Raw genomic sequence first — 115,343 nt, 5'->3', positions numbered from 1 at the left:
GGAAGAGCAGCCACCCGCCGGTCGGCGTCACCTCTCCGGGGCCCACGTTCAGTACGGCCACCCCCCACAGCCAGGAGGGAAAGGTCACCACGGCCGCGTACTCGACCGCTCTGCGCCAAGGCGTGATCATCTGCGCTCCTCGCATCCCCGTACGTCGCCGGCGGTCAACCGGTGACCACAGCAGTGTCCCAGCCGCCTCCACGGGGCCGATCGGCAGGCTCCGCAGGGGCGTTGCCTAAGCTGTACGGCGATGAGAACCAACCCCCGTGCGGCCGCCCTGTGCGTGGTGGTGGCCGGGCTCGTGATGACGGGCTGCGCCACGCCGAAGCCGTTGCCGACGGACGTGGAACAGGGCGAGCAGGGCGAGCAGGCCGGACGGGGTGAACGGGGTGCGCGGGGCGGGCTGTTCAAGAGCATCCCCGTGGGCGAGCGGCCCGCCGCGCCCGACTTCGCCGGCAGCACCGTCGACGGCGGATCCGTCCGCCTCTCCGACTACCGGGGTCAGGTCGTCGTCGTGAACGCCTGGGCCTCCACGTGCGGTCCCTGTCGCGTCGAGTCGCCCGATCTCGACCGTGCGCAACGGGAGTTGAAGGCGCGGGACGTACAGGTCCTGGGCGTCAGCACGGACGCGTCCCGGCCGAACGCGCTCGCCTTCCAGCGGGACCTCGACCTGTCCTACCCGAGCCTGCACGATCCTGGCGGCAAGCAGTTCCTGAAGCTGCCGGGCGGACTCGTGAACCCGCAAATCCTGCCCTTCACCCTCTTCGTCGACCGCGCGGGCCGGATCGCCGGGGCCGTACAGAGCACGGTGACGGAGGAGGACGTGCGGAGCGTGGTCACGCCGTTGCTGGAGGAGGAGGGGTAGCGGCGGTGGCGAGGGCGCCGGTGCGGGTGGTGGGGCGCCGCCCCAGGGCCTCGTCCGAGGACCCGTCGTCGCCGGAGTCCGTGGACTGCTCGTCGGACGGTGCCTTCGTGTCCTTCTTCTGCGGTTTGGGGCTCTTCTTGGGTTCGTTCTTCGGCTGCTTTTTCTTGCCCTTCTTCTCCGCCTGTTCCTTCAGGAGAGCCTGGAGGCGTTTGATGCCGGCCTTCGCCGCCTCGGTGGTGGCGGTGTCGTCGATGCCGTAGAGGCCGCCGTGGGTGAGCAGGGCGGCGGTGTCGCCGACGCGTACCGTGGCGAGGTCGAGGGTGAGGGCGCTGTCCTCGCCCTCCAGGTCACCGCTGACGACCAGCCGCAGGCCCTGGCGGGCGTCGCCGAGGTCGCCGGGCAGTTCGACGGGGGTGACCTCGGCGCCGTACTCCCGCCCCTGGACGCCGGTGATGGTGAACTCCCCGCAGGTGTCGACGAGTTGGCCGAGGCGGCGGAGGCGGGCGTCGACGTCGGCCTTGTCGTACGCGCCGACCTGGTAGCGCAGCTGGGCGCCGTACTCGTAGTCGTCGAAGCCGGTGACGGCCGTGCCGCCTCTGGGTTCGCCGAGGACGTCCTCGGCGTAGACCGCGTCAAGGAGCGCCTGGCACTCGGGGCGGTCGGTGCGGCCCTTGAGGAGGCCGTCCCGCCACGTCGCGGCGCCCTGGGTGCCGGACCACGCGTCGCCGAGGTCGTCCTGGCGCAGCAGGGCGCTGCGGGCGCGGGCGTCGGTGAGTGCGGGGGTCGCCGGGGCGCTGGGCGAGGCGGAGGCCGTGGTCTCCTCGACGGAGGCGGCCTCGGGGAAGCCGCGGGGGTGCCCGGGGTCGTCCACGACGCAGGCCGTCGCCCCCGCGAGCATCCCTAGGGCCATGACCCGGGCGAGAACACGGTACGGACGACGCATGGCGGAGCCTCCCGAGAGCACGACGTTGCCGTTCCTACGCCAACACCGCTCGTGGCCGCCCACCAGCGCACAGGGGCGTACGGGTGAGGTGGTCCCCCGGACAGCGGCGGGGCTTCCCGGGGAGGTGGCGGGTCGGTCACCCGTCGGTCATCCGGGGGGCGTGCGAGAGGGGGTGGGGGTGAAGGTGGGGGTGGGGGCCGTCGTGGGCGTGGTGGGGGAGGTGCCCCGGATCTCCACGATCGCGCCCGTGGTCAGGCGGCCGTACAGCCAGCGGGCGTCCGTGGTGCGCAGGCCGATCCAGCCGGAGGTCATGTCGAAGGTGCCGGGGGCCTTCGCGTTGCCGGGGAGGGCGGCGATCCAGACCGCGCTGCCGCCCGGGGTCAGCGTCGGAACCGGGCTCACCCGCCCATCGGCGCCGGTCCCGTCGGCCGGTTCGGTTTCGGCGCCAGGGTCGACCCGGTCGAAGAGGCCGCCTCCGGGGCCGGCTCCGCCGTTCGTGTCGGTCCCGGCGTCAGGGTCGGCCTGGTCGAAGAGGCCGCCTCCGGTGTTCGTATCGGTCCCGGTGTCCGTGTCGGTCCCGGCGGCCCCGTCGGTCGCCTCGGCCCCGGCCGACTCGCCCGGGGCGGCCGTGGCGTCCGGGACAGCCGTGGCGGCCGTGGCGGCCGGGGTGTCCGTCCCGACCGGGGTCAGTTCCAGGACCCACGTCAGCTTCGCGTCGTACTCGTCGTCGAAGCCGAGCGTCGTGCCGGGGACTAGTCTGACGTCGGCCTTGGCGGTGACGGTCATCCGGCCGGTCGGGGTCGGTGTCTCCACCCGGCCTGCCGAGATGGGCAGTTCGCGGCCGGCGACGGTGAGGACACGGCGGGAGAGGTCGACCGTGGCGTCGGGAGCGTCGGCGGTGGCGCTCGGCGGGATGCTCGCCGTCGTGGCCGGGAGCTGCTCGGTCCCGTGCGAGACGGCGTTCAGGGTGAGGACGGCGGCCAGGCCCGCCGCCGCGCAGCCGCCCGCGACCGCGGCGGTCGTCCGGCGCCGACGACGACGGCGTCCGGCGGTGGCGCGGACCTCGGCGCCGGACCCGGGCGGCACCGACTCGGCGGACTCGGCCAACTCGCGCAGCCGGACGGTGAGTTCATCGGACACGGCCGTCCTCCTTCGCACCCTTGCCGGGGGCCAGTTCGCGCGCCAGCGCCGCCCGGCCACGGGACAGCCGGGCCTTGACCGTGCCCACGGGGGCACCGGTCTCGGAGGCTACCTCCTCGACACTCAAGTCGCACAGATGGTGCAGAACCACTGCCATCCGCTGGGCCTCCGGAATCCTGCGCAACGCCTCGACCAGCACCGCCCGTTCGGGATCGGGTCCCGGCGCGTGCTCCGGGGGCGGATCGCGGCGCACCAGCTCCAGCCAGCGGCGGGCCCGGCGCCACCGGCTCACCGCGAGCCGCATCGCCACGGTCCTGATCCACGCCTCGGGCGCTCCCTCCGCGAGGAAGTCCCGCCGCCGGTCCCAGGCCCGTACGAAGGCCTCCTGCACCACGTCCTGTGCCTCGCCGTGGTCCCCGGTGAAGGCGAAGAGCTGGCCGGTCAGTCGGGGGAACGCGGTGGCGTAGAACGCGTCGAACTCTTCCTCGGTCATGCCCCCGCCGTCGTCAGAAGTCCCGTGCATCGCCATGCAACCCGGTCGCCCCCGTCGTGCGTACAGGTCCCGAACGTACGCCCGAGCCCATCGAAACACATCGCCGACAGCAACTGGGGGGAGACCATGACCACGGGGAGCAGGGCCATGAGGAACAAAACCGTGCGGAACGGGGTCGCGACGGCCGTGTGCGCGCTCGCTCTCGCGCTGACGGGGTGTGCGGGGAGCGGGGAGGGAGTGCGGGTCGAGGGGCCGAGCGAGATACCGAGAGCCCAGGCCCGCGCGGACGCGGCCGGCACGGAGAACGTGCACGTGGAGAGCCCTCCGGCGCCGGCGTCGGCCTTCGACGGTGTGCGGGTGAACATCGCCGAGGGTCAGACCGTGGGCGTCGGCACGCCGATCTCCGTCACCTTCGCCCGCCCGGTGGCGAAGGCGGAACGCGGGGCGGTGGAACGGCAGTTGAAGGTCACCACGGACATCGGCTCGCAGGGTTCCTGGGGCTGGGTCGAGGAACGGAGACCCTCCGACGGGCAGCGCGTCGACTTCCGCCCGCGTACCTCCTGGCGGCCCGGCACGAAGGTCACCATCGAGGTCGGCGCGGGCCTCACCCGGCATTTCACCATCGGCCGGACGGCATAGGAGGAAGCGGTCGGCGCGCGAAGGCACCGCGAGGGGACGGAGAAAAAATCTTCCGCCGGTGTCATCCGTCCCGTACGCCTCATGGGTTTCAGGAGTGTCAGACCAAGCACCTGGACCAACACACCTTTGGGGGTCGTCCGTTCATGACCGTGACACGGATGCACACACTCGTCGCCGTCGCAGCGCTGACCACGCTGCTGGCGGGGGCGTCGACGACGTCGTACGCCGCCTCGCGGGGGGAGGCGGCGCACGGCGCCGGCACGACGGTGGCGATGGCGGAGGCCGCCGCCGCGAAGGCGGCGGCGGCCAGGAAGGCGCCGACCCCGCGCATCGTCCAGCCCGGTGAACACGTCGTCGCCGCGCCGGGATTCGAGTTCTGGCTGACGGAGGAGGGCAAGCACTGGATGGAGCCGGACCTGCCCGACTTCCCGCAGTTCCGGAGCGTCGTCGACGGCAACATCGACCGGAGCCGACCGGGAGTGTCACTCCAGGCGTCCGCCTTCGAGGGGCGCTACTACCTCTCCGGCGTCTACTACGGGGGCAAGGGCACCGCCTCCCGCGTGGCGGTCCGGACGAGCACGGGCACGGTCCACGGCAAGCTGCTCGAACTGCCGGGCAAGCCGGGCTGGGGCGTCTGGTACGCCATCGCCGACCTGCCCGCGGCGGACGACGGGGAGGAGTTCCTGCGCGGGGTGACCGTCCTGGACACCAAGGGCGGCGTGTACTCCCAGCTGCGCCTGAGCTGACCTGACCGGAGCGGAGCGGGTGCGGGAGCGGGAGTGGGTGCGGGCCTGGGAGCCGGCGCGGGCGTGACCGTCCCGCTCCCGCACCGCACGCTTCTCCGCCCCGCCCCGCCCCGCCCGGTCCTGTCCCGCTCCGCTCGATCCGTACCCGTTCCTGTTCCCGATCCCGAGGACCGTCGCCCGTGCCGCAGGAGAAACCCGGAGCACCGGAGGCCGGCGACTTCGCCGCGTACGCCACCGCCGCCTGGCCCCGTCTGGTGCGCACCGCGCACATGCTGACCGGCGACTTCCACGAGGCCGAGGACCTCGTGCAGACCACCCTCGCGAAGGTGTACGCCCGCTGGCGGCGCATACCCCGCGACGACGTCGACTTCTACGTGCGGCGCTCGCTGGTGAACAACAACATCAGCCGCGTACGGAAGAGACGCGTGGCGCACCTGCTGACCCCGTTCCTGCCCGAGCGGGTGCACGAGCGGCACGCCGGTCACGCCGAGTCGATCGCCCAACGGGCCGCCGTCACGCAGGCGTTGGCCGCGCTGTCGGCCCGGCAGCGGTCCGTGCTGGTGCTCCGCTTCTGGGAGGACCTCAGCGAGAGCGAGATCGCCCAACTGCTGGGCTGCTCGCTCGGTACGGTCAAGACCCATGTACGCCGGGGGCTGCAAGCCCTGCGCGCCCACCCCGAGTTCGCCGACGCGGCGCACGCGGACCGCCGCGACCACGGCTCGGTCCCCTCCCTCCCGTTCGTCCCGGCGCCACCCTCACCCGTCCCCGGAGCCCGCCCATGAACCACCCGACCTCCGGGACCGGCCCGGACACCGCGGCGCAGACAGCAACAGGAGCAGGAGAAGCGGGAGTTGGTGGAGTCGCGGGCGCGCGGGCCCGCACCGGCGCGCGCCTCGCTCCGGACCGGGAGGACACCGGCGGCACCGGCGGCGTCAGCGGCATGGCTGACATCGGTGACGACGGCGAGACCGGGCGGCGGCTGCGGGCGGCGTTCACCGAGGCCGCGTACGGGCTCACGCCCCCGCCCGTGCCTCTGGAGGCCATCGAACGGGAGGGGCGCAGCCGTCGTCGGCTGCGCCGGGCCGCCGTGCTGAGCACGGGCTGCGGGCTGCTGCTGCTCCCGCTGGTCACGGTGCTGGCCCTGCGCCCCGACGGTTCCACCACCACGGTGCGGCCCATGGCCCCGCCGGATCCGCGGCCGAGCGCGAGCGCCAGTGCCTCGTCGACGCCCACCCGTCTCACCAGCCCCTTGGCCGGACAGGTGCGGGTCGTCGAGCCGGGCGAGAAGCTGCACATGGATGACGGCACGCGGATGTGGCTGACCGAGGAGGGCAAGTACGGGGACACGCCCGGCGTCTCCGACGTGCCCGAGTTCCGCAGCGTGGTCGACGGCAACCTCGACACGAGCACGCCGGGCGCCTCGGTGCAGGAGACGGCGCGGGGCCCCGAACAGTCGTTCCTCACCGGCCTGTACTACGGCGGCCGGACCGTGGCGGCGGGTGTGCGGATCGAGCTGTACGACGGCCGGACGCTCGACGGCACGGTCGTCCGGCTCGCCGGCAACGAGGAGTGGGGCGGCTGGTACGTGCTCGCGGACGTCGATGAGGACGCCGAGGAGAGCGTCGAGGACAGCGTCTCGAACCGCGAACACATGCGGGGCATCACCCGCAAGGTCACGGTGTACGACAAGGACGGCGGCGTGGTCGCCTCGCTGGACCTCGGCTGAGGCACGGTCACCGCTTCTTGCCGGGCTCTCCACTCCGTGCACGGTAGGTAGGGAGCGGGGCTGTGCGGGGCCGGAATCGTCAAAGAGGCGGCTGTGCGGGGGCCGGGCCGAGGGTGGTGGTGCCGGGGGCCGTGCGGTGGCCGAGGCCCGTGCGGTAGGCGTCGAGGGCGGCCTCCACGCGGCCGGTGCGGCGGTACAGATCGCCCAGCAGCCGGCACAGGTCGGCCAGGTCACCGGCGGCGCCGGCCCGCTCCAGCAAACTCAGCGCCCGTACGTAGTGTTCCTCGGCGGCGTCCGTGTCCCGCCGGTCCTCGGCGATGATGCCGAGGAGGCGGTGCGCGGCGGCGGAGTGCAGGGCGCCGCGTTCGGAGCTGAGGTCGCTGAGCACCTCGCGGAGCAGTTCGGCGGCCTCCTCGGACTTGCCCCGGCGGTGCAGGACGTCGGCGAGTTCGACGGCGACCTGGCTGGTGTAGAGCGCGGCACGCTTGGCGGAGAGCATGCGGCGGGCCTCGCGCAGCTCCTCCTCGGCGCGGGCGTAGTCGCCGTTCTGGGCGTGGAGGTAGCCGCGCATCCAGTGGCAGTTGGCCAGCTCGGTGCGGATCTGGAGCTGCCGGTAGAGCTCGGAGGCCTTGGCGAGGGACGCGTCGGCCTCGGCGATCCGCCCCTCGGCGATCATCGTCCGGGCGACCGAACGGTGCATACGGGCGACGAGGGCCGGGTCGCCGGACCGCGGGGCGAGCGCGAGGGCCAGCTCGGCGGCCTGGGCGGCGCGGGCGTGGGCGCCCATGTCCATGTAGGGGGCGATGACGCCGGTGTAGAGGAGCAGCAGGGCGTCGGGGTCGTGCATGCCGTTGCGGTTCAGCTCGTCGAGCGTGGACTCGTACAGGTAGCAGGAGTAGCGGAGTTCACCGGCGAGGTAGTGGGCGGTCGCGCGGCCGCGCAGGGCGGGGACCCGGGCCGGCAGCGGGGCGTCGCCGAGCCGCTGCTCGACCTGCTCGAACCGCAGCTGGGCGGTCTCCAGGTCGCCGGTCTCCAGGGCGCATTCGCCGAGGCCGAGCAGTGCGTCGGCCTGTTCGGCGACCAGGCCGTACTTCTCCGCCTCGGCGAGGACGGCCGTGAACCCCTCGGCGGCGGCCTCGCCGGCACCGCTGGCGAGGGTGCGCTGGGCGCCGGTCAGCCGGAGCCGCAGCTCGGTGGCGTAGCCCTCGGGGCGGCCGGTGGCGAGTTCCTCGTAGCCGACGCCGAGCCGTTCGGCGATATGCCGCAGCGCGGGTTCCGAGGCGCGCACCCGGCCGGCCTCCAGGGTCGAGATGTACGCCGGGGTGTACGCCGGTTCCGCCAACTGCCGCTGTGTGAGGCCCCGTTCCGTCCGCAGTTGCTGCACTCTGCGCCCGATGACCTCGGGGTCGTCACGCTCGGCCATGCCTGCCATGACGTAAGCATGCCAGTAACCCCGCTTACATCGGCCCTTTTACCCAACTCCCCACCGCACTCTTGCCGTTGGTAGGCCAAAGCCTTACGTTAAGCGACACGTTAAGCACGCTTAACTCACGAGTCAGCCACCCGGTCACCCTCGTAGCCCCTGTCGCATCGCCGCCGCCGTCGCCGCCGCTGGGAGGTCCCCGTGATCCGAGACCTGCTCACCCGCCACACCCGCTCAGTCGCCGCCGCGCTCCTCGCGATCACCGCCCTGATGACAGCGGCCAACGCGTTCCCGCGCTGACGGGGCGAGTCGTCCCGCGTCGGCTCAGAACTCGGCGGTGTCCAGGTCGAAGCCGAGGGGGCTGGGCAGGGGTACCACCATGCCCAGCTTGCACTTCACCGCCTTCGCGTACCTGTCGGCGGACGGCTCCGAGAACACCGTGACCTCGGCTTCCTCGCGGTCGATGAGGAGGTAGACGGGGATACCGGCGCGGGCGTAGCCGAGGATCTTCGTCTCGCGATCACGGTCCCCGGTGCTGGTCGAGGTGACCTCGGCCACGAGAAGGACAGCAGAGGGATCGTGCCACTCCTGCTCGTCGTGGAAGCTGCCTTTCGGAGCCACAACCATGTCGGGAATCACGTTGCCGGTACCGGATGCTCCGGGGACGCTCAAGCCGATGCCCGTGTAGCGTCCCAACGCCTTGTCGTGGTCGCGGACCTGCCCGCTGAGTTCTGAAACGAACTCCTCGTGCTCCCCGTTGGCCGGAGGTGTCACGCAGATCTCCCCTTCGATCAGCTCCACGCGCCAACCCTCGGGGGCCGCCGCACTGAACACATCGAAGGCCTGCTCCACGCTTACGCCGCCCATGGGCACGGGCCTCTCGTACTCGCCGTCAGGATCGTCGTAGGGACCGCAAATGTACTCGCCCTGATACCCCGGCATGATGATCGGCTCCGCCGTCGCCATGACAGACCTCCGTTCGCTCAGCGCGACCATCTCAGCGTAGACCGGAAGCCCGCACAGGGAATCCGGAGCCGTTCACTCGAACGAGCGTGCTGTTACGTTTCTGTGCGGGCGGGCTTCTCAGTCGGCCAGGGCGGCCGCCGTCGCTTGGGCGAATGCTTCCGGGTTGTCGAGCATGATGTTGTGGCCACAGGCCGGGATGGGGACGACGGTCACGCCGGCTTCGGTGAGGGTGGTGGTGCCCGGGACGGGGCCGGCGGCTTCGGGGTGGAGGTAGGTGCGGGGGATCTTCAGGTCGAGCAGCAGCTCGCGCATGGTCGGGCGGGTCCCCTGGGCCAGTCGCGCGGCGCTGCGGTACAGGGCCTGCGGGCCGGCCAAACGCATCGTCGCCCACCATTGGGCCCCGGCCAGCTCCGCGAACTCCTCACGTCCGCCCGCGAGGAACTCCTCCTCCGTGTACGCCGCGATGCCGTTGCTCCCGACCACCCCGTGCGTGGGCACCAGCGGATCGAGGTTGGAGTCGACCATCACCAGCTTCCGCACGAGCCCCGGGTGCCGGGACGCCAGCACGATCCCCACCGAGCCGCCCATGCTGTGCGCGACCAACTCGGCGCCGGTGACGTCCGCCGCCGTCAGGGCCCGGGCGAGCGCGTCCGCGTGGGCCTCCAGGCTGTAGTCGAAGTCCGTCGGGCGGTCGCTGACACCGTGCCCGAGCATGTCGACGAGCAGCGAGCGGCGCCCCACGAGGAGGGGGTGGACCGCGACCTCCGTGAAGTACGCGGACGACGTGGCCCCGAGCCCGTGCACATACACCCGGCAGGGCTCCTCCCCCGGCAGCTCGACCCAACGGATCCGGTCCCCGGCGTCCGTGACCACGGCCTCACGCATGTCGCTCCCCCCTCACCCCGGCCGCCGCCCTCGGCCGTACCGGGTCACTCGTCCTCGAACTCGTCATCATCATCGCCCTCGCGGTCGGCGTCGTTCCAGACGACGAGGATCGTCCTCGATCGCCGGGGGGCCGTGCGGCCGTGCCCCTCAGCCGCATACCTTTCGGTACGGCGCGTCCGGTACGTACGTGTCCCACTCGCCCCTCGACAGGTCCTCGTTCCCGGCGCGGGCGCAGACCTGGTCGACGGTGCGGCTCGGGGCGACCGTGTGGCGGAGGAGGGGGACGTGGGCGCCGCCGGCGTAGAGGGTCGTGTTGTCGGGGCTGAAGGCGAGTGACGCGATGCGCTCGCCGGGGGAGGGGAGCGGTCCGCCCAGGGGCTGTTGGGTGGTGGTGTCCCAGAGCTGGACGGTGCCGGCGTCGCCGCCCACGGCGAGGGTGTGGCCGTCAGGGCTGAGGGCCAGGGCGCTGACGGCCTCCGGGGTGCCGCCGCCGAGCGGGGCCGGGAAGACGTTGCGCAGGACCCCGGCCCGGCGGTGCAGATCCCCGTCCCACAACGCGACCCGGCCGGTGCGGTCGCCCGCGGCCACCCGGCTCCCGTCGGGGCTGAACGCCAGCGCGCTGATGTGGTCGCCCTGGACGAGGTCCAGCGCGACGCTCCCCCCGGTGCCGCCGCGCGCCACCCGGTTGTCGCCGACGACCAGTTCGTCGCGGGGGCTGAGCGCGAGACGGGCGCCGCCCAGGTCCGGTCCGGTGAGGGTGTCGACGCGGCCGCGGGTCTCGGTGTTCCACTGCTCGTTGCCCGGCTCGCCGTCGACCGGGGTCCGGGTGGTGAAGAGGGTGCGGCCGTCGGGGGTCACGGCCAGCGCCGTCACCTCGGTGCCGGACCGGGTACGGCCCAGGTCCAGCACGCTCTGTGCGCGGCCCCGGGCCACGTCCCAGACGGTGAACCACTGCGACGCGCCCCGCGCACCGGGGCCGGTGACGCCGTAGACGAACCGGCCGCCGTCGGGGCTGAACGCCATCCTGGGGACGGTGTCGGCCGGCGCGAGCCTCTGGGGGGAGCCGACCGGAGACGCGACGGCGGCCGGAGCCGGGGGAGCGGGCGAGGGGGAGGGCGAGGGGGAGGGAGAGGGAGAGGGAGAGGACGGCAGGGTGCGGATCAGGCGGCCGTCGCGGGTGTCGCGGAGTTCGAAGCGGAATCCGGAGCCTTCGTCCGCGCCGGTGCCGCCGCCGGTGCCGAGCGCCAGGCTCCGCCCCGTCCTGGTGGCCGTCGCGTACACGCGGCCGTCCGGGCTCAGCAGGACCCCGTCCACGGGGCGGTCGCGCCAGGCCTCGGTGACCGTGGTGGTGAGGTCGAGGGTGTGGGCCGTGCCGCCCTCCAGGTACCGCAGGACGGGCGTTCCCGGGTCCCAGGCGAGGCCGCCGTCCAGGTGCTGGTTGTTGAGGGGGTGCCGCAGGACGGGGGCGGCCGGTGACGACAGCCGCCACACCCGGAGTTCGTCGGCGGAACCGGCGGTCGCCAGGAAGCCGCCGTCCAGGCTGAAGGTGGCGTACCGCACGCCGGGGTCCCGTAGGACGGCCACCCGGGTGCCGGTCCCGGCGTCCCACACCCGTACCTCGCCACCGGCCACGACCGCGAACTGGTCGTCGGTGCCGAACACCACCGCCGAGTCGGCGCCGCAGACCCCGCGCTCCCGTTCCCAGGAGCCGCGCACCACCCGCCCCCCGTTGACCTCCAGCACGCGCGGCGCCTTCCCCGCCGGGCACACGACCACCCGCCGGTCGTCCCCGTCGGGCGCCACGTTCGCCGGCGTGACCCCGCGCGCCTCGAACAACACGGCCCCGTCCACGACGGACCGTACCCGCACCCGCCCACCGACCGCCCCGTCCGCCCCCGAACCACCCGCCCCCTCCCCCACCACATGACTCCCCCCGCTCGCTCCGAACGCGATCCCCGTCCCCTCCCCGCCCGACGGCCGCAGCGGCGTTCCCCCGGTCCACCGGCCGGCGCGCACGTCCCACAGCCGGACCACGCCGTGCGCGTCGCCGTCCCCCGCCCCCCGCGTCGTCGAGATCGCGAGGACGCGGGCGTCGGGGCCCGCCGCCAGGACCTCGCCGGGCGGGAGGTGGCCGGACGCGGTGGTGCGGCGGGTGGCGAGGTCCCAGGTCTGCCAGGTGCGGTCGTCGACGCTGAGGAGGGTGCGGCCGGAGTCGGCGAGGAACCGCTGGGAGCGGTAGCCGGAGGCGGGGTCGCTGAAGGCGTCCACCTCGGGCTGGGCGAGGGAGCCGAGGAGCGCGCGGCGGGTCTCCGGGAGCGGGGCGATGCGCCAGGCGGCGACGCCGAGGAGGAGCGCGGCGCGCGGATCGGTGGTGCGCAGGCCGTCCGCGACGGCGGCGACCCGGCGCGCGGTGTTCTGCGTGCGCTGGAGAACGTTGTCATCGCGCTGCCGCCAGGCCGCGAGCCCGGCGACGAGCGCCACCGCGAGCACCGCGGAGAGCGCGCCCACCAGGGCCCGGGCGCGGCGCGTGGCGCGGCCGGCGGCGCGCCGCTCGGTCTCCCGGACGTCGAACGCGGCGGTGAGGAAGGCCCGTTCGGCCTCGGTGAGCGCGAGGTCACGGGCGTGGCCGGGGAACACCTCCTCGGCCCGGGCCAGCCGGGTGCCCCGGTAGAGCGTGCCGGGGTCGCGGTCGTGCTCCAGCCAGGCGCGGGTGGCCTCGGTGAGCTGCCGGTGGTGGCGCAGCCGTTCGCGGTCCTGGTCGATCCAGCCGTGCAGCCGGGGCCAGCAGCCGATCAGCGACTCGTGGGCGAGGCGGACGCCCTCCTCGTCGACGGTCAGCAGCCGGGCGCGGGCGAGCCGTTCCGCGACCACGGGGGTGTCGGGGTGGGAGCACTCGGAGAGTTCGTCCCGGGTCAATGGGCGCCCGGTGTCGACGGTGCCCCGTCCCGGTTCGACCAGCCGCAGCAGCAACTGCCGGGCGGCGACGGCCTGCGGCGCGGACAGTTCGCCGTAGACGGCCTCCGCGCTCGCCGCGATCGCGGCGTTGAGACCACCGGCCGCCTCGTACGCGGCGGCCGTGAGCATGCGGCCCCGGCGGCGGCGCCAGGTCTCCAGCAGGGCGTGCGACAGCATGGGCAGCGCGCCGGGGCGGCCCTGGACCTCCTCGACGACCGTGGCGGCGAGGGACCGTTCCACCAGGAGTCCGGCAGCCTGCGCGGGCCGTACCACCGCCTCGCGCAGTTCGTCGGCGGTCATCGGGCCGACGGGCAGCCCGGCGTGGCGCAGGACCTCGGCGAGGCCGGGGTGTTCGGCGCAGCGGGCGTGGAAGTCGGCGCGTACGGCGATGAGGACCCGGAGGCGGGAGCCGGGGTCGCGGGCGGTGAGGAGGAGGTCGAGGAAGCGGGCCCGTTCGGTCTCGTCCCGGCAGAGGGTGAACACCTCCTCGAACTGGTCGACCACGACCCAGCTGTCCGGTTCGCCGTCGGCCACGGTCAGCAGGTGGCCGTACGTCTCGGCCGGGCGGGCGCCCGGGGTGAGGACCCGCAGCGCGGGCACGCGCTCCTGCCGGGCGATCCGCTCGCGCAGCCGGGGCAGGAAACCGGCGCGCAGCAACGACGACTTGCCGCTGCCGGAGGCGCCGAAGACAGCCGCGAAGCGGTGGGCGTCGACCAGGTCGCACAGCTCCTCCACCAGCCGGTCGCGGCCGAAGAACAGCGCGTGGTCGTCGGGTTCGAAGCGGGCGAGGCCCCGGTACGGCGCCGGGTGGTCGCCGCCGTCCTCCACGGCGGCCGCGCCGGCCGCGGCGTCGGCCTCCTTCCAGCGCGGCTCCCAGTCGGCCGGATCGCCGCCGCAGGCCCGGACATAGCCCTGGACGACGGCGAGGGAGGGCAGCCGTTCACCGGCCGCCGCCTGGGAGAGGGTCGTCGCGGAGAAGCCGGCGTCCTCGGCCATCGCCCGGTAGGACGGGCCGCCCGCCGCCCGGCGCAGCTCCCGCAGTTCGTGGGCGAGGCGCTGCACGGGCCCCGCCGCCGGGTCCAACGGTCTTTCGGGACGCCCCACAGGATCACCCGCTTCCGGTTCAGGCGGCGCTCACCATACGTACGCAGGTGGACACGCGTAACCCTGGGCGCGCGAAGTGTGGTGTTGATGACAGCCGTCGTACGCCGGGCCGAACAACTCGGAAGCGGGGCGCCGAGTTGATTGCCCCGGTGGGAGGAGGTGCCGATCAACTTTCCGCTTGCCAGCCTCGGTTCCGCAGAGCCGGATCACCGGCGCCCCCCACGCTGAGCCGAGTGGAGAAACCGCTGATGTCCCACGCCACGAACAGGTCCACGGAGTCCGTGCGTTCGCGCCTCGCCCGTCTCGGCAGGGCCGCGGCGGTCGCGGGCAGCGCCGTCGCCCTCACCATCGGGTTCACCGGCAGCGCGCACGCGGGCGTGCTGACCCCGCTGAACGAGAGCACGACCTCGTTCCAGAAGACGTTCCAGCCGGTCTTCGACTACGACTCCGACAGCTGCTTCCCGGCGGCGGCGATCAACGCGAGCGGCGCCCTCAACGGCGGTCTCGACGACAGCGGTCCGGTCACCGGGCAGTGCCGCTCGGACCACCTCGGCAAGGCCAACACGTACTCGCGCGCGAAGTGCAACAACGGGTGGTGCGCCATCGTCTACACCCTGTACTTCGAGAAGGACATGAGCTGTGCCGACTGCACGGCCACCTCGCACCGGCACGACTGGGAGGCCGCGGTGGTCTGGGTGCGGCAGGGCGCGAGCACGCCGGAGTACGTGTCCGTCTCCGCGCACGGCGGCTACTCCACCACCACGTTCGCCTCGGTCCCGAAGGACGGGGTCCGGCTGAAGGTCGTCTACCACAAGGACGGCGCGCTGACCCACGCCTTCCGCTTCGCCAAGTCCGGTGAGACGGCGGAGGCCTGGGGCAACGGCGGCTGGGACTTCCCGGGCCTGGTCAGCTGGAACAGCTACCCGGGCACCAGCAACACCTGGACCTCGAGCCTCCAGAGCACGATGCAGAACGCCACCTGGGGCGACGCCAACTTCCCGCTGAAGGACGGCCGCTTCGCCACCGAGCTGAGCCGCGCCAAGCCCGCGGGCATCGCCTTCGACCCGAACGGCGCGGGCTGACCGTCCGAAGAGGACCAGACGGATACGAACACCACGCATGACGGCGGCGCCCGGCTCTCCATCGAGGCCGGGCGCCGCCGTCGTCGTGCGTGGCGGTCAGCTCTCGGTGCTCGCCGTGTCCGCCCGCTCGCGGGAGCCGGCCTGGTGGCCGATCGCCGCCTCGCGGCTCGCCCGGTACGCCGCCACGCTCCCGCGCGCCTGCACGGTCTCCCGCTCCACCGTCGTCAGCATCCGCTCCCAGCGCTGCCGCATCGGCCCGATCAGGCCGCCGCCGACACCGACGACGAGGATGCCGGCGACCGTGCCGAGCGCGGCGTAGAGGACGGGCCGGGTGACGTCGCGGGCGATGCCGGCCTGGCCGAGCGCCGCGATGACGCCGAGGCCGACGACGCAGGCCCAGACGGCGGTCGCGAGGGCGCGGCCGTAGGAGAGGGAGGCGAGCGCGCCCCCGACGATCCCGCGCACCGCGCCCGCGACGGCCATCGCGACGACCACGAGGACCACGGCGACGACGGCGCGGGGCAGCCAGCCCACGATGTCGTCGATCAGGGCGCTGACGGGGTTCGCGCCGAAGACGCCCAGCGCGAACTGCAGGGTCATCAGCATCAGCGCGTAGTACACGATCCGGCGGAGGATGCCGGTCAGGTCGTACGAGGAGTCCCGCAGCAGCCGTGACGTTCCGGCACGTTCGGAGAGGCGCTCGGAGCCGATTTTGCGCAGGACGCGGTCGACGACGCGGGAGACCAGTTTCGCGACGAACCAGCCGACGACCAGGATGACGAGGAAGGCGACGAGTTGCGGTACGAACTGCGCGACCTTGGACCAGGCGTCGTTCAGGCCCTGGGTGAAGTCGACGGGCAGGTCGACGGACAGGCTGACCATGGGTGGTTCTTCCCTTCGCGGGTACGTCGGATACGTCCCCTCCCCTTGTGGATAGCAGTGGGCCGACCGGGTGACGGCGCACCTCAGGGCCGTTCGGGTGACCGCGCGCGGGGTGCGTGGAGGGCGCGTGCGCCGGAGTGGACGGGCGTCCCGTAAATACGTTGAGTTCCCCACCACCCCCTGTGACCCTCTTGTCAGAGGCATGACCTAGTCTTCGCTCACGCGTCACAGGTGTCACACGCGCGGCACAGGTCGAACACACCGGCCCCGCGCGACGGCATCCGACGACGCGCCCATTTCTTTCGTTCCGGGGGGTTCGAAACCTGTGCGTATGCGCACTCTTCCGGCTGCCACCGCGCTGGCAGTCCTCTTCAGCTCGGCCGCCCTCGCGGTCGCGCCCACGGCGTCGGCCGACAGCGCCAAGCCGTTCCCGCTCTCGGACTGGGCGGACGACACGGTGGTCGACGGCGTCCACCAGCAGGTCTTCCTCTCCGACGGCGGCAAGGTCATCGTCGCCGACTACGCGGGCAACGTCGTGAAGACCCTCACCGGTCTGCCCGGCGTCAACGACCTCGAGCTGAGCCCGGACTCCGGCACGCTGTACGCCACGGCTCCGGAGGCCGACAAGATCGTCGCCGTCGACACCGCGACGCTCGCGCTGAGCGCGGAGTACCCGACCGGCGAGAAGACCGCCCCGCACCGGGTGGCCTACGCCGACGGCAAGCTCTGGTTCGGCTACGGCCAGAACTGGGACTCCGGGATCGGCGCGGTCGACCTCACCGCCGAAACCCCGACGGTGAACCTGGACCTCGCGGCCGGCTACAACTGGTCCGGCCAGCCGGTGCTGCTCGCCGATCCCGACAACCCGGGCACCCTGACGGCCCTCGACTTCGGCATCAGCTCGGCCCCGATCGTCGTCTACGACATCTCCTCCGGCACCCCTGTGATCCACGCCTCCGCCGAGAAGGGCGGCGACTACGAGGACGCCGCCCTGATGCCGGACGGCAAGTCGGTCGTGGTGGCGGGGCCCAGCAACAGGGCGCTCACCGAGTACCGGCTCTCCGACCTCTCGGAGGTGCGCACCTACCCGGTTGCCGACGATCCGCAGAACGTCAGTGTCGCCCCGGACGGCACGGTCGCGGCGACCGTCATCGACACCGACGACGCCGGCGACACGTACGTCTTCCCCGTCGGCGCCGACAAGCCCGCGAGCGTCCGCAACCTGTCCCGCGACTGGATGCCGTTCTTCGGGCACTCCATCGGCTGGTCCGGCGACGGCCAGAAGCTGTTCGTGCTGACCGGGAGCGGCGAGGGCAGCCTCTTCCACGTCCTCGACGCGCCTCGCAAGTACGCCGCCACCCTCACCGTGAGCGCCCCGGCGACCGCCACCCGCGCCAAGTCGCTCACGGTCTCCGGCAAGCTCACCTCGGGCCTGGCCCTGCCCGCCGGCACCCCGCTCACGGTCACCCGGACCGACCTGGAGTCCCCCACGGGCAAGTCCCTCGGCACGAAGACGCTGGGCACGGGCGGCAAGTTCTCCTTCACGGACACCCCGCCGGCCGGCGGCAAGGTCACCTACAAGGTGTCGTACGCGGGCGACGCGGAGCACACCGCCGCGTCCGCCTCGCGCTCCGTCGAGGTCTCGCGGGCGACGCCGACGCTGACGCTGGACAAGAACCGCAAGACGTACGCGTACGGCGCGGACGTGAAGTTCACGGCGCACCTCGGCACGACGTACAAGAACCGCAAGGTCGAGATCTGGGCCGACCCGTACGGCTCGGACCGGCCGAACAAGCTGGTGAAGTCGGGGACGGTGAACTCCAGCGGCAACCTGTCGGTCACCGTGGACCTCAAGCGTGACACCAAGCTCTCGGTGAAGTTCGCGGGCGACTCGCGCTACAAGCCGAGGACGGTCACCAACACCGTCTACACCAAGGTCGCCATCTCGTCGTCGATCTCGGGCCACTACACGACCCGGTCGGCGTGGGGCCAGAAGTACCACTACATCCGCAAGTCCAAGGACCCGGTCCTGAAGACCACGATGTCGTACTACCCGGAGCGCAAGCAGCGCCTGCAGCTGCAGTTCCACTACAACGGCGCCTGGCACGACGGGGGCTCCGAGTACTTCCCCCTCGGCACCGCGGGCCGGTCCGATGTGACCCTCACCGGCACCCCGACCACGAACATCCGCCTCCGCTTCCGCTCGGAGTACCACGACACGACCTCGGGCGACAACGTCAACACCACGACGTACGGCCCGTGGAAGTACTTCATCTACACCAGCTGACAGAGAGGGCGCCCCCGACCGGGGGCGCCCTCCCCTTGGGGCCGGATCAGATCATCACGCCTCGATGACCGCCTCCCGTTGCGGGTCGTAGGTGAGAAGGCCTCGGCGGCGCGCCATGTCGACGAGAGCGGCGACGATCTCGCTCTTCCGGGACCAGGCGATGCTGACCAGCACGCACTCGCCATTGCAATAGACGGAAGAAGTCCAGGGAGATCGCTCGGCTTCCTCCTCGGACATGTCTTCCGAGAGGTCCGGATGAATCCGCAGGACGTCCCGATGGAATTCCAGAACCCGCGGGTTCCGCGCGACCACCCCTGACTCCCCGTCCGTCATGGCGTCATATTTCGCGTAGGCGGCCGCGGCGTCGACGGCGTCTTCCTCGTACCAGAACGCAAGATCGTAGCTCACGGCCGTCCTCCGCTGAATTGTCTCGTCCGACTCAATCGTCCAGATGCTCGCGCGACTTCATGCTACCCGGCGGTATCCAGGAGTCGAACACACCTTCGAGAACGAGCCCGTCCTTCGTGGTGACCGTGTTTCCAGGGAGGTTGAGCCAGTCGTCGAACTTCTTCTGATCCGGATTACGCTTGGCGCTTCCCCCCTTGGTCTCGATCCCGTACCAGTGACCGCTTATGTTGATGAGCCCGTCGAATTTGCGAACCTTGAACCCGGGAGCTTTCACCGAAACCTCTCTGGCGACCACCGTCGCGCCATCCAGAATGAGGTTCTCCCAGGTCGTCAGTTCATCGTTCGAGCCGTCCCGCCCCTCTTCACCGTCACGCTTGGAGTATTTCCCCTTCGAGTCGCGCGGAGCTATACCTCCCGAATTGAGGGTCGACACCTCTGACTCGTACGCCTGTCGCCGCCAACCGGTGAGCCCGCCGACTCCGGTCAGGACCAGCTGCTGAACGAATTCGTCCGCCGCGTCCGCGTACAGGTCGGCGAGGGCGTCGCAGCCCTGTTCGCGCAGGAGGTACTCGGCGCGGAAGAGGCGGTAGGCCGGGCGTACGGGGAGGTACTTGTCGGTGAAGGCGCCGACGCCGCCGTTCTCGCCGGTGACGGCGTCCCGGGCGTCGCCCATGAACTCGAAGGGCGCCTTGAAGACATCGATGAAGGCGTCGCCGAAGATCTTGAGGCCTTCACCGAGGCTGTCGACACGGTCGTTGTTCGGATCATCGGGCGTCAGGCCGCTCGGGTCCGTGTACCGCGTGGGCGTGTTGTCGGCGTAGGCATACGGCGAGACATACGGAGTCATCAGGCTCCGCGTGGCCGGGTCCGGGCGGGTGAAGCGGCCCGTGCCGGTGTTGTACTGCCGGGCGTGCAGGTCCAGGTTGCCCGTGGTCGTCTCGTAGCGGGCGCCCGTGTAGGAGGGGGTGCTCGCGGGGGCGCCGCTGGTGACCGTGTTCAGGACGCGGGTACCGAACGGGTCGTAGGCCCAGCGCTGGTGGACGGTCCCCGTGCTGCCGGTGACGTCGACCGGGGAGCCCTGGGTGTCGTGGTGGTAGTAGAAGAGCGTGCCGGAGCCGGTCTCGGTGGCGGTGGGCTGCCCCAGCGGGTCGTAGCGGTATGACTGCTTGATCGCCCAGGCACCGTCGTACTCGGTGGCCAGGATAGGCAGCGGCCCGTTCGGGTCCCACTGGGTGCGGCTGGTGACCGTGCCGTCCTTGGCGGTGGTGACCTGGTTGCCGCTCGCGTCGTGGTCGTAGGTGTAGGCGCTGCCCGCGACGTTGGCCGCCGAGATCTGCCCGGCCAGGTCGTAGGTGAAGGTGTCGGCGCCCGCCTTGGTCTGGTTGCCCTCGGCGTCGTACGCGTAGGAGGTGGTCGTGGTGCCGGTGGTGCTGGACGTCAGCTGGTCGGCCGCGTCGTAGGCGTAACCGGTGCTGGTCGTGCCCAGGGTGGAGGTCAGCCGGTTGCCGACCTTGTCGTACGTGTAGGACGTGGTGCGGGCGGCGGCGCAGCCGCTGACCCAGGGCTGCGGGAAGCAGCCGGAGGTGAGGCGCCCCGCCGCGTCGTAGGTGAGGTCCCAGCCGCCGGTGGCGACCCCGGCCCGGGTGACGTCGACGTGCGTCGGCAGCCCGGCGGCGGACAGGGTGAGCGCCGTCTTCGTGACCGTGGCGCCGGACTTGGCGGAGGTGACCGAGGTCAGCCGGCCGGCCCGGTCGTAGACGCGGTCCTCGTTCTCGGTGTTGGGCAGCGCGGAGCGGGTCAGACGGGCCGCCGCGTCCCAGGTGTAGGTGGTGGTGACCCCGTCGGCGGTCATGGACGACGTACGGCCGTCGTTGTCGTAGGAGTAGCCGATGGTGTTGCCGTCTGAGTACTTGCGGGTGAGCATCTGCCCGGCCGCGTCGTAGGTGTACGAGAAGGCCCGGGTCTTGGTGAGGTTGCCAGTCGCGTCGTAGCCGAAGTCCTCGGACATCTTCGCGTTGGCGCGGGTCGTCATCCGGCCGGCGTCGTCGTAGGCGTACGTGACGTCGGGTGTGGAGTCGGAGTAGTCGACCTTGGTGAGCAGCCCGCGGGTGTCATAGGTGTGGTTCGTGGTGCCGCGCGGGGTGGTCTTCCTGGTCCGGTTGCCCTCGGCGTCGTACGCGTAGGAGGTCACCCGGTCCAGCGGATCGGTGACCGACGTCAGCCTCCGGGCCGCGTCGTAGCCGTACGTGGTGACGTGGTCGTTGGCGTCGGTGCGCCTGCTGACGTTGCTCGCCAGGTCGTAGCCGTAGGCGGTCGTGCCGCCGTCGGGGGCGGTGACCGTGGTGAGCCGGTCCAGCTCGTCGTAGGCGTACGAGGTGGCGCGCTTGTCGGCGTCGGTGCGCCTGGTGACGTTGCCCACCGCGTCGTAGGCGGTGGTCGTCACCCCGCCGAGAGGGTCGGTGACGGTGACGAGGTTGCCGTCGGCGTCGTACCCGTTGGTGGTGGTGAACTGGACCGGGTCGGCACCGGAGATGTTGCCGCGTGGGTCCACCGAGGTGGCCTGGCGGCCGTCGGCGTCGTAGGTCCAGGACTCCTTGAAGCCCAGGGGTGAGGTGCGGCTGAGCAGATTGCCGTCGGCGTCGTAGGTGTAGCCCGTGGTCTTCGAGAGCTGGTTGGTGGTGCTGCTGACCCGGTCGTTCTTGTCGTAGACCGAGGAGACGCCGTAGCCGCGGGCGTCGGTGACCTTGGTGACGTTGTCGACGGCGTCGTAGGTGTAGCTCGTCGCGTTGCCCAGCGGGTCGGTCACCTCGACGGGCCGGTTCACGGCGTCGTACTCGGTGGTGACGGAGTTGCCGGCCGGGTCGGTGACCGAGGTGCGGTTGCCGGCGGCGTCGTAGGCGTAGGTCGTCGTGTACGCGGCCGGGTCGGCGCCGGAGACGTTGCCGCGCGCGGAGACCGAGGCGATCAGCCGGCCCACCTTGTCGTACGTGTAGGTGGTCCGGTTGCCCAGCGGGTCCGTCTCGGAGGTGAGGCGGGCACCGTAGTCGAAGGTGCGGGTGACCGACTTGCCGGCCGCGTCGGTGGTCCGGATCAGGTTGCCGGCGTCGTCGTACCCGTACGTGGTGGTGTTCCCGGCCGGGTCCTTCACCGAGGTCAGCTGCTCGGCACCGTTGTAGCCGTAGGTGGTGGTGCGGTCCAGCGGATCGGTGGCGGACTTGAGCAGACCACGCCCGTCATAGGCGTACGTGGTCGTGTGGTCGGCCGGGTCCGCGCCCGCCACATTGCCCCGGGGGTCGGTCTTGGAGGTGATCCGCCCCGCGTCGTCGTACGTGAACGTCGACTTCTCACCCAGCGGGGTGGTGACCGAGGTCCGGTTCCCCTTCGCGTCGTACCCGTACGTCGTCGTCTTCCCGCGCGGGCTCGTCACGGTCGCCAGGGCACCCAGCGCGGTGTACGTGTACGACGTCTTCCCGCCCGCCGGGTCGGTGCCGGAGGTCAGCCGGTTGCTCGTGTCGTAGGTGTACGTCGTCTTGTTGCCGCGCCCGTCCGTGTGGCTGAGGACATTGCCCGCGCTGTCGTAGGTCCAACTCTCCGAGTAGCCCAGCGACGACGGCGCACCACGCGTGAGCATGCGCCCGGCGCTGTCGTACGTCATCTCCGTGCTGTTGCCGCGCTGGTCGGTGATCTCGACCGGCCGGAGATAGCGGTCGTAGCTGTAGGAGACGCGCTCGCCGTAGGGGTCGATGCTCTCCATCAGTACGTTGCCGGCGTAGATGTCGGTCCACACGCCCCCGTCCGGCGCGGTGGTGTGCGACTCGCTCTCGCCGTCCCAGGTGAGGGTGGTCCTCTTGCCGTTGGGGTCCGTCTGGGTGCTGACCCGACCGTCGGCGTCATAGGTGTTGGCGACCTTGCCGCCCGCCGGATCGGTGAACGAGGACAGCCGCTTGTCGGTGCCGTAGGCGTACGAGGAGACCTTGCCCGCCGGGTCGGTGACGGAGGTCAGCAGACCGTCCGTGTAGGCGTACGACACCGAGGTGGCGTCCGGCAGACCCACCTTCGTGACCTGGCCGTCGGCGTTCAGCGTGAAGTCGGTCGTACGGCCCGCCGCGTCCTTGACCGAGGACAGCCTGCCGGAGGCGTACGTCAGCGTGAGCCCCTGTCCGGACCCGTCCACGACGGACGTCAGTTGCCCGGTGCCGCTGAACGTCCGCCTGGTGTGATCGGGCGTGGTGACGGTGTAGGTGGCGCCGCCCTTGACGAGCTTGGCCGCCGACCCCGCCGGAGCCGTGTACGTCCCGTCGCTCGCCTGCGTGAAGACGAACTCGGCGCCGTCGTCGGCCTGGTACGTCGCCTTGTCCGTGGCGACGGTCAGCCTGACGTCGAAGGGTGTCGCCCAACCGCGTCCCAGCAGCCCGGACTTGGCGGAGTTCGAGCGATACGTGCGCTCCAGGGACACCTGCTCACCGACACCGACCAGGCGTGCGTCGGTGAGCTGCTCGAAGAACATGCCGGTGGCCGTGTTGATCGGGTCGGCGCGGTGGGCCTGGGCGTAGCAGGAGCAGATACCGGCCTGCGCGCCGGGGATCTCCGGGGTGTAGAAGGCCTCCACCAGCGGGGACGTCGTCCCGTTCGGGCTCCAGGTCCCGTCGGAGCCCTTGAGGAAGATCCAGGCGTAGTACTCCTTGCCGTCCTCCAGGTGCCCGCCCAGCTTGTTGCCGGTCCACCAGAAGCACTGGTCGGCGGGGTGGGAGCCGCCGTTGCCGGCCCACCAGCCGTAGCACCAGGCCCCGTTATCCAGGTCCTTGTTGACCGGGTCGTCCGTGGCCCGGTTGATCTCCTGGTCGTAGACGATGGTCCCGGCCTCGTCGAGGACGTACATCCACAGCCCGGAATAGTTGGCCCCCGTACCGGAGGAGAACTTCACCTGTCCGCCGATGGACAACTCGCCCGGCCAGGCGACGGCCCAGGCGGACACCCACGCCGGGTCGGAGGTCGCGGCGGCAGCCTGGGGGGTGAGGGTCTTGCCGGCGGTTCCGTTCTCAGACTCGTCGGCGGCGGGGCCGTGCTTCATGTCGGTTCCGTCGGGGCGGGGGTGAGGCTTGCCCTTGGGTTTCCTGCCGGGTGAGTCGGCGTACCCGCGCATCGGCGACAGCTCGTCCCGGGACTGCTTCACCTGCTTGCGCCGCTCGGCCAGGGTCATGGCCTTGGGTGGTTTCGGGAGGTCCGCCGCGGTTCTGGCGGCGGGCGCGGTCCGGGTGGCCGCGGCGGTGTTGTCGGCGGTGGCGGTCGTGGACAGGGCGGTTGACGGAACCGCTCCCGTGATGACGATCAGGGCCAGGGCCAGAACCGAGATGACGAGTCTTCGTATCCGCGTGCGCATCATGCATCCCCTGTGTGACGGCAGTGAACGGAGTGCCGGGGGATTACTGGATCAAGACGTGCGCGACTTAACTTGCTACCCGCCGGTATGGCCGGAAAGCGATGGCGGGGAGGGGGCAGCCGAGGTGAAAGACATGCCCCGGACACTCACCTGAGCAGCAGGCAACCAAGAATGGCCTGAACATGCCTAGGGGTTCACGGGAGCAATATGTGGCCATGACGTGATGACAGGTGAACGGAGAGGGGCCCGAGGTCGACATCCTTGCTCAGCGCCCCCAGGGGTGCGCGGTGAGCCGGGAGGGCGCCGCGGGCGAGTTGCGGGGAACGGGGGATTCCGAATGATGCCGGAAGCGGTCTCCCTTACCTGCCGGTACGTGTGACGATACGGCCCTGTTCGAAACTTGAGACCTCAATCTGAGGCCACGGTCGCAAAGGAACAGGACATGACCACGCCTGTGCCCTCCGCCTCTTCAACAGTCCCGCCCGCCGGTTCGCCGGGGCGCCTCCTCGTCGTGGACGACGAGGAGGGGATCCGCTCCATGCTGACGATGGCGCTGGAGTTCCTCGGCCACCAGGTGACCGCCGCGGCCACCGGCCGCCAGGCCCTCCAGGCCGTCACCCGGTACGACCCCGATCTGATCCTCCTCGACGTCAACCTCCCCGACCTGAGCGGCTTCGAGGTGTGCCGGACGCTGCGCGACCGGGGCAACACGGTCCCGGTGCTGTTCCTCACCGGGCTCGGCGGCGTCGACGACCGGGTCCGCGGGCTGGACATGGGCGGCGACGACTTCGTCGTCAAGCCCTTCGAGCTGAAGGAGATCGCCGCCCGCGTGCGCGCCCTGCTGCGCCGGGCCGGCGGCGGACACTCCGCGCCCGACCGCAACCGCCTCAGCGCCGGCGCGGTCCAGCTCGACATCGACGCCCACCAGGTCTGGGCCGACGGCCGCCCCGTCGAGCTCACCACCACCGAATTCGCCCTCCTGCGCTACCTGATGGAGAACCCCGGCCGGGTGCTGTCCCGGCGCCAGATCCAGGAACGCGTCTGGAACCACCGCGACGAGGGCTCGGGCGTCGTCGACACGTACATCTACTATCTGCGCCGCAAACTGGGCGAGCCGGGCCAGTCCCTCATACGAACGGTCAGAGGAGTGGGCTACCAACTGTGCGCGAGCTGAACGGGGCCCGTTCCGGGCCCATCGCCGACCTGCCCCGTCGGCCGGGTGGGTCGTGGCGGTGAGTGGGTTCGCCGGGCTGGGGGAGAACATCCGGGCCGTCGGGCTGCTCGCCCCGGACGACACGAGCCCGCGGCCCCTTCCCGGCCGCCCCCTGCCCCCGGTCGAGCGTCCGATCCGCCCCCACCGCACGGGTCAACGCACCGTCTGCTTCTGGCTGATCGCCATGATCGCGACCCTGGGCGCCGTCGCCGCCCTCTCCGCCCACACCCTCGCCCACCACCTCACCGCCCGCACCGACCAGGAGATCACGCGAGCCAGCGGCGCCCCCTCCGCTTCGGTCCCCCCGGCCCCGCCCCTCGGCGAGAACGGTCTCGTCCTCGTCCTCGACGACCGGGGCAGGGTCGTCGAGCGTCACCCGGGGTCGGCGGGCCTGCCCGCGTTCCCGGCACTGACGTCCGCCCGGCTGAAGGCGTACGCGGCCCGGTCGGAACCCTCGGCGTTCGGGAAAAGCTACCGCGCGAAGGTGGTGCGCACGACGGACGCTGGCCGGGATCACCAGGCCGGTTACGTCGTCACCGCCCGGTCCACCGCCGACGACCGGCGGGCCGTCGCGCACCTGCTCCAGGTCGAGACGGCCGCCGCGCTCCCCCTCCTGGCCACCGTCCTGATCGGCGCCCGCCGCCTCGGCCGCCGAGAGGTCAGGGAACGGCAGGACACCGAGCGGCGGCTGCGCGAGTTCATGGCTGCCGCCGGGCACGAGCTGCGCAACCCGCTGACCACGATCTCCGGTTACACCGAACTCGCCCGGGTCGACGACCCCGCCCACGAACCGATGCGGCGGGAGGCGCTCGACCGGATCACCACCGAGGTCGGCCGGATGGGCGCGCTCATCGACGAGTTGGTGCTGCTGACCCGCCTGGACTTCGGCCAGCCCCTCCAACTGACCTGCGTGGACCTGGCCCAGCTGTGCCGCGACGCGGTCTCCGCCGCCCGTGCCTGCCACCCCGACCGTCCCGTACGGCTGCTGCTGGCACCCGGCGACCACACGGTCACCGGTGACCCGTTGCGGCTGCACCAGCTCGTCGCCAACCTGCTGGCCAACGCCCGCGTCCACACGCCACCGGGGACGACGACCACGCTCGGGCTCGGTACGGAGGACGGCCACCGGGTGATCGAGGTGCTGGACGACGGCCCGGGGATCCCCGCCGAACTCCGCGCCCGGCTCTTCGACCCCTTCGTACGCGGCGCGGAGACGCGGGCCGCCGGCAGCGGGCTCGGCCTCAGCATCGTGGCGGCGATCGCGACGGCCCACGGGGGCGTGGTCACCCTGGAACCGTCCGAACCCTCGCGCCGAGGAGCCTGGTTCAGGGTGCGCATCCCGGCGCCCTCCTGAACCGCCCGCATAACCCATGGGTGGTGACCCGATGTGGACTTTACCCACGGCTGGGGAGTTTCTGAGCGATCTCTGATGCGGCTCCGATCCGTTCCGGAGCGACGACCGCTTAAGTGATCAACGTGCGGTGTCCACCCTGTGTACGCACAGGGTGACCTCGTACAACTCCCCCTCCGAGGTCGGCCCGGCATTCGCCCTGATCGACGGCTCATCGATCTATGACGAACGGAACGACGGCTCATCGACCGGCTCGGCCTACCGGGTACGTGCCGGACCGACCTCATCCCTCATCCAGCCGCCGCCGCAGCGTCTACGCGGGCTGCCGCCGGAGCATCTACGCGGGCTGCCGCCGCAGTTCGGCCAGGTGCTGCCGGGCGTGCTCCAGTGCGCCGGCGCGTCGTCCCGGCACCCGGTCCCGCAACTCCACGAATTCCACGCCGAGTTCATGGGCGCGCGCGGTGTCCGTGATCAACCCCCACTGGTGGTGCGCCCGGTCGACCGCGGCCTCGACCGCCGGGTCCTGGGCCGACCGTCCCGCCGCGAGCCGCGCCCGGGCGACCCCCATCCAGGCCGCGCAGCTGCCCGCCGGGTCGCCCGCGAACATGGCCAGGTCCGCCCGCACCTCCCGCCAGTGCAGGACCTCCTCCGACCCGTCCCCGAACTCCCGCAGGGCCCCCTGCTCGCACCGAGCGGCAAGGGCGTCGGCCTCGGCATGCAGCCCGGCCCCGACGGCCGCACTGATGGCGGCGTGCGGGTCGACCACGGCCGCGTCGTTCGCCGGGGGCGTGGACGGGGGGTTCGCCGGAGGCGCGGGCAGGGCCGGAGGACGGCTTCGGGACGCCTGGGGCGCGGCACCCTGCGGACGGGGAGGGGTGGGGGCGGCGGGGGTGAGACCTCCGGGCATGGCACCCCGCACCGCACCCGGCACGGCACCCGGCGTGGCCCGCGGCACGGCACCCCGCACCCCGCCCGTGGCGTCGTAGGAGAGGACCAGGTCGCCGTAGCCTCCCGTGCGGGCGAGCACCTGCTCGTGCAGCACCGCCGGCTCCGGCCGCTGTCCACTCCGCAGTATGGTCGCCAGCGCCTTCATGTACCCCGGCACGGCCACGCTCCGCCGCACCCCCGCAACCGGCGGCGCGACCCGCCCGTACACGCTCACCCCCGGCCCGAGCGTCAACGGCTGTCCGGCCAGTTGCTGCCACACCTCCGCGTCGGCGTGCAGATCGACGAACAACGTCGTCGTCCCGGGCGTACGCAGCCTCAGCTCCTCCACGATCCAGTGCCAGGGGAACGCGGTGTACCGCACGGTCGCCGGTGTCGTACGCGCCAGCGCCAGATGCACGAGCCGCTGCTTGCGGTCGAGTTGCAGCTGCCCGGCGAGGTACACGGTGAGCGGTCCGGGCGCGGTGGCCGCCGCACGCAACCGCGTCAGGACGGCCTGCGGCTCCAGCGGATCGGCCAGCTCCACGACGTTGGCCGTCCCCGTGCCGGACAGCACCTCGGGCGTGACGGCCGCCAGTACGGGGAGCACGGAGGCCGCGTCCACCAGGCACCCCTTGCCCATGGGAGAGGCCGCGATCAGCAGCACCGTTCCGGGCATCGTTCCCTCCCCGTCGATCACCTGCACCAGCCAGCACGGTAACCGCTGCACGTGCGAAGGGGGAAAGGAGCAGGGCAGGAGCAGGGCGCGAGCGCTCACCGCGGGGCGCCCGGAGCCCGGCGCAGCGGCTCCGTCGCCCGGCGCACCGCGAAGATCGTCGTGTCGTCGTCGAGGCCGCCGCCGGTGTGGGCGAGGACGCCGTCACGGACGAGGCCGACCAGGCACTCGGGGTCGAGGACGGGCGCCCCGGCGGCGAGGGCGCGGGCGAGGTACTCGCGGAGCGGGAAGAACACCCCGCGCCCGTCACGCGCCTCCGTCACCCCGTCCGTGACCAGCAGCAACGTCTCGTCGGCGGCGAGCCGCACGGTGGCCGTCCGGGTGTCGCGCGGCGCCAACTCACCGAGCCCCAGCGGCAGTCCGTCCTCCATCGGGAGGAAGCGCACCCCGAGGGGGGAGAGCAGCAGCGGGGGTTCGTGGCCGAAGTTGACGACGTCCACGGTGAGCGCGTCGAGCCCCGTGAGGTCCGGGCCCCAGTCGGTGCGCGCGCTGCGCAGTTCGGGGAAGTCGAGGAGGACGGCGGTGGCGAAGCGTTCGGCGTCGTCGCGGCCGACGTGCGCGCAGTAGCGCACGTGGCGGACCATACGGGTCTCCAACCGCTCGGCCACGGTGGCCGGGTCGGCCTCGTGGTAGGCGGCCTCGCGGAACGTGCCGAGCAGCACGGAGGCCGCCTCGACCGCCGCGAGCCCCTTGCCCTGGACGTCGCCGATGACGACGCGGGTGCCGTGGGGGCTGGGCTGGATGTCGTAGAAGTCACCGCCGACGCGGGCCTCGCTGTCGGCGGCGAGGTAGATCTCGGCGTGGTCCAGGCCGCCGACGTCCGGCGGGAGCTGGCGGAGCAGGATACGGCGGGTGGTGTCGACGACGGCCCGCATGTGCAGCATGCGCTCCTGGCCGCGCAGCCGTACCGCGCAGGCCAGCACGGAGAGGATGCCGCCGAGGGCGACGAGGACGAAGTCGGGGAGGCCGGTGCGTTCCTGGTGGGGCCAGGAGTTGTCGCCGAGGATGTACATGAACATCGCGAGCGCCGCGAACAGCGCCGTCGTCCACACCCGGCAGACCGCGGCGGCGGTGCCCGGGACCAGGACCAGCCAGGAGATGACCCGGAAGTCGCCGCCGGTCATCCAGTCGACCACCGGTACGGCGAGCAGCACGACGAGCGGCGGCAGCCAGGCGACGTTCCGCCCGCGGATACGCAGCGGCTGCTGCCGCGCGACGGGGTCCGGCTCCCGGCGCCCGAGCGGCACCGGCATCCGCATCCGCATGCCCACCAGCGAAACACGGCCCCGCGCCCCCCGCATCCGCCCACCCCCGTCACCACCCCCGTCCCCCGACTTGCCAGGGGCCCTCCCCAGGTGTGGTCTGGTAGACGGGGCGGAGAGTGGCGGGGGAGGGAAGAGAGGAGTGCTCCCATGGCTCAATCGGCACCCACTCCGGGGCGGCCCGTGATCCCGGGTCGGCCCTCGGTCCCGGGCAGGTCGGCGGGGCCGGCCACGCCCGACGTCTTCAGTGAGCGCACCCACCGGCTCACGAAGCTGATCCTGCCGGTGGTCCTCGGCCTCGTCTACGGCTACTGGGCCGCGGCCATGAACCGTGACGCCGGCCCCATCACCGGCTGGAACCTCCTCTTCGGCTTCGTGACCGCGTTCGTGTTCGCGGCGCTCTTCATCGCCGTACAGACCGTCGCACCCCTCCTCCGCCGCGAACCGCACGCCGTCCTCTGGGCCGCCTTCGCCGGCTGCGCCTTCGGCTTCCTCTACAGCCAGGCCCCCCAGCACACCGTGGTGCGCGCGACGCTCATGTCCCTCGCCGTCGCGGCGGCGGTGTTCGCGGTCGCGTTCTACCGCTACTACACCCACGAGGACGCGACGGGCCACCGCCTGCGCTGACTCTCACTCCTCCTCCCACTCCCAGGTGCCGGAGGCCGTGAAGGTCCACGTGAACGAGACAGACCCGGAACCGTGCCCGTCCTGGCAGGGATCGCAGTCCTTCCAGTTCGGGCACGGGTCCGTGCAGTTCGGCACCGAGCGCCCGTGCGTGTCGACGTACACCGCGCTCGCCCAGCCTCGGACGTCACCGAGCCAGTACCAGTGCGGGTCGCCGAACACCTTCTGGCCCCGGACCTCGCAGTCGACGACGGCCCGGCTGCCGGGCGCGAGGGAGCCGACGACGCGGGAGTCCGTGGTCGGCTGTGCGCGGAGGTTGAGGTCGCCGCCGGAGACGACCGTGCCCCGGACGGAGCCGTCGGAGGCGCCCGCCGCCGTGGTGCCGAGCGCCGACACCGCGAGCACACCACCGGTGATCCCGGCCGCGACGAGGGCCCGCAGGGCAGAAGTGGGCGGAGAACTCGGGGAGAGGGAAGAACTCGGAGTACGCGGGTCACTACGCATGCCTTGCCTCCTCGGCACCCCCTTCGCCACCCCTGTCACTCTTCCTCCAGGTAACACCCGTTCGAGTGAGTGCTCCACCGGAGCGGACTCCGCCGCCGCCCCTCCCCGTTCGGCTTGTCCTGTGGGGCCATTCGCAGTCACGTGGGTCCGGAGCGCTCGCGACGTCGTGGGCGGGGGTCTTGCCTGGAGGGGTGTCCCACCGTGCCCGCGGCGCCCTGTCGGCCGTACTGACCGCGCTCGCCTGCCTGCTGACGCCGGTGGGCGCGCTGGCCGCGTGGGCGACGTACGAACTCGCGGACCGGACGCGGTACGAGGCGGTCATGGCGCCGCTGGCCACCGACCCGGCCGTACGGGAGGCGCTCGCGGACGCGGTCGCCGCCGGGGTCCTGCGCGAGGTCCGGGTGGGGCCGCCACTGCGGGGCCCGGTACGGGAGTTCACGCACGAGGCGGCGCGCTCCTTCACCCAGACCGAGGCGTTCCGCACGGCGTGGCACATGGTGAACCGGGCGGCGCACGACGCGGTGCTGACGGCGGTGCGCGCGGACGACACCGACAGCGGCGGCGCGGGCGGGCCCGGCGTCGGCGGGGCGCGGGGGGTGGCGCTCGACCTCGCACCGGTCGCCGAGCGCGTCAAACGGCAACTCGTGCGCGACCACGTGCCGTTCGCCCACCGCATCCCGGTCGCGCGCACCGAGGTCGAGGTGTTGTCGGCCACGGAACTGGTCCAGCTTCGAAAGGGGTATCGCGTGCTCGAAATCGCCGCGTTCTGGCTTCCGGTCGGTGCGCTCGCACTGGCCGCCGGGGGCGTACTCGTCGCGACGCAGCGTCGTCGGGCGGTCTGCGCGACAGGTCTCGGCGCGGCGCTCGGCGGTGCGCTGCTCGGCGTCGCCGTCGCCCTCGGCCGCCACCTCACCCTCGCCGACCTGCCCCCGGACGTCTCCCCGGCGGCAGCGGGTGCCGTCTACGACGCCCTCACGGCCACCCTGCGCACGGTGACCTGGGGGCTGTTGCTCCTCGGTACGACCGTGGCCGCGACCGCCTGGCTCACGGGCCACCTCGTACGACATCGCCGAGCGTCCGCAGCGCCCCCGCCAGCACCGGCGGAGGAACCGACGCGAGCCCGAGCCTGACGCAGTCGGCGGCGGAAGCCGCGGCGCCGGCCGCCGGACCGCCCGGAGCCGTCCCCCGCCCCGCCCCCGCGACGCTGAACGCCGGCCCCGGGGTCACCGCCACGCCCCGTTCGGCGGCCGCCGCGCGGAACGTGTCCGCCCGCCAGGGCCCGGGCAGCTCCCACCACGCGTAGTAGGCCCGTGCGTCCCCCCGCACGGTGAACCCCGCGAGGTGCTCGGCGACCAGCCGCTGCCGTGCCGCCGCGTCGGCCCGTTTCGCCGCGACCAGCCGCTCGACCGTGCCGTCCCCGATCCACCGCACCCCCGCCTCCAACGCGAACCGCCCGGCCACCCAGCCGCCCGACCGCAACGCGGCCGCCGCGCCCCCGACCCGTCCCTCCGGCACCACCAGGAACCCGACGGTCAGCCCCGGCGCCACCCGCTTGGACAGCCCGTCCACGACGTACACCCGCTCGGGCGCGTACGCGGCCAACGGCGGCAGCGCCGCCGCGTCACCGACACCTCCGCCCGCATTCTCGGGCCGAGCGCCGCCCGTGCCCGTATCGCCGCCCGTGCCCGTATCGCCGCCCGCCAGGAACGACCAGATCCGGTCCTCGATCACCGGAAGGTCCAACTCCCGGAGCACTCGCGCGAGTTCGGCCCGGCGTCCCGCCCCCATCGTCATGGACGTCGGATTGTGCAGCGTCGGCTGCGCGTACACCGCCGACAGCGGCGCGGCCCGGTGCGCGGCGGCCACGGCCTCCGGCCGGAGCCCCTCCCCGTCCGTCGCGAGCGGCACCAGGGTCACCCCCAGCCGTCCGGCGATCTCCTTGACCAGGGGATACGTGAGGGACTCGACGCCGACGCGGCCCCCGGGCCGTACGAGGTGGGCGAGGGCCGCGGCGATGGCCTGGCGGGCGTTCCCGGCGAAGAGGAAGCGTTCCGGGTCAGGGCGCCAGCCGGCCGTGGCCAGCAACCCGGCCGCCGCCTCGCGCGCGGCGGCCGTACCGGTCGCGGGCGCCGTACGCAGCGCGTCCGTCAGCACGTCCGGCCGCAGCAACGGCGCCAGCCCGGTGGCCAGCAGCTCCGACTGGCCCGGCGCGGAGGGGTAGTTGAGCTCCAGGTTCACCGGCGCCGGGCCCGCCGGCTCGGCCAGCGCCCGCCCCGCCGACGCCGCCGTCGGCGCCGCCCGGACGAACGTCCCGCGCCCGACCTCCCCCACCACCAGCCCGCGCCGCACCAGCTCCGCGTACACGCGCCCTGCGGTCGACCCGGCGATCCCCCGCCGCCGTGCGAACAGCCGCTGCGGCGGCAGCCGGTCACCGGGCTTCAGCCGCCCGGACGCGATGTCGTCCGCGACGCGATCGGCGATACGCCGGTAGTCGGCCACGGCCTTCCTCCTCATTGCACCGAGGGCAAAGATCTTATTGCACCGAGGAGTTGGGGCGCCCTAGGGTCGATTCCATGACCACCTTCCTCGCATACGAGGACAAAGGGGAACACGATTCCGCGGGCCGACCCGTCGCCCGCGTCCCCCTCGTCCTCGTCCACGGCCACCCCTTCGACCGCACGATGTGGTCCCCGCAGATCGCCGAGTTCTCCGCCTCCCGCCGCGTCGTCGCGCCCGACCTGCGCGGCTACGGCCGGTCCCCCGTCGTCCCGGGCGTCACCCCGCTGTCCACCTTCGCCGAGGACATCGCGGCACTGCTGGACGACCTGGGGGTCCCGGAGTTCGTCCTCGGAGGGCTCTCCATGGGCGGCCAGATCGCGATGGAGTGCTACCGCCTGTTCCCGCACCGCGTCCGGGGCCTCCTCCTCGCCGACACCTTCCCGGCCGCCGAGACCGGGGAGGGCCGGCGGGCCCGGAACGCCATGGCCGACCGGCTGCTGCGCGAGGGCATGGCGGGGTACGCCGACGAGGTGCTGTTCAAGATGGTCGCGCCGTACGCCGACGCGGACGTCGCGGCCCATGTGCGCCGCATGATGACGGCCACCGACCCGGAGGGCGCCGCGGCGGCCCTGCGCGGGCGGGCCGAGCGCCCCGACTACCGCGAGCTGCTCACCCGCGTCACCGTCCCGGCGCTGGTCGTCGTGGGCGCCGACGACGAGTACACCCCGGTCTCCGACGCCGAGGCCATGCACACCGCCCTCCCCGACTCCACCCTCCACGTCGTCGACGACGCCGCCCACCTGCCGAACCTGGAACGCCCGGAGGAGTTCAACAAGGCGCTGGGTGCCTTCCTGACCCGCCTGGACGAAGCCACGCCCGGCCTGCGCTGAGCCACGCCCGGCCTGCGCTGAGCACTGAGCACGGGGTCGCGCCCGGCCTGCGCTGAGCGCCGAGCACGGGGCGCGTCCCGGTACCCCGTCCCGGCCCTCCCACGCCCCCCTCCTCCCGATTTCACCCATTCGGCCTACACCACATGCGGCCCTCCTCCCGCCGCGTGAGCATGCGGGTGAGCTGTCCATCCCTCGGAGGAGGCCCTCATGGCCCAGCACAGCACCGCACCACGCTCGAACACCACGTCGCAGGAGACGCCGATGTCCCACCGGGGCGCCCGCTCGGAGTGGGCCCACGGCGGGATGGTGTTCGCCGGTGTCCTGATGATGGTCATCGGCGTCATGGGCATCCTCAACGGCATCGCCGGGATCGCCACGGACGACGTGTACACGAACATCGGCAGCTACGTCTTCGAGTTCAGCCTCACCACCTGGGGCTGGATCCACCTGGTGATCGGACTCTGCGTCCTGGCCACCGGGTGGGGCGTCATCCAGGGCCAGACCTGGGCCCGCGCGGTGGGAATCGCCCTGACCTCGCTGTTCGCCATCGAGTACTTCATGTTCCTGCCGTACGCGCCCGTCTGGTCGGTCATCTGCATCGGCATCGCGGTCTTCGTGGTCTGGTCCCTGGCGACGTCCCCGGACCCCACGCCGTAGGCGTACGCCGAACGACGACGCCCCTACGGGCCGAAGAGCGAAGCCGGGCGCAGCCCCGGCTTCGCTCTTCAGGGGCGCGGGGAACTGCGCGACCAGCCCCCACCGGACCCGCACCCGCCCACACACCCCTCCCCGATCCCACCCCCGGCGCAACCTTCCCCCCACCCCGCCCGTCCTTAGAAGGACCCGCAAACAGCAGCGAAAGGCACCGGCCGTGGAGAGCGCGACCATCGAGCGGCCGGACCCCGTCCCGGACCCCGCACCGGCAGCCGGGCCCCGCCCGCGCAAACGGCACGGCGGCAAGGCCTTCCTCGCCGTCCTGCTCCTCCTCGGCGTCACCCTCGTCGCCGGCTCCCGGGCCGTCGGCATCGACGCCTTCACCCCGGTCCCCCAGCTCCTCGCGTTCCTGCCCTGGCTGCTCGCCCCCACCGCCCTCGCCCTCCTCCTCGCGCTCCTCTCCCGCCGCTGGATCGCCCTGACCTGGGGCGTGGTGCTCCTCGGCGCGCTCGCCTGGTACATCGAGCCGTACGGCAAGGCGAGCCAGCCGACCGGGCCGGTCCTCGCCGAGGTGCGGGTGATGACGTCGAACGTGCAGTTCGGCCACGGCACCGACGCCCTCGTCAAGGCCGTACGCCGGGAGCGCCCCGACATCGTCTTCGTCGAGGAGTGCGAACTCACCTGCTCGGCCAAGCTCCGCGACACGCTGGGCGACCTGAGCGGCCGGACCCCGGACTACCCCCACCGCCGGTCCGTCGAGGGCTACGGCTCCACCGGCTCCGTCATCCTCAGCCGGTACCCCCTGAAGTCCACCGACCCGATCCCCGGCTCGATGGGCATGCCGGGCGCCGTCGCCGACGTCGAGGGCCACCCCGTACGCCTCCAGCTGGCGCACCCGATGCCGCCGCTGCCGGGCCAGCTGGACACCTGGCGGCGGGAGCTCGGCGCGCTGCGCGCGTACGCGGCGAAGGACACCGAGACGCCCACCATCCTGGCCGGGGACTTCAACGCCACCCAGGACCACGCGGTCTTCCGCGCCATCCTCGACGCCGGGATGAGCGACGCCGCCCGGCTGACCGGACAGGACCGCAGGCCGACCTGGCCCTCCCGGACGACCCCGAGGTTCGGCGTCCAGATCGACCACGTCCTCGTCTCCGAGAAGGACTTCTCCGCCCGCGAGGTCCGCTTCCGGGCGCTGTCCGGCACCGACCACAACGCCGTCACCGTGGACCTCGCGCTGCACCGGCGCGGGTGAGCGGTCCTGGCGAAAGTCCTGACGAAGGTCCTGGCGAAAGTCCTGACGAAGGTCCTGGCGAAGGTCCTGGCGAAAGGGGCACAAACACCCCCCGGAACCCCCGATCACCCCCGGCCATAATGGGCGCATGCCCCGCACGCTCCCCATCGGCCTCGCCCCGCCCGACTGGCTGGTGCGGAACCTCCGGCCGCAGCCCGCGCCGCTCAACCGGCCGGCCGTGGCGCGCGCGGCGATCGCGCTGACGCTGCCGCTCGTGCTCGGCCTCGCCGCCGGCCGGCCCGAGTACGGCGCCCTCGCCTCCATGGGCGCCCTCTCGGGCGTCATCAGCGACACGGCGGCCGCGTACCGGATGCGGCTGCTGAACATCGCGATCCCCCAGCTGTTCGCCGCCGTGGGCATCACCCTCGGTTCGCTGGTGTACGGGCAGGGCTGGGTCACCGTCGGGGCCCTCACCGGGGTCGCGCTGGTCTCCGGGATGATCTCGTCGATCGGCGCCGTGGCCTCCGTATCGGGGCTCCTCCTGCTGCTCAACTCGGTCATCGGCGCGGGGCTGCCGATGCCGGGCCCGTGGTGGCTGGCCCCGCTGCTGATGACCGGCGGCGGCTTCCTCGTCCTCGTCCTGGCCCTGCTCGCGTGGCCGCTGCGGGCGGGCGTGCCGGAACGGGCCGCGGTCGCCGACACCTACCGCAAGGTCGCGGACCTCCTCGCGACGACGACCGGGGACGCCCTGGACACCCCGGCCGGCGCCACGGACACGTACGACGAAGCCCGGCGGCTCGTCACCCAGTCCCTCAACCAGTCCTACGACCTGGTCCTCGCCCGCCGCGCCCGCCACCACGGCCGCAGCCCCGAACTCGTACGCCTGCTGGCCCAGTTGAACGCGGTCACCCCGCTGGTGGAGGCCGCCCCGGCGGTACGGCTGTCCGGCCGGCCGCTGCCCGCGGAGATCCCGGTGGCCGTACGGCATCTCGCGGAGGCCGTGGAGACGGGGTACTCGGGGCCGCTGGGGCTGCGGCTGCCGGAGCCCGGGAGCGAGATCGGGCGGGCGGTCGACCAGGCGCTGCGGCACGCCGCCGACGTCGCCGGCGAGAAGTCGCCGGACGCGCTGAAGAAGGCCGGCGACCGGGCGGGCCGCCCCGCGCCGCTGGGCGTACGCGCCCTCCGGGTCGCCCGGAACGTGGCCCTCTCCGGCACCTCCTGGCGCTACGGTCTGCGCCTCGCGCTGTGCATCGGCATCGCGCAGGCCCTGGTGTCGCTCGTGCCGGTGCCGCGCTCGTACTGGGTGGCGCTGACCATCACCTTCGTCCTGAAGCCGGACTTCGGGTCGGTGTTCTCGCGGGCGCTGCTGCGGGCGCTCGGCACGGTCGTGGGGCTGGTGGTCGCGGCCGCGATCCTCACGGAGGTGCCGCGCGGCTGGTGGGACGTACCGGTGATGCTGCTCCTCGCCCCGCTCATCCCCGTCTTCACGCCCCGGGGCTACGGCTATCAGACGGCCGCCATCACCCCGGTGATCCTGCTGCTCTCGGACACCCTCAACCACCAGGGCGCCGATCTGCTCGTCCCCCGTCTCGTCGACTCCCTCATGGGCTGCGCGATCGCCCTGGTCGCGGGCTATCTGCTCTGGCCGGAGAGCTGGCACGCCCGGGTCGGCGACCGGCTCGCGGACGCCGTCGCCGACACGGCCGCGTACGTCGAACGCGCCTTCGGGGCGAACCCGGCGGACCCCGCCGACCGGGCCCGGACCCGCCGCCGCCTCTACCGCGACCTCTCCACCATCCGTACGGAGTTCCAGCGGGCCCTGACCGAACCGCCGCCCGTCGGCCGCCGCGCCGCCGCCTGGTGGCCCCTGGTCGTGGCGGTCGAGCGGATCGTGGACGCGACGACGGCCGCCCGCGTCCGGATCAAGCAGGGCGCGGAACCGCCGTCCGCCGCCGAGGTCGACCAAGTCGCCCTACAGCTACGGGAGTTGGCGGACGGGCTACGGAAGACCGAGACCCTCTACGAGGTCCGCACCGACCTCAGCGGGCCGCCGGGCAGCGTGCTGGAACCGCTCCGCCAGGAGGTGGCGGCGGCCCGGACGATCACCTCTGCCCGCTGAGCCACGAGTTCCTCAGGTCAACCCGGCGCAGGGCGCCGAATCGTTACGTCATCCCCGCACGGGTGACTGAGGGCGAATTCGCAGCCGAAAAGCAGACATGATCAATCCTGTTCAACCGCCCTACCTATAAGGGGATTTTTCATGCGTCGCACCGCGACCGTCCTGCTCGGAACCCTCGCCCTCGCCGGTGCCCTTGCCCCGGCCGCCCACGCGGTCCCGGACCCGGTCGGGACCGTCACGTGTCTCGCCGAGACGCCCGCCGCCGTGACGGAGCTGGCAGCCGACCCGACCGCCCTCGTCGACCCCGCCGCGCTGCTCGACCCGGCCGGCGCCCCGGCCGTGAGCTGCCTCGCCCCCTGAGTAACGCCCCGGCGCGGAAACGTGCGGGCCGCCCTCCCCGACAGGAGGGCGGCCCGCATTCATGTGCCCGGACGGATGATCACCCGTCGGTTCAGACGCCGATGTCGCAGCCGTCCGCGCGCCAGACCGCGACGACCGCCGGGCGGACGTACGTGCCCGGTCCGTCGGGCCAGGTGCTCTTCGGGTTCTCGACGGTCGCGCCGTCGAGCTCGCCCGGGTGCTGGACGGCGACCAGGACACGGCGGTCCTGGATGATCGGGCCGCAGGTCTCGGCACCGCTCGGGACGGTGAGGAACTGCTTCAGCTCACCACGGCGGTCCCCCTTGGTCGCCACGCCGAACAGTCCGTCGTGCGAGCCGAGCTGGGCGCCGTCGGTGGAGATCCACAGGTTGCCGTACCGGTCGAAGGCGACGTTGTCCGGGCAGGAGATCGGGGAGACGTCGTCCTTCGGGAAGCCGGCGAAGTAGGTCGCCGGGTCGTTCGGGTCGCCCGCGACGAGGAAGAGCAGCCAGGCGAACTTGGTGCTCTCGGGCCGGTTCCAGCGCTCGGTGAGCTCGAGGACCTGGCCGTGCTTGTTGGCGTTGCGCGGGTTGGCCTCGTCCGCCTTGGGGTTGGAGCCGACACCGCGGTTGGAGTTGTTGGTGAGGGCGACGTAGACCTTGCCGGTGACCGGGTTGGGCTCGATGTCCTCGGGCCGGTCCATCTTGGTGGCGCCGACCTTGTCACCGGCGAGCCGGGTGAAGACGAAGACCTCGTCGGCGGTCATGCCGTCCACGTGGGAGACGGCGCCCTTGGCGGTGGCGGTGGCCAGCGGGATCCACTCACCGCTGCCGTCGAACTCACCGTCGGCCGGCAGCTTGCCCGTGCCGTCGATCTCGATGGCGGGGGAGTCGCCGGTGAGCTTGGCGACGTAGAGGGTGCCCTCGTCGAGGAGCGAGAGGTTGTGCTCGCGGACGGCGCGGCTCGACCCCTTCTTCATCCGCTTGCTGCTGACGAACTTGTAGAAGTAGTCGAAGCGCTCGTCGTCACCGGAGTAGACGACGGGACGGCCGTCGGCGGTGAGCCGGATGGTCGCGGCCTCGTGCTTGAAGCGGCCGAGGGCGGTGTGCTTGCGCGGGGTGGAGGTCGGGTCGTACGGGTCGAACTCCACGACGTACCCGAAGCGGTGCGGCTCGTTCGGCTCCTGGGCCACGTCGAACCGCTTGTCGAACCGCTCCCACTTGCGCTCGGTGGCGCCGGTGCCGATGCCGTACCGCTTGTCGGTGGGCCGGCTGCTGTTGGCGAAGTACTGGTTGAAGTTCTCCTCGCCGTGCAGCGTGGTGCCCCAGGGGGTGGTGCCGCCGGAGCAGTTGTTGAGCGTGCCGAAGACCTTGCGGCCGGTCGGGTCGGCGGAGGTCTTGAGCAGGTCGGAACCGGCGGCGGGGCCGGTGAGCCGGAACTCGCTCGTCGCCGTGACCCGGCGGTTGAGGTGGTGGCGGGGCACGGCGGTGAGCTTGCCGGTGCGCCGGTCCTCCTCGACCACGACGGCGGACAGCCCGTGCGCGGCCCAGGCGACCTCGACCTGGTCGCGGGTCGGGTTGGCGGCGTCGTAGCCGCGGAACATGAGCACCTCGTCGGTGTACTCGTGGTTCGCGACGAGCAGCTGTCGGCCGCGCTCACCCGGGAGGGGGAGCAGGGCGAGGAAGTCGCAGTTGTACCCGAACTGGCCGGCCTGGGCCTTGGCCGTCTGCTTCTCCGGGTCGAAGGCGGGGGCGCCGCGCAGGATGGGCTCGCCCCAGCGGATGACGACGTTCTGCTTGTACCCGTCGGGGACGGTCACGGCGTCGGCGGTGTTCGGCGCGACGGACGTGTAGCGCAGACCGCGGGCGGCCTTGGGCCGGGTCTTGGACCCGGCGGCTCCGGCCGACCCCGCGGCGTCCGCCGACGTGGCCGCGGCGGCGGGCCGGGCGGTGCCGAGCGAGACGGCCGAAGCGGCCGCGCCCGCCACGGAGACGACCGCGGCGGCCCGCATCACCGAGCGACGGCTGAGCGCGCTCGCGATGACGTCGCCCACGTACTCGTTGGTGCTGGTGTTCGGCACCTCGTGGAAGCAGGCGTCGCCACAGCGGAAGCGACAGGTCAGGGCGGAACGGCCGCCGGGATGCGAGCCGATCATGGGCAGCAGCTTGCGCACAGCGCGCTCCTCGATGCTCTTATGTGCCTTTTTGGTGTGAGCGCGACGCTAGGGGGGCGTGTGTTCGAGAACGGGGACGGAAGGTGAACAGGGAGTGAACCTGCGGCAGTTGAGGCGGTGTTGACAGCGCGGGGCGGCGGGGTTAGTGAAAGGCCCCCGCCCCACCCCAAGATCGCCACGCCCGGCCGCTAACCTTACGTGTCCGTCCTGGCCAGGGATTGACGGGCTACAACTCACCCGAAGGGTTGCGCACATGGGCATTCTCTCTCTCCTGCGGAATGCGTTCAGCCGCTCACGCAAGGGGCGCGACACGGTTCCTTCGCAGGAGGCGGAGCGGGATTCCGCCCCGGAGGACACCTCCGCGGCGGCGGCCGAGGGGGCCGCGCCGCAGCCGGTCGCCGCCGAGCCGAGGGTCCCGGCCCCGGCGACGGAGCCCGCGACCTCCTCCGTCGCCGACGAGCTCGTCTCGGCGGCCTTCGACAACGTGACGGTCCCGAAACCGCGCCCCAGCGAGACCCCCGAGAGAACGCCGGAGCCGACGACCGAGCCGAAGGCTGAAGCTGAGGCTGGGGATGGGGCTGAGGCTGAAGCTGAGGGCAGGCCGAAGGAGGAGGCTCCGGCGGCGGAGCCGGCAGCGGCTGCCGAGGAGAAGACCGAGGTCAAGGCGGAGACGTCAGTCGCCGAAACCGAGGCGAAGGTCGAGACGCCGGTCGCCGAGGCTGAGGCTGAGACGCCCGTGGCCGAGGACGAGGCTAAGTCGCCCATCGCCGAGACCGAGGCCCCCGCCGAGGCCGAGGCCGAGGCCAAAGCCGAGGTGGAGACCAAGGCGGAGACGCCGGTGGGCCAGGCCGAGCCGGTCGCTGAGACCGAGGCGCCCGCCGAGGCCGCGGTTGGGGCCGCCGACAAGGCCGAGGCGACGGCGGCCGTCGAGGCTGCCGATGAGGTGGAGGCTGCTGCGCCGGTGGCCGAGGCCGAGCCGGAGACAGTCGTCGAGCCCGCGCCGGTCGCCGACCCTGAGCCCACCGCTGCCGCTGAGGCCGAGGCGGAACCCACCGCTGCCGCTGAGGCCGAGGTGCCAGCTGAGGCCGACGCGAAGGCCCCCGCCGACGAGAAGCCCGCCACGCCGGTCGCCGAAGCCGCGCCGGAGCCGGTGGCCGAGGCCGAGCCTGAGGCGGCGACCCCGGAGCCGGAGGCGGACGCCGAGCCCGTGGCTGCGGACACCGAGCCCGTGGCGACGCAGGACGCCGAGCCGGAGCCCGAGGCCGCCGAGGTGGCTGCCGATGAGCCCGTAGCGGAGGCCGAGCCGGAGCCGAAGGCTGCCGCTGAGGCCGCGCCGGAGCCCGAGGCGTCCCCGGAACCCGAGGTCACCCCGGCCCCGGAGGCTGTCACCGAGCCGGAACCCACCCCGGACCCGGCCGCCGCCGCCGAACCGGAAGCCACGTCTGAACCGGCCGCGACCCCGGAACCCGAAGCCACCCCGGAGCCCGAAGCCACCCCGGAGCCCGAGGCCGCCTCGGAGCCGCAGGCCACCCCCGAGCCGACCCCCGAGCCGACCCCCGAACCGGTCGCCGACGAACCCTCCAAGGCCCCGGATCTGGTCGTCGTGGCCGATGAAGCCACCCCCGAAGCCACCCCTGAAACCACCCCCGAAGCCGAAGCCGCCGACGGCGACGGTGCCCCACAGGTGGCACCCGCGGCCGACGACGAAAGCGGCACGGGTGGTGCGGGTGGGAAGACGGACGGGGCCGAAGGCGCAGCCGAGGCCGTACCCGCCGCCCCCATCCCCGGAGGGCTCCGCACCGCATACGCCGCCGCCCAAGCCGTACTCGCCAAGCAGAACCTCACCCCCGCCCGGGCCAAGGTCTACCTCGTCCTCGACAGGTCCGCCTCGATGCGCGGCTACTACAAGGACGGCTCCGCCCAGGCCCTCGGCGAGCAGACCCTCGCCCTCGCCGCCCACCTCGACCCCGAGCAGCCCCCCACCGTCCCCGTCGTCTTCTTCTCCACGGAACTGGACGGCACCGGCGAGCTCACCCTCGACGCGTTCGAGAACAAGGTCGACGACCTGCACGCCGGCCTCGGCCGCATGGGCCGTACCAGCTACCACGTGGCCGTCGAGGAGGTCCTCGCCCAGCACCAGAAGGCGGCACCCGGCACCCCCGCCCTCGTCGTCTTCCAGACCGACGGCGCCCCGGACGCCAAGACCCCGGCGAACCAGGCGCTCGCGGACGCCGCGAAGAACCACCCGGCCGTCCACTTCGCGTTCTTCGCGTTCGGCGACCCGGAGAACAAGGCCTTCGACTACCTCCGCAAGCTGAAGACGGACAACACGTCCCACTTCCTGGCGGGCGAGACCCCGCGCGAGCTGACGGACGCCGAGGTCTACGAGGGCATCCTGGCCGGCTGGCGCCCGTAACCCCCCGTACCGCCACCCCACCCCACCCCGCACCACCCCGTGCCGCCCGCTTCCCACCCGTCAAAACGGGAGGCGGGCGGCACACCCATGTCGGCTAGGATTTCAAGACTCACGAAATCGACCGACCTGGGAGCATCCCCCGATGGCTCGACACCTCATCACCAGCGCCCTTCCGTACATCAACGGGATCAAGCACCTGGGCAACATGGTGGGGTCCATGCTCCCGGCGGACGTGTACTCCCGCTACCTGCGCCAGCGCGGTCACGACGTCCTCTACATCTGCGCGACGGACGAGCACGGCACCCCGGCCGAGCTGGCCGCGAAGGAGCAGGGCCTCCCGGTGGACACGTTCTGCGCCCAGGCGCACGACGCGCAGAAGGCCGTCTACGACGGCTTCGCCCTGGCCTTCGACTACTTCGGCCGCAGCTCCTCCCCGCAGAACGTGGAGATCACCCAGCACTTCGCCCGCCGCCTGAAGGAGAACGGCTTCATCGAGGAGCGGGCGATCCGCCAGGTGTACTCCCCGACCGACGGCCGTTTCCTCCCGGACCGCTACGTCGAGGGCACCTGCCCGCACTGCGGCTACGACAAGGCCCGCGGCGACCAGTGCGAGAACTGCACCCGCGTCCTGGACCCGACCGACCTGATCGACCCGCGCAGCGCCATCTCCGGCTCCACGGACCTGGAGGTCCGCGAGACCAAGCACCTCTTCCTCCTGCAGTCCAAGCTGCAGCACGAGGTCGAGGCGTGGGTCGCGGCGCACGAGGAGGAGTGGCCGCACCTGTCGTCCTCCATCGCCCGCAAGTGGCTGAACGAGGGCCTGCACGACCGCGCCATCACCCGTGACCTGGACTGGGGCGTCCCGGTCCCGGCCGACACCTGGCCCGAGCTGGCGGCCGAGGGCAAGGTCTTCTACGTCTGGTTCGACGCCCCGATCGAGTACATCGGCGCGACGAAGGAGTGGTCGGACGCCGCCCCGGACGGCGAGACCCGGGACTGGAAGTCCTGGTGGTACGACGCCGACGGCGGCGACCACCCCGTCCGGTACACGCAGTTCATGGCGAAGGACAACGTCCCCTTCCACACCGTGATGTTCCCGGCGACCGAGCTGGGCATCCGTGAGCCGTGGAAGAAGGTCGACTACGTCAAGTCCTTCAACTGGCTGACGTACTACGGCGGTAAGTTCTCGACCTCGCAGAAGCGCGGCGTCTTCACCGACCAGGCGCTGGAGATCCTCCCGGCGGACTACTGGCGGTACTTCCTCATCGCCAACGCCCCCGAGTCGGACGACTCGTCCTTCACCTGGGAGCACTTCACCGCCACGGTCAACAAGGACCTCGCCGACACCCTCGGCAACTTCGTCAACCGCGTGCTGTCCTTCTCGCAGAAGCGGTTCGGCGAGGAGGTCCCGGCGGGCAGCGCCCCCGGCGAGGCGGAGGCGAAGCTCGGCGAACAGATCGCCGAACTGCTCGCCGAGTACGAGGGCCACATGGAGTCCCTCCAGTTCCGCAAGGCGGCCGCGGCCCTGCGCGCGCTGTGGTCGGCGGGCAACTCCTACCTGGAGGAGAAGGCCCCCTGGCTGGAGATCAAGACCGACCAGGACGGCGCGGCCCTCACCCTGCGCACCGCGATGAACCTCATCCACCTCTACTCGGTGGTCTCCGAGCCGTTCATCCCGGCGTCCTCGGCCGCGATGCGCGCCGCGTTCACCCTCAAGGACGACACGGCGACCTGGGTCACGCCCGACGAGGCCAGGACCCTGTCCTCCGTCCCCGCCGGCACCCCCTTCACCGTCCCCCCGGTCCTCTTCGCCAAGCTGACGGAGGACGACCTGGAGGCCTACAAGGAGCGCTTCGGCGGCGAACCGGCGTAACCGCCAAGCCGCCCCGCGAGGAAGCAACCCGTATGTCCGGGTGTGCGTCTGTGTGTGCATGGCACTGTTCGGAAACGCGCACACCGTCAATCCCGGCAAGGCCCAGCAGGACTACGGACGTCTGCTGGGTCACGGGGAGCAGGTCCACGCCGCGTTCCTGCTGATCCGCGACACCATCCTGTTCACCGACCGCCGGCTGATCCTGATCGACAAGCAGGGGCTCACCGGCAAGAAGGTCGAGTACCACTCCGTCCCGTACCGCAGCATCACGCACTTCGCGGTCGAGACGGCGGGCCACTTCGACCTCGACGCCGAACTGAAGATCTGGCTCTCCGGCACCCACGAACCCATCGAAAAAACCTTCACCAAGGGCGTGGACATCTACGAGGTCCAGGCGATCCTCACCCAGTTCGTGGCCCGGTAGGACCACCGGGAGGAGTGAGCGGGACAGGTGGAGCGGCTTGTGCGGGGTGCCCGAACAGCTCTGGTGCACACCGAGTATCACCTCTTTCAGATCACTGATCCGGAAGGGCCTGTGGCCGACGACCTCGACATGTCCCACAACGGGCTCGTGGCCGCCACCGACGGCGCCATCGAGGTGTCGACCGGGATCCACACCGGCGACGTCCGGGTGACGGTCGAGCTTCATGCCCAGAAGCCCGAGCCCGCCGCCGACTGGGAAGAGATCGCCGAGATCTCATGGCGCTCCCCTTCCGGGGAAGCATTCGTGGCTCCTCCCATGGATGACCCCGTGGACCTGCCCTCGCTGGCATTCCAGGGGCCGGGTCCGTACCGACTGCGCGTCCACGCGCGTGGCAGGGACACGGCTGTCGACCAGGCAGTCGTGGACGAGGCCGTGGAGTCCTATCTGCTCCAGAGCTGGCCCGCGGAACACCAGGACGCTCTTCTGGTGAGGGCGACCGACGCCTACGGGGCACAACTTCGGGCCCAGGATGCCGACGACACCATCGTCATCGACCACGAGGACTCTCTCGACACCCAGACCGGCCGGGAACGCGACATCCTGCGCCGGGCCGAAAACGGTCAGTAGTCGGCGGTAGTCAGATGTCCCTGCACAGGGGATCCCTACGGGGCCCGGACTACCGGCCGTGCGCGCTGCCGCCTGGACGAGTCCGCTGTACCGCACCTGCACCGCCGTGGCAGCTCGGAAGACCGGTCTCCCGCCGGCGCTCAGAAATACGAACTCCGGTGCTCTGGGCGCTCTCCCAAAGAAACTCGAGGGGGAAAGAGACCTCACCAAGCCCCACCCCTCCCGCCCACGGCGCACGCTCACTCGGGCGAGTGAACATCACCAACTCGACTGGCTTCGGGACGGGTTGCCTGCTCTACGCTCAGCGCGGCACCGCATTCACCGCACCACCGCGGCAGCCGCACCACCGCAGACATGCGACGGCCCCCGCCGGGACGGCAATCCCACTGCGAGGGCCTGACCACCGAGGTAGTAGGAGCTGACCCGTCCCACGGGCAAAAACCACCCCCGCCGGAACGTCCACGCGGGTGGCGTCATCCATGACAACTCCCGCCACTCCACCCGCTTCACGGTGGTCGGCAACCACCTCGCCCAGCACCCGCAGCTGTCCGCGCCGGCCATCGGGCTCGCCGGTCACATCCAGTCGCTCCCCACCGGCGCCCGCGTCGACATCAGGACGCTCACCGACCGCTTCCCGGAGAGCCCGGCCCGTATCGCCGCCGCCCTGCGCGAACTGGAGACCCACGGCTACCTGCGCCGCGCTCTCCCGGCCGTACCGCAGCATGGGGTTCTGAGACCCGGAGGCTCGGCCGACGGGCTTCATCGCGGCCTGTGAACGACCCGGTCGGCCGGCCCCTGCGTGAGGCGTGCCCGCGGACCCCCGTGCCGCGGGCACGGTGACGTCGCCCGGCCGTCGGAGAAGGACGGCCGGGCGGCGTCACGTACAGGGGGCTGTCAGGAGAGCGTGCCCGCGCCCGTCGTGCCGGTCAGGTCGGTCAGCAGGTTGGTGACCGTGGTCTGGAGGCCGGCGGTGAGGGCCGGGGTCCAGTTGACCGTCGTCTTCAGCTTCTTGGAGCTCGCGGCGTTGTACGCGGCGACGATGTCCGTGGCCTTGCCGTTGACGATGTTGCCGGTGCCCGCGAGCGAACCCGTGCCGTCGCCGCTCAGCAGCTTGGCGACCTTCGCGTCGGCGGGAATCTTCCAGACGTTGCGCTCGGCGACGACCTGGGCCTTGGCGCGCGAGTCGATGCTGTACTTGGGCGCGTAGCCGTTGACCGTGGCGGTGTCGTACACGTTGTTGTAGAGGTGGATCTGGCCGATGCGGGCCAGGGGCGCCCGCTGCACGATGCCCTTCCACAGGTTGTGGTGGATCGTCACGCGCAGCTTGCCCGTGCTGTCGGTGTCGCTGGAGCCGATCAGCATCGTCTTGTCGTGGTTGAGGAACTGGTTGCGCTCGACGGTCACCAGGTCGGAGCCGTTGGTGATGTCCAACGCGCCGTCGTGCACCTGGTACTTGCGGCCGAAGTGGGTCGCCTCGGTCTTGTCGAAGGTCGGCGCGTCGGTGAACGTGTTGTGGTCCGCCCAGACGTTGGTCGCGCCGCGCAGCGTGACGGAGTCGTAGTTGGAGTTCCACTCGCCGGCCGAGCCGTCGGTCGGGTCCCACTGCGGGAAGCAGTCCTGGGTGTCCGCGAAGGTCAGGTTGCGGATGATGACGTTCTTGACGTTCTGGACCAGGACGCTGCCGCCGAGGATGCCGGCCTTGGTGCCGGGGACGCCCACGATGGTGGTGTTGGACGGCACCCGGAGGACGATGTTCTTCTTCTGCTTGTCCTGAGCGGCCTTGCGGGCGGTCTCCTGGGTGCCCGACGGGACCTTCTTGCCGTACTTCGCGGGGTCGAACGCCTTGAGGTACGCGGAGAGCGAGTAGCCGGTGCCGGCGGCGTAGTCCGCGCAGGTCAGCTTCTTGCCGGAGTCGTTGGTGTTGGCGTCGATCGTGCCCTTGATCTTGATGATGCGGGGCGTGGTGTCGGTGGCGGAGCCGAGCGCCTTCACCAGTTGCGCCCGCGTCGACACCGTGAAGGTGTGCGCCGCGTCGGCCTTCGCGCCGCCGGTCGTGCCGGAGCCGGACGCCGCCCAGCCGTCCTTGGCGGGCAGCACCTGGTGGTACAGGTCGGTGGGGCTGGCGTTGGCGTTCATCACGAGGACGCCGGCGCCGACCGCGGCGGCCACGGCTGCGGCGGAGACCACGAGGGTGCGCCGCTTGCGGAGGGACCGGCGGTGGGACGGGCGCGGGGAGGCAGAGGCCACGGATGAGTCCTTACGTAACGTACGTGGTTCGGGAGAACACGTGGTTCGTGTGGAACCCTCGTGAAGGGGGTTCCGACTCATGTGTGGTCGCAGGGTTTTGAAAGGTTGCCGCCCCGATTCCAGGAATCTTGACAGGAGTTGGCGGCCGCCCTGTGCGAGCGACGGCCGCCGTTCAGGGACGGGGCCCCTGGGGTGCCTGAGGCTTTACGGGTTCGGCGGGAGCGGCAGCGCTGCCAGAGGGCTCCAGCCCTCGTCCCACACGAAGGCGTTGCCATTCGTGTCGCCGTGCGTCTCCCAGATGGCGCCCGCCGTGGTCACCACCTTGACCCAGGTGTCGTTGCCCTGGGACGAGATGGAGATGGCGCAGGCGGTCGCGGGGAAATTGACGGCCACACCAGGGGGCAGGTCGTTGTCCGTGAGGTCTTCCCACACGTAGGCACCCGGCGGCAACGGGTTGACCGACCGCTGCCCCACGTACGCCCGCCCGCCGGTGAGCACGGCGGTGAACTCCTCCGAGTTCGAGGGGAGGTAGCTGTCGATGTCGGAGCACGGCCCGGGGTCACCCTGAGGCCCTGTATCACCCCGAGGTCCCGTCTCACCCCGAGGTCCGGTCTCACCCCGAGGTCCCTGCACACCAGGGTCGCCCTTCGGTCCGGTCGGTCCGGTGGGCCCGGCCGGACCCGCCGGCCCCGTCGGACCCGTCGGGCCGACCTTGCACTTGTCGAGGTGGCCGGCACTGCCCGTCTCGGCCCCGACCTCGGCCTTGGGGTGCGGCTTCGGCTTCGGCTTGCGGCAGGGGTCACCCGCCGGCGCGCCCGTGAGCGAGGCGGTGCCCGCCTCCGTGCCGGCGGCACGCGGCGTCGCGGCGGCGGGGTTCGCGGCGCCGGTGACGAGGAGGGCGAAGGTGGCGAGGGCGAGGGTGCTGCCGGCCAGCCGGGCACCACGCACCGGGAACGGGCCCAACCGGGCCCGTCTCCTGGGTTCAGAACTCATGCACTGCTCCTTGATCCAATTCAGTTCGACGATGTCCGGAAGCGAGTCGAGGCTTCCCTGGACGGCATCGGACCGAGGAGGCAGCGCCTTGAGGCCCCAGCGGCATGATTAACGGATCAGCCCAACACCGTTACGCCGTTGGCCGCGTACACACGGGCGAATCGTGGGCTACTGGATGTGGTCCATCACCTCCTGGAACTCCTTCGTCGGAGAGAACTCGACGAGCTCGACGTCCTCCAGGGCTTCGGGTGCGTGGCCGGGGGACCAGTAGTAGGCCTGCCCCGCCTCGTAGTGGTCCTCGCCCTCCTTGGTGCGCATCCTCAGCCGACCGCTGACGACTTGGCCCCAGTGGGGGCACTGGCACAAGTCGTCGGGGAGGCCCTTGAGCGCCGGGGCCATGTCCGTGCCCTGGGGGAGCTTGATGAAGGCGACGGACATACCACCGCCGAGCTCCTGGAGGCGTACCTCAAGACCGTCGCCCTCGATCACCACGGGGGCTTCCGTCCGCGTGACTGCCGTCATGATTCCTCCACGACCGGATCACCGCGGGGTCTGTGCGATCTCCGCTTCTCCATCCAGTCTGCGCCCCTCACGCACACACCTCGAATCGGGGTGACATGCGTCACGACCGAATCGCACACGTTGGAACCGATCAATCCGTTTCAGCAAAGCGACAAATGGCGCCGCTCGAAGCCTCATCCGGCATTTGCCGCACAGACGGCGAATCCAACTGATCGTCCGGAGCGACGACTCCCGCTCCGACGCCGTCGGCGCAACGGCTTTCTGCCTGCTCCCAGGGCGGGTTCGGGCACTCGGGGGCACGCGGCGATCCGCCGGGCGCGTGCGCCCCGACCCCCTCGGGAGGTCTCGTCGGAGCGCTTCGGGGCCAGCACACGTGTTCGTTGCCCGGTGCGGCGAGGGGTCCCCATAATGACCGGGCTCACCAGGGCCACGGCCTGCCAAGGGGTCGATTGCGTCGAAGTCGGACCATTCAGTGAGGCCACGTATGACACGCACGAGACGAACGAACAGTCACCGCCGTAGGACGAAACGGTCGGCGGCGCGGCAGCCCAGGACGACGCGCCGGAAGATAGCCGTCGCCACCGCGTTCGTGGTGGCCGTGGGCGCCGTGGGCATCCCCACGGCCGCGTGGGCCGGCGGGGTCGGGCTGGGCGACTGGGGCAACGTGGCCTCCTCCTGGTGGGGAGGGGAGAAGCGGGAGCCGGCTCCGGCCACGCCGTCGCGCACACCCTCCGCGTCCGCGACGCCCTCCGTCGAGAGCGCCCCGGACACTCCGGAGAGCTCCCCGAGTCCGTCGCGTTCCAAGGCCAAGGCGAGCGCGTCGCCCTCCAAGTCCGCCAAGCCGAAGCCCAAGTCCACCCCCGAGGCCGCCGACACCCCGGCCAGGACCACACCGCCGCCGAGCGCCCCGAAGGCCACCCAGGCCGAACGCGCTCCCGCGACCTCCGCCGGCACCGCGGCCTCCGGTCCCACCGCTCAGGTGCTGAGCCTGGTCAACGCCGAACGCCAGAAGGCCGGTTGCTCGCCGGTGACCGTGGACGCCAAGCTGACCAAGGCCGCCCAGGACCACAGCCAGGACATGGCCGACCACCGGAACATGTCCCACACCGGCTCCGACGGCTCGGACATGAGTGAGCGGCTCCGCCGTGTCGGGTACGCGTTCCGTTCGGCGGGCGAGAACGTCGCCGCCGGGTACGGCACCGCCGAGAGCGTCATGGACGGCTGGATGAACAGCCCCGGCCACAAGGCGAACATCCTCAACTGCGGTTTCAAGGAGATCGGCATCGGCCTGGCCCAGCCGGGCAACTACTGGACCCAGAACTTCGGGACACCCGCGTAGTCACCGAGCACGGGAGCGGCACCGTCCCGACGACCGGATCATCCGGCGGTGCCGCTACTGTCCTCGGTCGCCGCCCCCGCCCGGACCGCCCCCGAAGCCGCCCTCCGGGGCCTCACCCGCGGTGACCGTGGCGATCTTCTCCGCCGAGCCGAGCGCGCCGGAGCCGGCCAGGCCACCGGTGTCCGAGCCGGAGGTGGAGCCGCCGGCGTACACGGTGTACTCCTCGCCGCTCTCGATCCCGGCGCCCGAGTACACGACGTTCTGGATGGTCTTCGAGGTGACGTACGACGCCACGACCTCGCCGTCCGCGTCGACGACGTGCAGGGTGGTGCCCGCCTCGACCGACGCGTCCAGGGTCGCCGACAGCCAGCCCTGGTCCGACTCCTCGTCCGGCGCGACGACCATGCCCGCGCTGCCGGCCGCGAGCAGCGTGCCGCCGCTGACGGTGAAGCTGCCGTTGACGTCGAGCGCCCCGTTGCCGCCCGTCTCGGGGCCGTTGACGACGATCGTGCCGCCCGTGATCTCGGCGGTGCCGTTGGAGTCGAAGCCGTCGCCCTGGGAGTCGAGGACGAGCGTGCCGCCGGTGACCTTGGCGGTGTAGTCGCCGACCTCCATGCCACCGCCCCGGCCGCCCCGCGCGTCCGCGTCCTCCTCGGACGTCGCCTCGCTGCCCGACGCGTTGACCCCGTCGTCGTCGGACGTGACGTTCGACGTGCCGCCCCTGACCAGGATGTCCTTGCCCTCCAGGCCCTCGTTGGAGCCGGTGATGTCCAGGGTGCCCCCGCTGATGACCAGGTCGCCCTCGGCGTGGACGCCGTCGTCGCCGGCCGCGAGGGTGACCTCGGCGCCGTTGAGGTGGACGGCCGCGTCGCCGTGCAGCGCGTCGGCGGAGGCGTCCACGTCGACCGTGCCGCCCTCCAGCACGGTGATCACCCCCGACTTCAGACCGTGCGCCGAGGTGTCGTCGGAGGCGTCGGCCTTCACCGTCAGCTCGCCGCCGGTGACGACGAGGTCGGTCGCGGCGTCCACGGCGTCACCGTTCGCGGTGACGGTGACCGTGCCGCCGTCGACGACGAGGTAACCGGCGTCCTCCTCGTCCGCGTTGTCGGACTTCAGCCCGTCGCCCTTCGCCGTCACGGTGACCGTGCCGCCGTTCACCACCAGGTAGTCCTTGCCCCGGATGCCGTCGTCGGCGGCCTCGACGGTGATGTTCCCGCCCTCGACGACCAGACCGTCCTTGCCGGCGATGGCGTCGTTGCCGTTCCCCCGCACGGTCAGCGAGCCGTCGCCGCCGATCGTCAGGTCGCCCGCGCTGTACAGGGCGGCGTTCGCCTCGGCGTCGTCGGCGTAGGAGTCGGTGTCGCTCAGCTTGTTCTCGCTGCCGTCCGCGAGGACGACGACCAGCCGTTCGGCCTCGGTCGCGGCGATGGCCGCCCCGGAGGAGCTGGAGATGTCGACGCCGTCGAGGACCAGCTTCACGGTCGCCTCGGGGGCGGTGACGACGATCTGCCCGTCGTCGAGGGATCCGCTCAGCACATAGGTCCCGGCGGCGGTGATGGTGACGGTGGACCCGTCGACGTCCACGCCCTTGCCGTCGGCGGAGGCCGAGTCGCCCTTCAGTTCGATGGCGACAGCCGCCGCCTCGTCCGCCTCCCCGTACGCGGTGTCGCCGTCCTCGGCGTGCGTCTCCTCGTTGTCGGCGAGGACGGCCGCCGCGTTCCGGGTGCCGTCCACGGCGGCCGCCGCGCTCGCGCTCGTCGAGGAGTCGGACGACGCCGAGCCGGAGTCGCTCCCGGCGGAGCACCCGGCCAGCGCGGCGGCCGCGAGGACGACGGAGGCGAGGGCGCCCGCGGACTTCGTACGCAGCCCGCGTGCCCTTCTGCGCCAGGCGGTCCACGAGTTCCTCGCGTTCGTCCCGTTGCGGGCGTTCCCTGCGCTCCACGTGCTCCACGTGCTCCACGTGCTCCACGTGTTCCTACGGATGTTCATGCGGGGCTCCCGTTCGGTGTCGGTGCGGTGGGGAAGTGGCGCCGCAGGACGGGCAGCCAACGGTTGGCGGGCAGGTCGGGCCGCAGCGCGGCGAGCCCGGTGCCGTACTTGGAGACCGGGCAGGGCCGGTGCCTGAGCGACCACAGCAGCCGGTCCGCGCTCGATCCGGCGCGGCCCGCCTTGGTCTCGACGATGGTCCGCTCGGGGGTGCGCAGCTCGGTCCCGTCGGGCAACGCCCAGGTCAGGTCGGTGTCGACGGTGACCCGGCTGCCGCTGCCCGGCAGGAAGAGGGTGGTGCGCAGGTAGCGGGTGGTCAACGCCGGGACCAGGCGGAAGCCGTGGGAGTCGATGCCCGCCGCGCGGAGCACGTCGTCGACGTACGCCCGCGCCTCGGGACCCAGCCGCCCCGGCTCCCCGTCGTACGGGACCCGCTGCTTGACGGTGGTGCCGCGCGGACCGCGCGTCTTGACCTCCAGGAAGTGCTGCCCGGAGGCGAGGTAGGTCCGTATCCGCAGCTTGAAGCGGCGTCGGCGGCGGTGGGCGGCGGCCAGATAGCCGGCCATGTCCGGGGTGTCGAAGTACACGGACCGGTACGCGAACCGCCGCGCGCCGTCGACCTCCAGGACCTGTACGTCCTCCTCCAGTCCGCCGACCACGAAGGGCAGGTCGGTGAGGGGCAGCATGTACTTGCGGTCCAGTCGGGTCAGCAGCTCGGCGCGGTCGACGAGTTCGTCGAGGCCGATGGGGCGCAGCGCCCCGACCACGGGGGCGACGGAGTCCAGGGCCGTCATGCCCGGACCCCCTCGGCCCGCTCGACCCGGCCGCCGGCCTCTCGCGGTGCGCGCGGGCCCCCGCCGGTGACGACGTACCGGACGTCGACCAGGGTCATGTCGTTGACCAGGTCGACGTTCTGCACGGAGAGGTTCACCACCCGCCCGCCCAGCAGGACTTCGAGGTGGGCGCGCAGGGCGTCCTCGTCGGTGTAGGCGGCGTCGAGGCGCAGACTGCGCTGCCGGTAGCGGCCGAACAGCCGGGGGTGGTCGCCGACGTACATCGTGGCGACGATCAGTGCCATGAGCAGCATCGACAGGGCGTTGACCTGCTCGGGCAGCCCGGCCAGCAGGCCGAGGGCGAGCGCGGAGAAGTAGTACGCGATCTCGTGCTGGGCGATCTCGTTGGACCGCAGCCGGATGATCGACAGGACGCCGAACAGCCCCATGCCGAGGCCGATGCCGACCGACGACGAGCTGAGCGTCATCGCCACCGCGAGCACACCGACGTTGACGCCGAGGAAGGCGGCGATGAGGTCCCGGCGGTGGTGGCGCGGGAAGTAGACCGCGAAGGTCAGCACGGAGATGGCGGCCAGATCGGCGACCACGAGAAGGGTCTGGTCCATGTCAAAAGACAATCGGGGGTCGACCTTTGAGCACCCTTTGCCTTCCCTTAACTGAACTTGAGAAGTTCCACCGGCCAACGGCGGGTGAACCCGGGCGCCCAGTGGTGTTCCCCCGCTCGCTCCCTCCGAACAGACCCTCTCGAGGGGCGCCCGCCCGCAGGTCACGGTGCAATGGCTTCCGAAACCCGGACGTGCTCCGATTCCCCCGATGGGGTGGCAGAAGATCCCCTGGCCCCCGGCCTGTCCTCGCGCTGCCCTACAAGTAGCTGCGCCAGTAAGGCAGTTGGCGCAGTTGGAGATGCGGAGCAGAAGGAGGCACGAGTGGTGCGACGGGACAGGGCGCGGACGGTGGCCGCGGCGACCGCGGCGGCGACGCTGGCGCTCGCTCCGGGGGCGGCTCAGGCAGCCGGCCCCCGGCCCACGGTCGTGGAGACGGTCACGGCTACGGCGACGGCAGCGGGGGTGACCGGTGCCGGGTCGGTGTCGGCCGCGTCGAAGCCGGAGGTCAGAGGCTTTCTGGCGGTCGTCAACCAGGCACGGGCGGACGTCGGCGTCCCTCCGCTGGTCTGGGACGAGTCCGTCGCCGCGCAGGCCCGTTCCTGGGCGAGGCTGCGGGTCGCCGACTGCGAGCTCGTCCACTCGAACAGCCGGTACGGCGAGAACCTGGCCAAGGGGTCCAGCCCCCGCTACTCGCTGGCGGACGCGGCCCGCCTGTGGCTCGACGAGAAGTCCGACTACGACCGCCCCTCCAACTCCTGCGTCAACGACCGGGAATGCCTCCACTACACCCAGCTGGTCTGGCGCGCCTCGACCCGGGTCGGCGCGGCCAAGGCGAGGTGCGGGAACGGCTGGACCTACGTCGTGGCCAACTTCGACCCGCCGGGGAACTGGGTGGGCCGACGGCCGTACTGACCGGGGAAAGACCAGGGAAAGTCCGCGGGGGCCGTGATAATCCCCTCATGGCCCCACCCCCACCCCCGCCGCCCCCACTCCCACCTCTGCACGAGGCCCGCGCGTGAGTGATCTCCCCGAGCAGCTTCGCGACCTCCCCGAGCAGCTGCGCCATCTCCTCGACGACGTGCTGGCCGTCGGCGCCCCCTACGGCCTCGCTCTCACCGGTGATCACGCGGCGCAGGCGCACGGTCTGGTCGAGGCGCGGCCGCCCGGCCGGGATCTGGAGACGGCGACGGAACACCCGGCGCCGATGGAGCGGATCGCGGCCACGGTCCGGGCGGGTCTGGCGGAACGCGGCTGGCTGGTGCGCCCAGTGGAGACGACCCCGCTCTCCGCCCGTCTCGTCGTCACCGACCCCACCACGGCGGAGGAACGCACCCTGGACCTCCTGAAGGAGACCCTCTGGCACCCGCCGGTGGAGACGCCTCTCGGCCTCACCCTCTCCCTGGAGGACGTGGTCGGCACGAAGGTCCGGGCGGTGGCCGACCGGGGCACGGCCCGCGACCTGATCGCCGTGCACGCGGCCACCGCGCAGTGGACCGCCGTCGAACTGGAGGAGCTGGCCCGCCGCCATACCTCCGCCACGTCCACGGCCTTCGACCTAGCCGACCTCCAGTCCCGGCTGGAGGGCACCGAGTGGCTCGACGACCGGGAATTCGCTCGCCACGGCCTGGACGGGGAGGCCATCCTGGGTGTGCGTCGCTGGGCCCAGAGCTGGGCCGACGACATCGCGGAACGCCTTCTGGAGGAGGAGGCGTTGGCGTCCCCACCGGAGGAGGAACCCGAGTGAGCAGGAGACGGTACGTCGCCCGGGGCGTCCCCGGCGGCTACCGCATCTACGACAACCGCCGCCGCGGCTGGTGGGGCGACCTCTACGAACACTGCCCGGACGACCTCCTCACCGAACTGAACGGCGAGAAGGACCCGAACCGCCTGGGCTCCCTTTTGAAGCGCTACCGAACTCTGAAACGCTAGCCCCGCCCCCGGCTTCGACCCCGCCGGGCAGGACGCCGGCAGCTCAGCTCGCTCGCCGCCCTCGGATCACAGGACGGCCGCCCCGACCCCGGCCCCGAACCCGGCTTCGACCCCGCCCGCCACCTCTGCCCCGACCTCGGCCCCGGGCAGGATGCCGGCAGCTCGCTCTCCTCCTTCGGACCACGGATGGCCGCCCCGGCGCCGAACGCGACCCCGGCCCTGAAGCCGACCCCGGCCTCAGGTCACCGCCGTGATCACCACGACCGTCGTCACCATCGCCGCCGCCGTGAGGGCCGCCGCCGTGGCCGCCGCGGTCTCGGCCATCCGGCGGAGGGCGGGGTCGGCCCAGTGGCGGTCGGCGATCTCCGCCATGCGCCGCCGGGCCGGGGAGTCCTCGGAGTCGGCGTCCGGGAAGGCGAGGGTCTGCAGTTCACCGTGGTGCAGGAGGCTGATCAGGGCGGCGGTGCGGGGGTCCGGCTCGGCACCTTCCAGCACCACCTCCGCCAGACGCCCACGCAGGGCGGACTCCACCGTGCCGTCGGCCTCCGGATAACGCGTGGTGCGGAAGACGAGCAGGACCCGGCGCTTCTCCTTCCGGATCAACCCCTTGTCCAGGACACCCCGCAGAGCGGCCTCGTACTCCGCTGTTCTGTGCTCGTGGAGCCACTTCCCGATGTCGTCCGGCAGGGCCCCCTCACCCGAACCGCCGGCTCCCTCGGCCCCGTCGACCGCGTCGCCCGCCCCGGACAGCGCCCGCTCCAGCAGGGCCGCCGCCGCGATCGCGTAGGGCGTCCGCAAGGGAAGCCGCGCCTCACCCGTGGTGTCGTCGAGCGAGAGGAGGAGAATCTCCTCCCCGAGGGTCGTGGGGACAGGCGTAGAGGCGGCAGCGGAATCGATCGACATGGTCATGATCATTACGACGCCCACGGCAGCCCGGGAGTTCCGCTCACCACGCCCGCGCCAGGCCGGCCGGAGGGTCACGGGGCGGGGCTGACCGACCTGCGCGCGGCTCTGGAGGGCCGCTCGGACTTCCGTACGACGCGGCTGACCTGGTCGAGCGGCATCCTGATCGCCGTACGGACCGACGCCGCGACCGGCACCTCACCCTGACCGCCGCCGTCCGGCACTCCCGACCCCGCGCGCGAACCCGCGCCCCCGGCAGGCCCCGCGCCGGTACCCGGGCCCGTGTCCACCCCCAACGCCGCACGCGCCTCCCCCACATGGCGCAGCCCCTCGACCGCCGTCCGCGTCACCCGCGCGTACTCGTCCGGTGTACGGGCCCTGGTCAGCTGGGCGCGGGCGGTGCGGAGGCGTTCGGTGGCCTCGGTCAGGGACTCGGCCGCACTGCCGCCCGCCCGGGCCTGCGCCCGTACGTCGATGCCGGCCAGGCTGCCGCCCAGCCGTACGACCCAGCGGTTGGCCTCGGCCTCCGCGTCCAGGTCGGACGACGGACGCGGGTCCTCCACGGACCGCCGCCGCGCGACGGTCGCGACCACCGCCCCGACGATCAGCAACACTGCCACCAGCACAGCCAGCTTCATGGCCTCCTCCAGCATTCGACGTTCCGTCCCGTACAGGGCGTGCATCCCGTACGGGTTCCTCACCCTGTACGTCCCATCACATCCCCTCCCCCTGTGATCGCCCGTCGAGAAACCTGTGCGCCCCCTGATGACTTCCCCAGCGCGTACCCGCCCCCGGATCGCGCACACGGCGAAGGCCCGGAACCCAGGGGGAGGGGGTTCCGGGCCTGCGCCGTGCGCCGGGTCGTACGCCCGTCGGCCGCTCAGGGACGGTGTACGCGGGTCGGGGTCAGCTCGCCGAGGCGGACTCCGACGTCGCCTCCGACGCGCCCGGCTGGACGGAGTCGTCCGTGCCGGTGTTCGTGGCCTCCGGGTCGACACCGACCGTGAGGGAGCCGACGACACCCTTGGCGATGTCGTTCTTCTTGTACGTCAGCTTGAGCAGACCGCCCTGGGTGCCGCTGCCGTCGTAGATGGTGTCGTCGTCGAGGGTGGTGCGCTCCGTCGTGGAGGTCGCGTACGGCTCGACCTCGGCGGACGCGAGGACGGACTCCTCGTCGAAGAAGAACTGCCCGGTGTGGCAGGTGTTCCCGCCCTCGTAACCCGCGTCCGTCCACTCACCGTTGACGTGCACCTAGGTGTGGATGTGCACGCACCGGCCCCGGTACCAGCCCGGGAAGATCGTCGTGAAGGTGACCTGACCCTGCTTGTCGGTCTTCCAGGTGCCGCGCAGATAGCGGGTGTCGCTGGTCGGCTCCTCGTGCCCGCCGCCCCCGCCCCCGCCGCCGGCCGGCGGCTCACCCGTCGGCTCGCCCGAGGGCGCGCCGGTGGGGGCGGTGCCGCCGCCCTCGGAGAAGCTCTCGTAGCCCGAGTAGAGCCCGAGCGCGTCGCAGTGCCAGATGTCGACGGCCGCGTCGCGGATCGGCTCGCACGTCACGGAGTCGATCACCTTGAGGCGCAGAGTGAGGGGGATGCCCTCCTTGTCCTCGGTGATGTCCCGGCGGAGCTTGTCGGCGTCGATGTAGTACGGACCCTCGGTGGTCTCCGAGGTGAGCTGGTAGCACTCCTCCCCGGCGCTCGCGGAGGCGCGGGGCTTGGCGCTGCCCTTCGTGGTGGTGCCCGCGCTCGCGGTCGCGACGACCGCGCCGCCCACGCCCACGGCGGCCACGGCACCCGCGCCCGCCACGACGACCTTGCGGCGCGTCAGGTCCCGCTTGTGTTTCGGCCCCTGGGCCTTCTCGTTTCCGGTCTGGTTTCCCGTCATGGCCAGGAAATTAGGGAGCCCGACTGTCAGAGCGATAAGAAGGGGCTGTGGTTTGTCCCGCATTTCCCGAGCGAAGGGAATGGGGCTCGAAATCGCCGTCCCTTTCGAGCCCCTTCCCGGCAGAACATCTGGATATACCTCGCTCTACCCTGCTCTACTCCACGCGCTACCCCTCGTTGGTCGCCTCCGGGTCCACGCCCACCGTGAGCGAGGCCCGCACGCCCTGCGCGATGTCCCCCCGGTCGTAGCGGAGTCTCAGCAGTCCGCCTTGGGCGCCGTTGCCGTCGTAGATGAAGTCCTCGTCGAGCGTCGTGCGCTCCGCCGTGTTCGACGCGTACGGCTCGACCTCGGCGGACGCGAGGACGGACTCCTCGTCGAAGTAGAGCTGCCCGGTGTGGCAGGTGTTGCCGCCCTCGTAACCGGCGTCCGTCCACGCACCGTTGACGTGCACCTTGAGGTGGATGTGCACGCACCGGCCCCGGTACCAGCCCGGGAAGACGGTCCTGAACGTGACGAAGCCCTGCCGGTCCGTCCGCCAGGTGCCGCGCAGATAGCGGGTGTCGTCCGTCGGCTCCTGGTGGCCGCCCGGGGGCGGACCGGAGGGATCACCGCTCGGCGGCGGGGCGGTGGGGGCCGGGCCGCCGCCGTCACCGTTGCCCATGTCCTCGTAGCCGGAGTAGACACCCACCGCGTCGCAGTGCCAGATGTCGACGGCCGCGTCGCGCACCGGCCGGCACGTCTCGGAGTCGATCACCTTGAGACGCAGGATGAGGGGGATGCCCTCCTTGTCCTCGGTCACGTCCCGGCGGATCTTGTCGGCGTCGATGTAGTACGGGCCCTCCATGGCCTCGGAGGTCAGCTGATAGCACTCCTCCGAGGGACGGGGTAAGGGCGCGGAGCCCTCGCCCGCGCTCCCTCTCCGCTCTCCCGCGAAGGCGTTCGCCGCCATGGCGCCGCCGAGGCCCACCGCCGCCACGGCACCCGCCCCGGCCACGACGACCTTACGACGCGTCACATCCCGCCGATCCGGCTGATCGGGCTGATCGGGCTGATCGGGTTGATCCGGCTGATTCTGTTGATTGGCTGTCATGCGCCGGGAAGTTAGATAAGAAACCTGTCAACGAGCTGAGAAAAGGTCCTCTTTTCCCCGGCCACGCGAAAGGGACCTGAAATCGACGGACGATTTCAGGTCCCTTCCCGGAAAAGCTCTTATAAAGGCTTGCCTTACTTCGGCTGGGGCTTGCGCACCGAAAGGTGCAGCTCGCGCAGCCGCGCCTCCTCCAGCTCCGTCGGCGCGCCCATCATCAGGTCCTGGGCGTTGCCGTTGAGCGGGAAGGCGATGGTCTCGCGGATGTTGGGCTCGTCCGCGAGGAGCATGACGATACGGTCGACACCCGGCGCGATGCCGCCGTGCGGCGGGGCGCCGAAGCGGAACGCGCGCAGCATGCCGGCGAACTGCTCCTCGACGGTGTCACGGTCGTAGCCCGCGATCTCGAAGGCCTTGAGCATGATGTCGGGCTCGTGGTTCCGGATCGCGCCGGAGGACAGCTCGACGCCGTTGCAGACGATGTCGTACTGCCAGCCGAGGATGTCCAGCGGGTCCTGGGTCTCCAGGGCCTCCAGACCGCCCTGCGGCATCGAGAAGGGGTTGTGCGAGAAGTCGATCTTGCCGGTCTCCTCGTCCTTCTCGTACATCGGGAAGTCGACGATCCAGCAGAACCGGAAGACGCCCTCCTCGAAGTGCCCGGCACGCTTGGCGGCCTCGACCCGCACCGCGCCCATGATCTTCGAGACTTCTTCGAACTCGCCCGCGCCGAAGAAGACCGCGTGTCCGGCGGCCAGCGACAGACGCTTGGTCAGCTCGGCGACGTTCTCCTCGGTGAGGAACTTGGCGATCGGGCCGGACAGCGAACCGTCCTCGGCGACCCGCACCCAGGCCAGACCCTTGGCGCCCTGCTCGATCGCGTACTCGCCGAGCTGGTCGAAGAACTTGCGCGGCTGCGCCGAGACGTCCGGCACGGCGAGCGCGCGCACGTGCTTGCCGGCGAAGGCCTTGAACTCCGAGCCCTCGAAGACATCGGTGATGTCGACCAGCTCCAGCTGGGCACGCAGGTCCGGCTTGTCGGAGCCGTACTTGAGCATCGCCTCGCGGAACGGGATGCGCGGGAACGGCGAGGTGACGTGCCGACCGCCGCCGAACTCCTCGAAGAGCTCGGTCATGAGCTTCTCGATGGGCTGGAAGACGTCCTCCTGCTCGACGAAGGACATCTCCACGTCGAGCTGGTAGAACTCGCCCGGCGAACGGTCCGCGCGGGCGTCCTCGTCACGGAAGCAGGGCGCGATCTGGAAGTACCGGTCGAAGCCCGAGATCATCAGCAGCTGCTTGAACTGCTGCGGGGCCTGGGGGAGGGCGTAGAACTTGCCCGGGTTCAGGCGCGACGGCACGACGAAGTCGCGGGCGCCCTCGGGGGAGGTGGCGGACAGGATCGGCGTCGCCATCTCGTTGAAGCCGAGGGCCGTCATCTTGTGACGGATGGCGCTGATCACGGCCGTACGCAGCATGATGTTGCGGTGCATGCGCTCGCGGCGCAGGTCCAGGAAGCGGTACTCCAGGCGCCGCTCCTCGTTGACCCCGTCCTCGGTGTTGATGGTGAAGGGGAGCGGGGCGGCCGCGCCGAGCAGCTCGACCTCGCCGACCTCGACCTCGATCTCGCCGGAGGGCAGGTCCGGGTTGATGTTCTCGGTGCCGCGCGAGACGACCTTGCCGTCGACGCGGACCGTCGACTCCTTGGAGATCTTGTCCAGCGCCTCGTAGGCCGGGGTGCCCGGACGGGCCACCAGCTGCGTGATGCCGTAGTGATCGCGGAGATCGATGAAGAGGATGCCGCCCAGGTCGCGCCGATTGTGCAGCCAGCCGCTCAGCCGGACGTCGGTGCCGACGTCAGAGGCGCGGAGCTCGCCGCAGGTGTGGGACCTGTACCGATGCATCGTCGTTCATCCAGCCTTCGCTGATCGGGGATCTGGGTGGTGCCTCACGGCCGGTGTCTCACAGCCGATGTTTCACGTGAAACAAGCCCAAGGGTACCGGGCACCCCGAGATCACCTCCCCACCATTTACGAGCGACGGGCACCGTGGAGCGACTCCCCGTCTCCGCGCCGGGCACCGTGGAGCAGGCTGCGCTCTCTCCGCGGCGGCCGCCTCCTGACCGGATACGCACCGTCATAGCCATGGGCAGGACCGTAAGCGGTTACTGTCGCTAGCGTCGATTGCCGTCACCTCCGTCGCCGCCGGTCGTGGTCGCTTGCCGTGCCCCCGGTCCCGACCGGAGCCCGGCACAGCGCCGGTGGCACGGTCCGATCAGCTGTTCTTAGAGTGGGTCAATGCGCACTGGTGAGCCCCCGCCCACCGTGGGGGACGTCCTGTCCGCCCTCGCGACGGGACTGTGGACCTGGGACAGCGCTGCCGAAACCGTCACGATGGACGCCGAGGCCGCCCGGCTCATGGGGCTGCCCGCCGAGCCGACGACCCTCACCCAGGCCGGGGCGCGCTCACGTCTGCACCCCGTCGACTGGAACGAGATCGTCTCGGTCGTGCAGCTCGCCGTCGCCGAGGACACCCTCGCCGAGGTGCGGATCCGGGTCATGGACGAGCAGGGCCGGGTGGTCCGCACGATCCGCAGCCGTTCCAAGCCGACCTTCGACCCGGTCCGCAAGTCCTTCGAGCTGATCGGCACCATCCAGGAGGTCACCGAGCCCTCCCCGGCGACCGCCGTGCGGGCTCCGTCCGTCACCGGCGACTGGCGGCGTTCACGCGAGGCGTTCCTGCTGGACGCGGGCCGGGCGCTGGCCGAGGCGCGGTCCACGGCCGAGGTGCTGCGGGTCGCGGCGGGCCTGGCGATGCCCGGCTTCTCGCCGGACGGACTCGCGGTCTTCGGCGTGGAGGCCGACCGCCTCACCGTCATCGGCCACCACGGGCACAACGAGGGCGACGAAGGCCCCTTCACCCACATGCCGCTGGAGACGGACTACCCGGCCGCCGAGGTGGTCCGCACCGGCCGCGCGGTCTATCTCTCCTCCCCCGAGGACTACAAGGCGCGCTATCCCACGGCCTGGCCGCTCGCCGCACAGTTCGGCCGCCAGTCCTGGGCGTTCCTGCCGCTGACCGTCGCCGGCCGCACGATGGGCGCGTGGATGGCGGGCTTCACCCACCCCGTCACGTTCACCCCCGACGAGCGCTCGGTCCTGACCACCGTCGCGCGCATGCTCGCCCAGGCCCTCTCCCGCGCCGGCGCGGCCGAGACGGAGCGCGAACTGACCGACGGTCTGCAGCGCACGATGCTGCCCACGCTGGGCCCCGAGATACCGGGCATGAGCGTCGCCGCGCGGTACGTCCCCACCGGGGGCGGACTCCAGGTCGGCGGCGACTGGTACGACATGATCGCCCTGCCGAGCGGACGGTTCGCCCTGGTCATCGGCGACGTCCAGGGCCACGACGTACGCGCCGCCGGTCTCATGGGCCAGCTCCGCATAGCCCTGCGCGCCTACGCCTCCGAGGGCCACCGCCCCGACGCCGTCCTCTCCCGCGCCTCACGATTCCTGCACGGCATCACCGACTCCGCCGCCGACACGTATCCCGACCTGCGCTTCGCGACCTGCCTCTACGTCGAGGTCGACCCGGCGACCGGCGTCCTCGACATCGCCCGTGCGGGGCATCCCGACCCGGTGGTCCGCATGGCCGACGGAACGGTCCTCGTGCGACCCACCCCGGGCGGCCTCCCCCTCGGCATCGACCCCGACGCCGACTACCCCACCACCCGGCTGGTGCTGGAGCCGGGCGAGACGATGCTCCTGTGCACCGACGGCCTCATCGAGACCGGCGGCCACGACCTCGACACGGGCTGGCGCCGCATCCGCACGATCCTGGAGTCCTTCGACAGAGAACCGGAGGACGCCCAGGGGGGCTTAAGGGGCGAGGGGACCTTCGAGGCCGAGGCTGCCGGGGAGCGGGCTGCGGGAGACCGGGATGCGTCCTCGCCCGGGACGGATCGGCTCGGGCCTCACCGCCCGGAGGACGAGGAACCGACCGTCGTCGCCGCGCTGAGACCGGGCGGGCGGGGGACGGACGGCGATCCGGCACCGAACCAGTCGCCGGACCACGTCGAGCCACCTCGCGGGCCGGCGCCCACACGCACGGCGACCACCCGGGACCAGGACTCCCAAGCGCCGGGCACCCCGAACACCGGCGAGCCCGCACCGGACCGCACCCAGTCCACCGGCCTCACACCGGACCGCACCCAACCCGTAGGCCCCGCGCCGGACCGCACCCAACCCGTAGGCCCCGCGTCGGCTCGCGCGGAGCTTCCCGGTCGTCAGCCCTCGGGCCTCGAATCCGCCGGTCCTGTGGAGGCGAGCCCCCACCCAGGTCACCCGGGGCCCCTCGCCCCCACCGCCGCCCTCGTCCCCGACCCGCCGGAGGCGATCGGGCTGGCGCCGGGGCGGCTGGAGGCGTTGGCCGTCGCGCTGGTGCAAGGGGTGCACGGCCCCTCCTCGCACCACACGCCAGGCCCGCTCGCCGACCGGCGCGAGGACGACATAGCGATGCTGCTGCTGAGCCGGAAGAGCCAGGGCCGTGGCCGCGGCGACACCACCGCCGTACCGGCACCGGCCCGCCGCACCGCCCTGACCATCGCCCAGGCGGAGCCGGAACGCATCGCCGGCGCCCGCCAGCAGATACGCGAACTCCTCCACGACTGGACCTGCGCCGACCAGGTCGACTCCGCCGTGCTCCTCGTCTCCGAGATGCTCACCAACGTCCTCGTCCACACCGACGCCGACGCCCTCCTCGTCGCCGAGATGACCGGCGACGGCGGCAAGCGCCGCATACGCGTCGAGGTCACCGACGCCAGCGACGACCTCCCCCACAAGCGTCACCCCGGCGAACTCGCCTCCTCCGGACGCGGCCTCGTCCTCATGGACATGCTCGCCGACGCCTGGGGCGTGGACCCCCGCGGCGACGGCAAGAGCATCTGGTTCGAGCTGTACGAGACGCCACCACCGGAAGGCCCGCACCGCGCGGTCCTGAACCAGACGCCCCCCGCCCACCCATGACCGGCGCCGCCACCCTCCCAGTGACAGAGACGCACGCCCGCCCCTGGACACCGAGCCGCCGACCGATCAGCGCCGCTCGTACACGATGACCCGTCGCCCCCGCACCGCCTCGTCCGCGACGACGGTGAAGTACTCCGCCAGCACGGCCGCCTTCATCCGGTCCCGTCCCCCGGACAGCGGCCGGGCGACCCCGGGCGCGTCGGTGACCAGCAGGATCCGTCGCTGCGCGAGCATCGCGGTGCGAATCCGGGCCGGGTCCGCCTCCACCCCCTTGAGCGTCCCGGACGCCGCGGGGCTCCGGGTCAGCGCGATGTCCCGCAGTCCCGCGAAGTCGCCGGGGGAGACGAGCGCGGTGTCGCGCCGGGCGGACGGGGCGAAGAGCACCGCGTCCCCGGGCTGCTTCAGGTGCCGCACGTTCACGGCCGTCGCCAGGACGTCGTCGACCCGGCTGGCGGGGGACCGCTTGGCCAGCGAATGCGGCAGCAGTGCCACCATCGCGACGGCGACCAGCAGCGGGACGAGCCACGAGGCCGATCTGGGGAACCCCGGCCGGACGGCCCGTACCGCCGCGCTCAGGGCCGCCCCGATCAGCAGCGCCAGGCCCAGCATGCTGAACAGGACATAGCGGTCCAGGAACAGCGGACGGATCAGGCACAGGCCGAGCAGTCCCACCTGCGGCACCGCCAGCAGTGGCAGCGCGACCGCCGCCACCGACAGCCGCCCCACCCGCGGCCGGTCCAGCAGCGCCCCCAGACCGCCGATCGTCAGCAGGACCGCGGGGCCGATCAGCATGTGCCAGGTCAGCGGCGGTATCCAGGACACCTGCTCGGACTGCTGCCTGCTGAAAAGGATCAGCGGCAGGACCCCCACCACGGCGACCGCCGAGGCCGTCGCCCAGCGCGCCCAGGTCGCGCGCGGCGCCCGTGTCCACGCCAGGGTCGCCGCATGCGCGGGCACGATCAGCAGGGAGAGCCAGTTCAGCAGCCCGCACGCCAGGATCACGCCCCCGTACGCCACCCAGCACGCCCCCGTACCGGCCCGCCCCCGCTGGAGCGCGGTCACCAGCAGCAACGTCGAGAGGCCCGCGCCGGCCGCGATCAGCGCGTACGGGCGGCCCTCCTGGAGGTGGAACTGCACAGCCGGCAGTAATCCGAACACCAGTCCAGCACCGAGGCCTGCCCAGGGCCCGGCCAGCCGACGGCCGATGACCGTGACACAGGCCGCCGCCCCCGCCATGGCCAGCACCGAAGGCAGCCGCAGGGTCGTCGTCCCGGGGCCGAAGCAGTTGAAGAGGGCGTGCATCAGCAGGTAGTAGGCCCCGTGCACGACGTCGACCTGCCCCAGCATGTGCCAGATCTCGGCGGTCGATCGCCGCGCCACCTGCCAGGTCGCGGCCTCGTCCCGCCACACGCTGTGCTGCCGGGACAGCCCCCACAGACCGAGCGCGAGCGTCCACAGCACCGGAGCCGCCCAGACCGGCAGCCGCCGTACCGCCGTCGCGGCCGCCGAACGGGCCGCCGTGACGGTCGCGCACCCTCTCAGGAACGACAGCGCGGGCGCGCTCAAGCGAGCGGAGAAGTGCCGGACGGATGTCGGGATCCTCGGAATCCTCGGGATCCATCGTCGTGGAACAGCCTGCGCATGGTGTCTCTCCCCGTTGCCCTGCGTATGCGGCGGGGGAACGGGCAGAACTGAGCCCGCCCCGGCCGATGGCCGGGGCGGAACCGCGTGGTGCTCTCTCCCCCATGAGAGCCACCCGCTCCGGAGGTCAGCCGAAGGGGTGGACATGCCAGAACCTACGCGGTGGAGACAGTGCTCATCCAGGCGTCGACCGGGTGGGCATGATCACCCGGAACCCAGTGAACCCGGACGACACCCGGTGGCCCGATTGGCCGGGACGAGCCGCATTTGCCCAGGGAAGGGGCTCCGCTTCGCCCGGGGAGGGGCCCCGCCTACAGCCCTTCGGGGGTCATCCCGTGAACCGCCGGGATCGTCCCCAGTCGGCCCTTCTGGAAGTCCTCGAAGGCCTGCTGCAGTTCCTCGCGGGTGTTCATGACGAACGGGCCGTAGTGGGCCATCGGCTCACGGATCGGCTGTCCGCCGAGGAGCACGATCTCCAGGTCGGGCGCGTTGGAGTCCTGCTGCTCGTCCGCGCGGAAGGTGATCGAGGAGCCCGCGCCGAAGACGGCCGTCTGACCGAGGTGGATCGGCCGCCGGTCCGCACCGACGCTGCCGCGCCCGGCGAGGACGTAGGCGAGCGCGTTGAAGTCCTCGCGCCACGGCAGGGTGATCTCCGCACCCGGCGCGACGGTCGCGTGGAGCAGGGTGATCGGGGTGTGGGTGACGCCCGGCCCCTGGTGGCCGTCCAGCTCACCGGCGATGACACGGAGGAGCGCGCCGCCGTCGGGGGTGGTGAGCAGCTGCACCTGGCCACCGCGGATGTCCTGGTACTTGGGCGACATCATCTTGTCCCGGGCCGGGAGGTTCACCCACAGCTGGATGCCGTGGAACAGACCGCCGGACATGACGAGGGACTCCGGCGGCGCCTCGATGTGGAGCAGGCCGGAGCCGGCCGTCATCCACTGGGTGTCGCCGTTGGTGATGGTGCCGCCACCGCCGTGGCTGTCCTGGTGGTCGAAGATCCCGTCGATGATGTAGGTGACGGTCTCGAAGCCGCGATGGGGGTGCCAGGGGGTGCCCTTCGGCTCTCCCGGCGCGTAGTCCACCTCGCCCATCTGGTCCATCATGATGAACGGGTCGAGGTGCTGGTAGTTGATCCCGGCGAAGGCGCGTCGGACCGGGAAGCCCTCGCCCTCGAAGCCACTGGGCGCGGTCGTCACGGCGAGCACCGGGCGGGCCACCGCGTCGGTCGGTGCGGCGACACGGGGCAGGATCAGCGGGTTCTCGACGGTCACTGCGGGCATGTCGGTACCTCCTTGTGCGCTCAGTTTAGTTGATTATTGAACTTCCTGCCAGACCTAACAGCGCACCCCCGCATCCCATTCCCGCGCACCCCCGGACAACAGAACGCCGTCGGCCCCAGCGGACCAACGGCGAGGTGACGATCCGGGTCACCGGCGAACAGTAGAGGAGCCAAGAGCCCGGAAGAAACGATTCAGCAAGCCGCTATGGCCAAGCCACAGCCCACCCGAGGGGCGCGGGGAACTGCGCGATCAACCCCCACAGCCCCGCACCCCGCGACGAACCGAACCCACCACCCCGCCCCCGGAACCCGGCCCCACCAGCGGAGCTACCCGTCTGCGAAGCAATGGCGTCTAGCCATACATCCGCCGCATCGCGAACTCCACCATCTGCTCCACCGCCTTCGCGTCGAACACCATCCGGTGCTCCCCCTCCATGTCGAGGACGAAGCCGTACCCGGTCGGCAGCAGATCGATCACCTCCGCACCGGTGATCACGAAGTACTTGGACTCCTTGCCGGCGTACCGGCGGAGCTCCTTGAGCGAGGTGAACATCGGGATCACCGGCTGCTGGGTGTTGTGCAGCGCCAGGAACCCGGGGTTGTCGCCGCGCGGGCAGTACACCTTCGACGACGCGAAGACCTGCTGGAAGTCCTCCGCCGCCATCTGCCCGGTGGTGAAGGCCCGTACCGCGTCCGCGAGGGAGGGCGGAGACGGCTCCGGATACAGGGGTGGCTGCTGCCCGTAGCCGCCCCCCATCTGGCCGCCGGGCATCTGCCCGGGCATCTGCTGCTGCGGCGGCGGGGCGTACTGCTGCTGGGGGCCGGCGCTCTGGTCGTAGCCGTACATGCGGCAAAGCGTAACGAGTCACAGATGACCCGATCGGGGTTGCTTCTTATTACTGATGGGTAGCATCATCGACATACAAGCTACTAGTTGGTACGTGAACCAGCGCGAGGATCCAGTGCCTCGCCGATCTCTCTAACGGAGCCGTCGCCATGGGGCACTACAAGTCGAATCTCCGCGACATCGAGTTCAACCTCTTCGAGGTCCTCGGGCGCGACAAGCTGTACGGCACCGGCCCGTTCGCGGAGATGGACACGGACACCGCCAAGAGCATCCTGGAGGAGCTGACCCGCCTCGCGGAGAACGAGCTGGCGGAGTCCTTCATCGACGCCGACCGCAACCCCCCGGTCTTCGACCCGGAGACCAACACCGCTCCGGTACCGGCGTCCTTCAAGAAGAGCTACAAGGCCTTCATGGAGTCCGAGTACTGGCGGCTCGGCCTCCCCGAGGAGATCGGCGGCACTACCGCGCCGCGCTCCCTGATCTGGTCCTACGCGGAGCTGCTGCTCGGCGCGAACCCGGCCGTGTGGATGTACGCCTCCGGCCCGGCGTTCGCCGGCATCCTCTACGACGAGGGCAACGACGTACAGAAGAAGATCGCCCAGATAGCGGTGGACCGGACCTGGGGCTCCACCATGGTGCTCACCGAGCCGGACGCGGGCTCGGACGTCGGCGCCGGCCGCACCAAGGCGGTCCAGCAGGAGGACGGCTCCTGGCACATCGAGGGCGTCAAGCGCTTCATCACCTCCGGTGAGCACGACATGGAGGAGAACATCCTCCACTACGTCCTCGCCCGCCCCGAGGGCCACGGCCCCGGCACCAAGGGCCTGTCCCTCTTCCTCGTCCCGAAGTACCTCTTCGACTTCGAGACCGGCGAGCTGGGCGAGCGCAACGGCGTCTACGCCACCAACGTCGAGCACAAGATGGGCCTCAAGGCCTCCAACACCTGCGAGATGACCTTCGGCGACCGCCACCCCGCCAAGGGCTGGCTGATCGGCGACAAGCACGACGGCATCCGCCAGATGTTCCGCATCATCGAGTTCGCCCGCATGATGGTCGGCACGAAGGCGATCTCCACGCTCTCCACGGGCTACCTGAACGCGCTGGAGTACGCCAAGGAGCGCGTCCAGGGCCCCGACCTGGCGAACTTCATGGACAAGACCGCGCCCAAGGTCACCATCACCCACCACCCCGACGTGCGCCGCTCGCTCATGACGCAGAAGGCGTACGCGGAGGGCATGCGCGCCCTCGTCCTCTACACGGCCTCCATCCAGGACGAGATCCAGGTCAAGGAGGCGGCCGGCGAGGACTTCTCCGCCCTGGAGGCGCTGAACGACCTGCTCCTGCCCATCGTCAAGGGCTACGGCTCCGAGAAGGGCTACGAGCAGCTCGCCCAGTCCCTGCAGACCTTCGGCGGCTCCGGCTTCCTGCAGGAGTACCCGATCGAGCAGTACATCCGCGACGCCAAGATCGACACCCTCTACGAGGGCACCACCGCGATCCAGGGCCAGGACTTCTTCTTCCGGAAGATCGTCCGCAACCAGGGCGCCGCGCTCAACTCCCTCGCCGAGGAGATCAAGAAGTTCCTGGCCCTCGGAGAGGGCGGCGAGCAGCTGGAGGGGGCCCGCGAGCACCTCGCCAAGGCCGCCGTCGAGCTGGAGGCCATCGTCGGCCTCCTGCTCACCGACCTGGCCGCCACCGAGCAGGACGTCAAGAACATCTACAAGGTGGGCCTGAACACCACCCGCCTGCTGATGGCCTCCGGTGACGTCGTCGTCGGCTACCTGCTCCTCAAGGGCGCCGCCGTCGCCGCCGAGAAGCTGCCCACCGCCTCCGCCAAGGACAAGCCCTTCTACACCGGCAAGATCGCGGCGGCGAAGTTCTTCGCGGCCAACGTGCTCCCGGGCGTCACCCTCGCCCGCAAGATCTCCGAGGGTGTCGACCTGGACCTGATGGAGCTGGACGAGGCGGCGTTCTAGACAGCCGCCCCTCGACCGCACCCCGGTCGTGGCGCCGGACGGACCCTGCCCGTCCGTCCGGCGCCCCCTCCTCCGCACGCTCACCACGAGGGCCCGCTCCCGTCCCCAGGGAGCGGGCCCTCGTACGTCGTTAAGGTGAACCCCATGCGCACACCCCCACGCTTCGATCGCGGCCACACCGACGACCTCATGACCTTCCTGGCGAGCAGCCCGACCCCGTACCACGCGGTGGCGAGCGCCGCGGAACGGCTGGAGAAGGCAGGCTTCCGACAGGTCTCGGAGACCGACGCGTGGGACGGCTCGCTGGGCGGCCGGTACGTGCTGCGCGGGGGCGCGATCATCGCCTGGTACGTCCCGAAGGGCGCCCACCCCCACACCCCCTTCCGCATCATCGGTGCCCATACCGACTCCCCCAATCTGCGGGTCAAACCCCGCCCCGACAGCGGCGCCCACGGCTGGCGCCAGGTCGCCGTCGAGATCTACGGCGGCCCGCTGATGAACTCCTGGCTCGACCGCGACCTCGGCATCGCCGGCCGGCTCTCCCTGCGCGACGGCACCAGCCGCCTCGTCAACGTCGACAGACCTCTCCTGCGCGTCCCCCAACTCGCCATCCACCTCGACCGGACAGTCACCTCCGACGGCCTCAAGCTCGACAAGCAGCGCCACCTCCAGCCCGTCTGGGGCCTCGGCGACGACGTCCGCGACGGCGACCTGATCGCCTTCCTCGAGGAGGAGGCGGGTCTCCCCAAGGGCGAGGTCACCGGCTGGGACCTGATGACCCACTCCGTCGAACCGCCCGCCTACCTCGGCCGCGACAACGAACTGCTCGCCGGCCCCCGCATGGACAACCTCCTCTCCGTGCACGCCGGTACCGCCGCACTCGCCGCACTCGCCGGCGCGGGCGACGACCTCCCCTGCATCCCCGTCCTCGCCGCCTTCGACCACGAGGAGAACGGCTCCCAGTCCGACACCGGCGCCGACGGCCCACTGCTCGGCGGGGTACTGGAGCGCTCGGTCCTCGCCCGCGGCGGCTCCCTCGAGGACCGGGCACGGGCCTTCGCCGGCTCCGTCTGTCTCTCCTCCGACACCGGCCACGCCGTCCACCCCAACTACGCGGAGCGCCACGACCCCACGCACCACCCCCGCGCGGACGCCGGCCCGATCCTGAAGGTCAACGTCAACAACCGCTACGCCACCGACGGTTCGGGCCGCGCCGTCTTCGCCGCCGCCTGCGAGAAGGCCGGTGTGCCGTTCCAGACGTTCGTCTCCAACAACTCCATGCCCTGCGGCACCACCATCGGCCCCATCACCGCCGCCCGGCACGGCATCCGCACCGTCGACATCGGCGTCGCCATCCTCTCGATGCACAGCGTCCGCGAGCTGTGCGGCGCGAAGGACCCCTACCTCCTGGCGAACGCCCTGGCAGCCTTCCTGGAGGGCTGACTCCCCGCCCCGGCACCCGCCCCTGGCCCCGTCCCACCCCCAACGGCTGTTACTGACCCGCCTGTCCGGGTACCCGATGTCAACCGGTAGGACCGAACGACCGGAACGACCGGCCGACCCAACCGGACACAGGGAGGAACACTCATGGGCCTGGGCGGGTGCATCATTCTGATCGCGGTGGGGGCCATCCTCACGTTCGCCACCGACTGGGACATGCAGGGGGTCAACCTCGACCTGGTCGGCGTCATCTTCATGATCGTCGGCCTCATCGGGGTCGCGACGTTCAGCAGCATCGCCAAGCGGAAGCGGGTCGTGGTGCCCCCCACGGCCCCGGTCATCGACGAGGACCCCCACCGGGGCGGCTACCAGGGCTACTAGGGCACCGGAGCTACCAACGCGCTGGGGCTGCTGGGGCGCCAGGGCCGCGGGGTCGCTGCCTCAGGCCCTGTCGCCGTCGCCCTCGTCCATCCCCGCCAGCACCAGCGGCAGCCGGTCCGTGCCGCCCTCCGTGAGCCGGACCGGCACGCCCCAGTCCTGCTGGTGCACATGGCAGGCCGGGTACGCCTGGGAGGGGTCGTCGTCGCAGGAGGCGGCCATCGCCGAGACGTGGAGGACGCCCTCGGGTATGGACGGGTCCAGTTCGAGCTCACGGGACAGGGCCGTGTCCGCGCCCTCGCCCCCGAGCAGCAGCTCGGGCGGGGTGGCGGAGACGAGCAGCCTCGTCGAAGGCCCGTACCGCTCGTCGAGCTTCTGCCCCGCCGGTGCCTGGAACACCACGTCCAACCGCAGCCTGCCGGGGGCGACTTCGGTGGCCGCTCGCCGGGTGCGGTGGGCGACGGCCTCCACCTTCACCGTCTCCTCCGGCAGCCGCAGCCTGGTCAGCCGGTGCCGGGCAGACTCGACGACCACGATGTCGTCCCCGACGAGCACCGCGTCGCTCGGCTCTCTCACGTCCGTGGCCAGGGTGGTGACCTCGCCCGTCGCCGGGTCGTAGCGGCGGAGCGCGTGGTTGTAGGTGTCGCTGACCGCCACCGAGCCGTCGGGCAGGACGGTGACGCCCAACGGATGCTGCAGCAGCGCCTGTTCGGCCGGGCCGTCACGGTGCCCGAAGTCGAAGAGCCCCGTCCCGACCGCCGTGTGAACCGCCCCGTCGAGGTCCACCCAGCGCAACGCGGACGTCTCCGAGTCGGCGAGCCACAGCCGGTCGGGGGTCGCCGCGAGCCCCGAGGGCTGTGCGAACCAGGCCTCGTCACCCGGCCCGTCCACCAGACCCTCGTTGGTCGTGCCAGCCGCCACGGCCACGGTGCGGTCGGCCGGGTCGTACGTCCACAGCTGGTGGACTCCTGCCATCGCGATCCACACCTTGCCGCCGAACACGGCCACGTCCCACGGCGAGGAGAGGTCGATCTCCCGCGCCGGCCCGGAGGTCGGCGAGCCCTGCCACCACTGGCGGCCGGTGCCCGCGAGCGTCGTGACCCTCCCGGTGGCCGGATCGAGCCGGCGCAGTGCGTGATTCACCGTGTCGGCGACGACCACGGCACCGCCGTCCAGCAGCGCCAGCCCCTGTGGCTCGCTGAAGCGGGCGTCTTCCGCGTCGCCGTCCACGAACCCGCGCTCGCCGGAGCCGTAGTGCCGTACGACCGTCTCGCCGTCGGGCGCCAGCCGGACCAGTCGGTGCCGGGTGGTGTCGCTGACGAGGAAGTCGCCGCCCGGCAGGGGCAGGGCCTTTCCGGGGAAGCGCAGCACCGTCGGCTCGGGCTCCGGCGCCACATAGGGCCCGTCGCCGCGGCGCAGCGTGCCCTTGTCCTCGTGCTCGGTCTCCAGCTCGGCGACCAGCCGCTCGATGGCGTGCGCATGCCCCTCGCCCGCGTGCTGGGCGACCACGTACCCCTCCGGGTCGACCACCACGAGCGTGGGCCAGGCCCGTACCGCGTACTGCTTCCAGGTGGCGAGCTCCGGGTCGTCGAGCACCGGGTGCTCCACCCCGTACCGCTCGACGGCGTCGACCACCGCCCCGTGGTCCGCCTCGTGCGCGAACTTCGGTGAGTGCACCCCGATGACGACCACCGTGTCCCGGTGCTTCTCCTCCAGCTCCCGCAGCTCGTCGAGGACATGCAGGCAGTTGATGCAGCAGAACGTCCAGAAATCCAACACCACTATCTTCCCCCGCAGGTCAGCGAGGCTGTACTCCTTGCCGCCCGTGTTCAGCCAGCCGCCCTTCCCGATCAGCTCGGGGGCGCGGACGCGGACACGGCGGGGTGCCGGGTGCCGGTTCGTGGAATCGCTCATGGATCAAGCGTGCCACTTGTCGACGAACCGCTCACGAGCCTGTGGACAACTTGCCCACAGGCCTGTGGATAACTTTCGATCCCGGCCGCAGCGGGCGTCCGGAGACCGGACTGAGCCCTTCGGCCTACAGGCGACGTTTCGGAGCGGGCCCGGGGGAACGCCTCAAGGCATGAGATTCCTCGTGCGCGACCGGATCCTCGGCATCGGTGACGACTACTGGATCGAGGACGAGAACGGCCGGAAGGCCTTCCTCGTCGACGGCAAGGCCATGCGGCTGCGGGACACCTTCGAGCTGAAGGACACCCGGGGCGAGGTGTTGATCGACATCCGCCGCAAGATGTTCGCGCTGCGCGACACGATGGTCGTCGAACGCGGCGGCGAGCCCCTCGCCACCGTCCGCCGCAAACGCCTCTCCCTCCTGCGCAACCACTTCCGGGTCTCCCTGGCGGACGGCACCGAACTCGACGTCAGCGGCAAGATCCTCGACCGTGAGTTCGTCATCGAGTACGACGGCGAACTCCTCGCGCACATCTCCCGCAGATGGCTGAGCGTCCGCGAGACCTACGGCCTCGACGTCGTTCGTGACGACGCGGACCCGGCCCTGCTGATCGCCGTGACGGTGTGCGTGATCAACCTGGCGGAGCGGGAGCGGGAGGACGACTGACGGGACGTACGCCGCAGGGCTCAGCGGCGCGGTGTGTCCAGCCCCAGGAGCCGGTCCTTCAGCGCCGGGAACTGCTCGCGTGTGGTCGCGACCCTCGTCGGGTCGAGGTCGACCGTGAGGACCTCCTCGTCCGGGCCCGCTTCGCCCAGGACCTCGCCCCACGGATCGACCACGATCGAGTGACCGGCTTGGGGAACCCCCGCGTGCGTACCGGCCGTTCCACAGGCGAGGACGTAGGCCTGGTTCTCCACGGCTCGTGCCTGCGCCAGCAGTGTCCAGTGGGAGCGTCGGCGCTCCGGCCAGCCCGCCGACAGCACGAACATCTCGGCGCCCGCGTCCACGAGGCCCCGGAACAGCTCGGGGAACCGCAGGTCGTAGCAGGTGGCGATGCCGATGGTCGTGTCCGGGAGGCGAAGCGTCACCAGCTCAGCGCCGGCGCCCATCAGCACGGCCTCGCCCTTGTCGAAGCCGAAGCGGTGGATCTTGCGGTAGGCGGCGGCGAGGACGCCGGACGGTGAGAAGACGAGGGAGGTGTTGTAGAGGGTTCCGTCGGGGCCGCGCTCCGGGATCGAGCCCGCGTGCAGCCAGACGCCCGTGTCGCTCGCCGCCTTGGCCATCGCCTCGTACGTGGGCCCTTCCAGCGGTTCGGCGGCCTCGGCGAAGGATTCGAACGCGAATGCGCCGGTGGTCCAGAGCTCCGGGAGGACGACGAGATCGGCGCCGGCCTGGTCCCGTACCAGCGAGGCCACCCGCCGCCTGCGCGAATCGACCGATTCGTCCTCGTCTACGCCGATCTGGATGAGCGAGGCGCGCACAGTACCACCGTCCTGGCATTCGAGCCGTCCACACCGGCCTACGATCGTCACACGAAAGCACTGCCGGGGTGCCTCAGAGCAGCGTAACTTAACGTTTCACAGCACCCACTGACAGCCGCCGACGACCTACTCCACGCCGTCAACGCCGACGCCCCCACCGAAGACCACCACCCACGTAGCCGACACGTACCGACCGTACTGACACGTACCGACCGCCCGAGGGGTCCCGTTCCGTGAGTCTGCATCCCACTCTTCAGCCCTACGCCGACGCCTGGACCCACTCCGTGGACGCGATATCCGAACTGGTGTCGCCGCTCGTGGAGGGCGAGTGGAACCGCCGGACGCCGTGCCCGGGGTGGTCGGTGCGCGATGTGGTCTCCCATGTCATCGGGATGGACTGCGAGATGCTCGGCGACCCCCGGCCGATCCACACCCTGCCGCGCGACCTGTACCACGTACGGACCGAGCACCAGCGGTACATGGAGATGCAGGTCGACGCCCGCCGTCACCACACCGCGCCGGAGATGACCTCCGAGCTGGAGTACACGATCATCCGGCGCAACCGCCAGCTGCGGAACGAGTCCCGGGACCCGGGCCACAAGGTGCGGGGCCCGCTCGGCACGGAGCTGACTCTCGAACAGGCCATGCGGAATCGCGCGTTCGACGTCTGGGTCCACGAGCAGGACCTGCGCGCCGCCCTGGGGCAGCCGGGGAACCTGGACTCGCCGGGCGCGTACGTCGTCCGTGACGAGCTGCTGTCCGTGCTGCCGAAGGTCGTCGCGGAGGACGCGCAGGCACCGCGCAGTTCGGCCGTCGTCTTCGACGTGCACGGTCCGGTGGAGTTCATCCGTACCGTCCGGGTGGACATCCAGGGCCGCGGCACGCTGGAGACCTCCCCCGCCCTCGGCCCCGCCGCCGCCCTCACGCTCGACTGGGAGACCTACGTCCGCCTCGCCTGCGGCCGCGTCACCGCCGACCTCGTCGCCGACCGCATCAAGGCCGAGGGCGACCCCCACCTGATCGCGGCGATCCTGCGCGCGTTCGCGGTGACCGTGTAGCCACCGGGTCAAAACGCGCAGCCCCTACGCCGGTACGTGCACCGTCTCCACCCGGCTCGCCACCAGGCGTTCCCGCTCGCGGCGGGCCGCGCGGCCGCGCAGGCGGAAGATCTGACTCAGGCCCAGCGCCTGCAGGACGAACACGGCGGAGAAGGCGATGCCGTAGTCGTCGTCGGTCAGGTCCAGCAGGACGCCGACCGCGAGGAGAGTCGTCATGGAGGCCACGAAACCACCCATGTTGGTGATTCCGGAGGCGGTGCCCTGACGCTCCGGCGGGTTCGCGGGACGGGCGAAGTCGAAGCCGAGCATCGAGGCCGGGCCACAGGCCCCGAGCACCGCACAGAGCACGATCAGGAGCCACATCGGCGCGTGCTCGCCGGGGTGCAGGAGCGTGGCCGCCCACACGACCGCCGTCGTGAGCACCGTCCCGAGGGCCAGCGGCAGCCGCGCGGCGTGGTGCCGGGCCACGATCTGGCCGTACACCAGTCCGACCACCATGTTGGACAGGACGACGAGGGTGAGCAGTTCACCGGCAGTGCCCCGGCTGAGCCCCTGCGCCTGGACCAGGAACGGCATCCCCCACAGCAGCAGGAACACCATCGCCGGGAACTGGGTCGTGAAGTGCACCCACATCCCGAGCCGGGTACCGGGCTCCCGCCAGGACGCCACGATCTGCCGCCGCACGTACGCGGCACCGCGGTGCGGGAACGGCTCCGGCTCGTGCCCGTCCGGGTGGTCCTGCAGGAACAGCAGGGTGAGGACCAGCACGACCACACCGGCGACCGAACTGCCCGCGAACGCCGCCGTCCAGCCCACCCCGTGCAGCAGCCGGGCCAGCAGCAGCGTCGAGACCAGGTTGCCCGCCATGCCGACCAGGCCCGCCATCTGCGCGACCATCGGCCCGCGCCGGGCCGGGAACCACCGGCTGCCCAGCCGCAGCACGCTGATGAACGTCATCGCGTCGCCGCAGCCCAGCAGTGCCCGCGACGCCAGCGCCATGCCGTACGACGGGGACAGCGCGAAACCGATCTGCCCGGCCGTGAACAGCAGGATGCCCAGCGTCAGCACCTTCTTGGTGCCGAGCCGGTCGACCAGCAGGCCGACGGGTATCTGCATACCGGCGTAGACCAGCAGCTGGAGGATCGAGAAGGTCGACAGCGCGGAGGCGCCCACGTGGAAGCGATCGGCGGCGTCGAGGCCGGCCACGCCCAGCGACGTACGGAAGATGACGGCGACGAAGTACACGGAGACGCCGACCCCCCAGACGGCGAGGGCGCGACGGCCGCCGGGCGGGTCTCCGGGCAGGGACCCGGCGGACGACGATATGGCGGGGCGGCTCAACGGACCTCCCCCCGCGCCAGGTTGGAGAACCAGCTCACGTGCCGGTGCACGATCTCCACGGCCGCCTCCGCGTCGCCCGTGCGCAGCGCCTGGAGGATCTCCTCGTGCTCGGTGAGCGTCTTGGTGATGCGGTCGGGGTGGGCGTGCATCACGGCGACGCCCATCCGCAGCTGCCGGTCCCGGAGTTGGTCGTAGAGGCGGGAGAGAATCTCGTTCCCCCCGCTGCGGACGATCTCCGCGTGGAAACAGCGGTCGGTCACCGCGGCACCCGCCAGGTCCCCGGCGGCGGCCTGCGCCTTCTGCCGCTCCAGCAGACTCTCCAGCCGCTCGATCAGCTGCGGCGAGGCCGGGGCCGTCTTGCGGACGGCGTGCTCCTCGACCAGCTGCCGGGTCTCCACCACATCCGCGATCTCCTGGGCGGAGACGGGCAGCACCAGGGCGCCCTTCTTCGGGTAGAGCTTGATCAGCCCTTCGACCTCCAGCCGCAGCAGGGCCTCCCGCACCGGCGTCCGCGACACGCCGACCGCCTCGGCCAGCTCGCCCTCGGTGAGCAACGTGCCGCCCTCGTAGCGGCGCTCCAGCACACCCTGTTTGACGTGGGCGTAGACACGGTCGGCGGCGGGGGGCTGCTTCACGGCGGGGCCGGTGGCGGTTGCTGCGGCGGGAGCTGGGGCGGAGGGCATGCCCACAGCATAGATACAACACGTACGCATTGCCGTTCCCGTCCACGATCCGGAACGGCACGCCCGCGCCGCACCCGCGCCCGAGCCCACTTCGAACCCACCGTTCACCCACTGTGAACCCGTCAAAAGACTGTGAGATGGACTCGAATTGACCCCCACCTCACCCAGAGCACAACCTTTTGTGCTACTCACTTGTCACATGAGAAGCGGCCCTGCTTGCCCGCAACAGGTGCCCAAGTGGCCGCGCTCCACAGACATTTGACGCAATCGGGGTACTTGACTTGATTACCGCCATAAAGGGCGCACGTGTCCGCAGGGCCGCCGCAGTCGTCGTGACCACCGGTGCGATGATCGCGACCGGAGTAGCCACCTCCGCTCCCGCGCAGGCCGCTCCCGCGAAGCCCACGATCACCGCCAAGGGCGGGTTCGTGATGAACGCCGCCAACGGCAAGACGCTCTTCACCAAGGCCGCCGACACCAAGAGGCTCACCGCCTCCACCACGAAGGCCATGACCGCCAAGGTCGTGCTGTCGCAGTCGAACCTGAACCTCGACGCCAAGGTGACGATCAAGAAGGAGTACAGCGACTACATCGTCAAGAACGGCGCGTCGTCGGCCAACCTGATCGTCGGCGACAAGGTCACCGTCCGTCAGCTGCTGTACGGGATGATGCTGAAGTCGGGTTGTGAGGCCGCCATGGCACTCGCCGACAAGTTCGGCTCCGGCTCGACGGTCTCCGCCCGCACCAAGAACTTCATCGCAAAGATGAACTCCACGGCCAAGAGCCTCGGCATGACGAACACGAAGTTCGACTCGTTCGACGGCATCAGCAAGGGCGCGAACGCATCGACTCCGCGCGACCTCAGCAAGCTCGCGCAGAACGTCATGAAGAACGCGACGTTCAAGAAGATCGTGGCGACCAAGTCGTACACGGCGAAGACCATCACCAAGACCGGCAGCACGCGCACCATGGCGACGTGGAACAACACGAACCAGCTGCTCGGCTGGAAGGGCACGATCGGCGTCAAGACGGGTTCCGGCACCGAGGCCAAGTACTGCCTCATCTTCGCCGCCACCCGCAATGGCAAGACGATCGTCGGCACCGTCCTCACCTCCACCAACGAGACCACGCGCATGGCGGACGTGAAGAAGCTGATGGACTACGGCTTCGCCACCATCTAGCCCACCGGCCTCTCGGAGGCATGCGAAGGGGCCACCGCTCACCGCGGTGGCCCCCTTCGCGTTTCTCGACGCAAGCCGATCACGCTTCTTTACCTCGCAATAGTGAACATGGCTAACCCAGCTGGCATATTCGATTTCCGCCCCCGTACGTTCCGCAGCGGAGGTGGTTCACATGATCGAACCCAGCAAGCACCAACCCGACCCCAGGACGCAGCACGACGCCATCGACGCCGGCGACTTCGTGTACGCGGCCACCGGAGCCCGCGTCCGCCGACTCACCATGCCGGACGGAACGCATTGGTTCCCGGCGGTGGACGTCTGCAAGCAGTTGGGGCACACCAACCCTCAGAAGGCACTCTCGGATCACGTTCCGGAGCGCCATCGAGACATTCTCGAGACCCTAACTGGGGGTTACGGTCTCAGCATTCCCGCAGGTAGGGAGTGGCGCCGAGACTTGAATGTCATCTCTCTGCAAGGTCTCATCCTGCTCGTCGGCGCCTGCACCAAGCCAGAGTGCGCACCCTTCAAGCAGTGGGTCGCCGAAGTGATCGAGACCATTCAGCGCGAGGGCTCCTTCGCCCTCGACGAGGCCGAGGTCCAGCCCGTCGGCCCCGGCGCGCCGATCGCGTACGCCATGCCCGAGCAGATCGCCGACGCCATCGTCCGGCTCGAAGAGCGCAACCTCCAGGCGGACGAGCAACTGGCGGTCTCCCAGCAGAAGTCCCTCGCGTTGCAACAGCAGATGCTGGACTCGCAACAGCACATGTTGGAAACCCAGCAGCAGATGCTGGAGACTCAGCAGCAAATGCTGGCCACCCAGCAGCAGATGGTCGAGATGCAGCGGGCCGGCCTCGCCGCCCAGCAGGCCATGGCCCTGGCGATGGAGCGCATCGCCAACCGGCTCGACACCCTCGCCGTCGCGCACCCGGCCCCCGCCGCCACCGCCTTCGAGACGCACCCCACCACCGAGTCCGTCCTGGCCGACTGGCGCGAGCGGTTGTCCGTGACGACGGACGTGTGGACGGTGGCCGTGGTGATCGCGCCGGTGCTCGTCGAGGAGGGTGAGCTGCGGCAGCCGCTGGAGGCGATCGCGGCCCGTACGGGACTGTCGGTGCACCGCGTCAACGAGTGCCTCCGGCTGCTGCGCAAGCACGCCTGCATCCATCCCGTGGGCGCGGCGGAGGACGGGGCGCCCGTGTACGTGCTCAGCCGCCGCTGACGCCAGTTGAGCAGGGCTGAAAGAGAAGGGGCCGGTCGCAAGACGAATTTGCGACCGGCCCCTTCGCCGTGAGCCTACCCAGTCGGCTGCCTCACGCCCAAGTGATCAACCTCTTCGGCTGTTCCAGAATCGCCGCCACATCCGCCAGCACCTTCGACCCCAGCTCCCCGTCCACCAACCGGTGGTCGAAGGAGAGCGCCAGTGTGGTGACCTGGCGGGGCTTCACCTTCCCCTTGTGGACCCACGGCTGGAGCTTGATCGAACCGACCGCGAGGATCGCGGACTCGCCGGGGTTGAGGATGGGCGTACCGGTGTCGATGCCGAAGACGCCCACGTTGGTGATGGTGACCGTGCCGCCCTGCATGGCGGCCGGGGAGGTCCGGCCGTCCTTGGCCGTCGAGACCAGCTCGCCCAGGGACTCCGCCAGTTGCGGCAGCGTCTTGGCGTGGGCGTCCTTGATGTTCGGGACGATCAGACCGCGTGGGGTGGCGGCTGCGATCCCCAGGTTCACGTAGTGCTTGACCACGATCTCCTGCGCGGCCTCGTCCCAGGACGCGTTGATCTCCGGATTGCGCCTGATCGCCACCAGCAGGGCCTTGGCGATCAACAGCAACGGATTGACCCGCAGCCCCGCCAGTTCCTTGTCCTGCTTCAGCTCCTCGACCAGCTTCATCGTGCGCGTCACGTCGACCGTCACGAACTCGGTGACATGCGGCGCGGTGAACGCCGAGCCGACCATCGCCGCCGCCGTCGCCTTCCGGACACCCTTGATGGGCACACGGGTCTCGCGCGCGCCGTCGTACGACGCCACCGGCGCCGGGGCCGGAACGGACGCGGCGGTCGCGGCAGGGGCCGGCGGTGCCGTGGGTGCCTGCGTCACCGGCTCGGGAGCCGCCGGTGGGGCCACGGCCGCGTGGACGTCCTCGCGGGTGATGATGCCGTCCGGGCCGGACGGGGTGATCGTCGCCAGGTCCACCCCGAGGTCCTTGGCCAGCTTGCGGACCGGCGGCTTCGCCAGCGGACGCGCGACGGTGATCCCGTGCTGTCCGTGTCCGTTCAGCTCGCTCTGGGCCCCCTGGAGGGCCGAGGCGCCGTACAGCGTGTCCTCGGCGGGCGCGGCGGCGGCCGGGACGCCCTTGCGGGGGCGGCGCTTCGTGGAGGACTCGGCGACGCCGTAGCCGACGAGGACCGGCTTGCGGCCCTCGGGCTTCTTGGCCGCCGGCGCCGCCACGGGCTTCGCCGCGGGCTCCGGCTTCGCCACCGGCTCCGGCTCGGCCGCCTGCCGGGCGGGCGCGGCTTCCTCGGCGGCCGGGGCCGCCCCGCCCGCCACGTCCACCGCGATGATCGACGTACCGACATCGACCGTGGTGCCCTCGGGGAAGTGCAGGGCGCGTACGACACCGTCGTACGGGATGGGCAGTTCGACGGCGGCCTTGGCCGTCTCGACCTCGCAGACGATCTGGCCGTCGGTGACGGTGTCACCGGGCTGGACGTACCACTTGAGGATCTCGGCCTCGGTGAGTCCCTCGCCCACGTCGGGCATCTTGAACTCGCGCGGAGACGTGTCTGTCATCGTCGTCACGGACCTCTCCCTCAGTACGCCAGCGAGCGGTCGACGGCGTCGAGCACCCGGTCCAGACCCGGCAGGTACTCCTCCTCCAGGCGGGCCGGCGGGTACGGGGCGTGGTAGCCGCCGACCCTGAGTACCGGGGCCTCCAGGTGGTAGAAGCAGCGCTCCGTGATCCGGGCGGCGATCTCCGCGCCCGAGCCGAAGAACACCGGGGCCTCGTGGACCACGATCAGACGGCGGGTCTTCTCCACCGAGGTCTGGATCGAGTCGAAGTCCAGCGGGGAGACCGACCGCAGGTCCAGGACCTCCAGGGCCCTGCCCTCCTCGGCGGCGGCGTCGGCGACCTCCTGGCAGAGCTTCACCATGGGGCCGTACGCGGCGAGCGTGAGGTCGGTGCCCTCGCGGACCACCCGGGCCTTGTGCAGCGGGCCGGGGATCGCCTCGGGGTTGACCTCGGCCTTGTCCCAGTAGCGCCGCTTGGGCTCGAAGAAGATCACCGGGTCGTCGCTCTGGATGGCCTGCTGCATCATCCAGTAGGCGTCCGACGCGTTCGACGGCGAGACCACCTTCAGGCCCGCCACGTGCGCGAAGAGCGCCTCCGGGGACTCGGAGTGGTGTTCGACCGCGCCGATGCCGCCGCCGTAGGGGATGCGGACGACGACGGGGAGCTTGACCTTGCCCAGCGAGCGGGCGTGCATCTTGGCGAGCTGGGTGACGATCTGGTCGTAGGCGGGGAAGACGAAGCCGTCGAACTGGATCTCGACCACGGGGCGGTAGCCCCTGAGGGCCAGGCCGATGGCGGTGCCGACGATGCCGGACTCGGCGAGCGGGGTGTCGATGACCCGGTCCTCGCCGAAGTCCTTCTGGAGGCCGTCGGTCACCCGGAACACTCCGCCGAGTTTGCCGACGTCCTCGCCCATGACGAGGACCTTGGGGTCGGCTTCGAGGGCCGTGCGCAGCGATTCGTTGATCGCCTTGGCGATCGCCATGTTCTTCACGGCGGGCCCGGCGTCCTGCCCTGCCGTCTGCGCGGCTGTCTGCGTGGTCATCGCTACTTGCCCTCCTCTTCGTCCACATCGGCGAACGACGCCTGGTACGCCGCGAACTGGGCGCGCTCCTCGTCCACGAGCGCGTGTCCGTCCGCGTACGCGTTCTCGAAGATGGCGAAGTGGTCCGGGTCGGGCATGGCACGCACCGCTTCGCGCACTCGCCTTCCCAACGCCTCGCTCTCCGCTTCGAGTTCCGCGAAGAATCCCTCGTTCGTGTCCGTTTCGGACTCGAGGTAGCCGCGCAGACGCGCGATCGGGTCCTTGGCCTCCCAGGCCACCCGCTCGTCGTCGTGGCGGTAGCGGGTGGGGTCGTCGGAGGTGGTGTGGGCGCCCATCCGGTAGGTGTACGCCTCGACCAGGGTGGGTCCCTCGCCCCGGCGGGCGCGCTCCAGCGCCCACTTGGTGACCGCGAGACAGCCCAGGACGTCGTTGCCGTCGACGCGGACGCCCGGGAAGCCGAAGCCCTGGGCGCGCTGGTACAGCGGGACGCGGGTCTGCTTCTCCGTGGGCTCCGAGATGGCCCACTGGTTGTTCTGGCAGAAGAACACGACCGGCGCGTTGTAGACCGCGGAGAAGGTGAAGGCCTCGGCGACGTCGCCCTGGCTGGAGGCGCCGTCGCCGAAGTAGGCGATGACCGCCGAGTCGGCGCCGTCCTTGGCGATGCCCATGGCGTAGCCGGTGGCGTGCAGCGTCTGGGAGCCGATGACGATCGTGTAGAGGTGGAAGTTGTTGCTGTTCGGGTCCCAGCCGCCGTTGTTCACTCCGCGGAACATGCCCAGCAGATTGGTCGGGTCGACGCCGCGGCACCAGGCGACGCCGTGTTCGCGGTAGGTCGGGAAGACGTAGTCGTCCTCGCGGGTGGCCCGCCCTGAGCCGATCTGGGCGGCCTCCTGGCCGAGCAGTGAGGCCCACAGGCCCAGCTCGCCCTGGCGCTGCAGGGAGGTGGCCTCGGCGTCGAAGCGACGGGTCAGCACCATGTCGCGGTACAGGCCCCGCAGCTCGTCGGCGGTGATGTCCGCGACGAACGGGTCGTACTCGGCGTTCTTGACGCGCTTGCCCTCGGGCGTCAGCAGCTGAACGAGTTCGGGCGATGCGTCGGTCGGCTTCTTCGCAGTGGCGCGCCTGGTGCCGGTGGTGCCGGCCGCCTTGCTGCCGGTGGTGCCGGTCTTGCCTGCGGCGCTGCGTCGCGGCTTGCGCGCGGCAGTGCTCTCCACGGTCACGTGTGCTCCTCCGTCGGTCCGGCCCCCGGGGTTGCCGGGTGACCAGTGCGGCTCGCCTGATCCCGGTGCCCGTGCACGGGGTGGGTGCCCTTGGCCGGGAACAGACGTGACAGGTGCCCCGGCGAGCGCCCTGCACGAGGCACGTTACCCAGTGCGCCACATTCCTGTGAAACCCCTACTGACCTGCGATTTTCCTTGGATTTCCAAGTAATTCGGTATGAGGGGGTCCAAGTAAGTCGCGTCTGTCGGGAACAGCTGCTGGTCACAGCACTGGCTACAGCCTGGCAGGGGGCCGGAACACGGGCACGTTATCCCGGCCACCCCGGCCACGGGAAGAGTTCGCCGGAGGCGGGCCGTGAGATCGGTGGCGCAAGTTGCTCCATCCGTGAACGCGGCGGGACCGCCTCGCTCCACTTCCGGCGCGGCAGCGACCCGGCCCGCATGTCTGCGCGTCGAGCCACAGTTCGGATCCATGCGTCCTGTGATCGGTAACGACTGTGTGTGACAAGCATGAGGTCAGCGGCGTGGCGCGTGCCCTAACATCTGGCGCGTGCCGCGCTCATCTGTACCACCCCCCGTGCTCCACACGCCCCCTCTGGGTCCGCTGCTGGAGCAGTACTCCGCCGGGTCCGTGCTGGCGTGCGAACCCGTCGACGAGGGGCTCCTCAATCGCGGCTACCGACTCCGCACCACCCGAGGCCGCTACTTCCTCAAACACCACTTCGACCCCGAGACCGCCGACCCGGCCGCGATCCTGCGCCAGCACCGGGCCACCCAGCGCCTCGCCGACCTCGGCGTTCCCGTCGCTCCGCCGCTGACCGGACGGGACGGGGGCACGGTGGCGGTCGTCGCCGGCCACGCCTACGCCCTGCACCCCTGGATCGAGGGACGCCACCGGCACGGGGGCCAGCTCACCCGGGGGCAGTGCGCCCGTCTGGGGGCCCTGCTGGGTGTCGTGCACGCCTCCCTGGAACGGGTCATGCCACCGCAGGGCCCGACCGCGCCCGTACGGAAGCGACTGATCCCGTCACAACGACGGGGCGGCGGGACGCCGGCGCCTCCGGGCGGTGCCGGGGGTGTCGGGGATGTCGGGGATGTCGGGGGTGCCGGGGGTGCCGGGAGTTCTCGGGCGGGCGGGACCGAGAGCGCCGATCCCGTCCGCACCTTCGCCCTCATCGACGATCTGCTCGACCGAGTACGCCGCCACCGTCCGGCCGACCCCTTCGACGCCCTCGCCCGGCATCGGCTGCTGGAGCGGCGGCAGCTGCTGGAACGGCACGCGGACCGGCGGCCGCCCAGGGGTGGCTCGGTGGGGTGGGTGCACGGCGACTTCCACCCCTTCAACGTGCTCTACCGGGACGACGTCCCGGACGTGCCGGCCGCGATCCTCGACTGGGACCGGTTGGGTGTGCAGCCGCGCGCGGAGGAGGCGGTCCGGGCGGCGGTGATCTTCTTCGTGCGTCCCGTCGGCGCCCTGGACCTGCCAAAAGTGCGCTCCTACGCGCGCGCGTACCGGCGTTCCGCGAACGCCGCCCCCGCCGAGCTCGCGGCGGCGGTGCACCGCGTGTGGTGGGAGCGGCTCAACGACTTCTGGATGCTGCGCTGGCACTACGAGCGCGGCGACAGACGTGCCGATCCGCAGTTCCCGGCGGCCTCGGCACTGGTGGTGTGGTGGACACGGGAGTACGACGCGGTGCGTGAGGCGTTCGTGGAGTGACCCGACGCGGCGCGCACGGCACGACAAGCGCGCTGCACGACAAGGGGTGCGCCGGGCGGGTTCCGCCCGGCGCACCCTCCATCCTGGTCAGCCCTCGTCGCCGCCGATGCCGCCCGGCAGGCCGCCGCCGGCGTCCCCGCCGCCGCCGCTGCTGTCGTCGGTCGGCTCCTCGGTGGGCTCCTCCGTGGGCTCGTCGGTCGTGGGTTCGTCGGTCGTCGGCTCGTCGGTCGTCGGCTCCTGCGACGGCTCACTCTGCGTGGGCGACTGGCTGAAGCTCGGCGACTGCGTGTACGGCGGGGTGTAACCGCCGCCGTTGTTCGAGTCGGTGCTCTCGTCCGTGGTCTCCTCGGTCGCCTCCTCGCTGGGCGACTCGCTGGGGTCCTTGTCCTTGCTGGACGTCGACGCCGTCGGGGACTTCGTGGTCTCGGTGCCGCCGCCACCGCTGTCGCCGTTGTTGTTCAGCGCCAGGGCGACGCCCGCCGCGATGGCGATCACCGCGAGGACGGCGAGGATCCACAGCTTGCCGCGGCCGCTGCCCCGGTTGCCGTTGCCCTCGAAGCCGCCGTCGTCCCGGCCGCCGCCGCCGTACCCCGGCAGGATCGGCTGCGGGATCTGCGAGGTGCCCGACTCCCCGGGGTGCGGCATGACCGTCGTACCGGACATACCGCCCGGCGGCGTGTGCCGGCCCTCGTGCATGGTGACGGGCCCGGTGTTCCAGGTGCCGGTGTGGCCGCCCTGGTCGTAGAGCATCTGCAGGCCGTACTGGACGAGGCCGCGCATCTCCTCCGCCGTCTGGAACCGGTCGTCCGGCTCCTTGGCGAGGGAGCGCATGACCAGGCCGTCGAGCTCCGGGGGCGCCGAACCCTCCGAGGTCTCGGAGGGCGGCACCGGGATGTCCTGGACGTGCTGGTAGACCACCGACAGCGGGGTCTCGCCGATGAAGGGCGGCCTGAGCGCCAGGAGTTCGTAGAGCAGACAGCCGGTGGCGTACAGGTCGGAGCGGTGGTCGACGGCCTTGCCGAGCGCCTGCTCCGGGGAGAGGTACTGGGGCGTTCCCATGACCATGCCGGTCTGCGTCATCGTCGTCGACGCGCCGTGCAGGGCACGGGCGATGCCGAAGTCCATCACCTTCACCGCGCCGTTGGTGGTGATGATGACGTTCGCCGGCTTGATGTCCCGGTGCACGATGCCGTGCTGGTGCGAGTACGCGAGCGCCTCCAGCACACCGGAGACGATGATCAGCGCCTGCTCGGGGCCGGGGGCCTCGGCGTTGATCAGCAGGTCACGGATGGTGCGGCCCTCGACCAGCTCCATGACGATGTACGGCACGGGGGTGCCGTTCACCATGTCCTCGCCGGAGTCGTAGACCGCCACGATCGAGTGGTGGTTGAGACCGGCCACCGCCTGGGCCTCACGCGTGAAGCGGGCCTTGGAGATGGGGTCCTCGGCGAGGTCGGAACGGAGCAGTTTGACCGCGACCGTCCGGCCGAGGCGCACGTCCTCGGCCGCGAACACCTCGGCCATTCCGCCCCGGCCGAGTCTGTGGGTCATCCGGTACCGGCCGTCGCCTACGAGCCCGCCGTTGCCCCACAACTCCGGCGCGTCCGACATGCCGCCGCCAGACGCCTCGGGGTCGGACGGGCCCTGAGAGCGCTGCTGCTGTGCCATCAGTCCTCGCCGTCGTTTCTGCCCGCGGTCCGCGCGGTACTTGTTACGGTCTCCGTCGGCCACGCTACAGCCTTCACGCAAGTGGCCCGTCCGGGTTGGATGCGCGACGGGTTCACGACGGATTCAAGGTGGATTCAAAGGTTGATCGGCCATGAAACCCGCAGCGCGCGCACTCGTGCAAGTTCTGTGTACCGGGCGTACGCCCCCTGTAACGCTTCCGCGACGCTTCTTTCGCGTACGGTCACGGATCGGGCACCGCGCTTGACGTGTCAGTGCCCTGGGGCAGACTTGGCCGGGAATAGCACAAAGGATCACCAGCATCATCAGGGATCACCGATCGCGGGAGCCACGCCAGCAGCTTTCGCGCGCGCCGATGGGGGACGCAGGAAGATGAGCCAGGACGCCGCACAGGGCCGGTACGCGGGGCGGTCGCTAGCCGGTGGCCGCTACCAACTGCGTGACCTGCTCGGCGAGGGCGGCATGGCCTCCGTCCACCTCGCGTACGACTCGGTGCTCGACCGACAGGTCGCTATCAAGACACTCCACACCGACCTCGGCCGCGAGCAGGCCTTCCGTGAGCGCTTCCGCCGTGAGGCGCAGGCCGTGGCGAAGCTCACCCACACGAACATCGTGTCGGTCTTCGACACCGGCGAGGACGATCTGGACGGCATGACGACGCCGTACATCGTCATGGAGTACATCGAGGGCAAGCCGCTCGGTTCGGTGCTCGACGCGGATGTCGCCCAGCTCGGCGCCATGCCCTCCGACAAGGCGCTGAAGATCACCGCGGATGTGCTGGCGGCGCTGGAGATCAGCCACGAGATGGGCCTGGTCCACCGGGACATCAAGCCGGGCAACGTGATGATGACCAAGCGCAACGTCGTGAAGGTCATGGACTTCGGCATCGCCCGCGCCATGCAGTCCGGGGTCACGTCGATGACGCAGACCGGCATGGTCGTCGGCACCCCGCAGTACCTCTCGCCGGAGCAGGCCCTCGGCCGGGGCGTGGACGCCCGCTCCGACCTGTACTCGGTCGGCATCATGCTCTTCCAGCTGACCACCGGGCGGCTGCCGTTCGAGGCGGACTCGCCGCTGGCCATAGCGTATGCGCACGTCCAGGAGGAGCCGGTCGCTCCCTCCTCGATCAACCGTTCCCTGCCGCCGGCCGTCGACGCCATCGTGGCCCGGGCGCTCAAGAAGAACCCGAACGAGCGGTTCCCGAGCGCGGAGGCCATGCGGGACGAGTGCCTGCGGGTCGCCGCGTCGCTCCAGCCCGTCGCGCCGAGCATCGTGCCGGGTGTGCAGACGGCCAGCGGCGCGGGGGTCTCCTCCGCGGTCTTCCCGCCGATCGACCACACCGGCGCACCGCAGTCGGGCAGCGTCCAGACGCCGTACCAGCCGCCGGCCACGGGCGGTTACGGCCCGCCGACGCCGGCTCCGACGCCCGCACCGTCCTACGGCTACCCGCAGCAGGGCGGCTATCAGACGCCGCCGCAGACCGCCGCGTACTCGCCGCAGCAGGGCTCGCCCACCCCGGCGCCGTACAACATGGCACCCCAGCAGTCCTCGATGTCGGCGGGGCGTTCCGGGGGCGGGAAGAGCAACAAGGGCGTCATCGTGGGCGCGATCGCCGTGTCGGTGCTCGCGGTCGGCGGTCTGATCACGGCGCTCTCCCTGAGCTCGGGCACCGAGGCCGAGGGCGGCGACGACGGCGCGAAGGCCTCCTCATCGCCGACCGTGGTCGAGGGGCACAAGGGGCCGGACACGTCGAAGGTCATCGAGTCGACCGAGTGCACGGAGCCCGTGGAGTCGTACAACGACCCCGACAAGATCGAGCTGCCGGACTTCACCTTCAAGAACATCGACTCGGTGAAGAAGTGCTTCCAGGCGGCGGGCTGGCAGTATGACGTCCAGAAGGTCGACGAGAACACGTACGGCGAGGGCACGGTCATGGAGCAGTACCCGGCGGCCTCCGACGACGTCGACCCCAAGGACATGCCCTCGATCATCCTCAAGGTCTCGACGGGCAACCCGGCCTGACGCCTGAGCCTGACGACACGGACGTAGGAAGGGCCCGGCACTCGATGTGCCGGGCCCTCTGCGTACGGGGTGGGGGGTGTTCGTACGACTGCCGGAGGCTAGAGGTAAGGGCCGCCCGAGCGGCCGATCGTGCGGGGGTCGTCGTCGCCCTCCTGGCCACCGACACCCGGCGGCAGTGCGCGGCGCATCTGCTCCAACTGGGCCCGGGCGGCCATCTGCTGGGCGAACAGCGTCGTCTGGATCCCGTGGAAGAGGCCTTCGAGCCAGCCGACCAACTGGGCCTGGGCGATCCGCAGTTCCGCGTCGCTCGGGATCACCTCGTCGGTGAAGGGCAGGGAGAGCCGCTCCAGCTCCTCCACCAGCTCGGGCGCCAGGCCGTCCTCCAGTTCCTTGACCGAGCTGGCGTGGATCTCCTTGAGCCGGGCCCGGCTGGCCTCGTCCAGGGGGGCGACCCGTACCTCTTCGAGCAGCTGCTTGATCATGCTGCCGATGCGCATGACCTTGGCCGGCTGTTCCACCATCTCCGTCACCGGTACCTCGCGGGAGTCCTCGTCGCCTCCGCCGCCGCCCACGGCCATGCCGTCCTGGCCCACGACCAGGATCTGGGGCTGTTCGGGCGACCGTTCGTTCCTCGGCATCTCCATGCCGCCATTCTCTCGCACGCGTACACCTCACCACCCTGGTGCCCCCCACGCAGGGTGATCCACCGTTTACGTAGCCACGGTTGGCGTCTCGGCCGTGGTTCCGGGCGGTGCCGCTCCGGACCGCCCAAGGTCTCGGAGCCGGGAAACCGGGCGGCGCCGCTCCGGGACCGCACAGGGTTTCGGGGCGGCCCGCGGCCCGAAGCGCCGGGATGCCGGGATGCCGGGGGCGTGTGACGCTGTGGTCGTGGCTTCCTGGCTTCGTTCGGTGCGCGTGACGGGACCGGTTCTCGTCGCGGGGCTGCTCGTCGTTCTGGTGACGGGGGCCGTGCCGGCGGTGTACGCCGCCGAGCCCGACCCCGCGACCTCCTGGGCCGGCAGCCGCGCGGGCGAGGGCCGGGAACGGCCTGGCCGGGCGGACGCGGGCCCCGTGGGCCCGGAGGACGACGCCTCCCCGCCCGCGGAGGAGCCCGCTCCCGATCCAAACGGCCCGGACCCCACACTCGCCCCCGATCCGTCCCGGAACGCCGCCCTGCCCGTCCCCGGCGTCCCGCCCGGTACCGGCACCGCGCCCGTCGAGGAGCCCGTACTGCAGGTCTTCGTCCTCGGCAGCGGCCTCATTCTGATCGGCCTGGGCCTCGGACTGGCCTTCGTGGGGCTCCGCATACGGCGGTACTGAACCGGCGACGTCCCAACGGGCGCGGTCCTCAGGGCGCAAGGCCCGCACGGCCGACCGCCCGCGCCTACGGCACCACCAGCAGCACCTTGCCCACGTGGCCGCTCTCCTCCAGCACCCGGTGTGCCGTGGCCGCGTCGGCCATGGGGATCTCCCGGTCGACGACCGGGCGTACGTGCCCACCGGCGATCAGCGGCCAGACATGCTCGCGTACGGCGGCGACGATGGCCGTCTTCTCCTCCCGGGGCCGGGCCCGCAGCGAGGCCGCGCTGATCGCGGCCCGCTTGGCGAGGAGGGCGCCGATGTTCAGCTCACCCTTGATGCCGCCCTGCATACCGATGATCGCGAGCCGGCCGTTGACGGCCAGGACCCGGACGTTGCGGTCCAGGTACTTGGCACCCATGTTGTCGAGGACGACGTCCGCGCCCCTGCCGTCCGTGGCCGCCCGGACCTCCTCGACGAAGTCCTGCTCGCGGTAGTTGATCAGGACGTCCGCGCCCAGGGCGGCGCACTGCTCCAGCTTCTCCTTGGTGCCCGCCGTGACGGCGACCTTCGCGCCGACGGCCTTGGCGAGCTGGATGGCCATCGTGCCGATACCGCTCGAGCCGCCGTGCACGAGGAGCGTCTCACCTGGACGCAGGTGGGCGATCATGAAGACGTTCGACCAGACCGTGCAGGTCACCTCGGGCAACGCGGCGGCCTGTCGGAGGTCGAGGCCGGAGGGGACCGGCAGCAGCTGGCCGGCCGGGACGACCACCTTCTCCGCGTAACCGCCGCCGGAGAGCAGAGCGCACACCTCGTCGCCGACGTTCCACCCGGCCACACCGGGCCCGAGCTCCGCGACGCGGCCGGAACACTCCAGGCCGGGATAAGGGGAGGCGCCGGGCGGGGGGTCGTAGAAACCCTGCCGCTGCAGCAGGTCAGCGCGGTTCACGGCGCTCGCCGCCACCTCGATGAGCACTTCGCCCTCGCCGGGCACCGGGTCGGGGACCTCGTCCCACACCAGGGCCTCGGGTCCACCGGGTTCGGGAATCGTGATCGCATGCATGAGAGGGACGCTACCCCCCGCCCTCCTGTCCGATCCCGGCCCCGTCCCCCCTGCCTTCGCCCGGCCTCGACTGCCCCCGCACGCCCCGCACCGCCCTCGCGCGCCCCGGGCCTCCGACCTGCATCACCACCCCGGCCGCCCCCTAGCCTGAATCTGCGGACGCACCCCGCGATCCGCTACCCCGCCGCCCCTCGACCTCCGCATCCGCGCCCCCGTCGACCCGCGCCCCGACGTCATCCGGCCTTCCCTCCGCCGTCCCGACGTGCTTCGCTCCGACAGACGTGCTTCGCTCCGATGGAGGAAGCAGTCGACGCGGTCGATTTTTTTCCGCGCGGCGACCGATGAGTTCCGGCGGTCCCGGCGGTCTCCCCTTGCGTAGCCCCGGACACGGGCCCCGTACGCGGAAGGATCTCAACATGAGCGCACAGACGTCCGGCCTCGCGATCGAGACCGCTGGTCTGGTGAAGACGTTCGGCGAGACCCGGGCCGTCGACGGCGTCGACCTGGCCGTGCCGGCCGGCACGGTCTACGGCGTCCTCGGCCCGAACGGCGCCGGCAAGACCACCACGGTGAAGATGCTCGCCACCCTGCTGCGCCCCGACGGCGGCCAGGCGCACGTCTTCGGACACGACGTCGTCCGGGAGGCCGACGAGGTACGGGGCAGGGTCAGCCTGACCGGGCAGTACGCCTCCGTGGACGAGGACCTCACCGGCACCGAGAACCTGGTGCTGCTCGCCCGGCTCCTCGGCCACGACAAACGGACGGCCCGGCAGCGCGCCGGGCAGCTGTTGGAGGCATTCGGACTGAGCGAGGCGGCCGGCAAGCAGGTCAAGCACTACTCGGGCGGCATGCGGCGCCGTATCGACATCGCCGCGTCCATCCTCAACACGCCCGACCTGTTGTTCCTGGACGAGCCGACGACCGGCCTCGACCCGCGCAGCCGCAACCAGGTGTGGGACATCGTGCGCGCGGTGGTCGCCCAGGGCACGACCGTGCTGCTGACCACGCAGTATCTGGACGAGGCGGACCAGCTGGCGTCCCGGATCGCGGTCATCGACCAGGGCAAGGTGATCGCGGAGGGCACGAAGGGCGAGCTGAAGGCGTCCGTGGGGGCGGGTTCCGTCCATCTGCGGCTGCGCGACGCGGCCCAGCGGCCGCAGGCCGAGGAGGTGCTGCGCATCGCCCTCGACGCCGAGGTACAGCGTGAGCCGGACCCGGTGGCGCTGACGGCGCGTGTCGGCGCGGGATCCGCCAACGGACAGGGGGCCGCCGAGGCCGCCGCCCGGGCGCTCGCCGAACTGGCCCGCACCGGTATCACCGTCGACAACTTCTCGCTGGGCCAGCCCAGCCTGGACGAGGTGTTCCTCGCCCTCACCGGCCACGACACCAAGGCGACGGCCACGCAGGCCGCCGGCGCCCCCGAGACGAAGGACGAGGTAGCGGCATGAGCACGGCGACCACCACCGAGAACAAGGAACTCGCCCCCGTCAGCGCCGAGTCGCTCGCCGCGCTGCTCATCGCCAAGGAACGCCCGCCGAGGCCCAGCGCTCTCTCGGCGTCGCTGACCTTCGGCTGGCGGGCCATGCTCAAGATCAAACATGTGCCGGAGCAGCTCTTCGACGTCACCGCCTTCCCGATCATGATGGTGCTGATGTACACGTACCTCTTCGGCGGGGCGCTGGCCGGCTCCCCGGAGGAGTACATCCAGTTCCTGCTGCCGGGCATCCTGGTGATGTCGGTCGTGATGATCACGATGTACACCGGAGTCTCGGTCAACACGGACATCGAGAAGGGTGTCTTCGACCGGTTCCGTTCGCTGCCGATCTGGCGCCCGTCGACGATGGTCGGCTATCTGCTGGGCGACGCCCTGCGCTACGCGATCGCGTCCGTGGTGATGCTCACCGTCGGCATGATCCTCGGCTACCGGCCGGACGGCGGCGTGGTGGGTGTGGTCGCCGGGGTCGCGCTGCTCATCGTCTTCTCGTTCGCGTTCTCGTGGATCTGGACCATGTTCGGCCTCATGCTTCGCACGGAGAAGTCCGTGATGGGCGTCAGCATGATGGTGATCTTCCCGCTGACCTTCCTGTCCAATGTCTTCGTCGATCCGAGCACCATGCCGGGCTGGCTCCAGGCGTTCGTCAACAACAGCCCGGTCACGCATCTGGCGTCGGCGGTCCGCGAGTTGATGGCGGGTGAGTGGCCGACGGCCGAGATCGCCTGGACGCTGGGCTGGTCCGCCCTGTTCGTGCTGGTCTTCGGCCCGATCACGATGCGGCTGTACAACCGCAAGTAGCCGATCGCAGCAAAAAAAGGGGGCCCCGGGACGCGTAGTCCCGGGGCCCCCTTTCATTTCCCTACGGCAGGTGCTTGGTCTCGGGGGTGATCTTCGTGCTCGGGGTGGCCCGGACGATGGTGATCAGCCGGTCCGTCAGCTGGAGCTCGCCGATGGACGGATCGTCGTAGCCGAGCACCCGGTGTCCGCGCAGCACGCTGACCACCAGGTCCTCCGTCTCCCGCACACCGCGCCCCACCTCGGCCTTTATGACCGGACGTTCGGCGATGTCGAGCCCGCTGCCCTGCTGGATGAGGTCCTCCATCACCATGCCCGCAGCGGGACTGAGCACGGAGAGCCCGAGGAGCCGTCCCGCCGCACTGGCGCTGGTGATGACGACATCGGCCCCGGACTGCTTCAGCAGCGGCGCGTTCTCCTCCTCCCGAACCGCGGCCACGATCTTCGCGCCGCGGTTGAGCTGGCGTGCGGTCAACGCGACCAGTACGGCCGTGTCGTCCCGCGCGGTGGAGATGATGATCTGCCGTGCCTTCTGGAGCTCCGCCCGCAGCAGCACATCACTGCGGGTCGCGTCCCCGATGACCCCCGTGTACCCCTCGGACGTCGCCGCCTCGATGGCTTTCGAGCTGGGGTCCACGACGACGACCTGCTCTTTCTTCAGGCCCGTCGCGCAGACGGTCTGGACCGCCGACCGCCCCTTGGTCCCCCAGCCGACGACAACGGTGTGCTCCCTCAAGGCCGCCCTCCAGCGGTTCAGTCGCCATTCCTCGCGCGTGCGCTCCGTGAGCACCTCCAACGTGGTGCCGACCAGGATGATCAGGAACAGCACACGCAACGGCGTGATCACGAAGATATTGGTGAAACGGGCAGCATCACTGACCGGGGTGATGTCGCCGTAGCCGGTGGTGGAGAGGGTGACGGTGGCGTAGTAGAACGCGTCCAACAGGTCCACGGAACCGTCGGAGTTGTCGTTGTACCCCTCATGGTCGGCATAGACGATGAAGGCGGTGGCGACGAGCACGAAGAGGGCCATCGCCAGCCGCTTGCCGACCTGACGGATCGGCCGCTCGACCTCTCTTTTCGGCAGTCTCACCTGGTGGGTCACGTGACGCTCGTCCGCGTTGCGGGCGATCGCGTCCTGGCCCGGAAGTTTCACGTGAAACACTCCCCGTTTCGGCGTACATCCCCTGGCTGCACTCCGCCCCCGATGGCCCGTTGTTTCACGTGAAACACCGTTGGTCGCACGGCCGGTGGGCCATATCGATGTTTCACGTGAAACACACCTGGATGCCCCCTGTCGCCCAGGGCAGATCGAGCAGTTCCAACTCCTGGCCGGAACGGGCGCCGCCCGGCGGTACGACGGCCAGGGCATCGGCGGTGGCGATGCCGCGGAGCATAGCGGGACCGTTGTAGTGCAGCGGCAGGGCGTCATCCCCCCGCAGGCTGACGGGGACGAGCCGCGTGTCGTACGGGTGACCGTGCACGCCCTCCCGTAGGGGCATCGTGTACGGCTCCGGGGCGACGCGCCCGGCGAGGGTCCGCAGCAGCGGCTCGGCGAGCGTGAACAGCCCGGACACGGCGGCCAGCGGGTTGCCGGGCAAGCCGACGAGATGCTGGTCCGGCTTGATCCGGGCCAGCAGCATGGGGTGGCCCGGGCGCACCTTCACCCCGTCGACGAGGAGTTCGGCCCCGACGCGGCGCAGGGTGGGATGGACATGGTCGACGGGTCCGGACGCCGTGCCGCCCGTGGTGACGATGAGCTCGGCGGACGACTTCTTCACCGCCCGGTACAGGGCCTCGGCGTCGTCACCGAGGCGGCGTACGGCGGTGACCTCGGCGCCCAGCGCCCGGAGCCAGGAGGGCAGCATCGGGCCGAGGGCGTCCCGGATCGAGCCCTCGCGCGGCAGCCCCTCGGTGAGCAGTTCGTCGCCCAGGACGAGCAGTTCGACGCGCGGGCGGGGGAGCACGCTCAAGGTGTCGTACCCGGCGGCCGACGCGAGCCCGAGCGCGGCCGGGGTGATCTGCGTACCGAGCGGCAGCAGCTGGTCGCCGTTGCGGCACTCCTGGCCTCGGGGGCGGATGTCCTGCCCGTGGGCGAGGTCCCGGGTCGGGTGCAGTCGCCCCTTGTCGTCGGTGCGGCCGTGCTCGCTGCGCAGGACGGCGGTCGTGTCGGGCGGGATACGGGCGCCGGTGGCGATCCGGACCGCTTCCCCGTCCGTGAGCCGTACGGGCTCGGCGTGCCCCGCCAGCACGCCGTTCTCCCGAACCGCCCAGGGGCCGGGGCCCGCGACCGCCCAGCCGTCCATCGCGGAGGTGTCGAAGGAGGGGAGGTCGGTGAGGGCGGTGAGCGGAGCGGCGAGCACGAGGCCGAGGGCCTTGTCGACGGTGACCGACACGGGGGACCGGCGTCCGACCGAGCGGGCGGCGCGTTCGGCGACGGCCCGTGCCTCGGGCCAGGAGGTGGCCCGGTGGTGGGAGTCGTCCTTGGCCCGGTGGTGGGTGTCGTCCTTGCCCCGGTGCGGGTCGGCGTGACCTGCCCGTTCACGGTCCGCACGCGCCGTCGTGGGGGTCTCGCGGGGGGAGGGGGGCTCGGCCGGCCCCCGGACGGGCCTGTCGTTGGCCACGGCCAGCGCCTCCTCCACGTCGAGTTCCTCGGCGTCCTGGGCGGTCATCCGGCGGCCGGACCGGTGTCCTGGCCGGCGCCGGGCCCGGGGTGGGGCTGGACCTCCGGGGCGGCTTCGGGCACGGCGTCCGTCTCGGCCTCGGCAGTGGCCTCGTCGGCCCAGCGCAGGGCCAGGGCGGAGGCCTTGCGGGCGGCCTCGGTGACCGCCTCGGGGCCTCCCCCGGCCTTGGCGGCGGCGTAGCCGACCAGGAACGTGGTCAGCGGGGCGGCGGGCCGGGCCACGCTGTGGGCGGCGTCACGGGCGAGGTCGAGCAGCTCGGTGATGTCGACGTCGAGGTCGATCCCCAGCTCGTCCTTGACTGCGGAAATCCATTCATCCAACACGTGGCCATGCTCCCTGATCCGTGCGCGGGCGGCGGCGATGTCGTCCCAGGTGTCGCAGTCGAAGGACGCGAGCGGGTCGGTGATGCGGGTGAGGCGCAGTGCGGCGGTCAGCCGCCGCAGGGGGAGCCCGGTGAGGCCGTCGTGCTCGGCGGCGAGCCGCGCGAGCTCACGGCGGAGGGGCTCGGCCCGGTAGGCGGCCACAAGCGGCTGGTCACGGCCGTCGGGGTCGGTGACCAGAACGCCGTCGGCGGTCCCCTCGTCGGCCATGAGGGCGTCGAGCAGCCGGCCTACCGTCCCTTCGTCCAGGAACGGCAGGTCGGCGGAGAGGACGACGACGTACGGCGCGGTGGTGTGCCGGAGTCCGGCCCCCAGGGCGGCGAGTGGGCCGCCGCCGGGGGGTTCCTCGCGGGTCCACAGCACGGGCCGCGCGGTAGGCCGGGGTTCGGCGACCACCACGGTCGTCCCGGCCCCGGCGCAGGCGCTCAACACGCGGTCCAGCAGGGCCCGTCCGCCGACGCGCACGGCGGGCTTGTCCGTGCCGCCGAGCCGCCGGGCGGCGCCTCCGGCGAGCACGACGGCGTCGAACACCTCGGTACCGGGGTCGCCCGGGGGCTCGTACGCGGTCACCCTCCGAGTATGCGTGCCGTCACGATCACTGGGAACGCGGGGGAGGCCGCGCGTTCCGGGCCTGGTCGGGTCGGAGGTGCGGAGCGGCGGGGCCCGGCGGCGATCGGCGGCCGGGTCCAGCGGCGCTCACTGGCCGGGCTCGACGGGCGAAGCCGGTGATCAGAGCGTGCGCAACAGCACCGCCGGCTGTTCGACGCAGTCCGCCACGTACCGCAGGAAGCCGCCCGCCGTGCCGCCGTCGCACACCCGGTGGTCGAAGGTGAGCGAGAGCTGCACGACCTGCCGTACCGCCAGCTCGCCCCCGTGCACCCAGGGCTTGGGGACGATGCGGCCGACGCCGAGCATGGCGGCCTCGGGGTGGTTGATGATCGGCGTGGAGCCGTCGACGCCGAACACGCCGTAGTTGTTCAGCGTGAAGGTGCCGCCGGTCAGCTGGCCGGGCGTCAGGGTGCCGGTGCGTGCGGCCTCGGTCAGCCGGGCGAACTCCGCGCCGAGCGACTCCGCGTTCCTGGTGTGCGCGTCCCGCACGACGGGGACGACCAGCCCTCGTTCCGTCTGCGCGGCGAACCCGAGGTGCACCTGCTCCAGCCGTACGACCTCGCGGGCCTCCATGTCGACCGTGGAGTTGAGCTCGGGGAATCGGGCCAGCGCGGCGGTGCAGATCCGGGCGAGCAACGCCAGGAGGGAGATCTTCGGGCCCCCGGCGGCGTTCATGGCCGTGCGGGCGTTCATCAGCTCCGTCGCGTCGGCGTCCACCCAGCAGGTCGCGTCCGGGATCTCGCGCCGGCTGCGGGAGAGCTTGTCGGCGACGGCGCCACGGACGCCCCGGAGGGGGACACGGGTGCCGTCGGCCGCCGCCCCGGACACGGCGGTAGGCCGAGCGGCGGGCACCGCGACGGGCCGTACGGCCGGTGCCTCCTGCGTCTTCGGCGCCGGGGCGGAGGGAGCGGCGGACCGCAGCGCGTGCTCCACGTCCGCCCTCAGGATCAGCCCCTGGGGCCCGGATCCCGTCAGTTCCCGCAGGTCGAGGCCGTTCTCGCGGGCGAGGCGGCGGACGAGCGGGGAGATGACCGGCACGGGTCCGTCCGCGCGGACCGGGCCGGTCACCGAGGTCGGCCCCCCGGGCACGGCCGCGGGGGCAGCCTCGGGAACGGACACCGGCACGACGGATCGCGCGGGCTCCCCCGGCCGCACCCTCCTGCGGCGTGCCGGAGGCGCACCCGTGCCGTATCCGACCAGCACATTGCCGGAGCCCTCGTCCTTCGCGGCACCGGCCGCGTCCGCGCGCCCGGCGGAACCGTCGGTGACCGGCGCTCCCACCGCCACCGTCAACAGTGGCGCCCCGACGGGCAGTTCCGTGCCCTCCTCGCCGAAGCGGGCGGTGACGACGCCGCCGTAGGGGCAGGGGACCTCGACCATGGCCTTGGCCGTCTCGACCTCGACGACGGGCTGGTCGATCGCGACGACGTCCCCGACCTGGACGAGCCAGCGGACGATCTCGGCCTCGGTCAGCCCCTCACCGAGGTCGGGCAGCTTGAACTCCAGCACCTGGGCCATCAGTTCTCCGCCTCCCACTGCAGGCGCCCCACGGCGTCCAGGATCCGGTCGACGCCGGGCAGGTGGTGCCGTTCCAGCATCGGCGGCGGGTAGGGGATGTCGAACCCGGCGACGCGCAGCACGGGCGCCTCCAGGTGGTGGAAGCAGCGCTCGGTCACGCGGGCCGCGATCTCGCCGCCCGGGCCGCCGTAGGAGCCGGACTCGTGCACGACGAGCGCGCGGCCGGTCCGCCGTACCGACGCGGCGACCGTCTCGTCGTCGAAGGGCACCAGGGAGCGCAGGTCCACGACTTCGAGGTCCCAGCCCTCGGACGTGGCGGCCTCGGCGGCCTCCAGACAGACGGGCACGGACGGGCCGTAGGTGATGAGCGTGGCGCTGCGTCCGGCGCGGCGCACGACCGCGCGGCCGATCGGCTCGACGCTCTGCGGTTCCTCGGGGTTCCAGGTGTCCTTCGACCAGTACAGGCGCTTGGGCTCCAGGAAGACGACCGGGTCGTCGGACGCGATGGCGGCGCGCAGCAGCCCGTAGGCGTCGGCGACGGTGGCGGGCGTGACCACGTGGAGCCCCGGAGTCGCCATGTAGTACGCCTCGGAGGAGTCGCTGTGGTGCTCGACGCCGCCGATGCCGCCGCCGTACGGGACGCGGATGGTGATCGGCAGCGGCATGGCCCCGCGGGTGCGGTTGCGCATGCGGGCGACGTGGCTGATGAGCTGCTCGAACGCCGGGTAGGCGAACGCGTCGAACTGCATCTCCACGACCGGCCGCAGCCCGTACATGGCCATGCCGACGGCGGTGCCGAGGATGCCCGCCTCGGCGAGCGGCGTGTCGGTGACGCGGTCCTCGCCGAACTCCTTCGCGAGGCCGTCGGTGACCCGGAAGACACCGCCGAGGGTGCCGACGTCCTCGCCCATGACGTGCACGGTGGGGTCCGCGGTCATGGCGTCGCGCAGGGCGCGGGTGAGTGCCTGCGCCATGGTGGCGGGCTTGAGCGCGACGGTGGTCATCGGTGTGCCCCTTCTTGCTCCGCCGCCAGCTCGGCCCGCAGCAGGGCTTCCTGTTCGCGCAGTTGGGGCGTGGGCTCGGCGTAGACGTGGGCGAAGAGGTCCATGGGGTCGAGGACCGGGTCCTGGTTCATGCGCTCGCGCAGGTCGGCCGCCATCGTCTCGGCGGCGTCGCGCGCGGCCCGGATGCCGTCCTCGTCGAGGAGTCCGCGCTCGGTCAGCTCGTGCTCCAGGAGCGTGATCGGGTCGTGTGCGCGCCAGGTCTCGACCTCGGCGTCGCCCCGGTAGCGGGTGGCGTCGTCGGCGTTGGTGTGGGCGTCGATGCGGTACGTCACCGCCTCGACCAGGGTGGGACCGCCGCCCGCGCGCGCGTGGGCCACTGCCTCGGCGAGCACCTGGTGCACGGCCGCCGCGTCGTTGCCGTCGACCAGGCGGCCCGGCATCCCGTAGCCGACCGCCTTGTGGGCCAGCGACGGGGCGGCGGTCTGCTTGGCGAGCGGCACGGAGATCGCGAAGCCGTTGTTCTGGACGAGGAAGACGACCGGGGCCTGCCAGACGGCGGCGAAGTTGAGGGCCTCGTGGAAGTCGCCCTCGCTGGTGCCGCCGTCGCCGACCAGGGCGAGCGCCACCACGTCGTCGCCCTTGAGGCGGGCGGCGTGCGCGAGCCCCACGGCGTGCGGGAGCTGGGTGGCGAGGGGGGTGCACAGGGGCGCGACGCGGTGCTCGTGCGGGTCGTAGCCGGTGTGCCAGTCGCCGCGCAGCAGGGTGAGCGCCTGGACGGGGTCGAGGCCGCGGGCGACGGCGGCGAGCGTGTCGCGGTAGCTCGGGAAGAGCCAGTCGCGCTCTTCGAGGACCAGCGCGGCGGCGACCTCACAGGCCTCCTGGCCGGTGCTGGAGGGGTAGACGGCGAGCCTGCCCTGCTTGGTCAGGGCCGTGGCCTGCGTGTTGTAGCGGCGGCCGCGGACCAGCTCGGCGTAGAGCCGGCGCAGCAGCGCGGGGTCGGCGTCGGCGGCCGCGTCCGTGCCGAGCACGCGGTACGGCAGGGCGTCGGGCAGCAGCGGCGCGGGGTCCGTGCGGGGCTGCCAGGCGGGCGGCGGTGTCGGGCGGTACGCGCCCCGCTGCTCCATGACCGTCATACGGCACCTCCTCGTGGGGGTGGCTCAGGGACGCGGTACGGCTGTGACGCGTCTCACCTACCGATTGTTCGGTCGTTGACGCATTTTGGCTACAGGCACCCTCAGGCTGTGGACAAACGGTTCTGCACAGCCTCAAATGAACGCAGTACGTCCATGGTAGGGAGGCGGGGGCACATGGCACCTGAACAAATGGCCGAGCCGCCGGAGCACGGCCCGGCCCTGCCACCCCCTCGACCGCTGGACGCCATAGATCAGGACATCCTGCGCATGCTCCAGGCCGACGGCCGCGCCTCGATACGGTCCGTCGCCGAACGGGTCCACGTCTCTCGCGCCAACGCCTACGCACGCATCAACCGCCTCATCGAGGACGGCGTGATCCGGGGCTTCGGGGCGCGCGTGAACCACGAGCGCGCCGGAAAGGGCACCTCGGCCTACATCACCCTCAAGATCGTGCAGAACTCCTGGCGCACGGTCCGCGACCAGCTGCGCCAGCTGTCCGGCGCCGCCCACATCGCCCTCGTGGGCGGTGACTACGACGTCCTGCTCCTGGTGCACACCTCGGACAACAGGGCCCTGCGCGAGGTCGTCCTCACCAAGCTCCAGGCCATCCCGGAGGTGCTCAGCACCCGGACCCTGCTGGTGTTCGAGGAGGAGGACGTGGAACCGGACGGGTGAGCGCAGGCCCGGGCGCCCCACCTGGGCGCACGCGCTCCCGGTAGGCGCTCAGGCCGGCGCGCGCAGCCCCGAGAAGACCAGGTGCGCCACCGCTTCGGACACTTCCCGCTCGCCCATGCCCCGCCCGTCCGGCCGGTACCACTCCACGATCGAGTTGATCATCCCGAAGACCAGCCGGGTCGCGAGCCGCACCTCCACGTCGCCCCGGACGTCCCCGTCGGCCGCCGCGGCCTTCAGCAGTTCGGCGACCCGGTGGTCGAAGTCGCGGCGCCGCTCCAGCGCCCAGCGCTCGGTGTCCGTGTTGCCGCGCACCCGCAGCAGGAGGGTCACGTAGGGGAGTTCGTTCATGAGCACCTCGACCATGCGCCGCACGACGTGCTCCAGGCGCTCCACCGCCCGCCCCGCGCGCGCGGGTTCCTCGTCGAGGATGCCGAAGAGACCGTCCAGGGCGCGGCTGACGGCCCGGCGCAGCAGCTCCTCCTTGCCGGTGACGTGGTGGTATATCGACGACTTGGAGATACCGGCCGCTCTGGACAGGTGCTCCATGGACGTGCCGTCGTAGCCACGCTCGTTGAAGACCCGGACGGCGACGGACAGCAGCGTCTCCGGGGTGTAGGTGTCGCGCTTGGCGGTGGTCATGAGGAGGTGCCCTCCCGCTTGTCGGAGGCGTAGGCGTGGCGGTAGAGCGCCAGGGACGGCGCGTAGCGCCCGGACGGGTCGCGCAGGTGCAGATCGTCCAGGAGGGCGTACGCCCAGTTCCGGCCAAGCCTGCGGCTCCATTCGAAGGGCCCCAGCGGGTAGTTGACGCCCAGGCGCATCGCCGTGTCGATGTCCTCCTTGGTGGCCACGCCCTTGGCGACGGCGTCGTGCGCGAGGTCGATGATCCGCGCCACCGTGCGGGCCACGATCATGCCGGGGGCGTCCCCGATGACGCTGACGTCCTTGCCGAGCGCCTGGAAGAGACCGGTGGCCTCGGCGAGGGTCTGCGGTGAGGTGTCCTGGGAGGCGGAGAGCGCGATCCGGGTGGCCCTGCGGTAGTCGAGCGCCAGGTCGAAGTAGACGACGTCCCGGAACTCCACGGAGGTCTGTCCGTCGGCGAGGGCCAGCTGGCCTCCGCTCGGCAGGACGAGCCGGGTGCCGTGGTCCTCCTCGTCCTCGCGGACGGGGATGCCCGCCTCCCGGATCAGGGCGAGCAGGTCGGAGGCGGGGCCGAGGTCACCCTCGACGACGACGTACGCCGGCGCGGGCACCGGCTCGGCGGTGTGCGGCTCGGGCCGCTCGGCGCCGTCGGTGTGGTCGTACCAGCCCTGTCCCGTCTTGCGGCCGAGCCGGCCGGACTCGACGAGCCGTCGCTGGGCGAGCGAGGGCGTGAAGCGCACGTCCTGGAAGAAGGCCTGCCAGACGGAGTGGGTGACGGACTCGTTGACGTCCTGCCCGATGAGGTCGGTCAGTTCGAAGGCGCCCATCCTGAAGCCGCCGCACTCCCGCAGGATCGCGTCGATGGTGACGGGTTCGGCCGCCTGCGACTCGTACACCGCGAAGGCCTCCGCGTAGAACGGCCGTGCGATGCGGTTGACGATGAAGCCGGGGGTGTCCGCGCAGGCGACCGGCGTCTTGCCCCAGACGCGCGCCAGCTCGTACGCGCGCGTGGCCGACGTGACGTCGGTGGCGAACCCGGAGACGACCTCGACGAGGGGCAGCAGCGGCGCGGGGTTGAAGAAGTGCAGGCCCACGAAACGGCCCGGGTTGCGCAGGGCACCGCCGATGGCCGTGACGGACAGGGAGGAGGTGTTGGTGGCGAGCAGGCAGTCCTCGCCGACGATGTCCTCCAGCGCACGGAACAGCTCCTGTTTGACGTCCAGCCGCTCCAGGACCGCCTCGACGACGAGGCCGCAGTCCGCGAGGTCGGTGAGGCTCTCGGCGGCGTGCAGCCGGGCGCGCGCGGAGTCCCGGTCCGCGCCGGTCATACGGTCCTTCGCGACGAGCCGGTCGAGCCGGGCGCCGATCGCCTCGGCGGCCTCACGGGCCCGGCCGGGGGCGGCGTCGAACAGTCGCACGGGGTGGCCGGCGACCAACGCGACCTGGGCGATGCCCTGGCCCATGGTGCCGGCGCCGACGACGGCCACGGGGCTGCTGAGGTCGAGTGCTGTCATGTGCGCGATCCTCCCGCACGGGGTTGTCCACAGATGCGGCGGACCCCCTTGTCCCGACCGATCGTTCGGTTACTCTAACTCTGTCCGCCTGTTCCTGCCCAGGTCAGAGCTCGACGAAGAGCCTCTGACGTGAGGAGTTGGTCAAGCATGGCCGCCGAACCGTCCGCGCACGCCCTGATCGCCAAGCACCGGCCCACTCTCGACCAGGCCCTGGAAGCGATCCGCACCCGCGCGTACTGGTCGCCCCACCCCGAGCACCCCAAGGCGTACGGCGAGAACGGCAGCCTGGGCATGGCCGAGGGCAAAGCCGCCTTCGACGCCCTCCTCGGCACCCGCATCGACCTCGGCCAGCCCGGCACCGACGACTGGGTGGGCGGCGAGACCTCCCCGTACGGCATCGAGCTGGGTGTCACCTACCCGCACGCGGACGTCGACGCGCTGCTGCCCGCCATGAAGGCCGGCCAGCGCGCGTGGCGCGACGCGGGCGCGGAGGCGCGCGCGGCGGTCTGCCTCGAGATCCTCAAGCGGATCAGCGACCGCACCCACGAGTTCGCCCACGCGGTCATGCACACCAGCGGCCAGGCCTTCATGATGGCGTTCCAGGCCGGCGGCCCGCACGCCCAGGACCGAGGCCTGGAGGCCGTGGCCTACGCGTACGCGGAGCAGGTCCGCACCCCGGACGAGGCGGCGTGGAGCAAGCCCCAGGGCAAGCGCGACCCGCTCACGCTCACCAAGCGGTTCAAGCCCGTCCCGCGCGGCATCGCCCTGGTCATCGGCTGCAACACCTTCCCCACGTGGAACGGCTACCCGGGCCTGTTCGCCTCCCTCGCCACCGGCAACGCGGTCCTGGTGAAGCCCCACCCGCGCGCGGTGCTGCCGCTCGCGCTCACCGTCCAGGTCGCCCGCGAGGTCCTCGCCGAGGCCGGCTTCGACCCCAACCTGGTCGCGCTGGCCGCCGAACGCCCCGGCGAGGGCATCGCCAAGGACCTGGCCATCCGCCCCGAGATCCGCATCATCGACTACACCGGCTCCACGTCCTTCGGCGACTGGCTGGAGGCCAACGCCCGCCAGGCGGAGGTCTACACGGAGAAGGCCGGTGTCAACACGGTGCTCGTCGACTCCACCGACGACTACAAGGGCATGCTCTCCAACCTGGCCTTCTCCCTGTCCCTGTACAGCGGCCAGATGTGCACCACCCCGCAGAACCTGCTCGTCCCCCGCGACGGCATCACCACCGACGAGGGCGCCAAGTCCTACGACGAGGTCGTCGCCGATCTCGCCAAGTCGGTCGGCGGCCTACTCGGCGACGACGCGCGCGCGAACGCACTGCTCGGCGCGATCGTGAACCCCGACGTCAAGGCCCGCCTCGAAGCGGCCGCCTCGCTCGGCGAAGTCGCGCTCCCCTCACGAGAGGTCACCCACCCCGAGTTCCCGGACGCGGTCGTCCGCACGCCGGTGATCGTGAAGCTCGACGGCGCCCGGAAGTACTGGGAGCGGACCGACGACGAAGCCGCGTACATGAGCGAGTGCTTCGGGCCGGTGGCGTTCGCCGTCGCGGTCGACTCGACGGCGGACGGGCTGGACCTGCTGCGCCGGACCATCGCCGAGAAGGGCGCGATGACCGTCGGCGCGTACACGACCTCCGACGAGGTGGCCGAGGCCGTCGAGGAGGTCTGCCTGGAGGAGTGCGCGCAACTGTCGCTGAACCTCACGGGCGGCGTCTATGTGAACCAGACCGCGGCGTTCTCGGACTTCCACGGCTCCGGCGGAAATCCGGCGGCCAACGCGGCGCTGTGCGACGGGGCGTTCGTCGCCAACCGCTTCCGGGTGGTGGAGGTCCGGCGCGAGGCCTAGAGGCGCACGCCCCTGGGCGCTCCCCTGGGGGCCACGCCGGGGGCGCACCTCGACGTCCCGTCAGAAGGAGCCCGCGCTCCAGTGGTACAGGGTCATCGCCACGCTCGTCGCCAGGTTGTAGCTGGAGACCTGGGGACGCATCGGGAGCGAGAGCAAGTGGTCGGCGCGGGCGCGCAGTTCGGTGGAGAGACCGCTGCGTTCGGAACCGAAGGCCAGGACGGCGTCGTCCGGGAGCTTCAGCCCCCGGATGTCGTCGCCCTCGGGGTCGAGCGCGAAGAGGGGGCCCGGGGGCAGATCGGCCACGGTCAGGCGTTCGACGGCGGTCGCGAAGTGCAGCCCCGCCCCACCGCGCACCACGGTGGGATGCCAGGGATCCATGGTGCCCGTGGTGACCACACCGGTCGCGCCGAAACCGGCCGCCAGCCGGATCACGGCCCCCGCGTTGCCCAGGTTGCGCGGGTTGTCCAGGACGACGACCGGGGTGGTGCGCGGCGTGCGGGCGAGCGCGGCCAGCTGCGCCTCGCGCGAGGGGCGTACGGCCAGGGCGGCGACCTCGGTGGGATGCGGACGCGCCACGAGCGCCCGGTACGTCTCCTCCGGGACCTCCTGAAGAAGACCAGCGAGCCGGTCGCGTACGTCCGGCGCCAGGTCGTCGGCGAGGGCGAGCGCCGCCGCGCGGTCCACGGTGACGGCCACCGACACGTCGGCGCCGAAGCGCACGGCGTGCTTGAGGGCGTGGAAACCGTCGAGCAGGACGGCGGTGTCGACGAGGCGGCGCCAGGCACGCACGGGGTCGCCGCCCGGACGAGTGTGCGATCCGCCCATGGGGTCGACGACCGGTCCGTCTGCCGGAGCGGCCACCGGTCCGTCCGCTGGTGCGCTCACCGGATCGTTCATGCGGTGAAGCCTACGTGGGGCTGCTCGGTCGCCCCGTTCTCCTGCTTCGCCTGCTGCTCCCGCGTCTTCTGCTCCTCCTGCGTCTCGTGGGCGAGCGGAGGCTGCCCCGGGGCGCGCGGGCCCGGGATCCTGCGGTCGCTCCCCGGCGGCACACGACGCATGACGCGGTCACGCGCACGGGCCACCAGGGCACCCAGACGCTTCAGGAAGGGCGTCGGCAGGAAGACGGCGTCGGCGGCGATCATCGCGAGCGAGAAGAACGGCAGCCCCAGCACGACGGCGATCACGGCGTGCTCGGTCATCATGACCGCCAGCAGGACGTTCTTGACCCGCCGGTTGAAGAGCGTGAACGGGAAGGCGACCTGCACGATCACCGTCCCGTAGGTCACCAGCATGATCATCGTGCCGCTGGACGACATCAGGTCGGAGAGCGTGCCCCAGGGCGAGAAATAGTCCAGGTGGAACGGGTAGTAGGCGGCCGTGCCGTCCTGCCAGCGCGAGCCCTGGATCTTGTACCAGCCGGCCGCCGCGTAGATCAGACACGCCTCGGCCATGATCACGGCCAGCGCGGCGTTGTGCGCGAGGTTGCCGACGATGTCGAGCAGCGCACGCGGCTTGGTGTCCGCCTCGATACGTCCGGCGACCCACCACAGGCCGTGCACCGCCCACAGCCCCCAGAAGAACGTGAGCCAGCCGCCCAGCAGGCCCCCGGGGATCAGACCGCCGAACGTCGACACCAGCAGCGCGAAGCCGAGCACACACCACAGGACGGGGCCGCCCACGTCCTCCTGCGCTCGGCCGTCCCGCTCCAGGCGCTCGCGCACGCGCCGTGTGCGCCGTGCGTCCAGTGACCAGACCTGGCCACAGCGGACGAAGACGAGATAGATCGCCATGAGGTGGATGACGTTGTCGCCGCCGTCCCCCATGAAGACGCTGCGGTTCTGCAGCGAGAGGACGCCGACCATGAACAGGACGCTCACGGCACGGGTGCGCCAGCCGAGCAGCAGCAGGAAGGTCGACAGGATGGCGACGGCGTAGACGATCTCGAACCACACCATGCTGTCGGACCACATGAGCACCGTGAAGGCGTCGTTGTCCGCGATCAGTCGCTGGGCCAGCTCCCAGCTCCAGGGCCCGTCGGGTCCGTACAGCTCGCGCCGGTGCGGGAACTCGCGCAGCAGGAACAGCAGCCAGGTCGCGGAGAAGCCGATACGGATGATCGCGCTCTGGTACGGGCCCAGCGCGCGATCGGTGACACGGGTGATGCCGTTGCCTGTCGCCGCGACGAGGCGCCCCAGCGGGCTCACCGGCGGAACCGGGTGGGGCGGGCTCATGGAACTCATCCGGCGCTCGCCTCCGTCCGACCGGTGACGGCCCGGTCATCACCGGCCGCGTCGCCGGCGTCAGCGGCGTCGGCGGCGTCCGTCCGGTCGTCGTCGGTCACCGACCACCAGGGCAGCTCACGGACGACGGGCTTGTCGGACACCTTTTCCTCGCTCCACTCGGGCGGCTGCACATTGGTCGTACGGGACCGGAGCTGTATCCGCTCGATCTCACCGCCGGGGCCGCCGGCCTGCTCACGGTCGAGGCGCATCACGACGATGCGGCGCACATAGCGCTCGGACAGATCGCCGCGTGACGAGGTGGCGCGGTGCTCGGCGTCATGCGTGGCGGTGTAGAAGTCCCAGGCCCGACGCAGTTCGTTCTGCTCGGTGTGGCTCGGCACCGGGTTGCGGTCGATCGCGGCGCCGTCCAGCGCCGACAGGTCGTACCAGCCGGTCGTGCTCACCTCGCCGTCAGCGCTGCGAACCTCGGCGCGCGCCTGCACCGCGATGTTCTGCTGCAGCGGGTTCGGCGCGAACAGCTTCCAGTTCTGCTCGAACTCCGGATAGACCCATTCGTCCACCGCCCGGCCGTGCTGCTTCGTCAGCGTGTTCGAGGGGGCTATGTGCAGAAACACCAGCCCGAGGTGCGCGCAGGTCGCCACCGCCACGATCGCGAGCACCAGCGCCACGGCGATCTGGTACGGCAGGGTCAACGCGGCGATACCGGACACCGGCTGAGCCGGCCCGGCTATCTGCTCCGTTCGCGACCCGAGGGACGGCTCCTCCGGCGATTCCACCGGTGATCCCGATGACGAATCCGGTGCTCCCGACGACGGATCGGGTGGTCCGAGTGACGGAGGTCCGGGTGACGGATCGGGTGGTCCGGGTGACGGATCCGGTGGTCCGGGTGACGGATCCGGTGGTGGCGGGGCCGAGGGTGCCGTGGACGCATCCATGTTCGCCGAGGTCGCGTCGCTCTCGGGCTCGTCCGGCCCTCGCCGGGCGTTCGAGACCTCGTCGTTCGCGTCCATTGCGCCCAGCTCCCCGATTTCCACTACCCGGTCGACTTCCCCACGGGAACTTACTCAGCCGGGTTCCTCCGGCACAGCCCCGATGGCCACAGCAGTCACATCGTCACACCGCTCACACGGCACCCATGAGGTTATCCACAGCGGGGGACACCTTACGGCGCGGTGTGGTCCGCCTCTCTTCCGAAGGCCACCCCCGCCACTCCGCCGCTCGCCCGACCTGGCGTTCACCAGCCGGCCCCCGCCGAGGGCCCACCACGCCATTCCCTTCTTCTAGAACCTGTTCTATCTTGACGCCCCGTCATCGGCGACACGGAAGGGGCGGGACCGTGGACTTCACGTTCACCGAGGAGCAGCAGGCGGCGGCCGAAGCGGCGAGGGCGGTGTTCGCCGGGGTCGCGCCGGACGGTGTGCCGAGCCCGTCGCTCGTGCCGGGGGCGGTTGCAGACGACTTCGATCGTCCCCTGTGGGCGAAGCTCGCCGAGGCGGACCTGCTCAGCCTGTTGCTCGACCCCGCGTACGGAGGGTCGGGGCTCGATCCGATCGCCCTGTGCCTGGTACTGCGCGAGTCGGCGAAGGTGCTGGCCAGGGGCCCCTTGCTGGAGAGCAGCGCGGCCGCCGTGGCCGTACAGGCCCACGGGAGCGAGGAGCTGAAGGCGGAGCTGCTAGCACGCGTCGGCAGGGGCGAGGTCGTCCTGACCGTCGCCGCGCACGGCCGAACCGGCCACGACCCGGCCGAACTCGCCGTGACCGCCCGCCGGGACGAAGACGGCGTCTGGGTCCTGGACGGCATGCAGACGGCCGTGCCGTGGGCCCACAACGCGGACTTCATTCTCGTCCCCGCGACGGTCGCACCGGAGTCGGTCACCCCGGGCGTCTCCGCCGAACGAGCCGGCGGAAGCGTGGGAGGCGGCGGAGCCGAAGGGACCGACGGAGCCGAGGGAATGGGCGGAACCGGCGGAGTCTTCGGAGCCGAGCAGGACGCGGCCACGGCCGCCGGCGGCCGGGTCGTGCTCGCCGCCGTCCCCCGCCTCCACGAAGGGGTGACGCTCGCCGAGCAGATCTCCACCACCGGTGAACGGCTCGCGGAGCTGCGCCTGGACACGGCACGCGTCGCCGACCGGAATGTCCTCGACGCGGAGGGGGCATGGGAACGCCTACGGAACCTGCTGACCACCGGCACATGCGCGCTGGCGCTGGGCCTGGGTGACAGGGTCCTCGCCATGACCAGCGAATACGCCGGCAAACGCGAGCAGTTCGGCTTCCCGATCGCCTCGTTCCAGGCCGTCGCCGTACAGGCCGCCGACCGCTTCATCGACCTGCGCGCGATGGAGGCGACACTGTGGCAGGCAGCCTGGCGCATCACCTCTGGCGCGGGAGGCGCACTGCCCGCCTCCGGAGATGTCGCCGTGGCCAAGATCTGGGCCTCGGAGGGCGTACGGCGGGTCGTGCAGACCGCACAGCATCTGCACGGGGGCTTCGGCGCCGACGTCGACTACCCTCTGCACCGCTATCACGCCTGGGCCAAGCATCTCGAACTGTCACTCGGCCCCGCTGCGGCCCACGAGGAGGCCCTCGGAGACCTCCTGGCGGCACATCCCTTGGGCTGACCGCCTCGCTCCCTAGAGAACGAAGCCCGCCCCGCCCTTGTCGTCCACCACCGGACGACCGGCGGCCGCCCACACCTGCATGCCGCCGTCGACGTTCACGGCGTCGATGCCCTGCTGGACGAGATAGTTGGTGACCTGCGCCGAACGCCCACCCGAGCGGCAGATCACATGGACCCTGCCGTCCTGCGGCGCCGCCTCGGTGAGCTCACCGTAACGCGCCACGAACTCACTGATGGGGATGTGCAGCGCCCCTTCGGCATGACCCGCCTGCCACTCGTCGTCCTCCCGGACGTCCAGCAGGAAGTCGTCGTCCTTGAGGTCTCCGACCTCGACCGTGGGCACACCCGCTCCGAAATGCATGCGTCCGACGCTACCCGACCACCAGCCGACAACCGAAGCCCTCGCCAACCGAACCAGCCGACCGCCCTGCTTCAGCCGCCGTGCCGATCCTGACCTCCCTGACCCGCTTGGCCCGCCTGGCCACCGTGACCGTCCTGGCCGATCAGCCCCGCCAGCTCCGCCTCCCGCTGTTCGACCTCCGCCAGCAGCTGGTCGGCGATCTCGTCGAGCAGGCGGTCGGGGTCGTCCGGCGCGAGGCGGAGCATCGAACCGATGGCGCCCTCTTCCAGCTCACGGGCGAGGAGCGCGAGAAGCTCCTTGCGCTGGGCGAGCCATTCCAGCCGGGCGTACAGCTCCTCGGCGCGACTCGGCCTGCGCTCCTCCGGCACCGGCCCGGCCGCCCACTCCTCGGACAGCTCCCGCAACAGCACCTCGTCACCACGGCCGTACGCGGCGTTCACCCGGGCTATGAACTCGTCCCGCCGTTCCCGCTCCTTGTCGTCCCGCGCCAGGTCGGGGTGGGCCTTGCGCACCAGTTCGCGGTAGAGCCTGCGGGCCTCGTCACTCGGGCGCACCCGCTCCGGAGACCGTACGGGCTGATCGGTCAGCATGGCCGCCGCCTCCGGGAAGAGGCCCTCCGAGTCCATCCAGCCGTGGAACAACTCCTCCACGCCCGGCATGGGCATGACCCGCGCTCGCGCTTCCTGCGCCTTGCGCACGTCCTCGGGGTCCCCGGTGCGGGCAGCCTTCGCCTCGGCGATCTGGGCGTCCAGCTCGTCCAGCCGCGCGTACATGGGGCCGAGCTTCTGGTGGTGCAACCGGGAGAAGTTCTCGACCTCGACCCGGAAGGTCTCCACGGCGATCTCGTACTCGATCAACGCCTGCTCGGCCGCCCGCACGGCCCGCTCCAACCGCTCCTCGGGCCGCCCGGCGCCCGCGCCCCCGCCAGCACCCTCACCGTCGGAAGACACCTGGCCCCCATCAGAAATCGGAGCCTCAGCAGACACCGGCGTCTCGGCAGAGTCGCCCTCGGCGGACGACGTACTGCCGCCGGGCTCGGTGCCCGTACCCGCGTCGGGCTCCGTGCTCTCCACAGGCTCGGTGGAGGGCTCGGACGGTGTCTGGTCGGCTTCCGGGGTCGTCACCCGACCCAGCCTAGGCCACGGCTCCCGGCCGCACCGAAAGTCACCGGACGCCTGGCCCTCGCGCATCCATGCGAACACCCGACCATCCCCGGCCACCCTCCGGCCACCTCTGTCGCCCCCTCCAGCCGCCCCTTCGGTCGCCCCCTCTTGTCGCTCCCTCCGGCCACACCCACAGATCGCTCCCTACCGCCGCTCCCGTGGCCGCTCCCCTCAGACCCCCGTCTCCGCCGCGATCCGCCCGGCCCGCACGGCCGCCACCAGGTCCTCGTGGTCCGCCTCCGTGCGGTCCGCGTAGGTGACGGCGAACGTGGCCGTCGCCTCGTCGAGTTCGTCGTTCTTGCCGCAGTAGCCGGCGAGGAGGCGGGGGTCGGCGCTGTGGGCGTGGGCGCGGGCGAGGAGGGCGCCGGTCATGCGGCCGTAGTCGTCGATCTGGTCGGCGGCCAGGGCGGCGGGGTCGACACTGCCCTTGCGGTTGCGGAACTGGCGTACCTGGAAGGGGAGTCCGTCGACCGTGGTCCAGCCCAGCAGCATGTCGCTGACGACCTGCATGCGCTTCTGGCCGAGGACCACCCGGCGCCCCTCGTGATCCACCTCCGGCACCTCGAAGCCGACGGTCGCGAGGTGCGGCTCGAGCGCCGACGGGCGGGCCTCCTTCACCTGGAGGACGAGCGCTTCACCGCGGTGGTCCAGGAGGAGCACGACGTACGAGCGGGTGCCCACACTGCCGGTGCCGACCACGCGGAACGCCACGTCCTGCACGGCGTACCGGGCGAGCAGCGGGTGGCGGTCCTCCGAGAGCGTGGTCAGGTACTGCGTCAGGGAGGTGGCCACGACGGCGGCTTCCGTGTCGTCCACACGGCGCAGCACGGGCGGGGCGTCCACGAAGTGGCGGCCGCCGCCCTCCACCTGCCGGGTCGACTTGGCCGCGAAGCGGCCGCTGGTGTTGGCGCGCGCCTTCTCCGCCACCCGCTCCAGCGTGCCCAGCAGGTCGTGGGCGTCGGTGTAGGAGACCAGTTCCTCGTCCGCGATGGCGTTCCACGCGTCGAGTGCCGACAGTTTGGCGAGCAGCCGCATGGTGCGCCGGTAGGCGCCCGTCGCGTCGTACGCGGCCTTGCGGCAGACGTCCTCGTCGGCACCCGCCTCTCGGCCGGCGAGCACCAGTGAGGCGGCGAGGCGCTTGAGGTCCCACTCCCAGGGACCGTGCACGGTCTCGTCGAAGTCGTTGAGGTCGATGACGAGTTCCCCGCGGGCGTCCCCGTACAGGCCGAAGTTGGCCGCGTGGGCGTCGCCGCAGATCTGCGCGCCGATACCGGTGATGGGCGTACGGGCCAGGTCATGGGCCATGAGGCCCGCCGAGCCGCGCAGGAACGCGAAGGGCGTGGCCGCCATCCTGCCGACTCGTATCGGGGTGAGCTCGGGAATCCGGCCGCGATTGGACTCCTCGACCGCGGAGACCGCGTCCGGCCGGTCCGTGGTCAGCGTCAGGTCCGCGTGTGCGCTGCGGGGCACCCGTGCGC

At 71.5% G+C, this 115,343-nt stretch carries 94 protein-coding genes and 1 pseudogene (2 of these 95 only partly in view); 41 read left to right on the top strand and 54 right to left on the bottom strand.

Going from position 1 to position 115,343, the window contains the following annotated elements; all coding sequences use genetic code 11:
• A protein-coding gene (locus L3078_RS23655) for a hypothetical protein (RefSeq protein ID WP_239755956.1) crosses the window boundary here: on the bottom strand, positions 1-130 show its beginning. The gene continues 302 nt to the left of window position 1, outside the view; 130 of the gene's 432 nt are visible here — the first part of the coding sequence; the start codon lies at positions 128-130; its stop codon lies off the left edge, out of view.
• 120 nt (positions 131-250) lie between these two features.
• On the opposite strand from L3078_RS23655, the gene L3078_RS23650 reads away from it, so the two are divergent.
• The gene (locus L3078_RS23650) at positions 251-865 is read left to right on the top strand and encodes a TlpA family protein disulfide reductase (protein ID WP_239755955.1); all 615 of its coding nucleotides are present in this window, start codon (positions 251-253) and stop codon (positions 863-865) included.
• On the opposite strand, the gene L3078_RS23645 is transcribed toward L3078_RS23650, so the two are convergent.
• From L3078_RS23645 to L3078_RS23635, 3 genes are all read right to left on the bottom strand, one after another.
• Entirely contained in the window at positions 837-1,808 is a 972-nt protein-coding gene (locus L3078_RS23645) for a hypothetical protein (protein ID WP_239755954.1), read from the bottom strand. The two genes, L3078_RS23650 and L3078_RS23645, sit on opposite strands and share 29 nt — an antisense overlap.
• 147 nt (positions 1,809-1,955) lie before the next feature.
• The gene (locus L3078_RS23640; protein ID WP_239755953.1) at positions 1,956-2,948 is read right to left on the bottom strand and encodes a L,D-transpeptidase family protein; all 993 of its coding nucleotides are present in this window, start codon (positions 2,946-2,948) and stop codon (positions 1,956-1,958) included.
• Positions 2,938-3,441 carry a SigE family RNA polymerase sigma factor gene (locus L3078_RS23635; RefSeq protein ID WP_239755952.1) on the bottom strand — a complete coding sequence of 168 codons (504 nt, stop codon included), beginning with the start codon at positions 3,439-3,441 and terminating at the stop codon, positions 2,938-2,940. The genes L3078_RS23640 and L3078_RS23635 overlap by 11 nt, the downstream gene beginning before the upstream one ends.
• 147 nt (positions 3,442-3,588) lie before the next feature.
• Between L3078_RS23635 and L3078_RS23630 the strand changes: the two genes are divergently transcribed.
• The 4 genes from L3078_RS23630 to L3078_RS23615 all read left to right on the top strand — a co-directional run bounded on the left by L3078_RS23630 (position 3,589) and on the right by L3078_RS23615 (position 6,552).
• Entirely contained in the window at positions 3,589-4,080 is a 492-nt protein-coding gene (locus L3078_RS23630; protein WP_239755951.1) for an Ig-like domain-containing protein, read from the top strand.
• 158 nt (positions 4,081-4,238) lie between these two features.
• Positions 4,239-4,826 carry a hypothetical protein gene (locus L3078_RS23625; protein WP_239755950.1) on the top strand — a complete coding sequence of 196 codons (588 nt, stop codon included), beginning with the start codon at positions 4,239-4,241 and terminating at the stop codon, positions 4,824-4,826.
• A 179-nt stretch (positions 4,827-5,005) separates the two neighbouring features.
• Positions 5,006-5,608, top strand: a complete 603-nt coding sequence (locus L3078_RS23620; protein WP_239755949.1) for a SigE family RNA polymerase sigma factor — start codon at positions 5,006-5,008, stop codon at positions 5,606-5,608.
• Positions 5,605-6,552 carry a hypothetical protein gene (locus L3078_RS23615; RefSeq protein ID WP_239755948.1) on the top strand — a complete coding sequence of 316 codons (948 nt, stop codon included), beginning with the start codon at positions 5,605-5,607 and terminating at the stop codon, positions 6,550-6,552. The genes L3078_RS23620 and L3078_RS23615 overlap by 4 nt, the downstream gene beginning before the upstream one ends.
• A gap of 79 nt (positions 6,553-6,631) precedes the next feature.
• Here the strand turns inward: L3078_RS23615 and L3078_RS23610 are convergent, their stop codons facing one another.
• The 4 genes from L3078_RS23610 to L3078_RS23595 form a co-directional block, all read right to left on the bottom strand.
• On the bottom strand, positions 6,632-7,975 hold the full coding sequence (locus L3078_RS23610) for a helix-turn-helix domain-containing protein (protein ID WP_239760442.1): 1,344 nt from the start codon (positions 7,973-7,975) through the stop codon (positions 6,632-6,634).
• A gap of 324 nt (positions 7,976-8,299) precedes the next feature.
• Positions 8,300-8,842 (bottom strand): Uma2 family endonuclease, encoded by a 543-nt coding sequence (locus L3078_RS23605; RefSeq protein WP_239760441.1) that lies wholly within the window; start codon positions 8,840-8,842, stop codon positions 8,300-8,302.
• A 216-nt stretch (positions 8,843-9,058) separates the two neighbouring features.
• Positions 9,059-9,826: an alpha/beta fold hydrolase gene (locus tag L3078_RS23600; RefSeq protein WP_239755947.1), complete on the bottom strand. Its 768-nt coding sequence runs from the start codon at positions 9,824-9,826 to the stop codon at positions 9,059-9,061.
• A 147-nt stretch (positions 9,827-9,973) separates the two neighbouring features.
• Positions 9,974-13,843: an nSTAND1 domain-containing NTPase gene (locus L3078_RS23595; RefSeq protein ID WP_468163456.1), complete on the bottom strand. Its 3,870-nt coding sequence runs from the start codon at positions 13,841-13,843 to the stop codon at positions 9,974-9,976.
• A gap of 290 nt (positions 13,844-14,133) precedes the next feature.
• Between L3078_RS23595 and L3078_RS23590 the strand changes: the two genes are divergently transcribed.
• Positions 14,134-14,967 (top strand): NPP1 family protein, encoded by an 834-nt coding sequence (locus tag L3078_RS23590; protein ID WP_239755945.1) that lies wholly within the window; start codon positions 14,134-14,136, stop codon positions 14,965-14,967.
• A gap of 96 nt (positions 14,968-15,063) precedes the next feature.
• Here L3078_RS23590 and L3078_RS23585 read toward each other — a convergent pair whose 3' ends face one another.
• Entirely contained in the window at positions 15,064-15,849 is a 786-nt protein-coding gene (locus L3078_RS23585) for a mechanosensitive ion channel family protein (protein WP_239755944.1), read from the bottom strand.
• 331 nt (positions 15,850-16,180) lie between these two features.
• Here L3078_RS23585 and L3078_RS23580 point away from each other — a divergent pair, with 331 nt between their 5' ends.
• Complete coding sequence (locus tag L3078_RS23580) at positions 16,181-18,136, top strand: YncE family protein (protein WP_239755943.1); 1,956 nt, start codon at positions 16,181-16,183, stop codon at positions 18,134-18,136.
• Positions 18,137-18,190: 54 nt separating this feature from the next.
• Here L3078_RS23580 and L3078_RS23575 read toward each other — a convergent pair whose 3' ends face one another.
• Together L3078_RS23575 and L3078_RS23570 are read right to left on the bottom strand one after the other, a co-directional pair.
• The gene (locus L3078_RS23575) at positions 18,191-18,544 is read right to left on the bottom strand and encodes a hypothetical protein (RefSeq protein ID WP_239755942.1); all 354 of its coding nucleotides are present in this window, start codon (positions 18,542-18,544) and stop codon (positions 18,191-18,193) included.
• Between the two features lie 31 nt (positions 18,545-18,575).
• Positions 18,576-23,744, bottom strand: coding sequence for a DUF6531 domain-containing protein (locus tag L3078_RS23570; protein WP_239760440.1), 5,169 nt, complete (start codon positions 23,742-23,744; stop codon positions 18,576-18,578).
• A gap of 622 nt (positions 23,745-24,366) precedes the next feature.
• Here L3078_RS23570 and L3078_RS23565 point away from each other — a divergent pair.
• Positions 24,367-25,098, top strand: a complete 732-nt coding sequence (locus L3078_RS23565) for a response regulator transcription factor (RefSeq protein ID WP_239755941.1) — start codon at positions 24,367-24,369, stop codon at positions 25,096-25,098.
• A gap of 58 nt (positions 25,099-25,156) precedes the next feature.
• The gene (locus L3078_RS23560; protein ID WP_239755940.1) at positions 25,157-26,491 is read left to right on the top strand and encodes a sensor histidine kinase; all 1,335 of its coding nucleotides are present in this window, start codon (positions 25,157-25,159) and stop codon (positions 26,489-26,491) included.
• Positions 26,492-26,825: 334 nt separating this feature from the next.
• On the opposite strand, the gene L3078_RS23555 is transcribed toward L3078_RS23560, so the two are convergent.
• Both L3078_RS23555 and L3078_RS23550 read right to left on the bottom strand, forming a co-directional pair.
• Positions 26,826-28,091, bottom strand: a complete 1,266-nt coding sequence (locus tag L3078_RS23555) for a hypothetical protein (RefSeq protein WP_239755939.1) — start codon at positions 28,089-28,091, stop codon at positions 26,826-26,828.
• A 95-nt stretch (positions 28,092-28,186) separates the two neighbouring features.
• On the bottom strand, positions 28,187-29,413 hold the full coding sequence (locus L3078_RS23550; protein ID WP_239755938.1) for a PP2C family protein-serine/threonine phosphatase: 1,227 nt from the start codon (positions 29,411-29,413) through the stop codon (positions 28,187-28,189).
• A gap of 147 nt (positions 29,414-29,560) precedes the next feature.
• Between L3078_RS23550 and L3078_RS23545 the strand changes: the two genes are divergently transcribed.
• Entirely contained in the window at positions 29,561-30,037 is a 477-nt protein-coding gene (locus L3078_RS23545; RefSeq protein ID WP_239755937.1) for a hypothetical protein, read from the top strand.
• 3 nt (positions 30,038-30,040) lie between these two features.
• On the opposite strand, the gene L3078_RS23540 is transcribed toward L3078_RS23545, so the two are convergent.
• Entirely contained in the window at positions 30,041-30,538 is a 498-nt protein-coding gene (locus L3078_RS23540) for an SH3 domain-containing protein (RefSeq protein WP_239755936.1), read from the bottom strand.
• A 191-nt stretch (positions 30,539-30,729) separates the two neighbouring features.
• On the opposite strand from L3078_RS23540, the gene L3078_RS23535 reads away from it, so the two are divergent.
• Positions 30,730-31,668 (top strand): hypothetical protein, encoded by a 939-nt coding sequence (locus L3078_RS23535; RefSeq protein WP_239755935.1) that lies wholly within the window; start codon positions 30,730-30,732, stop codon positions 31,666-31,668.
• On the opposite strand, the gene L3078_RS23530 is transcribed toward L3078_RS23535, so the two are convergent.
• On the bottom strand, positions 31,583-33,037 hold the full coding sequence (locus L3078_RS23530) for an aminotransferase-like domain-containing protein (protein ID WP_239755934.1): 1,455 nt from the start codon (positions 33,035-33,037) through the stop codon (positions 31,583-31,585). The two genes, L3078_RS23535 and L3078_RS23530, sit on opposite strands and share 86 nt — an antisense overlap.
• 74 nt (positions 33,038-33,111) lie before the next feature.
• Here L3078_RS23530 and L3078_RS23525 point away from each other — a divergent pair, with 74 nt between their 5' ends.
• The 5 genes from L3078_RS23525 (at position 33,112) to L3078_RS23505 (ending at position 38,294) form a co-directional block, all read left to right on the top strand.
• On the top strand, positions 33,112-33,927 hold the full coding sequence (locus L3078_RS23525; RefSeq protein ID WP_239755933.1) for an alpha/beta fold hydrolase: 816 nt from the start codon (positions 33,112-33,114) through the stop codon (positions 33,925-33,927).
• Between the two features lie 207 nt (positions 33,928-34,134).
• Positions 34,135-34,584 (top strand): DUF7144 family membrane protein, encoded by a 450-nt coding sequence (locus L3078_RS23520; protein WP_239755932.1) that lies wholly within the window; start codon positions 34,135-34,137, stop codon positions 34,582-34,584.
• A 214-nt stretch (positions 34,585-34,798) separates the two neighbouring features.
• On the top strand, positions 34,799-35,836 hold the full coding sequence (locus L3078_RS23515; protein WP_239755931.1) for an endonuclease/exonuclease/phosphatase family protein: 1,038 nt from the start codon (positions 34,799-34,801) through the stop codon (positions 35,834-35,836).
• Between the two features lie 127 nt (positions 35,837-35,963).
• Positions 35,964-37,934, top strand: coding sequence for an FUSC family protein (locus L3078_RS23510; protein WP_239755930.1), 1,971 nt, complete (start codon positions 35,964-35,966; stop codon positions 37,932-37,934).
• Positions 37,935-38,075: 141 nt separating this feature from the next.
• On the top strand, positions 38,076-38,294 hold the full coding sequence (locus tag L3078_RS23505) for a hypothetical protein (protein WP_239755929.1): 219 nt from the start codon (positions 38,076-38,078) through the stop codon (positions 38,292-38,294).
• Between the two features lie 91 nt (positions 38,295-38,385).
• Here L3078_RS23505 and L3078_RS23500 read toward each other — a convergent pair whose 3' ends face one another.
• Positions 38,386-40,467, bottom strand: coding sequence for a PhoX family protein (locus L3078_RS23500; RefSeq protein WP_239755928.1), 2,082 nt, complete (start codon positions 40,465-40,467; stop codon positions 38,386-38,388).
• A 253-nt stretch (positions 40,468-40,720) separates the two neighbouring features.
• Here L3078_RS23500 and L3078_RS23495 point away from each other — a divergent pair, with 253 nt between their 5' ends.
• The 5 genes from L3078_RS23495 to L3078_RS23475 all read left to right on the top strand — a co-directional run bounded on the left by L3078_RS23495 (position 40,721) and on the right by L3078_RS23475 (position 46,582).
• Entirely contained in the window at positions 40,721-42,883 is a 2,163-nt protein-coding gene (locus L3078_RS23495; protein WP_239755927.1) for a VWA domain-containing protein, read from the top strand.
• A gap of 142 nt (positions 42,884-43,025) precedes the next feature.
• The gene (gene metG / locus L3078_RS23490; RefSeq protein WP_239755926.1) at positions 43,026-44,756 is read left to right on the top strand and encodes a methionine--tRNA ligase; all 1,731 of its coding nucleotides are present in this window, start codon (positions 43,026-43,028) and stop codon (positions 44,754-44,756) included.
• Positions 44,757-44,814: 58 nt separating this feature from the next.
• Positions 44,815-45,180, top strand: coding sequence for a PH domain-containing protein (locus tag L3078_RS23485; protein ID WP_239755925.1), 366 nt, complete (start codon positions 44,815-44,817; stop codon positions 45,178-45,180).
• 111 nt (positions 45,181-45,291) lie between these two features.
• Positions 45,292-45,807 carry a hypothetical protein gene (locus L3078_RS23480; RefSeq protein WP_239755924.1) on the top strand — a complete coding sequence of 172 codons (516 nt, stop codon included), beginning with the start codon at positions 45,292-45,294 and terminating at the stop codon, positions 45,805-45,807.
• 511 nt (positions 45,808-46,318) lie between these two features.
• A complete protein-coding gene (locus L3078_RS23475; RefSeq protein ID WP_420864094.1) occupies positions 46,319-46,582 on the top strand; it encodes a hypothetical protein in 264 nt (87 codons plus the stop codon).
• A 119-nt stretch (positions 46,583-46,701) separates the two neighbouring features.
• On the opposite strand, the gene L3078_RS23470 is transcribed toward L3078_RS23475, so the two are convergent.
• The 3 genes from L3078_RS23470 to L3078_RS23460 all read right to left on the bottom strand — a co-directional run bounded on the left by L3078_RS23470 (position 46,702) and on the right by L3078_RS23460 (position 49,569).
• Positions 46,702-48,054, bottom strand: a complete 1,353-nt coding sequence (locus tag L3078_RS23470) for a pectate lyase family protein (protein WP_239755923.1) — start codon at positions 48,052-48,054, stop codon at positions 46,702-46,704.
• Between the two features lie 204 nt (positions 48,055-48,258).
• Positions 48,259-49,047: a collagen-like domain-containing protein gene (locus tag L3078_RS44625; RefSeq protein WP_275593165.1), complete on the bottom strand. Its 789-nt coding sequence runs from the start codon at positions 49,045-49,047 to the stop codon at positions 48,259-48,261.
• 168 nt (positions 49,048-49,215) lie between these two features.
• Positions 49,216-49,569 carry a cupin domain-containing protein gene (locus tag L3078_RS23460; RefSeq protein WP_239755922.1) on the bottom strand — a complete coding sequence of 118 codons (354 nt, stop codon included), beginning with the start codon at positions 49,567-49,569 and terminating at the stop codon, positions 49,216-49,218.
• A gap of 484 nt (positions 49,570-50,053) precedes the next feature.
• Between L3078_RS23460 and L3078_RS23455 the strand changes: the two genes are divergently transcribed.
• Positions 50,054-50,908 carry a CAP domain-containing protein gene (locus tag L3078_RS23455; RefSeq protein WP_239755921.1) on the top strand — a complete coding sequence of 285 codons (855 nt, stop codon included), beginning with the start codon at positions 50,054-50,056 and terminating at the stop codon, positions 50,906-50,908.
• A 54-nt stretch (positions 50,909-50,962) separates the two neighbouring features.
• Here L3078_RS23455 and L3078_RS23450 read toward each other — a convergent pair whose 3' ends face one another.
• Genes L3078_RS23450 through L3078_RS23440 form a run of 3 tightly spaced genes read right to left on the bottom strand, consistent with a single transcriptional unit; the run spans position 50,963 to position 54,293 of the window.
• Positions 50,963-52,897 carry a carbohydrate-binding domain-containing protein gene (locus tag L3078_RS23450; protein WP_239755920.1) on the bottom strand — a complete coding sequence of 645 codons (1,935 nt, stop codon included), beginning with the start codon at positions 52,895-52,897 and terminating at the stop codon, positions 50,963-50,965.
• Positions 52,894-53,688 carry a polyphosphate polymerase domain-containing protein gene (locus L3078_RS23445; RefSeq protein WP_239755919.1) on the bottom strand — a complete coding sequence of 265 codons (795 nt, stop codon included), beginning with the start codon at positions 53,686-53,688 and terminating at the stop codon, positions 52,894-52,896. Before L3078_RS23445 ends, L3078_RS23450 begins: the two co-directional genes overlap by 4 nt.
• Complete coding sequence (locus L3078_RS23440; RefSeq protein ID WP_239755918.1) at positions 53,685-54,293, bottom strand: DUF4956 domain-containing protein; 609 nt, start codon at positions 54,291-54,293, stop codon at positions 53,685-53,687. Before L3078_RS23440 ends, L3078_RS23445 begins: the two co-directional genes overlap by 4 nt.
• A 324-nt stretch (positions 54,294-54,617) precedes the next feature.
• Here L3078_RS23440 and L3078_RS23430 point away from each other — a divergent pair, with 324 nt between their 5' ends.
• From L3078_RS23430 to L3078_RS23420, 3 genes are all read left to right on the top strand, one after another.
• Positions 54,618-55,205, top strand: a complete 588-nt coding sequence (locus tag L3078_RS23430; RefSeq protein WP_275593164.1) for a pathogenesis-related family 1 protein — start codon at positions 54,618-54,620, stop codon at positions 55,203-55,205.
• A 103-nt stretch (positions 55,206-55,308) separates the two neighbouring features.
• Positions 55,309-56,037 (top strand): hypothetical protein, encoded by a 729-nt coding sequence (locus L3078_RS23425; RefSeq protein ID WP_239755917.1) that lies wholly within the window; start codon positions 55,309-55,311, stop codon positions 56,035-56,037.
• On the top strand, positions 56,034-56,222 hold the full coding sequence (locus tag L3078_RS23420; RefSeq protein WP_239755916.1) for a hypothetical protein: 189 nt from the start codon (positions 56,034-56,036) through the stop codon (positions 56,220-56,222). The genes L3078_RS23425 and L3078_RS23420 overlap by 4 nt, the downstream gene beginning before the upstream one ends.
• Before the next feature lie 237 nt (positions 56,223-56,459).
• Here L3078_RS23420 and L3078_RS23415 read toward each other — a convergent pair whose 3' ends face one another.
• From L3078_RS23415 to aspS, 5 genes and pseudogenes are all read right to left on the bottom strand, one after another.
• Positions 56,460-57,125 (bottom strand): GOLPH3/VPS74 family protein, encoded by a 666-nt coding sequence (locus L3078_RS23415; protein WP_239755915.1) that lies wholly within the window; start codon positions 57,123-57,125, stop codon positions 56,460-56,462.
• 74 nt (positions 57,126-57,199) lie between these two features.
• On the bottom strand, positions 57,200-57,808 hold the full coding sequence (locus tag L3078_RS23410) for a hypothetical protein (RefSeq protein ID WP_239755914.1): 609 nt from the start codon (positions 57,806-57,808) through the stop codon (positions 57,200-57,202).
• 223 nt (positions 57,809-58,031) lie between these two features.
• Positions 58,032-59,006: pseudogene (locus L3078_RS23405) on the bottom strand (intradiol ring-cleavage dioxygenase).
• A 166-nt stretch (positions 59,007-59,172) separates the two neighbouring features.
• Positions 59,173-60,021, bottom strand: coding sequence for an intradiol ring-cleavage dioxygenase (locus L3078_RS23400; RefSeq protein ID WP_239755913.1), 849 nt, complete (start codon positions 60,019-60,021; stop codon positions 59,173-59,175).
• Positions 60,022-60,230: 209 nt separating this feature from the next.
• Positions 60,231-61,994 (bottom strand): aspartate--tRNA ligase, encoded by a 1,764-nt coding sequence (gene aspS, locus L3078_RS23395; RefSeq protein WP_239755912.1) that lies wholly within the window; start codon positions 61,992-61,994, stop codon positions 60,231-60,233.
• Between the two features lie 393 nt (positions 61,995-62,387).
• Between aspS and L3078_RS23390 the strand changes: the two genes are divergently transcribed.
• Complete coding sequence (locus tag L3078_RS23390) at positions 62,388-65,114, top strand: SpoIIE family protein phosphatase (protein ID WP_239755911.1); 2,727 nt, start codon at positions 62,388-62,390, stop codon at positions 65,112-65,114.
• Between the two features lie 66 nt (positions 65,115-65,180).
• Here the strand turns inward: L3078_RS23390 and L3078_RS23385 are convergent, their stop codons facing one another.
• The 3 genes from L3078_RS23385 to L3078_RS23375 form a co-directional block, all read right to left on the bottom strand.
• Positions 65,181-66,596, bottom strand: a complete 1,416-nt coding sequence (locus L3078_RS23385; protein WP_420864182.1) for a glycosyltransferase family 39 protein — start codon at positions 66,594-66,596, stop codon at positions 65,181-65,183.
• Between the two features lie 470 nt (positions 66,597-67,066).
• Entirely contained in the window at positions 67,067-68,038 is a 972-nt protein-coding gene (locus L3078_RS23380; RefSeq protein WP_239755910.1) for a pirin family protein, read from the bottom strand.
• A gap of 351 nt (positions 68,039-68,389) precedes the next feature.
• Positions 68,390-68,884 carry an SseB family protein gene (locus tag L3078_RS23375; protein WP_184906245.1) on the bottom strand — a complete coding sequence of 165 codons (495 nt, stop codon included), beginning with the start codon at positions 68,882-68,884 and terminating at the stop codon, positions 68,390-68,392.
• 149 nt (positions 68,885-69,033) lie between these two features.
• Between L3078_RS23375 and L3078_RS23370 the strand changes: the two genes are divergently transcribed.
• From L3078_RS23370 to L3078_RS23360, 3 genes are all read left to right on the top strand, one after another.
• A complete protein-coding gene (locus L3078_RS23370) occupies positions 69,034-70,860 on the top strand; it encodes an acyl-CoA dehydrogenase (protein ID WP_239755909.1) in 1,827 nt (608 codons plus the stop codon).
• 144 nt (positions 70,861-71,004) lie between these two features.
• Positions 71,005-72,303: a M18 family aminopeptidase gene (locus tag L3078_RS23365; RefSeq protein ID WP_239755908.1), complete on the top strand. Its 1,299-nt coding sequence runs from the start codon at positions 71,005-71,007 to the stop codon at positions 72,301-72,303.
• 144 nt (positions 72,304-72,447) lie between these two features.
• A complete protein-coding gene (locus L3078_RS23360; protein ID WP_239755907.1) occupies positions 72,448-72,681 on the top strand; it encodes a hypothetical protein in 234 nt (77 codons plus the stop codon).
• A 60-nt stretch (positions 72,682-72,741) separates the two neighbouring features.
• On the opposite strand, the gene L3078_RS23355 is transcribed toward L3078_RS23360, so the two are convergent.
• Entirely contained in the window at positions 72,742-74,592 is a 1,851-nt protein-coding gene (locus L3078_RS23355; RefSeq protein ID WP_239755906.1) for a thioredoxin-like domain-containing protein, read from the bottom strand.
• 169 nt (positions 74,593-74,761) lie between these two features.
• On the opposite strand from L3078_RS23355, the gene L3078_RS23350 reads away from it, so the two are divergent.
• Positions 74,762-75,256 (top strand): LURP-one-related/scramblase family protein, encoded by a 495-nt coding sequence (locus L3078_RS23350; protein ID WP_239755905.1) that lies wholly within the window; start codon positions 74,762-74,764, stop codon positions 75,254-75,256.
• Between the two features lie 20 nt (positions 75,257-75,276).
• Here the strand turns inward: L3078_RS23350 and L3078_RS23345 are convergent, their stop codons facing one another.
• Positions 75,277-76,071, bottom strand: coding sequence for a carbon-nitrogen family hydrolase (locus L3078_RS23345; RefSeq protein ID WP_239755904.1), 795 nt, complete (start codon positions 76,069-76,071; stop codon positions 75,277-75,279).
• Positions 76,072-76,304: 233 nt separating this feature from the next.
• Between L3078_RS23345 and L3078_RS23340 the strand changes: the two genes are divergently transcribed.
• Positions 76,305-77,129: a maleylpyruvate isomerase family mycothiol-dependent enzyme gene (locus tag L3078_RS23340; protein ID WP_239755903.1), complete on the top strand. Its 825-nt coding sequence runs from the start codon at positions 76,305-76,307 to the stop codon at positions 77,127-77,129.
• Between the two features lie 24 nt (positions 77,130-77,153).
• On the opposite strand, the gene L3078_RS23335 is transcribed toward L3078_RS23340, so the two are convergent.
• Together L3078_RS23335 and L3078_RS23330 are read right to left on the bottom strand one after the other, a co-directional pair.
• Positions 77,154-78,470 (bottom strand): MFS transporter, encoded by a 1,317-nt coding sequence (locus L3078_RS23335; protein ID WP_239755902.1) that lies wholly within the window; start codon positions 78,468-78,470, stop codon positions 77,154-77,156.
• On the bottom strand, positions 78,467-79,153 hold the full coding sequence (locus L3078_RS23330) for a GntR family transcriptional regulator (protein ID WP_239755901.1): 687 nt from the start codon (positions 79,151-79,153) through the stop codon (positions 78,467-78,469). Before L3078_RS23330 ends, L3078_RS23335 begins: the two co-directional genes overlap by 4 nt.
• A gap of 332 nt (positions 79,154-79,485) precedes the next feature.
• Here L3078_RS23330 and L3078_RS23325 point away from each other — a divergent pair, with 332 nt between their 5' ends.
• On the top strand, positions 79,486-80,334 hold the full coding sequence (locus L3078_RS23325) for a D-alanyl-D-alanine carboxypeptidase family protein (RefSeq protein ID WP_239760437.1): 849 nt from the start codon (positions 79,486-79,488) through the stop codon (positions 80,332-80,334).
• 172 nt (positions 80,335-80,506) lie between these two features.
• The gene (locus tag L3078_RS23320; protein WP_239755900.1) at positions 80,507-81,553 is read left to right on the top strand and encodes a BRO-N domain-containing protein; all 1,047 of its coding nucleotides are present in this window, start codon (positions 80,507-80,509) and stop codon (positions 81,551-81,553) included.
• Positions 81,554-81,644: 91 nt separating this feature from the next.
• Here L3078_RS23320 and L3078_RS23315 read toward each other — a convergent pair whose 3' ends face one another.
• From L3078_RS23315 to pdhA (L3078_RS23305), 3 genes are read right to left on the bottom strand one after another with little or no spacing between them, the layout of a single operon-like run.
• On the bottom strand, positions 81,645-83,135 hold the full coding sequence (locus tag L3078_RS23315) for a dihydrolipoamide acetyltransferase family protein (protein ID WP_239755899.1): 1,491 nt from the start codon (positions 83,133-83,135) through the stop codon (positions 81,645-81,647).
• A gap of 11 nt (positions 83,136-83,146) precedes the next feature.
• Positions 83,147-84,172, bottom strand: coding sequence for an alpha-ketoacid dehydrogenase subunit beta (locus L3078_RS23310; protein WP_239755898.1), 1,026 nt, complete (start codon positions 84,170-84,172; stop codon positions 83,147-83,149).
• Positions 84,173-84,174: 2 nt separating this feature from the next.
• Positions 84,175-85,392 carry a pyruvate dehydrogenase (acetyl-transferring) E1 component subunit alpha gene (gene pdhA, locus L3078_RS23305; protein ID WP_239755897.1) on the bottom strand — a complete coding sequence of 406 codons (1,218 nt, stop codon included), beginning with the start codon at positions 85,390-85,392 and terminating at the stop codon, positions 84,175-84,177.
• Positions 85,393-85,942: 550 nt separating this feature from the next.
• Here pdhA (L3078_RS23305) and L3078_RS23300 point away from each other — a divergent pair.
• On the top strand, positions 85,943-87,109 hold the full coding sequence (locus tag L3078_RS23300; RefSeq protein WP_239755896.1) for a phosphotransferase: 1,167 nt from the start codon (positions 85,943-85,945) through the stop codon (positions 87,107-87,109).
• An 87-nt stretch (positions 87,110-87,196) separates the two neighbouring features.
• Here the strand turns inward: L3078_RS23300 and L3078_RS23295 are convergent, their stop codons facing one another.
• Positions 87,197-88,777, bottom strand: a complete 1,581-nt coding sequence (locus L3078_RS23295; RefSeq protein WP_239755895.1) for a protein kinase domain-containing protein — start codon at positions 88,775-88,777, stop codon at positions 87,197-87,199.
• A gap of 390 nt (positions 88,778-89,167) precedes the next feature.
• Between L3078_RS23295 and L3078_RS23290 the strand changes: the two genes are divergently transcribed.
• Positions 89,168-90,817 carry a protein kinase domain-containing protein gene (locus L3078_RS23290; RefSeq protein ID WP_239755894.1) on the top strand — a complete coding sequence of 550 codons (1,650 nt, stop codon included), beginning with the start codon at positions 89,168-89,170 and terminating at the stop codon, positions 90,815-90,817.
• Positions 90,818-90,915: 98 nt separating this feature from the next.
• Here the strand turns inward: L3078_RS23290 and L3078_RS23285 are convergent, their stop codons facing one another.
• Positions 90,916-91,461 carry a bacterial proteasome activator family protein gene (locus L3078_RS23285; protein ID WP_239755893.1) on the bottom strand — a complete coding sequence of 182 codons (546 nt, stop codon included), beginning with the start codon at positions 91,459-91,461 and terminating at the stop codon, positions 90,916-90,918.
• Between the two features lie 244 nt (positions 91,462-91,705).
• Between L3078_RS23285 and L3078_RS23280 the strand changes: the two genes are divergently transcribed.
• Entirely contained in the window at positions 91,706-92,137 is a 432-nt protein-coding gene (locus L3078_RS23280; protein ID WP_239755892.1) for a hypothetical protein, read from the top strand.
• A gap of 64 nt (positions 92,138-92,201) precedes the next feature.
• Here L3078_RS23280 and L3078_RS23275 read toward each other — a convergent pair whose 3' ends face one another.
• Entirely contained in the window at positions 92,202-93,182 is a 981-nt protein-coding gene (locus tag L3078_RS23275) for an NAD(P)H-quinone oxidoreductase (RefSeq protein WP_239755891.1), read from the bottom strand.
• 416 nt (positions 93,183-93,598) lie between these two features.
• On the opposite strand from L3078_RS23275, the gene L3078_RS23270 reads away from it, so the two are divergent.
• Together L3078_RS23270 and L3078_RS23265 are read left to right on the top strand one after the other, a co-directional pair.
• Entirely contained in the window at positions 93,599-94,630 is a 1,032-nt protein-coding gene (locus tag L3078_RS23270) for an ATP-binding cassette domain-containing protein (RefSeq protein WP_239755890.1), read from the top strand.
• Positions 94,627-95,475, top strand: coding sequence for an ABC transporter permease (locus tag L3078_RS23265; RefSeq protein ID WP_239755889.1), 849 nt, complete (start codon positions 94,627-94,629; stop codon positions 95,473-95,475). The genes L3078_RS23270 and L3078_RS23265 overlap by 4 nt, the downstream gene beginning before the upstream one ends.
• A gap of 61 nt (positions 95,476-95,536) precedes the next feature.
• On the opposite strand, the gene L3078_RS23260 is transcribed toward L3078_RS23265, so the two are convergent.
• The 6 genes from L3078_RS23260 to pdhA (L3078_RS23235) all read right to left on the bottom strand — a co-directional run bounded on the left by L3078_RS23260 (position 95,537) and on the right by pdhA (L3078_RS23235) (position 102,800).
• Complete coding sequence (locus tag L3078_RS23260; protein WP_239755888.1) at positions 95,537-96,628, bottom strand: potassium channel family protein; 1,092 nt, start codon at positions 96,626-96,628, stop codon at positions 95,537-95,539.
• 112 nt (positions 96,629-96,740) lie between these two features.
• Positions 96,741-98,144, bottom strand: a complete 1,404-nt coding sequence (locus L3078_RS23255; protein WP_239755887.1) for a molybdopterin molybdotransferase MoeA — start codon at positions 98,142-98,144, stop codon at positions 96,741-96,743.
• Positions 98,141-99,106, bottom strand: coding sequence for an NTP transferase domain-containing protein (locus L3078_RS23250; RefSeq protein WP_239755886.1), 966 nt, complete (start codon positions 99,104-99,106; stop codon positions 98,141-98,143). Before L3078_RS23250 ends, L3078_RS23255 begins: the two co-directional genes overlap by 4 nt.
• Positions 99,107-99,265: 159 nt before the next feature.
• A complete protein-coding gene (locus L3078_RS23245) occupies positions 99,266-100,663 on the bottom strand; it encodes a dihydrolipoamide acetyltransferase family protein (protein WP_239755885.1) in 1,398 nt (465 codons plus the stop codon).
• On the bottom strand, positions 100,663-101,667 hold the full coding sequence (locus L3078_RS23240) for an alpha-ketoacid dehydrogenase subunit beta (protein WP_239755884.1): 1,005 nt from the start codon (positions 101,665-101,667) through the stop codon (positions 100,663-100,665). Before L3078_RS23240 ends, L3078_RS23245 begins: the two co-directional genes overlap by 1 nt.
• Positions 101,664-102,800, bottom strand: a complete 1,137-nt coding sequence (pdhA, locus tag L3078_RS23235; RefSeq protein ID WP_239755883.1) for a pyruvate dehydrogenase (acetyl-transferring) E1 component subunit alpha — start codon at positions 102,798-102,800, stop codon at positions 101,664-101,666. The genes L3078_RS23240 and pdhA (L3078_RS23235) overlap by 4 nt, the downstream gene beginning before the upstream one ends.
• A gap of 189 nt (positions 102,801-102,989) precedes the next feature.
• On the opposite strand from pdhA (L3078_RS23235), the gene L3078_RS23230 reads away from it, so the two are divergent.
• A complete protein-coding gene (locus L3078_RS23230; RefSeq protein ID WP_239760436.1) occupies positions 102,990-103,475 on the top strand; it encodes an Lrp/AsnC family transcriptional regulator in 486 nt (161 codons plus the stop codon).
• Positions 103,476-103,523: 48 nt separating this feature from the next.
• Here the strand turns inward: L3078_RS23230 and L3078_RS23225 are convergent, their stop codons facing one another.
• Together L3078_RS23225 and L3078_RS23220 are read right to left on the bottom strand one after the other, a co-directional pair.
• The gene (locus L3078_RS23225; protein WP_239755882.1) at positions 103,524-104,114 is read right to left on the bottom strand and encodes a TetR/AcrR family transcriptional regulator; all 591 of its coding nucleotides are present in this window, start codon (positions 104,112-104,114) and stop codon (positions 103,524-103,526) included.
• On the bottom strand, positions 104,111-105,628 hold the full coding sequence (locus tag L3078_RS23220; protein WP_239755881.1) for a 3-hydroxyacyl-CoA dehydrogenase: 1,518 nt from the start codon (positions 105,626-105,628) through the stop codon (positions 104,111-104,113). The genes L3078_RS23225 and L3078_RS23220 overlap by 4 nt, the downstream gene beginning before the upstream one ends.
• Before the next feature lie 147 nt (positions 105,629-105,775).
• Between L3078_RS23220 and paaN the strand changes: the two genes are divergently transcribed.
• The gene (paaN, locus tag L3078_RS23215) at positions 105,776-107,482 is read left to right on the top strand and encodes a phenylacetic acid degradation protein PaaN (RefSeq protein WP_239755880.1); all 1,707 of its coding nucleotides are present in this window, start codon (positions 105,776-105,778) and stop codon (positions 107,480-107,482) included.
• Positions 107,483-107,542: 60 nt separating this feature from the next.
• Here paaN and L3078_RS23210 read toward each other — a convergent pair whose 3' ends face one another.
• From L3078_RS23210 to L3078_RS23200, 3 genes are all read right to left on the bottom strand, one after another.
• Positions 107,543-108,307, bottom strand: coding sequence for a TrmH family RNA methyltransferase (locus tag L3078_RS23210; protein ID WP_239760435.1), 765 nt, complete (start codon positions 108,305-108,307; stop codon positions 107,543-107,545).
• Between the two features lie 68 nt (positions 108,308-108,375).
• On the bottom strand, positions 108,376-109,722 hold the full coding sequence (locus tag L3078_RS23205; protein WP_420864093.1) for an HTTM domain-containing protein: 1,347 nt from the start codon (positions 109,720-109,722) through the stop codon (positions 108,376-108,378).
• A complete protein-coding gene (locus tag L3078_RS23200) occupies positions 109,719-110,735 on the bottom strand; it encodes a DUF5819 family protein (protein ID WP_239755879.1) in 1,017 nt (338 codons plus the stop codon). Before L3078_RS23200 ends, L3078_RS23205 begins: the two co-directional genes overlap by 4 nt.
• A gap of 326 nt (positions 110,736-111,061) precedes the next feature.
• Here L3078_RS23200 and L3078_RS23195 point away from each other — a divergent pair, with 326 nt between their 5' ends.
• On the top strand, positions 111,062-112,342 hold the full coding sequence (locus tag L3078_RS23195; RefSeq protein WP_239755878.1) for an acyl-CoA dehydrogenase family protein: 1,281 nt from the start codon (positions 111,062-111,064) through the stop codon (positions 112,340-112,342).
• Positions 112,343-112,354: 12 nt separating this feature from the next.
• Here L3078_RS23195 and L3078_RS23190 read toward each other — a convergent pair whose 3' ends face one another.
• From L3078_RS23190 to L3078_RS23180, 3 genes are all read right to left on the bottom strand, one after another.
• Positions 112,355-112,684 (bottom strand): rhodanese-like domain-containing protein, encoded by a 330-nt coding sequence (locus L3078_RS23190; protein ID WP_239760433.1) that lies wholly within the window; start codon positions 112,682-112,684, stop codon positions 112,355-112,357.
• Positions 112,685-112,773: 89 nt separating this feature from the next.
• Positions 112,774-113,652, bottom strand: a complete 879-nt coding sequence (locus L3078_RS23185) for a J domain-containing protein (protein ID WP_420864092.1) — start codon at positions 113,650-113,652, stop codon at positions 112,774-112,776.
• 384 nt (positions 113,653-114,036) lie between these two features.
• On the bottom strand, positions 114,037-115,343 hold the 3' portion of the coding sequence (locus tag L3078_RS23180; protein ID WP_420864091.1) for a DUF2252 domain-containing protein. It continues 172 nt past the right edge of the window; only the last 1,307 of its 1,479 coding nucleotides appear in the window; its start codon lies off the right edge, out of view; the stop codon is at positions 114,037-114,039.

This window comes from Streptomyces deccanensis, from assembly GCF_022385335.1.
Lineage (GTDB): Bacteria > Actinomycetota > Actinomycetes > Streptomycetales > Streptomycetaceae > Streptomyces > Streptomyces deccanensis.
The sequence above is the reverse complement of the archived record's forward strand: the minus strand, read 5'-3'. Positions and strand labels throughout refer to the sequence as shown.

What these genes read in the sequence shown, in the direction of transcription:
- L3078_RS23220 (WP_239755881.1), bottom strand. Translation starts at nt 105,628, where the DNA reads ATGACAGCACTCGACCTCAGCAGCCCCGTGGCCGTCGTCGGCGCCGGC.
- L3078_RS23505 (WP_239755929.1), top strand. Translation starts at nt 38,076, where the DNA reads ATGCGTCGCACCGCGACCGTCCTGCTCGGAACCCTCGCCCTCGCCGGT.
- L3078_RS23210 (WP_239760435.1), bottom strand. Translation starts at nt 108,307, where the DNA reads ATGGGCGGATCGCACACTCGTCCGGGCGGCGACCCCGTGCGTGCCTGG.
- L3078_RS23295 (WP_239755895.1), bottom strand. Translation starts at nt 88,777, where the DNA reads ATGGCACAGCAGCAGCGCTCTCAGGGCCCGTCCGACCCCGAGGCGTCT.
- L3078_RS23635 (WP_239755952.1), bottom strand. Translation starts at nt 3,441, where the DNA reads ATGACCGAGGAAGAGTTCGACGCGTTCTACGCCACCGCGTTCCCCCGA.
- L3078_RS23410 (WP_239755914.1), bottom strand. Translation starts at nt 57,808, where the DNA reads ATGCACGCCCTGTACGGGACGGAACGTCGAATGCTGGAGGAGGCCATG.
- L3078_RS23645 (WP_239755954.1), bottom strand. Translation starts at nt 1,808, where the DNA reads ATGCGTCGTCCGTACCGTGTTCTCGCCCGGGTCATGGCCCTAGGGATG.
- L3078_RS23460 (WP_239755922.1), bottom strand. Translation starts at nt 49,569, where the DNA reads ATGACGGCAGTCACGCGGACGGAAGCCCCCGTGGTGATCGAGGGCGAC.
- L3078_RS23540 (WP_239755936.1), bottom strand. Translation starts at nt 30,538, where the DNA reads ATGCGTAGTGACCCGCGTACTCCGAGTTCTTCCCTCTCCCCGAGTTCT.
- L3078_RS23285 (WP_239755893.1), bottom strand. Translation starts at nt 91,461, where the DNA reads ATGGAGATGCCGAGGAACGAACGGTCGCCCGAACAGCCCCAGATCCTG.
- L3078_RS23415 (WP_239755915.1), bottom strand. Translation starts at nt 57,125, where the DNA reads ATGTCGATCGATTCCGCTGCCGCCTCTACGCCTGTCCCCACGACCCTC.
- L3078_RS23510 (WP_239755930.1), top strand. Translation starts at nt 35,964, where the DNA reads ATGCCCCGCACGCTCCCCATCGGCCTCGCCCCGCCCGACTGGCTGGTG.
- L3078_RS23550 (WP_239755938.1), bottom strand. Translation starts at nt 29,413, where the DNA reads ATGCGGATGCGGATGCCGGTGCCGCTCGGGCGCCGGGAGCCGGACCCC.
- L3078_RS23625 (WP_239755950.1), top strand. Translation starts at nt 4,239, where the DNA reads ATGCACACACTCGTCGCCGTCGCAGCGCTGACCACGCTGCTGGCGGGG.
- L3078_RS23230 (WP_239760436.1), top strand. Translation starts at nt 102,990, where the DNA reads ATGGCCGAGCCGCCGGAGCACGGCCCGGCCCTGCCACCCCCTCGACCG.
- L3078_RS23600 (WP_239755947.1), bottom strand. Translation starts at nt 9,826, where the DNA reads ATGCGTGAGGCCGTGGTCACGGACGCCGGGGACCGGATCCGTTGGGTC.
- L3078_RS23365 (WP_239755908.1), top strand. Translation starts at nt 71,005, where the DNA reads ATGCGCACACCCCCACGCTTCGATCGCGGCCACACCGACGACCTCATG.
- L3078_RS23320 (WP_239755900.1), top strand. Translation starts at nt 80,507, where the DNA reads ATGATCGAACCCAGCAAGCACCAACCCGACCCCAGGACGCAGCACGAC.
- L3078_RS23485 (WP_239755925.1), top strand. Translation starts at nt 44,815, where the DNA reads ATGGCACTGTTCGGAAACGCGCACACCGTCAATCCCGGCAAGGCCCAG.
- L3078_RS23495 (WP_239755927.1), top strand. Translation starts at nt 40,721, where the DNA reads ATGGGCATTCTCTCTCTCCTGCGGAATGCGTTCAGCCGCTCACGCAAG.
- L3078_RS23440 (WP_239755918.1), bottom strand. Translation starts at nt 54,293, where the DNA reads ATGGACCAGACCCTTCTCGTGGTCGCCGATCTGGCCGCCATCTCCGTG.
- L3078_RS23615 (WP_239755948.1), top strand. Translation starts at nt 5,605, where the DNA reads ATGAACCACCCGACCTCCGGGACCGGCCCGGACACCGCGGCGCAGACA.
- L3078_RS23590 (WP_239755945.1), top strand. Translation starts at nt 14,134, where the DNA reads ATGTCCCACGCCACGAACAGGTCCACGGAGTCCGTGCGTTCGCGCCTC.
- L3078_RS23445 (WP_239755919.1), bottom strand. Translation starts at nt 53,688, where the DNA reads ATGACGGCCCTGGACTCCGTCGCCCCCGTGGTCGGGGCGCTGCGCCCC.
- L3078_RS23225 (WP_239755882.1), bottom strand. Translation starts at nt 104,114, where the DNA reads ATGACCACCGCCAAGCGCGACACCTACACCCCGGAGACGCTGCTGTCC.
- L3078_RS23520 (WP_239755932.1), top strand. Translation starts at nt 34,135, where the DNA reads ATGGCCCAGCACAGCACCGCACCACGCTCGAACACCACGTCGCAGGAG.
- metG (WP_239755926.1), top strand. Translation starts at nt 43,026, where the DNA reads ATGGCTCGACACCTCATCACCAGCGCCCTTCCGTACATCAACGGGATC.
- L3078_RS23545 (WP_239755937.1), top strand. Translation starts at nt 29,561, where the DNA reads ATGGCTCAATCGGCACCCACTCCGGGGCGGCCCGTGATCCCGGGTCGG.
- L3078_RS23290 (WP_239755894.1), top strand. Translation starts at nt 89,168, where the DNA reads ATGAGCCAGGACGCCGCACAGGGCCGGTACGCGGGGCGGTCGCTAGCC.
- L3078_RS23355 (WP_239755906.1), bottom strand. Translation starts at nt 74,592, where the DNA reads ATGAGCGATTCCACGAACCGGCACCCGGCACCCCGCCGTGTCCGCGTC.
- L3078_RS23585 (WP_239755944.1), bottom strand. Translation starts at nt 15,849, where the DNA reads ATGGTCAGCCTGTCCGTCGACCTGCCCGTCGACTTCACCCAGGGCCTG.
- L3078_RS23390 (WP_239755911.1), top strand. Translation starts at nt 62,388, where the DNA reads ATGCGCACTGGTGAGCCCCCGCCCACCGTGGGGGACGTCCTGTCCGCC.
- L3078_RS23580 (WP_239755943.1), top strand. Translation starts at nt 16,181, where the DNA reads ATGCGCACTCTTCCGGCTGCCACCGCGCTGGCAGTCCTCTTCAGCTCG.
- L3078_RS23245 (WP_239755885.1), bottom strand. Translation starts at nt 100,663, where the DNA reads ATGGCCCAGGTGCTGGAGTTCAAGCTGCCCGACCTCGGTGAGGGGCTG.
- L3078_RS44625 (WP_275593165.1), bottom strand. Translation starts at nt 49,047, where the DNA reads ATGAGTTCTGAACCCAGGAGACGGGCCCGGTTGGGCCCGTTCCCGGTG.
- L3078_RS23330 (WP_239755901.1), bottom strand. Translation starts at nt 79,153, where the DNA reads ATGCCCTCCGCCCCAGCTCCCGCCGCAGCAACCGCCACCGGCCCCGCC.
- L3078_RS23525 (WP_239755933.1), top strand. Translation starts at nt 33,112, where the DNA reads ATGACCACCTTCCTCGCATACGAGGACAAAGGGGAACACGATTCCGCG.
- L3078_RS23380 (WP_239755910.1), bottom strand. Translation starts at nt 68,038, where the DNA reads ATGCCCGCAGTGACCGTCGAGAACCCGCTGATCCTGCCCCGTGTCGCC.
- L3078_RS23455 (WP_239755921.1), top strand. Translation starts at nt 50,054, where the DNA reads ATGACACGCACGAGACGAACGAACAGTCACCGCCGTAGGACGAAACGG.
- L3078_RS23630 (WP_239755951.1), top strand. Translation starts at nt 3,589, where the DNA reads ATGAGGAACAAAACCGTGCGGAACGGGGTCGCGACGGCCGTGTGCGCG.
- aspS (WP_239755912.1), bottom strand. Translation starts at nt 61,994, where the DNA reads ATGCATCGGTACAGGTCCCACACCTGCGGCGAGCTCCGCGCCTCTGAC.
- L3078_RS23270 (WP_239755890.1), top strand. Translation starts at nt 93,599, where the DNA reads ATGAGCGCACAGACGTCCGGCCTCGCGATCGAGACCGCTGGTCTGGTG.
- L3078_RS23375 (WP_184906245.1), bottom strand. Translation starts at nt 68,884, where the DNA reads ATGTACGGCTACGACCAGAGCGCCGGCCCCCAGCAGCAGTACGCCCCG.
- L3078_RS23275 (WP_239755891.1), bottom strand. Translation starts at nt 93,182, where the DNA reads ATGCATGCGATCACGATTCCCGAACCCGGTGGACCCGAGGCCCTGGTG.
- L3078_RS23240 (WP_239755884.1), bottom strand. Translation starts at nt 101,667, where the DNA reads ATGACCACCGTCGCGCTCAAGCCCGCCACCATGGCGCAGGCACTCACC.
- pdhA (WP_239755883.1), bottom strand. Translation starts at nt 102,800, where the DNA reads ATGACGGTCATGGAGCAGCGGGGCGCGTACCGCCCGACACCGCCGCCC.
- L3078_RS23200 (WP_239755879.1), bottom strand. Translation starts at nt 110,735, where the DNA reads ATGGACGCGAACGACGAGGTCTCGAACGCCCGGCGAGGGCCGGACGAG.
- L3078_RS23565 (WP_239755941.1), top strand. Translation starts at nt 24,367, where the DNA reads ATGACCACGCCTGTGCCCTCCGCCTCTTCAACAGTCCCGCCCGCCGGT.
- L3078_RS23450 (WP_239755920.1), bottom strand. Translation starts at nt 52,897, where the DNA reads ATGAACATCCGTAGGAACACGTGGAGCACGTGGAGCACGTGGAGCACG.
- L3078_RS23555 (WP_239755939.1), bottom strand. Translation starts at nt 28,091, where the DNA reads ATGCCCGGAACGGTGCTGCTGATCGCGGCCTCTCCCATGGGCAAGGGG.
- L3078_RS23310 (WP_239755898.1), bottom strand. Translation starts at nt 84,172, where the DNA reads ATGACCACGCAGACAGCCGCGCAGACGGCAGGGCAGGACGCCGGGCCC.
- L3078_RS23255 (WP_239755887.1), bottom strand. Translation starts at nt 98,144, where the DNA reads ATGACCGCCCAGGACGCCGAGGAACTCGACGTGGAGGAGGCGCTGGCC.
- L3078_RS23350 (WP_239755905.1), top strand. Translation starts at nt 74,762, where the DNA reads ATGAGATTCCTCGTGCGCGACCGGATCCTCGGCATCGGTGACGACTAC.
- L3078_RS23650 (WP_239755955.1), top strand. Translation starts at nt 251, where the DNA reads ATGAGAACCAACCCCCGTGCGGCCGCCCTGTGCGTGGTGGTGGCCGGG.
- L3078_RS23610 (WP_239760442.1), bottom strand. Translation starts at nt 7,975, where the DNA reads ATGGCCGAGCGTGACGACCCCGAGGTCATCGGGCGCAGAGTGCAGCAA.
- L3078_RS23370 (WP_239755909.1), top strand. Translation starts at nt 69,034, where the DNA reads ATGGGGCACTACAAGTCGAATCTCCGCGACATCGAGTTCAACCTCTTC.
- L3078_RS23205 (WP_420864093.1), bottom strand. Translation starts at nt 109,722, where the DNA reads ATGAGTTCCATGAGCCCGCCCCACCCGGTTCCGCCGGTGAGCCCGCTG.
- L3078_RS23605 (WP_239760441.1), bottom strand. Translation starts at nt 8,842, where the DNA reads ATGGGCGGCGTAAGCGTGGAGCAGGCCTTCGATGTGTTCAGTGCGGCG.
- paaN (WP_239755880.1), top strand. Translation starts at nt 105,776, where the DNA reads ATGGCCGCCGAACCGTCCGCGCACGCCCTGATCGCCAAGCACCGGCCC.
- L3078_RS23265 (WP_239755889.1), top strand. Translation starts at nt 94,627, where the DNA reads ATGAGCACGGCGACCACCACCGAGAACAAGGAACTCGCCCCCGTCAGC.
- L3078_RS23570 (WP_239760440.1), bottom strand. Translation starts at nt 23,744, where the DNA reads ATGACCCTGGCCGAGCGGCGCAAGCAGGTGAAGCAGTCCCGGGACGAG.
- L3078_RS23360 (WP_239755907.1), top strand. Translation starts at nt 72,448, where the DNA reads ATGGGCCTGGGCGGGTGCATCATTCTGATCGCGGTGGGGGCCATCCTC.